This is a genomic window from Pseudomonas sp. PDM22 (assembly GCF_014851965.1).
GTDB lineage: Bacteria > Pseudomonadota > Gammaproteobacteria > Pseudomonadales > Pseudomonadaceae > Pseudomonas.
Window position 1 is genome coordinate 112,630 of the sequence record NZ_JACVAR010000003.1, and the last position, 114,571, is coordinate 227,200.

Sequence of the window (114,571 nt, forward strand, 5' to 3'; positions counted from 1 at the left end):
TCGTACTCAGAGTGAGGCCGTCATTCCCCGCTGTGGAAATTCAGCTCCACCATCAGGTCATCGGCCAGCTCTTCCAGCTTCTGCTGCAGGGTTTCCAACGGCAGGGTCAGCGGCACGGCCAGCAGCGCCTCGGCATGGAACAGCGGCTCGCTGCTCATGGGCGCGGGGAGCACCTCGGTGGTCAGGCTCTCCAGGTTCACGCCATGCTCGGCCAGCAGCTGGGTGATATCGCGGACGATGCCGGGGCGGTCGTTGCCCACCAGGTCGAGATGGATCGGCTTCCAGTTGCAGGCCGGCTCGATGCCGCTCTCCGCCAGCAGCACGCGGATGCCGTGCTCGCTCAGCTCCTGCAGACCTTCCACCAGCTCGTCATAGCCCTCGGCGGGCACTGCTACGCGAAGGATCCCGGCGAACTGCCCGGCCATGCGCGACATGCGGCTCTCCAGCCAGTTGCCGCCGTGGGCGGCGATGCATTTGGCCACGCGCTCCACCAGACCGGGCTGGTCCTGGGCGATGACGGTCAATACGAGGTGGTCCATGAGCAGTCTCCGCGAAGGGCTAGGCCGTGAGGTCCAGCCAATAGGTGTAGAACTTGTCGTCCCGCTTGTAGCCCAGGCGCTCGTACAGCGACTGGCCAGCGTGGTTGGTCTTCGCAGTCTCCAGCATCAGGCCGCAGGCGCCGGTGGCTTCGCCGTGGGCGCGGGCGGCGTTCATCAGCGCCTCGCCATAGCCATCGCGGCGCGCAGCGGGCAGCACGTAGAGGTCACTGATCAACCACGACGCCTGCAGCGCCAGGGAAGCGAAGAACGGGTACAGCTGCACGAAGCCTACCGCCAACCCATCGATGCTGCGCGCGATGAATACCGTGGACTGCCCGCTGCCGATGCGCGCCCCGAGAAACTCGCGAATCCTCGCGTGGGGCGCGGGCACCTCGTAGAAATCGAGGTAGCCGGAAAACAGCGGAACCAGGTCATCCAGATCGGTGGGGGTGGCAAGCGTCACGGACATGCGGGATTCTCCAGGAGGGAAGAAGCAGTATAGGCACGGCGAGGTTAGCCGGCTGCGACGGGCTGCCACAGGTACCCATCCGGGTAATACGTGTACAGTTTTAAGATTTATCTGGAACAATCCAGATGATATTTGCGAACATAAGACCTGCTACGTGACTGATATGCGTACTTTGGTCTAACCGCGACGCTAGCCCACTGATTTTTCCCACGGCATCATGTAGTATTCCGCGGCTCGGACTACAAGGCGTTTTGCCTGTGTCCAGAGCTGGTCCTGAGCAGAGTGAGGCAAGCAATGACTGAACGCGTTCAAGTCGGTGGCCTGCAGGTCGCCAAAGTCCTTTTCGACTTCGTGAACAACGAAGCCATTCCCGGCACCGGCATCGAGTCCGGCAAGTTCTGGGCGGGCGTAGAAACCGTAATCAACGACCTGGCCCCCAAGAACAAGGCCCTGCTCGCCAAGCGCGATGACATCCAGGCGAAAGTCGATGGCTGGCACCAGGCCCGCGCCGGCAAGCCGCATGATGCGGTCGCCTACAAGGCCTTCCTGCAGGAAATCGGTTACCTGCTGCCCGAGCCGGCCGACTTCCAGGCCAGCCCGCAGAACGTCGACGACGAAATCGCCCGCATGGCCGGCCCGCAGCTGGTAGTGCCGGTGATGAACGCGCGCTTCGCCCTGAACGCCGCCAACGCCCGCTGGGGCTCGCTGTACGACGCACTGTACGGCACCGACGCGATCAGCGAAGAGAACGGCGCCGAGAAGGGCAAGGGCTACAACAAGGTCCGCGGTGACAAGGTGATCGCCTTCGCCCGCGCCTTCCTCGACGAAGCCGCCGCACTGGAATCCGGCTCCCACGTCGACGCCACCGCCTACGTCGTGAAGAACGGCGCACTGGCCGTGACCCTGAAGAACGGCAGCGAGACCGGCCTGAAGAACGCCGCCCAGTTCCTCGCCTTCCAGGGCGAAGCCGCCAAGCCGAAGGCCGTGCTGCTCAAGCACAACGGCCTGCACTTCGAAATCCAGATCGACCCGACCAGCCCGATCGGCCAGACCGATGCCGCTGGCGTGAAAGACGTCCTGATGGAGTCCGCGCTGACCACCATCATGGACTGCGAAGACTCCGTGGCCGCCGTCGACGCCGACGACAAGGTCGTGGTCTACCGCAACTGGCTGGGCCTGATGAAAGGCGACCTCGCCGAGCAGGTTTCCAAGGGCGGCAGCACCTTCACCCGTACCATGAACCCCGACCGCGTCTACACCAGGGCCGACGGTTCCGAGCTGAGCCTGCATGGCCGCTCCCTGCTGTTCGTGCGTAACGTTGGCCACCTGATGACCAACCCGGCGATCCTCGACGCCCAGGGCAACGAAGTGCCCGAAGGTATCCAGGACGGCCTGTTCACCAGCCTGATCGCCATTCACAACCTGAACGGCAGCGCGACCCGCAAGAACAGCCGCACCGGCAGCGTGTACATCGTGAAGCCGAAGATGCACGGCCCGGAAGAAGTCGCCTTCGCCGCCGAGATCTTCAGCCGCGTCGAGGACCTGCTGGGCCTGCCGCGCAACACGCTGAAAGTCGGCATCATGGACGAAGAGCGCCGCACCACCGTCAACCTGAAGGCCTGCATCAAGGCCGCCGCCGAGCGCGTGGTGTTCATCAACACCGGCTTCCTCGACCGCACCGGTGACGAAATCCACACCTCCATGGAAGCCGGCGCCATGGTGCGCAAGGGCGCCATGAAGACCGAGAAGTGGATCGGTTCCTACGAAAACAACAACGTCGACGTCGGCCTGGCCACCGGCCTGCAGGGCAAGGCCCAGATCGGCAAGGGCATGTGGGCCATGCCCGACCTGATGGCCGCCATGCTCGAGCAGAAGATCGCTCACCCGCTGGCCGGCGCCAACACCGCCTGGGTTCCGTCGCCGACCGCCGCCACCCTGCATGCGCTGCACTACCACAAGGTCGACGTGTTCGCCCGTCAGGCCGAACTGGCCAAGCGCGCGCCGGCTTCGGTGGACGACATCCTGACCATTCCGCTTAGCGCCAACACCAACTGGAGCGCGGAAGAGATCAAGAACGAGCTGGACAACAACGCCCAGGGCATCCTCGGCTACGTGGTTCGCTGGATCGACCAGGGCGTCGGCTGCTCCAAGGTGCCGGACATCAACGACGTCGGCCTGATGGAAGACCGCGCCACCCTGCGTATCTCCAGCCAGCTGCTGGCCAACTGGCTGCGCCACGGCGTGGTCACCCAGGAGCAGGTGCTGGAAAGCCTCAAGCGCATGGCGTCGGTGGTGGATCGCCAGAACGCCGGTGACGCCCAGTACCGCGCGATGGCGCCGAACTTCGACGACAACGTGGCGTTCCAGGCTGCACTGGAACTGGTCCTCGAAGGTGCCAAGCAGCCCAACGGCTACACCGAGCCGGTCCTGCACCGCCGCCGCCGCGAGTTCAAGGCCAAGAACGGTCTGTAAGAACATCGCCAAGCGTTGAAGAAACCGCCCTCCGGGGCGGTTTTTTTATGGCTGCTGATCGGGAATCGACACTACGCCCAGCCAATGGTGGACGCCCCCGCGAGGCATTCCGACCACAGGGAATCGGACACGTAACGCATGTGCACAATTATTGTGTACAAAATCCCCACCCCGCACATCCGAGAATCACAACCAACCTGACTCGCAAGTCAATGATTGCTATGGGAATTTAATTTCCTGACCATCTGGACAGCCACCAAGACCGCACCAATAAAGGGCTCAAGCGGGATTCGAAGCTGCCTGCAGCGGGGTCTGGAAGGCGGCAGAGCGTTGCACTGGCATGGAATTGGCTTTGCACACAAACCACAAAAAGCCGTGCATACAAACCGAGCAGCCCATGAACTCCAGCCCTACCCACCTGTCCGGCGTTTCCCCTATCCAACCTGTCGATGGCGCGGCCTGCGCGAAGACTGCCGCGCCAACCCTGAGCCCGCGCCTGTACAGCGCCGACCTGGCCCCGACCAGGGCCGCCGGCCGCAACTGGGGGCGCTACAGCCTGTTCGCGCTGTGGACCAACGATGTACACAACATCGCCAACTATTCCTTCGCCATCGGCCTCTTCGCGCTGGGCATGAGCGGCGCGCAGATCCTCGCCGCCTTCGCCCTCGGCGCGCTGGTGATCTACGGCCTGATGAACCTGTCCGGCTACATGGGCCAGAAGACCGGCCTGCCCTATCCGGTGATGTGCCGCATCAGCTTCGGCATCCACGGCGCGCAGGTGCCCGCGCTGATCCGCGCGGTGATCGCCATCGCCTGGTTCGGCATCCAGACCTACCTCGCCTCGGTGGTCCTGCGCGTGCTGCTGAGCGCCATCGCGCCGAGCCTTGCGGCCTACGACCAGGACTCGATTCTCGGCCTGTCGACCCTCGGCTGGATCACCTTCCTCGGCATCTGGTGCGTGCAGCTGGTGATCTTCGCCTACGGCATGGAGATGGTGCGCCGCTACGAATCCTTCGCCGGCCCGATCATTCTGGTGGCCTTCGCCAGCCTCGCCGGCTGGATGTACTGGCGCGCCGGCCTGTCGATCTCCTGGTCCAGCGGCAACGCGCCGACCGGCTCGGCCATGTGGCTGAAAGTCCTGGGCGCCGCCGCGCTGTGGGTCTCGCTGTACGGCACCATGATCCTGAATTTCTGCGATTTCACCCGCAACTGCCCGGACCGCCGCACCATCAGCGTCGGCAACTTCTGGGGCCTGCCGGTGAACATGCTGGGCTTCGCGCTGATCGCCGTGGTGCTGGCCGGCGCGCAGTTCAGCATCGACGGCAAGCTCGTGCAGAACCCCACGGAAATCGTCGCCGCGATCCCCAACACCTTCGGCCTGGTGCTGGCCTGCCTGGCCTTCCTGATCGTCACCGTGGCGGTGAATATCATGGCCAACTTCGTCGCCCCGGCCTACGTGCTCACCAACCTCGCGCCGAACCTGCTGAACTTCCGGCGCGCCGGCCTGCTCAGCGCCACCATCGCGGTGCTGATCCTGCCCTGGCACCTGTACAACAGCCCGGCGGTGATCGTGTATTTCCTCGGCGGCCTGGGCGCGCTGCTCGGCCCGCTGTACGGGATCATCGTCACCGACTACTACCTGGTGCGCCGCAGCCGGGTGAACCTGCCCGAGCTGTACAGCGAGAGCCGCGACGCCAGCTACCACTACAGCGGCGGCGTGAACCTGCGCGCCGTGGCGGCGTTCGTCCCGGCAGCGCTGATCGCCATCGTGCTGGCACTGATTCCGGCGTTCGATGCGCTGTCGCAGTTCTCCTGGTTCTTCGGCGCCGGCCTCGGCGCGCTGATCCACTACACCCTGGCCGATCGCAAGCGCCGCTACGCGGACGTCTCCGGCGAGCCCATCGCGGTGGATGCTGCACATCACTGATGCTTGTGGACAAACGACAAGGCCGTCCTCGGGCGGCCTTGTTCGTTCAGGGCGCCAGCAGGAAATCCAGCACCGCCCCTTCGAACTCGCGGGGAAACTCGATGTTCGACAGGTGCACCGCCGGCAGCGTGAACAGGCGCGCGCCGGGGATCGCCCGGGCTATCAGCTCGCTGTGGTCCGCGGCGGTCACCGTGTCGAACTGACCGGCGATCACCAGCATGGGCAGGCGCACGTCACGCAAGGCGCTGCGCAGATCGGTTTCCTGCACAGCAGCAAAGGAGCCGGCCAGCCCATGTCGGTTGGTCGCCAGCAGCGTGGCACGGAACGGCTCCACCTCCGGCCGCCGCGAATCCAGCCAGGCTGCCGGGAACCAGTTGGCGAGGAAGGTCGCCGCAGTGCCCTGCATATCCTCCGCCGCCAGTACCTCGGCGATGCGCTCATCCCACTGATCCTGCGGCCCGAGCCAGGCGGAGGTGTTCGCCAGCACCAGTCGCCCGATGCGCTGCGGAGCATTCAGCGCCAGCCACTGGCCGACGAAACCGCCGAGGGAAAGGCCGAGGAAATGCGCACGCTGAACGCCGAGCGAATCGAGCAGCTCGATCACGTCTTCTCCCAACCGCGCCAGTGAATAGGGACCAGCGGGAACGCTGGAGGCGCCGTGCCCGCGAGCGTCGTAGCGCAACACGCGGAAGTGTTCGCTCAACGCAGCGACCTGCCCGTCCCACATGTGCAGGTCGGTGCCGATGGAGTTGGACAGCACCAGCAGGGGGCATTCGGCGGGGCCGTCCAGGCGATAGGCGATGCGGGCGTTGTCGCGGGTAGTCAGATAGTGCAGCGGGCTCATGGCAGCCTCTCCTCAAGTGGGGTTGAGACGAGGCTAGTTGCAGCGCGCTCTGGAAGAAATTACAAAGACCTGACGATCTCTGTCAGGAAAGCTGACATGCACGACTTCACCCTGCACGACCTGCAGTGCTTCGACGCGGTGGTCGAAGCCGGCGGCTTCCAGGCCGCCGCCCAGCAATTGCATCGTTCTCACCCGGCGGTTTTCGCCGCCGTGGCCCGCCTGGAACGCCAGCTCGGCTTCGAGCTGCTGGACCGCAGCGGCTACCGCGTCGCGCTGACCGCCGCCGGCGAATCCTTCCACCGCCGCGCCCGAGGCCTGCTGCGCGAGCTGGGCAGCCTGCGCGACCACGCTGCGCACCTGGCAGCCGGTGAAGAAAGCGAACTACGGGTGGTGCTCGGCGACTTCTGCCCGCGCCCCGCCCTGCTGGAAAAGCTTGCACGCTTCTTCGCCACGCAACCCCGCACGCGGCTGCAGCTGTACTTCGAAAGCGTCAGCGGGCCACTGGAGCGGCTGCTCGATGGCGAGGCCGAATTGGTCCTGCACCGCGTGGACAAGGCCGACCCACGCCTGGAGTGGCTGGACCTGGGCGAAGTGGACTTCATCCCGGTGATAGCGCCGGGGCTGCTGACGGACATCACGGACCTCCGCCCGGAGCACCTGCGTTCGCTCACCCAGTGCGTGATGCGCGACAGCGCCCGGCACTCGCCGCCGGTGGACTTCTTCACCCTGGAAGGTGCGCCGCAATGCACGGTGCCGGACCAGGCGATGAAGAAGGAGCTGTTGCTGCACGGCCTCGCCTGGGGCCATCTGCCGCGCCACCTGATTGCCGAGGAGCTGGCCGACGGTCGCCTGCGCGATCTCAGCGGCCCCCACCTGCCCGGCCGTCGCGAGGAGCTGGTCGCCGCGCGCCTGCGCGACCGCGCCCACGGCCCGGTCGCGCAACGACTCTGGAGCTTTCTGCAGCAGGCCTGATCAGCTGCGGCTCATCGGCCCGCGCACCGGCTGTTCGCGCATATGGCTGACTTCACTGACCGGCGCGCCGGCGGCAATCAGCGCCTCGCGCTGCTGGGCGATGGGCGTGCGGGCGATGGCGCGTTCGAACTGGTTGAGCTTCTGGAACGCCGGCAGCGCGAAGGCCGCGGCAAGCATGGCCGCCAGTTTCGGCCAGCGCCGGGCATCCAGCTCGTAGCGGGCGAACTGCGCGTTGCGCATGAAGCAGGCGACGCTGATGTCGGCGATGGACAGCTCACCGAACAACCAGCCGTTCTCCGGCAACTGCGCCTCCAGATAATCGAATACTGCCGGCAGGTCGTGCTGGTAGGTCTTCTCCAACACGGCGGCGTCCGGCTCACGGCCCCACACGCCGCGACCGATCACCAACTGGTCGAACAGCTGCCAGATCAACACCTGGCCCATGCGGCTGTCGGCGAATTCCTCGATCCAGCGCGCACGGGCGCGATCGGCGATATCCGCCGGGTAGAGCGCCGGCTGTGGATAACGCTCTTCCAGGTACTGGCAGATCACCGAGGAGTCGTTCAGCACCAGCTCGCCGTCCACCAGCACCGGCACTTGGCGAAGCGGGCTGAGGCGCTCGAAGGCCTCGTTGCCGAAGAACGGCACGACGGAGTCGACGCGGTAATCGACGCCCTTCATTTCCAGCAGGACCAGCGCCTTGCGCACATAGGGCGAGAGGAAGGAACCGATGATCAGCACAGGGTCGGACATGGCGAGGCTTTCCGCGAAAAGGGTCGTCCGATTGTAGAACGACGCCGAAAAGCGGGCGACCGGCAGCAAAAGCCGACGGGTGCCAATTGCGCGCATGACTGCACTTTGCGATCATTTGCGAATGGTTATCGTTTTTTAACTTGATCCCATTCGAGATCATTGGGGGAGTAGCTTGTCGGCCATCCAGATGGGTAGCGGCGAACTCGTTGGCGCCTTGTATCGCGATCACCGCGACTGGCTGACTGCCTGGCTGAATCGCAGTCTGGGCTGTCCGCAGCGCGCCGAAGACCTGAGCCAGGACACCTTCGTTCGCGTGCTCGGCCGTCGCGAGCTGCCCTCCCTGCGCGAACCGCGCGCCTTCCTGGTGACCGTCGCCAAGGGCCTGCTGGTGGACCACTGGCGCCGCGTGGCGCTGGAACAGGCCTACCTCGACGAACTGAAATGCCTGCCCGAAGCAGTGCAGCCCTCCGCCGAAGACCACTGCCTGATCCTCGCCGACCTGCGCGAGATCGACCGTCTGCTGGGCAAGCTGTCCACCCGCGCGCGCAGCGCCTTCCTGCTCAACCGCCTGGACGGCCTGGGCCACGCCGAAATCGCCGAGCAACTGGGCGTTTCCGTACCGCGCGTGCGCCAGTACATCGCCCAGGGCCTGCGCCAGTGCTACATCGCGCTGTACGGCGAGCCGACGTGAAGGGACCGGTTTCCCTGCAGATACTGGACGAGGCGATCAGCTGGCAGCTGCGCCTGGGCTCCGGCGAATCGCGTCCGGACGATGAAGCCGCTTTTGCCCGCTGGCACTCGGCCCACAGCGAACACGCCCGCGCCTGGAGCCAGCTGGGCATGCTCGACCGCAGCCTCGCCGGCGCCGCGCCCAAGGCGGCACGCAACGCCTTGCTGCGCTCGCCGGGCGAATCCCGGCGCAAGGTCCGTCGCCTGGCCGGCACCGGCTTGTCGTTGCTGCTGGTCGGCGCGCTGGCGCTGGGTGTCGGCAACCGCTACACGCCGGTGCGCTATGCCTTCTCCGACCTGGTGACAGCCACCGGCGAGCAACGCGAACTGCGCCTGCCGGACAACACCCGGCTGGTGCTCAACAGCCGCACCGCCGTCGATGTGCGCTTTGACGCCGAGCAGCGGCGCATTGTCCTGCTCAGCGGCGAAATCCTGGTGGAGACCGCCCACGGCGACAGCCGCCCGTTCATCGTCGAAACCGACGAAGGCCGCCTGCGCGCCCTCGGCACGCGCTTCCTGGTGGAGCGCGACGACAGCGACAGCACCTTGCTGAGCGTCCTGCAGTCCGCCGTGGCCGCACGCCCGGAGCGACTGCCGGATGAACGCGTGGTCAACCAGGGCCAGCAGGTGCGTGTGCGCGCCGATGGATTCGGCGCGCTAGAGGCCAACAGCGCCACTGCCGATGCCTGGACCCACGGCATGCTGGTGGTGGACAACGTCCGCCTGGGCGAGCTGATCGACCAGCTGGCGCGCTACAGCCCCGGCTACCTGGCGGTGGATCCGGCGCTGGCGAACCTGCGCATCACCGGCAGCTTCCCGCTGAAGAACATCGACCTGGCGCTCAGCTCGCTGGAGCCGACGCTGCCGGTGCGCATAGAGAAGCACGGCCAGTGGTGGTCGCGCGTGGTGCCGCGCGGCTGAGAAAGCCCGTGCCCTCACGGAAATCCTGCGCGGCCGCGGCCCTCTCCCCCGCCCTCGCCCTGAAGGGAGAGGGTTAGGGAGAGAGAAGCCCAGCTCGGACGATCAGATCAGGACCGGCCCAGAAAGAACCTGCCGAACTGAGGGGGTTCAATCCGCAAAATTATTTTCACCCAGCCCTATCACTTTTCAATTCTCGTCCGGCAAGGAGGCATCGAGAAACGTTTTCATTCAGGAGTCGTTTTCAATGCGCCGCCCGTTCGAACTGTCGCTCCGCCCCTGCCTGCTGGCCACCGCTATCCTGCTGGCCACCTCTTCGGCCGTCGCCGCCGAAGCCGTGCGTGACTACCAGGTACCCGCCGGCCCGCTCGCCAGCACCCTCAACCGCATCGCCGCCGAAGCCGGCCTGTCGCTGAGCCTCGACCCGGCGCTGGCCCAGGGCCGCAGCGCACACGCCGTGCAGGGTCGCTACGATGCCGCCGGCGCGCTGCGCCAGGCGCTGCAGGGCAGCGGGCTGGAACTGGTGGAAAGCGAATCGGGCAGCTACAGCCTGCGCCCGGTGCCCAGCGACACCCTGTCGATGTCGGCCACTACCATCAGCGGCACCCAGGAAGACCCGGACGGCCCGACCGTCGGCTACCTTGCCACCCGCACCCGCGCCGGCACCAAGACCGACACCCCGCTGCTGGAAGCCCCGCGTTCCATCTCCGTCGCCACCCGCGAGCAGATGCAGGACCGCAACGTGCAGAGCCTGGACGACGCGGTACGCTACATGCCCGGCGTGATCGCCAGCAGCTACGGCAACGACACCCGCGCCGAATGGCTGAAGGTGCGCGGCTTCGAACCGACCCAGTTCCTCGACGGCCTGCCGCTGCCCAAGGGCTCCTACGTGATGCCAAAGCTGGAAACCTGGGACCTGGAGCGCGTCGCCCTGCTGCGCGGTCCGGCGTCCTCGCTTTACGGCCAGACCCCGCCCGGCGGCCTGCTGGACATGACCAGCCGCCGCCCCGAGGCCGAGAGCAGCCATGAAGTGCAACTGCAGGTCGGCAGCTACGAGCACAAGCAGATTTCCTTCGACAGCACCGGCAAGGTCGACGATGCCGGCAACCTGCTCTACCGCGTCAGCGGTGTGGTGCGCGACAGCAACACTCAGGTCGATCACGTCGACAACAAGCGCTACAACATTGCCCCAAGCCTGACCTGGAACTTCGACGAAGACACCAAGCTGACCTTCCTCTCCCAGTTCAACCGCGACGACACCGGCATCACCAGCCAGTTCCTGCCGCTGCAGGGCACCAAGCTGTCCACCCCGGCAGGCGAGGTGAAGTACCACGAGAACCTCGGTGACCCGGACTGGGAGTTCTACGACAAGACCTACTACGCCCTGGGCTACGCCTTCGAGCACCGCATCAACGACGTCTGGCAGTTCCGTCAGAACCTGCGCTACACCAAGAGCGACCTGTCCTTCCAGGGCATCACCGCCGGCGGCAGCGCGACCTCGGTGGCCGACGACGGCACCCTGTCCCGTGGCGCCAACGTGGTCGACGAAGACATCAGCCAGTTCGCCATCGACAACAATCTGCAGGCCGACTTTTCCACCGGCCCGCTCAAGCACACCCTGCTGCTGGGCCTGGATCACCAGCGCGCCAACACCAACTACAAGTGGCTGTACGGCGCCGCGCCGACCAGCAACATCAGCAAGCCGATCTACGGCCAGGACTTCAGCAACGTCGTCTACACCGCGTACAACGACTACAACCAGAAGATGCGCGATACCGGCCTGTACGCGCAGGACCAGATCGCCCTCGACAACTGGCGCCTGACCCTCGGCGGACGCCAGGACTGGGCCCACACCGGTTCGAAGTTCTATAACGCCGATGGCGCTACCGATACCCGCCGCGACAGCAATTTCAGCGGCAACGCGGCACTCAGCTACGTGTTCGACAATGGCGTGGCGCCCTACGTGTCCTATGCCGAGTCGTTCCAGACCGAAGCCGGTGGCACCAACGGCGCGGCCTTCGAGCCGAGCACCGGCAAGCAGTACGAACTGGGCGTGAAATACCAGCCAGTGGGCACCGACCTGATGCTCAGCGCCGCCGTCTACGACCTGACCCGCAAGAACATCGTCCTCACCGGCAGCGACTTCATCAGCCGCCCGGTGGGTGAAGCGCAGGTCCGCGGCTTCGAACTGGAGGCCGTCGGCAACGTCAACGAGAACCTCAAGGTGACCGCCGCCTACACCTATGCCAACAGCAAGATGACCAAGGTCGCCAATCCGCTGGACAAGAACCGTCCGCTGCCGCTCACCCCGGAAAACCAGGCCTCGCTGTGGGCCGACTATACCTGGCATGACGGTCTGCTCGACGGTTTCGGCCTGGGCTTCGGCACCCGCTACGTCGGCGAGACCCACAACATCGCCATCGGCAGCATGGGCTACGTGCGCGACAAGTCTGACGGCGACACCGGCTCCTACACCCTCTATGACGCTGCGGTGCACTACGACCTCGGCCGCCTCGACAACAGCCTCAACGGCCTGAACGTCGCGCTGAACGCCAACAACGTATTCGACAAGGAATACATCTCCACCTGCGACGGCTTCTACTGCTACTACGGCGACCGTCGCAACGTGGTTGCCAGCGTCAACTACAAGTTCTGACGCCCACGCAGCGCCACAGGCACCCGTAGGGCGCATAACGCGCCAGCGTTATCCGCCGGCACAACGGCGGATAACCTGTTCCAGGTTATTCGCCCTACGCTCCCGGTGGCCCGCGCAACGCGGGCCCTGCTCAACGCACCACTTCTCCCCAGACCACGCTCGCATCGTCATGGATCTTCAGACGCGGATAATCCAGCGCCTGGTCATCGGCGCTTTCCAGCGCGCGCAGTTCATCGATCAGCGCCTCTACGCCCCGCTCAGGCAATGCTGCGAACAGCGCATCCAGATCGTAGCGACGGAAATCCAGTAACCGGTCGAAGCCATCGGTGACCAGCATGAACGCCTTCAGCCCCGCAGGGTCGAGCACCCGGCGTTGCACGTGGGGAATCCAGCGCTCGCTCGGGTCGAGGCACCAGTAGCCTTCCGGCGTGTTGGCCAGCGCACGGTTGCGCCGCACCCATTCGCGACTGGCCTGCCAGAGTTGCGCATGGCTCCAGTCCGGATTCGCCTTGCGCAGCGCCAGCAGGCGCTGAACCGACTGGCGATCGATCTCTTCCAGCGGCGTGTCGCCGAAGCTCTCGACGCGGCCATCGTCCCAGGCCAGGTGGATGCAGGTATCGCAGAGATTGAGCAACTCCAGCGAGCCGTCGCCCAGCCCCCGCAGCAGGCTCAGGCAAGCGGTGGGCAGGTTGAGATCCAGGCTCACGGCCACGCCGGAGTCACGCTGGAAATCCGCAGCGATGCCCGCCTGCAATTGCGCCAGCAGCTCGTCGGTCGGTCGATACGGCTGCTCCTCCAGCAAGCGCTGCAGGTGCGCATTGGCGCTCTGCGCAAGCCAGCGCGCGTCACTCTCGCCACCCACCAGCCCCTGCCCGAGACTGGTCGCACCATCCAGCACCCAGGCCGCCTGCGCGGTGTAGCCGATGGCATCGTCGTTCACCGGCGAACCCTGGCGGCAGGCCGCCCCGCGTACGGAAATCGTCGTCACAAGCCCTTCTCCTTCGTTTCGTCGGCCACACTGACCGGCGTACAGTCTCACCTGATTCCGGACCCTGCCAAGGAGAGCCCCATGCTTCGCGTCCTGTCCCGTCCCCTGAGCAGCCTGCTCCTGACCGGCCTGCTGCTGGCCACCGGCGCCCATGCCGCCGAGGTGAAGTACTTCGACCTGCCCAAGGGCTCCGGCCCGCACGATGTAGCGCCCACCGAGGACGGCAAGGTCTGGTACACCGCGCAGAAGCTCGGCGTGCTCGGCCGGCTCGATCCGCAGACCGGGCAGACCGAACAGATCAGCCTGGGCAAGGGTTCCAGCCCCCACGGCGTGATTGCCGATGGCGACGGCGACGCCTGGATCACCGACAGCGGCCAGAACGCCATCGTCCATGTGGATGCGCAGCGCCTGGGGGTGGAAGTCATCCCGCTGCCCAAGGAGGCGGCCAACGCCAACCTCAACACTGCGGTATTCGATGACGACGGCGTGCTGTGGTTCACCGGGCAGAACGGTTTCTACGGTCGTCTCGACCCGGACAGCCGCGACCTGAAGGTCTGGCCGGCGCCACGCGGCAAGGGCCCGTACGGCATCGCAGTGGCTCCGGATGGCGGCCTCTGGTACGCCTCGCTGGCGGGCAACTACATCGGCCAGATCGACGGCATCGAAGGGAGCGCCACCCCCTTCGATACGCCAAACAAGGACGGCGGCCCGCGCCGGCTCTGGGCAGATTCCGTGGGGCGACTCTGGGTCAGCCAGTGGAACGCCGGGAGCCTCGCGCGCTTCGATCCCAGCGACAACCAGTGGAAAACCTGGAAGCTGCCGGGCGATCATCCGCAGCCTTATGCGGTCTACGTCGATGCCATGGACCAGGTATGGCTGAGCGATTTTTCCGCCAATGCGCTGCTGCGCTTCGACCCGCAGAGCGAGAAGTTCACGGCCTTCCCCAGCGACCACGCAAACGCCAACGTCCGCCAGCTGCTTGGCCGCCCCGGCGAAGTGTGGGGCGCCGAATCCGGCACCGATCGCCTGGTGCTGATCCGCGATTGAACCGATGACCGAACCCCAGGAGTTGCTGTCGATGAGTACCCGCCCCGTCCTGTTCCACGCCGCCGCTTCGCCCTTCGTGCGCAAGGTCATGGTCCTGCTGCACGAGACCGGCCAGGTCGAATCTGTGGAGCTGTACGCCGCCGTCCACACGCCTATCGCGCCGGACGCCGGCGTGCTGCACGACAACCCTGCCGGCAAGATTCCCGCCCTGCACTTGGCCGATGGCCAGAGCCTGCACGACAGCCGGGTGATCCTCGAATACCTCGACCAGCAGCACACCGGCGAGCCGCTGATTCCCCGCGAAGGCGCAGCGCGCTGGCGTCGCCTCACCCTCGCCTCGCTGGCCGATGCGGTGCTCGATGCGGCCGTGCTGATCCGCTACGAAACCGCCATGCGCCCGCAGGAAAAACACTGGGACCAGTGGCTGGACAACCAGCAGCTGAAGATCGTCCGCACCCTCGCCTACTTCGATGGCCCGGCCCACGCCGAACTGGCCGGGCGCTTCGACATTGCCGCCATCGGCGTGGCCTGCGCCCTGGGCTACCTGGACTTCCGCCAGCCGCACTGGGACTGGCGCGCCGACCACCCACAGCTGGCCCGGTGGTTCGCCGAGATCAGACAGCGGCCGTCGATGCAGGCGACGGTGCCGGGCTGACGCTCGCCGCTACAGAGAACAACGCCAGCTCCGGCTAATCGAGCTTTCAGGCGCAGGCCACACTCGCCAGCCGGCGCCCCCCAGCCCCCTCTCCCTCTGGGAGAGGGTTGGGGTGAGGGGGAAGGCTCCGCGCCAGAAACCACGGTGAGCTACCGACCTCCGCACTACCCTGCGCTCAAACCGCTCATCGCGCACCACTCGCCGCTTTAGCCCCTGCTCGAACAACCCGGCGATCTGCCGCGCCAGCCGCCGGCCCACTTCGCGCTCCTCGCGCAATCCGCTCCAGGCACTCATCACTTCTTCCCCAGTCGGTAGATCGGCAACGCCAGCAGCAGGCCGAGCTGTGCCACGCCCATGCACATCTCCAGGAAGGAGCGCACATGGGGATTGTTCGCCGCGTCCTCGACGCCGGTGAGTTGCGTCCACAGCTCGCCCGGCAGCAAGAGCGCGAGGTGCGCCAGGGGCTTGCCGGTGGCCACCAGCAGGGCGATCCAGTCGAAGCGGCCGAGCAGCATCAGCACCGGCAGGCACAGGCCACTGACCAGCAGGCCGGCGAACAGACACAGGGAAAAACGCATCAGGTTGGGCATTTGTCTTCTCCTCAGCGCTGCACGCGCACGTCTTCCAGGGAAAATTCCAGGTCGTCTGCGCGGGGCTTGCCGATGCCGTACCAGTCCAGTTGACGGGTCAGCACCATCACGCCACCGAGCACGCCGAACAGCAGCAGCGAACCCATCAGCAACGCGTAGTCCTCGGCGCTGAGCAGCGCGTAGAGCATCCCGTAGAGCCCGGCCAGCCCGAGGCTGAACCCGGCTCCGCGCCACAGGCTGCGCAGCACGTGGCAGAGGTAGAAGCCGATCAGCCCGACACACGCGCCAGCGGACAGCAGGTAGGCCAGCTCGAAGCCGACATGCTCGGAGAGCGACAGCAGCAGCAGGTAGAACAGCGCCAGCGCCATGCCCACCAGGGCGTACTGGATCGGGTGCACCGACAGGCGCTTGAGCACTTCGAAGAGGAAGAAGCCAGCGAAGGTGAGGACGGTGAACAGCAGCGCGTACTTCACCGCGCGGTCGGTCTTCAGGTACTGGTCCACCGGGTCCACCAGCGCCACGCCGAAGCGGTGCTGGCCGAACTCGCTGCACTCCGCCGAGCTGGCATGGGAGGCATCCGGGTCGACCGCTTCGACCGCACGGGCGACATCGGCCTGGGCCGGCGCGGTGCAGGCACGCAGCTGGTCCTCCAGGTTGGTGGCGAAGAAGCTGGTGCGCCAGCGTGCGCTGAAGCCCTGGTCGGTGACGCTGCGTTCGGTGGGCAGGAACTCGCCGCCGAAGCTGGGGTGCGGCCAGTCCGAGACCAGGTTGACCTGGCTGTCGCGGCCGACCGGGGTGATGTCCAGGCGGCTGCTGCCCAGCAGCGACAGTTCGAAGGCGTAGTCGAAGCGCTGCTCGTGATCGCTGGCCTTGAGTGGCAACACCGCATGCACGCCGTTGCCGAGGAACTGGCTCTGGGTGCCCGGCTGGAAGTCGCGCAGTTCGTCACCGACTTTCAGCTTCGGTGCGTTCTCGATGCCGCGCACGTCGCTGATGCCCACCGCCAGCAGCGGGTCGTCGAAACGGTAGCTGCCCAGGTCGCTGGTGATGCCGTAGTTGGCCGGCAGAACGAAGCTGCCGCTGACCTGGCTCTCGGCATGGAACAGGCGCGCCTCGTAGATGCCGCGATGGCGCAGCTCGGTGCGCATCTGCCCATCGAGGCTGAAGACTTCCGGCAGGAAGTACAGCCGCCCGCGCACCTCGCGCTCCTGCAGCACGCGCTGCTGGCTCGCCTTGTCCAGGCGCCAGCCACGGATGGTGCGGGTGTAGGGCACGACCACCAGCGGGCCGGTGAGCTGCTGGCTGTAGCTGGCGCTGCGGGCGATGTCCTGAAGGACTTCGTCGCGGTAGTTCTGACGCTCGTCGACGAGGCCGTCGATCATCAGCAGGGGTATCAGCAAGAGGACGATCAGCAGCGCAATGGCGCCGAGCTTGATGCCGAGGTGGCGATTCATCGAAGGCTTCTCCGTAGGTGGACGACGGAGCAAGCCTGGGGCCCGCGCGTGGGAACGCTCGGGGCGGAGTGTGGAGACTGTGTGGGTTTTATGTGGCGGCGGCGCGACCTGTAGGAGCGGGCCATGCCCGCGATCACGCCCATGGGGCGCCCCTGCAGGACGCGTCGAACTTCCCGACGCGGGCGATCCTTGCCGATGTTCTACCCCTGCGGCAACGAAAGACTCGCGCGCACACCACCCTCGATGTTCTCGACGCTCAGCTCACCGCCATGCAGCGCAGCCACCTCGGCGACGAAGTTGAGGCCCAGGCCAGTGCTCTTGCGTCCACTCAGCGGGCGCGGCAGCGAGTAGAAACGCTCGGTCAGACGCGGCAGGGCGAACTCCGGAATCGCTTCGCCCTGGTTGCACAACTCCACACGCCAGCCTTCGCCGTCAGGCTGCGCATCGAAGCGAATCACGCCACCGGCCGGGGTGAAATCCAGCGCATTGTCCAGCAGGTTGCCCAGCGCCTGGCGCAGCAGGAAACGCTCGCCCACCACGCATGCCTGCTGGGGAATCGCGTTCTCCAGCTGCACGCCCTGCACACGGGCCATGCGCTCGTCGATCAGCTCATTCGCCAGCTCGTGCAACGCCACCGGCACATGCTCCTCCAGTCCCTGGCGCTGCTCCACCTGGGCGAGGTTCAGCAGGCGCTCGATCAGTTGTTGCAGGCGCTCACTCTCCCCGGCGATGTTGCCGACGAAGCGCGCACGCTGCTCGGCAGGCATCTCGCCTTCGAGCAGTTCCGCCGCTCCGCGAATCGCCGCCAGCGGGCTCTTCAATTCGTGGGTCAGGGTATGCACGTAGCGCTCGACGTAATCCTTGCCCTCCAGCTGCACGCGCATGCGCTCCACCGCGCCAGCCAGCTGCGCCATCTCGCCACCGCGGTAGCGCGGCAGCTCAGCGCGCCGGCCCTCGCTCACCGCCTGGGCGTAGCGGGTCAGGCGATCCAGGGAGCGGCTCAGCCACCAGGACAGCCCCGCGCCCACCAGCAGGCCGAGCACGATCAGCCCGGCACCGAGCCACGCCAACCGGCGCTGCGAACGGTCAATGTAGGGCTGCAGTGTGCGGTTGGGCTTGGAGACCGAGACCACGCCGATGATCTTTTCGCCGTCGCGGATCGGCGCGGCGACGTACATCACCGAGGACTCCGGATCGTCCGCCGACTCGCGGCTGGAACGTGCACCGTACTCGCCGTTGAGCGTCCGATAGACGTCATTCCAGCGCGAATAGTCCTGGCCCACCGCCTTGCCGAGGGAGTCCAGCAGGACGATGCCGCGCGCATCGGTGACGTAGATGCGGTGGTTCACCGCCGTCTTGTTCACGCCCCAGATGTCGGCCCGCGGGCTGCGCGCGCCGTAGGCGCGGAGCATGTCGGGCAGCCGGCTCTGGTCGAGGGTGCCACTCTTCACGTCGGCCTGGAGAATCTCGGCCAGCAGGTTGGCGGTATCCACCAGCGTCTCTTCGCTGGACTGGCGCACGCCGGGGCGAATCTCGTCCATAACCGTGCGCAGGACGAACCAGCCGGTCAGCCCGACGAAGAAGAAGTAGACCAGGAAGATCCGCAGCGACAGGCGCATCAGCTCTTGTCCGGCGCGTAGCTGTAGCCCAGGCCGCGATGGGTCTGGATCGGTTCGGCGGCGGGGACGACCTGGCGCAGCTTGGCGCGCAGGCTCTTGATGTGGCTGTCGACGTTGCGCTCGTAGCCGGCGTCGGCGGCGACGCCCAGCGCATCGAGCAACTGCTCGCGGCTGAAGACCCGTTCGGGGCGCGCCAGCAGCGTTTGCAGCAGGCGGAATTCGTGGCGGGTCAGGGCCAGCGAGTGGCCGTGGTAGCGAATCTGGAAGCGCTCTTCGTCCACCTCGAACGGGCCGTTGCCGGCGGCTGTCGTAGCCGGCGCTTCACGCGGCGCGGTGCGCTTGAGGATGGCCTTCACCCGCGCGGCGACCTCGCGCGGGCTGAAGGGTTTGACCACATAGTCGTCGGCGCCGATCTCCAGGCCCACCACGCGATCGATCTCGGCGTTGCGCGCGGTGAGGAAGATCACCGGCACCTCGGAGAAGCGCCGAAGCTGCTTGCAGGCTTCGAAGCCGCTGATGTCGGGCAGGCCGACATCGAGGATGACCAGGTCGAATGCGTCACGCTGCAGGCGTTCGAGGGCGGGGCCGGCGAGGTTCAGCCAGGTGGTCTCGAAGCCCTCGGCCTGCAGGGCATAGAGCAGCGTGTCGGCGATGGCGGCTTCATCTTCGACGATGAGGATGTGGGGCATGGGATTCCGATTCCCGGGAAAGTTCCGGAAGGGTCCATCATGCCCCGCGCCGCGTCAATCGAGGATCAGGAGCAGCTCGGCTTGCCGGCGACGAAGCGCTCGCCCGGGTCCACCGCGACGTGGAATTTGCGCAGGCCCTTGGTGCCCATCAGGAACGGGTAGTTGAAGTGGCTGCGATCGGTGAGGTTGACCTCGATGGTGCGCTGGTCGCCACCCAGGCACACCGGCAGCTCGATCACCGGGCGCTGGCTGAGGCCGGGGCTGGCCTCTTCCTCTTCGTCCTCGCCGGCGGATTCGGTGCGGTTCTTGATCTTCGAGATGCGCGAGAGCTTGTGCTCGTACACCGAGTCGCCGCCGTCCTTGGTGGCCAGCTTGAAGCGCACCCAGTCCTCGCCGTCACGCTGGAAGATCTGGATGTCCTTGGCCGACAGCGACGAGGTGTAAGCGCCGGTGTCCATCTTGGCCTGCAGGGTCTGGTCGAGTTCGGGCAGGCTGACCCATTCGTAGCGGCCGTAGAGCTTGGTCTCGGCGGCCAGGGCGAGGCCGGGCAGTGCGATGCCGGCCACAGAGAGAAGCGAAAGCAGAGCGAGGGCGCGTTTCACGCGAAATCTCCGGGGTGGATTACGTCGCATAGGACTAGCACGGCAGCCATTGGTTCGCCATACCCGCGCCGCTTGGGCCGGGACAATTGTCTGCGTATCATGGCCGCGCCACCGTCGCACAAGGAATGGACCCCATGCCGGCAGTCAAAGGCGTCATCGCCAGCCTCCTGCTGTTGCTCAATACCCTGATCCTGATCGGGCCGATGATGCTGATCGCGCTGCTCAAGCTGGTCATCCCCGGCCAGGCCGCGAAGGACGCCTGCTCACGCGGGGTGATGTGGATCGCCGAGACCTGGGCGGAGATCGACAAGGCCATCTTCGCCCTGATGACCCCGACCGTGTGGGACATCCGCGGCGCCGCCCAGCTGCGCGGCGACACCTCCTACCTGGTGATCAGCAACCACCAGTCCTGGGTCGACATTCCGGCGCTGGTGCAGGCGTTCAACCGCAAGACGCCCTACTTCAAGTTCTTCCTGAAGAAGGAGCTGATCTGGGTGCCCTTCCTCGGCCTGGCCTTCTGGGCGCTCGACTACCCCTTCATGAAGCGTTACAGCAAGGCCTTCCTGGACAAGCACCCGGAGCTCAAGGGCAAGGACCTGGAGATCACCAGGGCGGCCTGCGAGAAGTTCAAGCGCATGCCGGTGACCGTGGTGAACTACCTCGAAGGCACGCGCTTCACCCCGGCCAAGCAGGCCCAGCAGCAGTCGCCCTACCAGAACCTGCTCAAGCCCAAGGCCGGCGGCGTGGCCTTCGTCCTGGCGGCACTGGGCGAGCAGTTGGACACCCTGCTGGACGTCACCCTGGTCTATCCGAAGGGCCCGCGACCGGGCTTCTGGGACCTGCTGTGCGGACGCGTGCCGCGCGTCATCGTCGATATCCAGGCGCGCGAGATCGACCCCGCGCTCTGGCAGGGCGATTACGAGAACGACCCGGAATTCCGCCAGTACGTGCAGCACTGGGTGTCGCAGTTGTGGGAGCAAAAGGATGCGCGCATCGAACAGCTGCGCCAGGAGTTCTGACGCTCCCTACGCGCCCCGTCCGGCGACCGGCACAGCCGGCGTCAGCGGGGCCGCCGGCGTGCCCCAGAGTCCGCCGAGCGTCCCCAGCAACTGGCTGCTCAGGCCCTGCTCGGTGAAGTAGTCGAGGATCACCCCGGCGAAGCGGCCGATCATCGACTGGTCCATGCCCAGCACGCCGAAGATCTGGTCGACGTCCTGCAGGTTGTTGATCCCGCCGAGCAGCGCCGCGGCGTTGCCCAGTCCACCGAAACCGCCCAGCGCCCCGCCCAGATCGCCCAGCGAGCTGTTGCCGGCGAGCTGGTCGAGGTTCGGCAGGGACTTCTGCAGTTGCGCCGTGTCGGTTTCCTTCAGGCTGTTCATTGCCATCGCCAGCATGGCGCCGGTGCCGCCGATGGCCTGCTGCTCGCTGACACCCAGCTGCCTGGTGAGGTTGCCCAGCAGCGCACTGGCGGCCGGCGGCACGCTCTGCGCCTGCGTGGTGGGCTCGCTGGTGTCGGTGAAGGTGGCGGCGAACACGGGGGAAACGGCCAGGCAGGCGGCCAGGCAGGCGGCCAGGCAGGCGGCCAGGAAGACGACGGAACGGGTGGGCATCGACGGCTCCGGAAAACGGATGTCCGGCCCCAGGGCGGGGCCGGATCGTCGATAGGACCGGGGCGCGGCGCGGCGGTTCCGCGCCGGCTGGCGGATATCAGGCGCCGGTGCCCCAGAGGCTGCCCAGGGTGCCGAGCAGGTTGCTGTTCAGGCCCTGCTTGCCGAGGTAATCCAGCAGCACGCTGGAGAATTTGCCGGTCATCTCCTGGTCCATGCCCAGCGCGCCGAAGGCCTTGCTCACGTCGCCCATGCTGCTGACGTTGCCCAGCAGGCCGCTGGAAGCGCCGCCACCCAGGTCGCCAAGCTGGCCACCGAGGCCGCCCAGGGCATTGCTGCCGGTGAGCTTGTCGAGGCCGGGAACGGTCTTCGCCAGCTGCGAGTAATCGGCGGTGCTCAGTTTGTTCTTCGCCAGGCCCAACAGTGCGCCGGTACCGCCGAGCGCCTGTTCGTCGCTGACGCCGAGCTGGCCGGTCAGGGCGCCGAGCAGGCCGCTGGTCTGCGGCGTGGATGCCACGCGCGAGGTGTCGGCGCCGGTCGCGCCGGACACCGCCTTGGCGGCATCGCCCAGGTTGAAGGCGAACGCGGAGGAAGTCGCCAGCAGGGCGGCCAGTGCTAGGGTGACACGGGGTTTGACGGACATCGCTGTCTCCTGGGGGTTCCGGACGCCATATCGACCGGGAGGCAGGGCCATTGTTCCGCCCTGGAAGGCGCAGCGGAGGAAAAACGCGCTCCGTTCACAGGGACATAAATGTCCGGCGTCGTGGGGCCGCGCCAGGGAACTCCTGGCCTGCCGGCAATGAAAGGTCATTCGTCCAATCACTCCGGCTGGCGACGAGGGAGAATCGTCTCGCCACTGCCGCGGCGATTTTCCCCGCGATCGGCAAAGATTCCCTAAGCTAGAGCCATCCCCGCCCGACGGACCGACCATGAGCGAACCCTTCATCCTCACGCCCCGAGTGGCCCGCCTGCTGCCCTGGCTGGTGGCCATCGCCTTCTTCATGCAGGCCCTGGACGGCACCATCCTCAACACCGCGCTGCCCAGCATGGCCCGCTCGCTGGAAGAGGACCCGCTGCGCATGCAGGGCGTGGTGATCGCCTACCTGCTCACGGTAGCGCTGCTGATCCCCTCCTCCGGCTGGATTTCCGACCGCTTCGGCACCCGCCGGGTATTCCTCTTCGCGATCTTCCTGTTCAGCCTCGGCTCGCTGCTCTGCGCGCTCTCGCCCAGCCTCGGCGCCCTGGTCGGCGCCCGCGTGGTGCAAGGCATCGGCGGCGCGCTGATGATGCCGGTGGGGCGCCTGGTGATTCTGCGCGTGTACCCGCGCACGGAGCTGGTGCGCATCCTCAGCTTCGTCACCATCCCCGGCCTGCTCGGTCCACTGGCCGGACCGACCCTGGGTGGCTGGCTGGTGGAGTACGCCAGCTGGCACTGGATCTTCCTGATCAACCTGCCGGTGGGGCTGGTCGGCTTCATCGTCGCCCTGCGCCTGATGCCGGACCTGCGCGGCGTGCGCGCAACGCGTTTCGACTCGATCGGCTTCCTGCTGTTCGGCGGCGCCATGGTACTGATCACCATCGCCCTGGAGGGGCTGGGCGAGCTGCACATGCCCCACGTGCGCGTGGTCCTGCTGCTGGTGGGCGGACTGGTGCTGCTGGCGGCTTACTGGCTGCGCGCGCTGCGCATCGAAGCGCCACTGTTCCCGCCCTCGCTGTTCGCCACGCGGACCTTCGCTGTGGGCGTCCTGGGCAACCTGTTCGCCCGACTGGGCAGCGGCTCCCTGCCCTTCCTCACGCCCCTGCTGCTGCAGATCGGCCTGGGCTTCTCGCCGTCGCGGGCGGGCATGACCATGATCCCGATGGCGCTGGCGGCCATGGTCATCAAATCGCTGGCGCGACCACTGCTGGACCTGTTCGGCTACCGCAAGCTGCTGGTCGGCAACACGTTGTTGCTGGGCGCGATGATCGCCAGCCTCGGCCTGGTGGACCAGAACACGCCCTACGCGCTGCTGCTGGTGCAACTGGCAGTCCTGGGCGGGATCAACTCGCTGCAGTTCACCGCGATGAACACCCTCTCGCTGATCGACCTGCGCGATGACAACGCCAGCGCCGGCAACAGCCTGCTCTCGGTGGTCATGCAGCTGTCCATCGGCATGGGCATCGCCTGCGCGGCGGCGCTGCTGGGCGGTTTCAACGGCGACCAGGAAAGTGCGCAGGGCGACGTGCTGTCAGCCTTCCACGCGACCTACTTCAGCGTCGGCATCCTCTCGATGCTGGCGGCGGCGATCTTCTTCCAGCTCAATGCCGACGACGGTCGCACCACGCCACGCCGGGTCGAGCCGGAGCATGGCGTCGACGAGCACTGATCAGGGCTTGCAGGTGGGCGCGACGGTCTGGGTCTTCGAGGCGTCCACTGCACCCAGGTGCTCCAGGGTACGGCGGCCGAGGAGCACCGGGTAGTCCAGGGTCTGGCGGTCACGCAGGGTGAACTGCTCACGGTAGACCTTGCCGCCCAGGCACACATCCATCAGCACCACCGGGCTGCGCTCGACGCCGCTCTCGTTCTTGAACTTGAGCACACGCTCGACGCGCCGCTCGAAGGGCAGGCGCTCTTCCTTGCCGGTGGCCGGGTCGGTGAGCATCACGTCGTACTGCACCCAGCGCTCGCCGTTCTTCTTGATCCGGACGATGTTGCGCGCGTCCATCACCGAGGTCTGCGCGCCGGTGTCCAGCTTGGCCTTGAGCGGCGCCTGCTCGGGCATCAGCATGAGCGTTTCCACCCAGCCCCAGGTAGCGGGCTGCGCGGGGGCGTCGGCGGCAAGGACACTGCCCGGAATGAGCAGGCCGGCGAGCAGCAGGCGGAAGGTGAATGGCATGGATGGCGGCTCCGGAAAGGCTATGGCGGCACTATAGGCAATAAAAAACCCCGGATGTTTCCACCCGGGGTTTCTTGGCTGACACCAGGAAGCGTTTAGGCTACCTGTACGCGCTCGGCCTGCATGCCTTTCTGGCCCTGCACGACTTCGAAGGTGACTTTCTGGCCTTCGGCCAGAGTCTTGAAGCCGTTACCTTCGATAGCGCGGAAGTGTACGAACACGTCCGGGCCGCTTTCCGGGGTAATGAAGCCGTAGCCTTTGGTCTCGTTGAACCACTTGACGGTGCCGTTCTGACGATTCGACATGGTGTTCTCCTTGGAACGTATTTTTAAAATTAGCCACGAATGGCCAGGAACTGAGTTGCAAGGAGTTACAAGGAGTCGAGCAGGACGGGGTGGAATAACCGACCGCATCAGGTCACGATCGACGGCGACCCATGCAAACACAGTCCGGAAACTCTACGACAAAAATCTGCGGAAAGCGAATCTCTTGAAAAAACCGCGGATCAGCACCTGGAGAAAATCGGACGAGTGGCCTCAAACCCTTGCCATATCAGCTTCTCAGCCCTCCTGAGGGTGCTCTCCTGCTACACTGCGCGGCCATATGGATTCACCCGGGCTCCCTTCGTGACCACCTCTGCATTTTCCAGCCTCGCGCTGTCGGCCGACCTGCTGGCCAACCTCGACTCTCTCGGCTATCGCGAGATGACGCCGATCCAGGCCGCCGCCCTGCCGGCGGTCCTCAAGGGCCGCGACCTGATCGCCCAGGCCAAGACCGGCAGCGGCAAGACCGCCGCCTTCGGCATCGGTCTGCTCAGCCCGCTGAATCCGCGCTACTTCGGCTGCCAGGCACTGGTGCTGTGTCCGACCCGCGAGCTGGCCGACCAGGTGGCCAAGGAAATCCGCCGCCTGGCCCGCGCCGCCGACAACATCAAGGTACTGACCCTGTGCGGCGGCACGCCTTTCGGCCCGCAGATCGGCTCGCTGGAGCACGGCGCCCACGTGGTGGTCGGCACGCCCGGCCGCATCCAGGAACACCTGCGCCGCGGCACCCTGAAGCTCGATGGCCTGAACACCCTGGTACTCGACGAAGCCGACCGCATGCTCGACATGGGCTTCTACGACAGCATCGCCGACATCATCGGCCAGGCGCCGGCGCGCCGGCAGACCCTGCTGTTCTCTGCCACCTACCCCGAGGGTATCGACCAGCTGGCGGCGAAGTTCCTGAAGAATCCCGAGCGCGTGGAAGTGGAAGCCCTGCACGACGACAGCCAGATCGAGCAGCACTTCTACGAGATCGATCCCAAGCAGCGCCTCGATGCCGTCGTCCGCCTGGTTCAGCATTTCCGCCCGCAGTCCTGCGTCGCGTTCTGCCATACCCGCCAGCAGTGCATGGAAGTGGTCGAGCAGCTCAATGCCCGGAAGATTTCCGCCCTGGCGCTGCACGGCGATCTGGAGCAGCGCGAGCGCGACCAGGTGCTGACCATGTTCGCCAACCGCAGCTGCAGCGTGCTGGTGGCCACCGACGTGGCCGCGCGCGGGCTGGACATTGCCGCACTGGAAGCGGTGATCAACGTCGAACTGTCGCGCGATGCGCAGATCCACATTCATCGGATCGGTCGCAGCGGACGTGCCGGCGAAAAGGGCCTGGCGCTGTCGCTGGTCACCCCCGCCGAAGCCAACCGCGCGCAGGCCATCGAAGACCTGCAGGGTGCACCGCTGAACTGGGAGCGCATCGACTTCCTCAAGGCCAACGACACCCCGCTGCTGCCGCCGATGACCACCCTGGCCATCGCCGGCGGGCGCAAGGACAAGCTGCGTCCCGGCGACATCCTCGGCGCGCTGACCGGCGACGCCGGGCTCAAGGGCACCCAGGTCGGCAAGATCGCCATCTTCGACTTCCAGGCCTTTGTTGCCGTGGAACGCGACATCGCCAAGCAGGCGCTGAAGCACTTCAACGAAGGCAAGATCAAGGGCCGCTCGTTCAAGGCGCGCATCCTCTGACTTCGGCATTCATCTGCAGGAGCGCGCCTTGCGCGCTATCGCGGGCATGGCCCGCTCCTGCAGGGACCTGCGGTGCGGATTTCCGCACTCGACGTCACCAACACCAAGGTCTGTCGCGCTCGCGATAGCCGCGCCCGGGGCGATCCGCTAGTCTGAGCGGCAGACATCCGGAAGTCCCGCACGCGCATGCTCTCCTCCCCACTGCTCCAGTCTCTGCGGCGCCTCTGGGCGCTGGACAAGTTCGCCTACAGCCTGCGGGTGTTCGTCGCCCTCAGCGGGGTCATGCTCGCGTGCTGGCTGCAGGGTCGGCCGGAGCTGGTGATCCCGCTGTTCCTCGGGGTCATCGCCAGCGCCCTGGCGGAAACCGACGACCACTGGCTGGGCCGCCTGCAGGCGTTGCTGGTGACCCTCGCGTGCTTCACCATCGCCTCGCTGGCGGTGGAACTGCTGTTCCCCTACCCGCCGCTGTTCGTCGCCGGGCTCGCGCTCTCGACCTTCGCCATGACCCTGCTCGGCGCCCTCGGCGAGCGCTATGCGGCGATCGCCTCGGCGACCCTGATCCTGTCGATCTACACCATGATCGGCGTCGACCAGCGCGGCGGCACGCCCACCGACTTCTGGCACGAACCACTGCTGCTGGTGGCCGGCGCGCTCTGGTACGGCTTGCTCTCGGTGCTGTGGAACGCACTGTTCGCCAACCAGCCGGTGCAACAGAGCCTGGCCAGACTGTTCCTCGAACTGGGCGAGTACCTGAAGATCAAGTCGACCCTGCTGGAGCCGCTGCGCCAGCTCGACGTCGAAGCCCAGCGCCTGGCGCTGGCGCGGCAGAACGGGCGGGTCGTGGTGGCGCTCAACCAGGCCAAGGAAACCATCCTCGCGCGCCTATCCCACGGCAGGCCGAGCCCGAAGATCAGCCGTTACCTGAAGCTCTACTTCATCGCCCAGGACGTCCACGAGCGCGCCAGCTCCTCGCACTACCCATACAACCAGTTGGCCGAAGCCTTCTTCCACAGCGACGTGCTGTTCCGCTGCCAGCGCCTGCTCAACCAGCAGGGCAAGGCGTGCAAGGCCCTGGCGAAGGCGATCCAGCTGCGCCACCCGTTCGACTACAACGACAGCGAACTGGCCCTGGCCGACCTCAACGCCTCGCTGGAGTACCTGCGCCAGCAGGGCAACCCGGCCTGGCGCGGACTGCTGCGCTCGCTCGGCGCGCTGGCGGCCAACCTCACCACCCTGGACCGCAAGCTCAGCGGCGCGAGCAATCCGGACATGCTCGACGACGAGCAGGACAGCACACTGCTGGACCGCTCCCCCCGCTCATTCAAGGACGCGCTGGAGCGCATCCGCCTGCAGGTCTCGCCGACCTCACTGCTGTTCCGCCACGCCCTGCGCCTGTCGCTGGCACTGGCCGCCGGCTACGGCATGCTGCACCTGATCCACCCGACCCAGGGCTACTGGATCATGCTCACCACGGTATTCGTCTGCCAGCCGAACTACGGCGCCACGCGCATCCGCATGGTGCAGCGGATCCTCGGCACGCTGGTCGGCCTGGTGGCGGGCTGGGCACTGATCGACCTGTTCCCCAACCCGCTGATCCAGTCGCTGCTGGCAGTGGTTGCCGGGGTCGCCTTCTTCGCCACGCGGAGCACGCGCTACACCCTGGCGACGGCGGCGATCACCCTGCTGGTGCTGTTCTGCTTCAACCAGGTGGGCGACGGCTACGGGCTGATCCTGCCGCGCCTGTTCGATACCCTGCTCGGCGCGCTGATCGCCGGCATTGCGGTATTCCTGGTGCTGCCCGACTGGCACGGGCGCAGCCTGCACCGGCTGGTCGGCGGCACCCTGGCGTGCAACAGCCGCTACCTGCGGGAAATCATGCAGCAGTACGCCAACGGCAAGCGCGACGACCTCGCCTACCGCACCGCACGGCGCAACGCGCACAACGCCGATGCGACGCTCTCCACCACACTGTCGAACATGCTGCTGGAGCCCGGTCACTTCCGTAAGGACGCGGAGATCGGCTTCCGCTTCCTGGTGCTCTCCCACACCCTGCTCAGTTACCTCTCCGCCCTCGGCGCGCACCGCAACCAGCTGCCGCCGGACGTCAACGACGACCTCATCGCCGAGGCCGCCGAACGCCTGACCAGCAGCCTCGACGACATCGCCGCGCGCCTCAACGAACGACGCGCGGTGGAAATCTACAGCGACGAGGAAGACGCGCTGGCCAAGCGTCTGGAAGAACTGCCCGAGGAACAGGACGACGCCCACCGGCTGGTGCAGACCCAGCTGGCACTCATTTGCCGACAGCTCACGCCGCTGCGCACCCTGGCGGCGCACCTGCTGAAGAAGGACATCGGCGCGGAACAGATCGAGGCCGCCTGACGTCGAAACCTCCAGCTGCGTTGGAGCGGACTCCGTCCGCGAAACCCTTGTAGGGCGGATAACCCGGAACGGGTTATCCGCCAATGGCACCGCGGCGGATAACGCTGGCGCGTTATGCGCCCTACGGTCCAAGGCCGATACGGTGGGGTAGACATTGAATCTCCTGCAAAGAGACGGAAAGCCCTTTACAGCCCGTGCTCGCGCATCAGCTCGTCGTAGCTGCCGTCCTCGTGCATCTCGCGGATCGCCTTGTTGAACGCCGCTATGATTGCCGCGTGGTCGGGCACATGCCGGCCGACCAGAATGTGCAGGCCATTCTCGGTCAGCGGCACCGGCAGGAATTCCAGCTGGCCCTTGAGCTCGGCGAGGTCGCCATTGAAGTGCACGCGCGCGGTGATCTCGTCTTCCAGCGTCAGGTCCACCCGCCCGGCCTGCAGCATCAGCGCCGCGTTGACGAAGCTGAACACCGGCACCCGCTGCAGTTTCGGATCGTTGTTGAACGCCTCGGAATAGGCATACCCGCGCACCATGGCGATGCGGTACGGGTAGAGATCGGCGAGCTTGGCGAAGGTGATGGGCGAGCCCTGGCGCTTGATCAGGCGTACGCGGTTGACCAGGTAGGGCTCGGAGTACACGGCGAAGGATTCCCGCTCCGGCGAATACCAGGCATCCGCCACCAGGTCGTACTCGCCATTCGCCACGCCGTGCAGCACGCGCGGCCAGGGCACTTCGATGTACTCGCTGGCGTACCCGGCGCGCTTGAGGGCAGCCTGCACCAGATGCACCGCCACGCCGTTGCCGGGCAGTTGGCGATCGGCGTAGGGCGGCCAGCGGTCCGCCGCGATGCGCAGCACTTCCCCGGCCCGCGCCGCGCTGGTAACGCACAGGAACAAGAGGATCAGCAGCAGGCGCAACGGCATCGGGCTTGTCGTCCAGAGAGAAGCTTTCAAGACTAGACGCTGCCCACGGCGTCGCGCCAACCTCAGAACAGCATCGCCGCGCGCAAGCTCATCCCGCCGCCGGTTTCCGGCACCACGGTCACGTTGTAGCGCTCGCTTTCCGAGCCTTCGAGGAACAGGTTGTAGGTGAAGTTGGCGAAGAAGTTGCCCACCGCCATCCCCACCAGCACATCGGTGGGATAGTGCTTGTCGCCTTCCACGCGCGACAGCGCGGCCAGCCCGTCAAGAGTGTAGAGGCCGGCCTTGGCGGTGTAGCGCCAGGTCGGGTCCATGTCGATGTAATCCAGGTTGCGGCGGGTGAAACTGGTGTGCACGGCGGTGACGGCAGTGTGCTTGGACGGGAAGGAGTCGTCGGGAATCCCGTCCGGCCTCTCGCGCCCGGACCATTCCTTGGCTTCCTCGACGAAGCCGGTCACGGCGTAGCGGTCCGCCGCCAGCAGCGTCAGGTTGCGCCCGCGCCAGCTCCACTTCTCCTCGCTGCTCACGTCCTTGGGTGAAGCCACCAGGGCGGTGACGACGCTCAGGCCGGTGGCGAGGTTGAGCATGCGGTCGGCCGCCTGGTTGGCGTCGCCGCCGAAGAACCAGTCGTGGTTGCTCGCCGACTTCTGCCACTGATGGTCCCAGCCACCGGCAGCGATCACCGCCGCGCCGGCCACCGGGGCCCAGACGTCGGCACTGGTGACCGCGCGCTGCGCCGAATCCCCTACCCGATCCCAGCTCATTTGCGGTGCCCCTGCGCAACCGATGAGCGCGGCGCTGACCGCCAGGGTGGCGACTGCCAGCAAAGTCCGATTCATGATGCTCCCCCATGCGCCCGGCCCGCTCCAGGGCAGCGGACGCGTCAATGCATGAGCGGGGAAGGATAGTCCGGTACGTTCCGAAGGCCTCTGCCTTCAGTCATTAATCGGTAACTCTTCGTTTCCTTCAGCGGAAAAAGAAAAACCCCGCCGAGGCGGGGTTCTTCAAATCAGACGGAATCAGCCTTTGAAGACGTCTTCCACCGACTGCAGCGGGTAGTGCTTCGGATACGGCAGGGTCGCCACGCCAGTCTCGATGGCAGCCTTGGCCACGGCATCGGAAACGACGGTGATCAGGCGCTTGTCCATCGGCTTCGGAATGATGTACTCGCGGCCGAACTCGATGGCGCTCACGCCGTAGGCGTCGCACACGTCCTTGGGTACCGGCAGCTTGGCCAGGTCACGCAGGGCCAGGGCGGCGGCGATCTTCATCTCTTCGTTGATGCGGGTGGCGCGTACGTCCAGGGCACCGCGGAAGATGAAGGGGAAGCCCAGTACGTTGTTGACCTGGTTCGGGTAGTCCGAACGGCCGGTGGCCATGATCACGTCGTCGCGGGTGGCGTGGGCCAGTTCCGGCTTGATTTCCGGGTCCGGGTTGGAGCAGGCGAAGACGATCGGGTTCGGCGCCATGCGCTTGAGATCGTCCGGGCTCAACAGGTTGGCGCCGGACAGGCCGACGAATACGTCGGCGCCTTCCAGGGCGTCAGCCAGGGTGCGCTTGTCGGTCTCGGTGGCGAACACGGCCTTGTACTGGTTCAGGTCGTTGCGGCCGGCGTGGATCACGCCCTGGCGGTCGATCATGTAGATGTTCTCGACCTTGCCACCCATGCTCACCAGCAGCTTCATGCAGGAGATGGCGGCGGCGCCGGCGCCCAGGCAGACGATCTTCGCGGTCTCCAGCTTCTTGCCGGCGATTTCCAGCGCGTTGAGCATGCCGGCGGCGGTCACGATGGCGGTGCCGTGCTGGTCATCGTGGAATACCGGGATGTCGCACTGCTCGATCAGCGCGCGCTCAATCTCGAAGCACTCGGGTGCCTTGATGTCTTCCAGGTTGATGCCGCCGAAGGTGATGGAGATGCGCTTGACGGTATCGATGAAGGCCTGCGGGCTCTCGGCGTCGACTTCGATGTCGAACACGTCGACACCGGCGAAGCGCTTGAACAGCACGCCCTTGCCTTCCATGACCGGCTTGGAGGCCAGCGGGCCGAGGTTGCCCAGGCCGAGAATGGCGGTGCCGTCGGAAATGACCGCGACCAGGTTGCCCTTGCCGGTGTACTTGAAGGCCAGTTCCGGATCACGCGCGATTTCGCGCACCGGCTCGGCGACGCCCGGGCTGTATGCCAGCGACAGGTCGCGGGCGGTGGCGGTCGGCTTGGTCAGCTCGACGCTCAGTTTACCGGGGCGGGGTTGGGCGTGATATTCGAGGGCAGCGGTCTTGAGATCAGACATTTGGGCACTTCCGCTTTTGTTGCTTGTTGGACAGACGGGGGTCCGAGCATACGCACAAACCCCGCACCTGCCAAGGTAGCCCAAGCCCCCGCTGTCAAGACCTCTAGCGTACGACTTTCAGCCAGTCGCCAGCTTTTGGCTGACCAGTTGGATACAAGTCATTCAATAAACGTATACGATTTATCGAGTCAGATTCCGGACCGGATTCAGCCTTCGCGAACTGCTCGACAGTCTGCCCGGATTTGACCTGAATGACGGCGATCCGGCGCGGTTGTGCGAGTTTCTGCTCGTCGGCGCGCATCGGCCGGAAGCTGCGGATGACCTGCATGAAGTGGTCGTCTTCGCTTTCCAGCGAGGCGCGACCTTTGACCACACCAATGAACAGGTAGGCGCGGTCCTTCTGGTAGATCACCGCGGCGCGGCGGGCAGGCGAGCCGGGCACCACGCCGGTGGCGACGTCGAGACCGGCTTGCTGGAAACTTTCTTCGTTCGATAACCGCCCGCCAGCGCCCTTGCGCAGGTATTCCGCCGGGGTCAGCTGGCCTTCGCGGGGCACCAGCTTCATGCCGATGTAGGCCTGCTGGTCGGCGGTGTAGCCCACCAGCGCGGTCGGCTGGTTGAGGATGCCCCAGCCCGACGGGTAGGTCAGGGTGAAGTCCAGCTCCGAGTGGTAGAAGCTCTGCCCACGGCGCACGCCACTGGAGGCGGAGTCGCCGAAGGGCATGCCGTCGATGGCCTTCAGGTAGCGCTCGGCGCCGATCTCGTGCTGGCTGTTACCAGCCAGGGCCTGGGCCGGGCCGATGACCTGCTTGAGGCGCTGGTCGTTGTCCGGGTGGGTGTCGAACAACCCGTGGTAGCCGACCGGCTGAGCCGCCTGGCCCTTGCGCGCGGCTTCGTCGCGGGCGAAGTCTTCCTGGTTCTTCAGCACCCGCACCACCTGGATCATGGCGGTGGGGTCATAGCCCGCACGGGCCAGGTACTTGGCGCCCAGGCCGTCGGCCTCCAGCTCCATGTCGCGGCCATAGCCGCGCACGAAGGCGGTGCCGAGCACGTTGGTCAAGTCCGCCGCCGCGCCGACACCGGTGCCGATGGCCACGGCCTGACCGAGGATGCCCCAGGCGCTGGACTGGCTCTGCTGGCGCACGCTGTGGCGCGCGGTGACGTGGCCGACCTCGTGCCCCAGCACGGCGGCCAGTTCCGCTTCGGAGCCCAGGTACGCCATCAGCCCGCGGTGGATATAGATGTAGCCGCCGGGCAGGGCGAAGGCGTTGATGTCAGGGGTGTCGATGACCGTGAAGTGATATTGCAGGTTGGGCCGGTCGCCAGCGCGGGCGACGCGCTCGCCGACCTGCTGAACGTAGGCCTGCAACTTGCCGTCCTCATAGCGCGGATACTGCTGGGCGATCTGCTGGCTGTACTTCTGCCCCATCTCCAGCTCGCTCTGCTCGCTCATCATCACGAAGTCAGACTTGCCGGTGGCCGGGTTGGTGGCGCAGCCGCCGAGAACGCTCAGCAGCGCCAGCAGGGTAAGAATTCCGAACGAGCGCAAGCTCATGGCAATACCTCCATCATCGCCGGGTCGGTCACAGGCAGCATCCAGCGCGCCTGTCCGGGTTTCACGCCACCACGCTCGGCGCGGTCGATGACCCAGCCGCGCGCCTCCACCTGTCGACCCTTGAGATCGCGCAGGGTTGCATCGTCGAAACGCTTCACGAGTCGCGCCTCGATCCGCAGCACCAGCGGGCCATCGAGATCGATCCACAGCCCGCCGCGATTGCGTTGTACCTGCTCGACCCGTCCGCGAACCACTGCGAATCCGCTTTCGTGAAGTTGTTCCGCCGTCTGTACCGGAGAGCGCTTCCACAGACCGAGCCCGGCGCTGCGGGCTTGCCGCTCGGCAGCCTGCTGGCAGACGGTGAGGTCGGTGTTGGGGGCGATAGCTACAAGGTAGCCCAGGCCTTCGGCGAGCAGGCGGGATTCGAGGTTGTTGCCGTGGGCGTCATAGGCGTGGGCCAGGGTGCGGCCGTACTTGTCCTTGCCCTGCTGGCCGGCAACCAGGCCGACCTCGCCGTCATTGGCCGCCACCAGTTGCTGCAGACGGCGCTGGGCGGCGACCGCGAAGGGCTCTTCGGAGCGGCCATGATGGGCCAGTTCCGGGGCGTTGACACCGATCAGGCGGACGCTGCGGCCGTCGGCCAGCTTGAGCGTGTCGCCGTCCACCACCCGCGCCACGCGCACCGTTTCGGCCGACGAAGGCTGCGGGCAGGCAGCGGCGCTGGCGTCCAGGGAAAAAAGGACGGCCATAAAAAAGGCGCCCACGAGGGACGCCTTTTTCGAATTACCGTGAAAAACCATCGTCGGCCTTTCCCGGAAATCGATCTTACTTCTTGCCGCCGAACATGGCGAAGCGCTGGTTGAAGCGGTCGATACGGCCGCCGGTGTCCAGAACTTTCTGCTTACCGGTGTAGAAGGGGTGGCACTCGGAGCAGACGTCCAGGTGAATGCCCTTGCACAGGGTGGAACGGGTCTTGATCACGTTGCCACAGCTGCAGGTAGCTTCGATGTCTTCGTACGCGGGATGGATTTCCGGTTTCATGGTCTCTTCCTCTCGGTGGTGTGCCGCCACCCAGTCTCTGGCAGAAGCCGAGCCACGGTCATCGAGGACCGCGGGCGGGATCTTTTACCGGGCACCGCACGGAAATTAAGGGCGTGGATCATACCAGAGAACGCTTTCAACGCAAGATCAGGCATGACCGACCGTCGCATCGCCCATGCTACCATCCGACGCTCCCCGCCGCCCCGGAATCCGTCGCGTGCCGTCACCGTCCATCCTGCGTCTCGCCCTGCCCTCGCCGCTGCGCCGCCTGTTCGATTACCTGCCTCCGCGCGGGGTCGACGTCGCACGCCTGCAGCCCGGCGTGCGCTTGCGCGTCCCCTTCGGCCGTCGCGAGATGGTCGGCGTGCTGGTGGACAAGGTGGAAAGCTCCGAGGTCCCGGCAGACAAGCTGCGCCCGGCCCTGGCCGTGCTCGACCGCGAGCCGCCGATGCCAGCGCACCTGCTGGAGCTGTGCCGCTGGACAGCGCAGTACTACCAGCACAGCCTGGGCGATACCTTCTCCTGGGCGCTGCCCAACCTGCTGCGCCAGGGCGACCCGGCCGAGGCGCGCCAGCAGCGCTTCTGGCATGCCGAACCCGGCGCCCGCGAGGAAGACCCGCGACTTGCCCGCGCGCCGCGCCAGCGCGAGACGCTGAAGATCCTCAAGCAGCATCCCCATGGTGTCGCCCACGACCTGCTCAGCCAGTTGCAGATCAACAAGGACAGCCTCGACCTGCTGCAGGAAAAGGGGCTGGTCACGCTGGAGGTGCGCGTCCACAGCGTGCCGCCGCACCACGGCCCGTGGCTGGCGCAGGCGGAACTGCCGCTGAACGCCGAGCAGCGCGCCGCCTTCGAGGCCGTGCGCGCGGGCTTCGGCAGCTTCCACAGCTTCCTGCTGGCGGGCATCACCGGCAGCGGCAAGACCGAGGTCTACCTGCAGCTGATCCGCGAGACCCTGGAAGCCGGCAAGCAGGCGCTGGTGCTGATCCCCGAGATCAACCTCGGCCCGCAGACCCTTTCGCGCTTCGAGCGCCGCTTCAACGCGCGCATCGCCCTGCTGCACTCCGCGCTGACCGACCGCGAGCGCCTCGACGCCTGGCTGGCCGCCCGCGACGGCGAGGCGGACATCATCATCGGCACCCGCTCGGCGCTGTTCACCCCCATGAAGAATCCGGGGCTGATCATCATCGACGAAGAGCACGACGCTTCCTATAAACAGCAGGAAGGCCTGCGCTACCACGCCCGCGACCTGGCCATGGTGCGTGCGCGGCTGGAGAACGTGCCGATCCTGCTCGGCTCCGCCACCCCCGCGCTGGAGAGCCTGCACAACGCCCAGAGCGGCCGCTACGGCCTGCTGCGCCTGACCCAGCGCGCCGGCGGCGCGCACCAGCCGAAGTTCCACCGCCTGGACGTGAAGAGCCTGCCGCTGGACTCGGGCATCTCCATGCCGCTACAGCGTTCGATCAAGGAAACCCTGGCCGCCGGCCAGCAAGTGCTGGTCTACCTGAACCGCCGCGGCTTCGCCCCGACCCTGCTGTGCCACGACTGCGGGTGGATCAGCCAGTGCCCGCGCTGCGACGCGCGGATGACCGTGCATCAGGGCAGCGGCGAGCTGCGCTGCCACCACTGCGACCACCGCGAGCGGCCGCCGCGCAACTGCCCGAAATGTGGCACGGTAGACCTGCGCCCGGTCGGCGCCGGCACCGAGCGCGCCGAGGAACGCCTGCGCATCCTCTTCCCGGATTACCCGGTGCTGCGCATCGACCGCGACAGCACCTCGCGCAAGAACGCCATGCGCGACCTGTTCGCCACTATCAATAAAGGTGAGCCGTGCATCCTGGTGGGCACGCAGATGCTCGCCAAGGGGCACCACTTCCCGCGCGTCACCCTGGTGGCGATCCTCGATGCCGACGGCGGGCTGTTCTCCGCCGACTTCCGCGCCAGCGAACGCATGGCCCAGCAGATCGTCCAGGTCGCCGGCCGCGCCGGGCGCGCCGAGGAACCAGGCCGTGTGCTGATCCAGACCCACCTGGCCGACCACCCATTGCTGGTGCAGCTCACCGAGCAAGGCTACTTCGCCTTCGCCGACCAGGCCCTCACCGAGCGCCGCTCCGCCGGCCTGCCGCCCTTCTCGCACCTCGCCCTGCTGCGTGCCGAGGCGCACAAGCCGGGGCAGGCCGAAGGCTTCCTCGACGAAGCCTGTGCCGAGGCCGAACGCCTACAGGCGACCCTCGGCCACGACGTCGACCTCCTCGGCCCGGTGCCAGCGCCCATGGAGCGCCGCGCCGGCCGCTACCGCGCGCAGCTGCTGCTGATGAGTACCGCCCGCGCGCCCCTGCACCGCCTGCTCACGCCCTGGCTGCAAACACTCGAAGGCATGCCCAGCGGACGCCAGGTGCGCTGGTCGCTGGACGTGGACCCGATTGACCTGTTCTGACAGATGCGCCGCACGGATAAAACCCTCCGGGCTTGCGCATCCGTCCTACATTGACTTCCATCAGCCGCGACGGATGGCACAGCGGCGAGACTGATCAAGGAGCGCTCCGCGGTTGGCAAGCCATGCCCGGCCACGGATAATGCGCGGTTCTGAGCCCGATAACCGGTCGCGCGCGCCGGATGCACGCGAGCACGGAGAAAACCATGAAAGACACGATTCGCCACCTGATCCAGCAAGCCCTTGTCAGCCTCACCGAAGACGGCACGCTGCCGGCCGGCCTGACGCCCGACATCCAGGTGGAGAACACCAAGGACCGAACCCACGGTGACTTCGCCAGCAACATCGCCATGATGCTGGCCAAGCCGGCCGGCATGAAGCCGCGCGACCTCGCGACCAAGCTGGTCGCCGCGCTGCCGCAGAGCCCGGAAGTGGCCAAGGTCGAGATCGCCGGCCCCGGCTTCCTGAACTTCTTCCAGGACCAGGCCTGGCTCGCCGCCAGCCTCGACAAGGCCCTGGCCGACGGCCACATCGGCGTACGCAAGGCCGGTGCGGCCCAGCGCGTGGTGGTGGACCTGTCCTCGCCGAACCTGGCGAAGGAGATGCACGTCGGCCACCTGCGCTCGACCATCATCGGCGACGCCGTCAGCCGCGTGCTGGAGTTCCTCGGCGACACCGTGATCCGCCAGAACCACGTGGGCGACTGGGGCACCCAGTTCGGCATGCTGCTGGCCTACCTGGAAGAACAACCGGTGGATGCCCAGGCCGAACTGCACGACCTGGAAGTCTTCTACCGCGCCGCCAAGAAGCGCTTCGACGAGTCCGCCGAGTTCGCCGACCGCGCCCGTGAGCTGGTGGTGAAACTGCAGGCCAACGATCCCAAGTGCATCGCCCTGTGGACCCGTTTCAACGACATCTCCCTGTCGCACTGCCAGAAGGTCTACGACCTGCTGGGTGTGAAGCTGACCATGGCCGACGTGAAGGGCGAGAGCGCCTACAACGACGACCTCGCGCAGGTGGTGGCCGACCTCACCGCCAAGGGCCTGCTGGTCGAGAGCGACGGTGCGCTGTGCGTGTTCCTCGATGAATTCAAGAACGCCGAAGGCGAGCCGCTGCCGGTGATCGTGCAGAAGGCCGGCGGTGGCTACCTCTACGCCACTACCGACCTCGCCGCCATGCGCTACCGCCACAAGGTGCTGCACGCCGACCGCGTGCTGTACTTCGTCGACCAGCGCCAGGCCCTGCACTTCCAGCAGGTGTTCGAAGTCGCCCGCCGCGCCGGTTTCGTCCCGGCCAGCATGGAACTGGAGCACATGGGCTTCGGCACCATGAACGGCGCCGACGGCAAGCCGTTCAAGACCCGCGATGGCGGCACCGTGAAGCTGATCGACCTTCTGATCGAAGCCGAAGAGCGCGCCTACACCCTGGTGAAAGGCAAGAACCCGGACTTCAGCGAGCAGGACCTGCGCCAGATCGCCCACGCCGTCGGCATTGGCGCGGTGAAGTACGCCGACCTGTCCAAGCACCGCACCAGCGACTACAGCTTCAACTTCGACCTGATGCTGAGCTTCGAGGGCAACACCGCGCCGTACCTGCTGTATGCCTACACCCGCGTGGCGAGCATCTTCCGCAAGCTGGGCAAGACCTATGACGAAGTGGGCGGCAGCATCCACCTGCAGCAACCCCAGGAAATTGCCCTGGCCGCGCAGCTGGCGCAGTTCACCGACCTGCTCAACAACGTCGCCGTGAAGGGTGTCCCGCACATCCTCTGCGCCTACCTGTACGAACTGGCCGGCCTGTTCTCCAGCTTCTACGAGCACTGCCCGATCCTCACCGCCGAGGACCCGGCGCAACAGGAAAGCCGCCTGCGCCTTGCCGCGCTGACCGGCCGCACCCTCAAGCAGGGCCTGGAGCTGCTGGGCCTGGAAACCCTGGAGCGCATGTAAGCACCCATGGCGAAGAAGAAACCCGCTCCCAAGCGCGGCGCCAGCCGCTACCAGGCCCCGGCCAAGAAGACGTCGGTCCCCGGCTGGGTCTGGCTGGTCGCAGGCCTCGCCATCGGCGGCTTCATCATGTTCCTGATGAAGCTGGAGCCGGGTCGCAACGACGTCAAACGCGAGAAAGCGGAGGCGCCCAAGACCGTGGTCGGCTCCAACAAGCCTTCCGGCACCGTGCAGCCGCAGCAACCGGCCGCACCGACCGGGGTGAAGCCCAAGTACGACTTCTACACCCTGCTGCCGGGCTCGGAAGTCGCCGTGCCGCCCGAAGCCGTGCCGCCGCCGGCCAAGCCGCAGCAACCGGCGACCGTGGTCGCGACCAAGGAAGAAGCCGAGAAGATCGACACCCAGCGCGCCCTGGCGGCGCTGAGTGGGCAGAATCCGCCGCCGCCCGCGGTGGTCAAGCCGGCAACGCCCGCCACGCCGCCCGCGCCCCAGGTCGCCAGTGCGCAGAAGCAGGCGCTGCCGCAGGCCCCGGCCAGCGACACCGCGCCAGCCAAGCCGACGCCGCCACCGGCGGTGGCCGCAACCCAGTACTACCTGCAGGCCGGCTCGTTCCGCAAACAGACCGACGCCGACCACCTGCGCGCGCAGATCATCATGATGGGCCAGAACGCCCGCGTGGAGTCCGGCACCGTCCGCGACGAAACCTGGTACCGCGTCATGGTCGGCCCCTACGGCGACCGCGCCAAGGCCTCCGCGGCGCAGAAACAACTCGCCGGCAACGGTTTCAGCAACCTGCTGTTACAGCAGCGTCAGACCCGCTGAGCCCCGGCCATTCCAAGGCTTGCGCCGACGGGTGGCGCGCGAAATGCGCGCTACTCGTCCGGCGCAGGACTTGAACCCCGCCTTCCTAGTCCCCATCTGACTCTGCATTCGGGCACATCGCCCCGCTAGTGTGGAGTAAGACCCTTGACCACCATCGTATCTGTCCGCCGCAATGGCAAAGTCGTCATGGGCGGCGACGGCCAGGTTTCCCTGGGCAACACCGTGATGAAAGGCAACGCGAAGAAAGTCCGTCGCCTGTACCACGGTGAAGTACTGGCCGGCTTCGCCGGCGCCACCGCCGATGCCTTCACCCTCTTCGAACGCTTCGAGCAGCAGCTGGAAAAACACCAGGGCCACCTGGTGCGCGCCGCTGTCGAGCTGGCCAAGGACTGGCGTACCGACCGTTCCCTGAGCCGTCTGGAAGCCATGCTGGCGGTCGCCAACAAGGACGCCTCGCTGATCATCACCGGCAACGGTGACGTGGTCGAACCCGAGCACGGCCTGATCGCCATGGGCTCGGGCGGCGGCTTCGCCCAGGCGGCGGCCCTGGCCCTGCTGCAGAAAGGCAGCGACGACATGAGCGCCCGCGAGATCGCCGAGACCGCACTGAACATCGCCGGCTCCATCTGCGTGTTCACCAACCAGAACCTGACCCTTGAGGAGCTCGACAGCGCCGTCTGAGCGCTGTCGTTCCGGAGTAGCACGTCAAATGTCCATGACTCCCCGCGAGATCGTCCACGAACTCAACCGTCACATCATCGGCCAGGACGACGCCAAGCGCGCCGTCGCCATTGCCCTGCGCAACCGCTGGCGGCGCATGCAGCTGCCGGCCGAGCTGCGCGCCGAAGTGACACCGAAGAACATCCTGATGATCGGCCCGACCGGCGTCGGCAAGACCGAGATCGCCCGTCGCCTGGCCAAGCTGGCCAACGCCCCCTTCATCAAGGTCGAAGCGACCAAGTTCACCGAAGTCGGCTACGTCGGCCGTGACGTCGAGTCGATCATCCGCGACCTCGCCGATGCCGCGATCAAGATGCTCCGCGAGCAGGAAGTGCAGAAGGTGAAGTACCGCGCCGAAGACGCCGCCGAAGAGCGCATCCTCGACGCCCTGCTGCCGCCCGCGCGCACCACCGGCTTCGGTGACGAACCGGCGCGCGAGGATTCCAACACCCGCCAGCTGTTCCGCAAGCGCCTGCGCGAAGGCCAGCTGGATGACAAGGAAATCGACATCGAGGTCGCCGACATTCCTTCGGGCGTGGAAATCATGGCCCCGCCCGGCATGGAAGAGATGACCAACCAGCTGCAGAGCCTGTTCTCCAACATGGGCAAGGGCAAGCGCAAGAGCCGCAAGCTGAAGGTCGCCGAGGCCATGAAGCTGATCCGCGACGAGGAAGCCCAGCGCCTGGTCAACGAAGAAGACCTCAAGGCCCGCGCCCTGGAAGCCGTGGAGCAGAACGGCATCGTCTTCATCGACGAGATCGACAAGATCGCCAAGCGCGGCAACGTGGGCGGCGCCGACGTCTCCCGCGAGGGCGTGCAGCGTGACCTGCTGCCGCTGATCGAAGGCTGCACCGTGAACACCAAGCTGGGCATGGTGAAGACCGACCACATCCTGTTCATCGCCTCGGGCGCATTCCACCTGTCCAAGCCCAGCGACCTGGTGCCGGAACTGCAGGGCCGCCTGCCGATCCGCGTCGAGCTGAAAGCCCTGAGCCCGAGCGACTTCGAGCGCATCCTCAGCGAGCCGCACGCTTCGCTGACCGAGCAGTACACCGCGCTGCTGAAGACCGAAGGCCTGGACATCGAGTTCGCCGCCGACGGCATCAAGCGCCTCGCGGAAATCGCCTTCCAGGTCAACGAGAAGACCGAGAACATCGGCGCCCGTCGCCTGCACACCCTGCTCGAGCGCCTGCTCGAAGAGGTGTCCTTCGATGCCGCCGACCTCGCCAGCGAGCACAGTGACAAGGCCATCGTGATCGACGCGGCCTACGTCAACGGCCACTTGGGCGAGCTGGCCCAGGACGAAGACCTGTCCCGCTACATCCTCTAAGCGACCCCCATCGCTGCGACGGGGCGCCTCAGGGCGCCCCGCTGTTTTTCTGCCGGCGCTACAATGCCGGAATCGCCGTCCAGGAGCCGTCCATGCGCATTCCTTCCGCCATCAAGCTGCACAAGGCCTCGAAGAAGCTTTCGCTGACCTACGGGGAACAGTCCTTTGATCTGTCCGCCGAGTTCCTGCGCGTGCATTCGCCATCGGCGGAAGTCCAGGGCCACGGCAACCCGGTGCTGCAGGTGGGCAAGCTGAATGTCGGTCTGAACAACATCGAGCCGGCCGGGCAATACGCGCTCAAGCTGACCTTCGATGACGGCCACGACAGCGGCCTGTTCACCTGGGACTACCTCTACGAGCTGTGCATGCGCCAGGACGAGATGTGGACCGACTACCTGGCGCAACTGGAGAAGGCCGGCAAGTCGCGCGATCCGTCGGAGTCCGTGGTCAAGCTGATGCTGTAAGCAGCTAACGCCGAAATGCCGCCTGCGCAGGAGCGGGCTCCGCACCTCGCAATACCGTGTAGGGCGGATAACGCCTAAGGCGTTATCCGCCATTGATGCCATCGGCGCATAACCCGTTCCGGGTTATGCGCCCTACGCGCGGGCTCTGCAGCGGGGTCGGTTGGCGAGCAGGCTCGCTCCTACAAGATCAGGAGCGCTTCCCGCACATCTCTTCACCGCCCCCCTCCAACTCGTTCGATCTTTCCTCCCCACCTCCCCCTGCGCACCAACCTTCGTCGGGCAATCGCTCCAGGGCACGCCATTTGCAATATTCCCGTTGCAGACTGCTGCGTGCAGGTCGGTCACCCCGGGTTTGACGAGATGCCCCGCTCTAGGGCGCGTTTTCTAACTTTTCCCGACATACTCCTAGGAGTTGGCCCACGCTGCACCAGCTTGCGCGGCGAAGGAAACTCGGGTAACCAAGGCAGTGCAATGTACGGAACTACAGTGCACAGAGCGTGGTTTCCTGAACTTCCAGTGATGCCGCCAAGTAGATGAATCGCGTGGAGCCCTCTCCACGTTCCGCAACCCCGAGAAGTACTTGGCCTTACGTCACGAAAGGTGAGCCCCGCCAGTATGTGTCTCAGGACAATGGAGCGTCGCCGATGACCCAGAAGAACAACAGCGATCTACCCCAGCAAGCCGCGGAAAATACCCTGAACCTCAGCCCGGTGATCGGCATTCAGGGCAAGGACCTGCTCACCTCTGCCCGCATGGTGCTGCTGCAAGCGGTCAAGCAGCCGTTCCACAGCGCCAAGCACGTGGCCCATTTCGGCCTCGAGCTGAAGAACGTGCTGCTCGGTAAATCCGACCTCAAGCCGTCGGACGACGACCGCCGCTTCAACGACCCGGCCTGGAGCCAGAACCCGCTCTACCGCCGCTACCTGCAGACCTACCTGGCCTGGCGCAAGGAGCTGCACACCTGGATCGGCGACAGCGACCTGTCCAGCCAGGACATCAGCCGCGGCCAGTTCGTCATCAACCTGATGACCGAGGCCATGGCGCCGACCAACACGCTGTCCAACCCGGCAGCGGTCAAACGCTTCTTCGAGACCGGCGGCAAGAGCCTGCTCGACGGTCTTACCCATCTGGCCAAGGACCTGGTGAACAACGGCGGCATGCCCAGCCAGGTCAACATGGAAGCCTTCGAGGTCGGCAAGAACCTGGCCGTGACCGAAGGCGCGGTGGTGTTCCGCAACGACGTGCTGGAAGTCATCCAGTACAAGCCGATCACCGAGAGCGTGCATGAGCGCCCGCTGCTGGTGGTGCCGCCGCAGATCAACAAGTTCTACGTCTTCGACCTGTCGCCGGAGAAGAGCCTGGCGCGCTTCTGCCTGCGCAACCAGGTGCAGACCTTCATCGTCAGCTGGCGCAACCCGACCAAGGCACAGCGCGAGTGGGGCCTGACCACCTACATCGAGGCGCTGAAGGAAGCCATCGACGCGGTCCTGGCCATCACCGGCGCCAAGGACCTGAACATGCTCGGCGCCTGCTCCGGCGGCATCACCACCGTCACCCTGCTCGGCCATTACGCCGCCCTGGGCGAGAAGAAGGTCCACGCCTTCACCCAGATGGTCAGCGTGCTGGACTTCGAGATGAACACCCAGATCGCCCTGTTCGCCGACGAGAAGACCCTGGAAGCCGCCAAGCGCCGCTCGTACCAGTCCGGCGTGCTCGAAGGCAAGGACATGGCCAAGGTGTTCGCCTGGATGCGCCCCAACGATCTGATCTGGAACTACTGGGTCAACAACTACCTGCTGGGCAACGAGCCGCCGGCTTTCGACATCCTGTTCTGGAACAACGACACCACGCGCCTGCCGGCCGCGCTGCACGGCGAGCTGGTGGAGATGTTCAAGACCAACCCGCTGACCCGCGCAGGCGCCCTGGAGGTCTCCGGCACCGCCATCGACCTCAAGCAGATCACCTGCGACTTCTACTGCGTGGCCGGCCTGTCCGACCACATCACGCCCTGGGAAGCCTGCTACCGCTCCGCGCGCCTGCTGGGCGGCAAGTGTGAATTCATCCTGTCCAACAGCGGACACATCCAGAGCATCCTCAACCCGCCAGGCAACCCCAAGGCCCGCTTCATGACCGGCCCTGAACTCTCGGCCGATCCGAAGGCCTGGCAGGAAAACGCCAGCAAGCACGCCGACTCCTGGTGGCTGCACTGGCAGAACTGGCTCGCCGAGCGCTCGGGCAAGACGCGCAAGGCACCGACCGCCCTGGGCAACAAGGCCCACCCGGCCGGCGAAGCCGCCCCTGGAACCTACGTACACGAACGATGAAAACAGAACTCCTCCCGCAAGCCGGCGCCGTGGACGACGCCAACACCCCAGAATCGTCGCAGGCCGTGGAAGTGGCCGCGCCGACGAGCCGGCGCGCGCGCAGCAAGCGCAGCGCGGAGGAGATACTGCCGAGCAAGGCGCCGGCGGCGCAGCCCTTCGAGTTCCGCACCATCGAGCTCGACGGGCAGACCATCCGCACCGCCGTGCGTCCGGGCAAGAGGCACATGACGCCGCTGCTGATCTTCAACGGCATCGGCGCCAACCTGGAACTGGTCTTCCCCTTCGTCGCCGCGCTGGACCCGGACCTGGAGGTGATAGCCTTCGACGTCCCCGGCGTCGGCGGCTCGTCCACGCCCAGCACGCCGTACCGTTTCCCCGGCCTGGCGAAGCTGGCCGCGCGGATGCTCGATTACCTGGACTACGGCCAGGTGACGGCCATCGGCGTGTCCTGGGGCGGCGCCCTGGCGCAGCAGTTCGCCCATGACTACCCCGAGCGCTGCAAGAAGCTGATCCTCGCCGCCACCGCCGCCGGCGCGGTGATGGTGCCGGGGAAGCCGCGGGTGCTCTGGCGCATGGCCAGCCCGCGGCGCTACATCCAGCCGTCCTATGGCGTGCACATCGCCCCGGACATATACGGCGGCGCCTTCCGCCGCGATCCGAAGCTGGCCATGGCCTTCGCCAGCAAGGTGCGCTCGTCCGGCAAGATGGGCTACTACTGGCAACTGTTCGCCGGCCTGGGCTGGACCAGCATCCACTGGCTGCACAAGATCCGTCAGCCGACGCTGATCCTGGCCGGCGACGACGACCCGATCATCCCGCTGATCAACATGCGCATGATCGCCTGGCGCATTCCCAACTCCGAGCTGCACGTGATCGACGACGGCCACCTGTTCCTGGTGACCCGCGCGGAAACCGTGGCGCCGATCATCATGAAATTCCTCCAGGAAGAACGGCAGCGCGCGATCATCCACCCCCGGCCTTTCGCTCCGAAAGCCAGCTGAAGCATCACAGCTTCGTCACAGTCGGCGGGCATCCTGCCTTGACCGATCGCTGCGCAGGCACTTTTTTTAAAGAGCCGAACAACAAACAGGCGTGTTCACGGGTATCGACACGTAGCGCCTGATTCGGGACCCGCGCTGCGGCCACCTTCGAAGGTGACCGCAGGGCAGCCCGGCTGCTGATCCGCTGCCCTGTTTTCGGGCAGTTGCCCTCTCGCGTCGATACCCGTGCACACCCCTCGAACCGGCGGCAGGCGTCTGGAACGGGAGTCTCCCGATTCTGGTACAGCCCTTGCGTCGCCATTGGCAGGTCGGACCCTTTACGGAGTGCTGTTCATGCGAGAGAAAGCTGAACCTGGTAGCGTCCCCGTCCCCACCCAATACATGAATGCGCAGAGTGCGATGGTCGGCCTGCGCGGCAAGGACATGCTATCCACCCTGCGCATGCTGGCGCTGCAGGGCGTGCGTCGGCCGGTCCATTCGGCGAAGCACCTGGCGGCCTTCGGCAAGCAGGTGGGCAAGGTGCTGATCGGCGACTCGCCGCTGCAGCCCAACCCGCAGGACGCACGCTTCCAGGACCCGTCCTGGCGCCTGAACCCCTTCTACCGGCGCACCGTGCAGGCCTACCTGGCGTGGCAGAAGCAACTGCTGGCCTGGGTCGACGAGAGCGACCTGAACAGCGACGACCGCGCCCGCGCACGCTTCCTGCTGTCGATCCTCTCCGACGCCGCCTCGCCATCCAACACCCTGCTCAACCCGCTGGCGGTGAAGGAGCTGTTCAACACCGGCGGGCAGAGCCTGCTCAAGGGCGCGCAGCACCTGCTCGACGACCTGATGCACAACGGCGGAATGCCCAGCCAGGTCAACCGCAGCGCCTTCGAGATCGGCCAGAACCTGGCCACCACGCCCGGCGCGGTGGTGTTCCGCAACGAGGTGCTGGAACTGATCCAGTACAAGCCGATGGGCGAGCATCTGCATGCCAAACCGCTGCTGATCGTGCCGCCGCAGATCAACAAGTTCTACATCTTCGACCTGACCAGCGAGAAGAGCTTCGTCCAGTACGCCCTGAAGAACAATCTGCAGCTGTTCATGGTGAGCTGGCGCAACCCCGACGCGCGCCACCGCGAGTGGGGCCTGTCGACCTACGTCACCGCGCTGGACGAAGCCATCGACGTATGCCGCTCCATCAGCGGCAGCCGCAGCGTCAACCTGATGGGCGCCTGCTCCGGCGGGCTGACCATCGCCGCGCTGCAGGGCCACCTGCAGGCGCGCCGACAACTGCGCAAGGTCGCCAGCGCCACCTACCTGGTGAGCCTGCTGGACAGCCAGGTGGAGACCCCGGCCGCGCTGTTCGCCGACGAGCAGACCCTGGAGAGCAGCAAGCGCCGCTCCTACCAGCACGGAGTGCTGGACGGCCGCGACATGGCGAAGATCTTCGCCTGGATGCGCCCCAACGACCTGATCTGGAACTACTGGGTCAACAACTACCTGCTGGGCAAGCAGCCGCCGGCCTTCGACATCCTCTACTGGAACAATGACAACACACGGCTGCCCGCCGCACTGCACGGCGACTTCCTCGACTTCTTCAAGCACAACCCGCTGGCCCGCCCCGGCGCCATGGAAGTCAACGGCAGCGCCATCGACCTGAAGAAGGTCGCGGTGGACAACTTCCACGTCGCCGGCATCACCGACCACATCACCCCGTGGGACGCGGTGTACCGCTCGGCCCAGTTGCTGGGCGGCGACACGCGCTTCGTGCTGTCCAACAGCGGGCACATCCAGAGCATCCTCAACCCGCCGGGCAACCCCAAGGCCTGCTACTTCGAGAACGGCAAGATCAGCTCCGACCCACGCGCCTGGTACTACGACACCAAGCGCCAGGAAGGCAGCTGGTGGCCGCTGTGGCTGGAGTGGATCCAGGAGCGCTCGGGCGAACGCCGGCCGGTGAACTTCGAGCTGGGCAACGCCGAATACCCGGCCAAGGAAGCCGCGCCGGGCACCTACGTGCACGTACGCTGAGGCAAGCATGGATCGGGCAACCCGTTGCGGGTTGTTCGCTCCGCGCCTTCCACTGGCACCGTAGAACGCTCTCGTAGGATGGGTGGAGCGCAGCGATACCCATGCTGAAGGCGCGCTGAGTCGATGGGTATCGCTACGCTCCACACCATCCTGCGTAGATGCCCTGGCAACCCACGGCGCGGAGGCGCCATGCGGAAGTTTGCCGCGAAGCCATTGGCAGCCAACTTCCCGGAAGGCTATCGTCGGCCCCACTGCGGCTGGAACCTGAACACGGATGAAAACGCGCGACCGGATTCTCGAATGCGCCCTGCAGCTGTTCAACGAGCAGGGCGAGCCCAACGTTTCAACCCTGGAGATCGCCACCGAACTGGGCATCAGCCCGGGCAATCTCTATTACCACTTCCACGGAAAGGAACCGCTGGTGCTGGCGCTGTTCGAGCGTTTCCAGGACGAACTGGCGCCGCTGCTCGACCCGCCCGAAGACGTGCAACTGGGCGCCGAGGACTACTGGCTGTTCCTGCACCTGATCGTCGAGCGCCTGGCGCACTACCGCTTCCTCTTCCAGGACCTCTCCAACCTCGCCGGGCGCCTGCCCAAGCTCGCCCGTGGCGTGCGGGCCTGGCTCAACCAGCTCAAGCGCACCCTGGCCACCCTGCTGGCGCAACTCAAGGCGCAGGACGAACTGGCCAGCGACACCGAAGCCCTCGGCCAGCTGGTGGAGCAGATCACCCTAACGCTGCTGTTCTCCCTCGACTACCAGCGCATCCTCGGCCACGAGGGCGACGTCCGCCAGGTGGTGTTCCAGGTCATGATGCTGGTAGCGCCGCATCTGCGCCCGGACTCGCAACTGATCGCCGAGCGACTCGCCAAGCGCTACCTCGCCCCCTGACTTATCCCTGCAGGCTTTTGCGTTGAGAGAATGAAAACGCCCGGCGCGAGGCCGGGCGTGGGTGTTGCAGCAGACCGGTCAGGCCTGGGACGGCGGCGGCGTTGCCGGAGCAGCGGCGGACGGCGTCACGGCCGGCGCGGCGGCGGGAGCCGACGGAGCCGGAGTGGCGGCCGGAGCGGTTGCCGGTTTCGCAGCAGCCGGCTTGGCGGCGGCCTTGGGCGCAGCGGGCTTCTTCACGGCAGGCTTCTTCGCCGCGGCCGGCTTGGCTGCAGGTTTCGCAGCGGCAGGCTTGGCGGTGGCAGCCGGTTTTGCAGCGGGTTTGGCAGCAGGCTTCGCGGCGGCTTTCGCAGCAGCGGGCTTGGCAGCCGGTTTCGCGGCGGGCTTGGCCGCAGCCTTGGCAGCCGGCTTCGCGGCAGGCTTGGCAGCGGGTTTCGCGGCAGCCTTGGCAGCCGGTTTGGCGGCGGCTTTGGCAGCGGGCTTGGCGGCCGGCTTCGCTGCAGGTTTGGCAGCCGGTTTGGAGGCCGCGGTCTTCACAGCGGGTTTCGCGGCCGGTTTGGCGGCGGCTTTCGCTGCGGGTTTGGCGGCGGCCTTGGCGGCCGGTTTGGCGACGCTGACGCCGGTGAGCTTCTCGATCTGCTTGGTGAGGCTGTCGACCTTGCTGTGCAGGTCTTTCACTTCACGGCTGCTCGGCACGCCCAGGCGCGAGATCGCACTGTTCAGGCGCTTGTCGAAGGCCTCTTCCAGCTCGCCCCACTTGCCGATCGCGGCGCCCTTGACGGCATCCACGCGCGCCTTCGCGGAACGGGTGGAGGTCTTCACCGCACCCTCGACTTCGGTCTTGGCCAGTTTCTCAGCCTTCTCGCCGTCCTTGACCAGGGTCTCGAACACCTTGCTGCCGTCCTTGCTGACCTTCGAGTAGGCCCCCAAGCCAGCCAGCCAGATCTGCCGCGAGTATTTCTCGATCTCGCCGATCCAACTGGACTCTTTTTTATCGGTAGTTTTTTTGCCAGCCATCCTGCTCTCCTTATTGGGTTCTCGCGACACGCTCGAGCACTGCGCTCAGCTCATCCAGCTTAGCAGAGAGCGCCTCCACATCACGCCTGGAGGGAATTCCGATTCGGTTGAGGGCGGAGGACACGCGCGCATCGAACGCCTCTTCGATCCTGTCGAAGTTCAGCTTGGCCTTGACGCTGTGCAGACGACCCTTGACGGTGTCGTTGGCGGCGTCGATCTGGGTGCTCACCAGGTCACGGCCTTTCTTCTCGACGGACTCGCCGGACTTGACCAGTTCCTTGAAGTACTCGCTGCCTTCCTGGCCAACCTTGGCGTAGGTGCCCAGGCCCGCGAGCCAGATCTGCCGCGCGTAGTGCTTGGCATCGGAGTAGAGGGAGGATTCGAGTTCTACGACTTTCTTCTTGCTGACAGCCTTGGCCATGGTGGCACCTCACAGATTCGGATTCGATGATGTCGAATAGCTGCCCGCGAAAGGCGGGACTGCGAGCCAAGGTATCGGGGAAAATTAGAAAACACATACCAGGCTTTGTAGGAAAGCCGGCGCCGCCCGAAAACGGCATGGCCCCGCGGGGAGCGGGGCCGGCAGGGAATCAGGCCAGCGCCTTGTCCAGCGCGCGCTCGATCTCGCCCTTGAGCAGGCCGCCCATGGCCGAGAGCATCAGGCCCAGCTTCACGTCCACCGCGACCTTGTCCGCGCCCACTTCGATGCGCCCATCCACGCCGCTGCGCTTGAACAGCAGGGTGTCGCCCTGCCACTCGCTGCTCACGCCGTGCTCGCGGGTGAGCTTGTCGGCAAGCTTTTCCGCCTTGGCGCGGGCGGCCTCGAGGCCGAGGAAGTGGGAACGTTCGACGTGGATACGGGACATGCTGGAACTCCGCAGTTGACTGACCCCGCCGATCATACGCGCCGCGCCGTATCGCCGCACCCCGCCGGCGGCGTGACCGGGGCGGCGTTTTCTCTGCATCCTGTTAGAATGCCCGCCACTGACTTCCAGGGTACAAACGCCATGAGCGAACCGCGCAAGCCCCAAGCCGGCCAGGACAGCGCCGATCCCACCACGCACTTCGGCTACAAGACCGTGCGCGAGAGCGAGAAGGCCGAGAAGGTCGCCGAGGTATTCCACTCGGTCGCCGCCAAGTACGACCTGATGAACGACCTGATGTCCGGTGGCGTCCACCGCCTGTGGAAGCGCTTCACCATCGAGCTGTCCGGCGTGCGCGCCGGCAACCGGGTGCTGGACATCGCCGGCGGCACCGGCGACCTGACCCGCCAGTTCTCCCGCCTGGTCGGCCCGACCGGCGAAGTGGTGCTGGCCGACATCAACGCCTCGATGCTCAAGGTCGGCCGCGACAAGCTGCTCGACAGCGGCGTCGCCGGCAACGTCAACTTCGTCCAGGCCGATGCCGAGAAGCTGCCGTTCCCCGACAACTACTTCGACGCGGTGACCATCGCCTTCGGCCTGCGCAACGTCACCCACAAGGACAAAGCGATCCGCTCCATGCTGCGGGTACTCAAGCCCGGCGGCCGCCTGCTCGTGCTGGAATTCTCCAAGCCCACCAGCAGCCTGCTGTCCAAGGCCTACGACGCCTACTCCTTCACCCTGCTGCCGCTGATGGGCAAGCTGGTAACCAACGATTCCGAGAGCTATCGCTACCTCGCCGAATCGATCCGCATGCACCCCGACCAGGAAACGCTGAAGTCGATGATGGTGGAGGCCGGCTTCGACCGCGTCACCTACCACAACATGACCGGCGGCGTGGTCGCCCTGCACCGCGGCATCAAGCCCTGATGACCCTGCTCCTGCAGGCCGCCCTGGCCAGCGCCGAAGCCACCGTCAACCGCGTGCTGCGGCTCGATGGCGTGGCCCTGCGGCGTCTCGGCCGGCTCGCCGGCAAGGTGCTGGAAGTGGACTGCCAGGCGCCCGCGCTGCGGCTGTTCATCCTGCCCGACGCCGACGGCCTGCACCTGGCCGCGCACCACGAGGCGCCAGCCGACTGCACCCTCGTCGCCCCTGCCGGCAGCCTGCTGCAACTGGCGCTGGCCAAGGACAAGACCCGCGTCCTGCACAGCCCTGAAGTGACCATGGGCGGCGACAGCGCAATGCTGCTGGAGCTGGCCGATATCCTCCAGAGCCTGGAGCTGGACTGGGAATACGAAGTCTCCCGCTGGCTCGGCCCGGTGCCCGCGCACCTGCTCGGCGCGCGCTTGCGCGGCGGCATGGCCTGGGCCGGCGACAGCCTGGAAAGCCTGCGCCTGAGCCTCGCCGACTATCTCGCCGAGGAAAGCCGCAGCCTGGTCGGCCAGCACGAAGCCGAAGCGCGCTTCGCCGAGCTGGACCAGTTGAAGATGTCCCTCGACCGCCTCGACGCGCGGATCAACCGCCTGACCCAGAAGATCAAGCCTGACGCATGAAGCTGCTCGCCTTCCGCCGCCTGCTGCGCATCCAGCGCGTAGCCATCCGCTACCGTCTGGACGACATGGTCCTCGAACTGCCCTTCCTGCCCTGGTGGCTGCGCCTGCTCGGCGGGCTGCTGCCCTGGCGCTGGCTGCCGCGCAAGCCGCTGGACCTCAGCCGTGGCGCGCGCATCCGGCTGGCGCTGGAAGACCTCGGACCGATCTTCATCAAGTTCGGCCAGATACTCTCCACCCGCCGCGACCTGCTCCCCGACGACATCGCCCTGGAGCTGGCCTTCCTGCAGGACAAGGTGCCGCCCTTCCCGCCGGAACAGGCCGTGGCGCTCATCGAGCAGCAGCTGGGCGCGAAGATCGAGCAGGTGTTCTCCCGCTTCGAGCGCGAACCGCTGGCCTCCGCCTCGGTGGCGCAGGTGCACACTGCGCAGCTCAAGAGCGGCGAGGAAGTGGTGGTGAAGGTCATCCGCCCTAACCTGGAGCCGGTGATCCGCTCCGACATCGCCTGGCTGCACATCCTCGCCCGCACCGCCGAGCGCATCTCCGCCGACGCCCGCCGCCTGCACCCGGCCGAAGTGGTCAGCGACTACGAGAAGACCATCTACGACGAGCTGGACCTGCTGCGTGAAGCGGCCAACTCCTCTCAGCTGCGGCGCAACTTCGAAGGCTCGCCGCTGCTCTACGTGCCCCAGGTCTACTGGGACTGGTGCCGCCCCAAGGTACTGGTGATGGAGCGCATCTACGGCATTCCGGTGACCGACCTGGACACCCTGCGCGACCAGCGCACCGACTTCAAGGCGCTGGCCGAGCGTGGCGTGGAGATCTTCTTCACCCAGGTGTTCCGCGACAGCTTCTTCCACGCCGACATGCACCCCGGCAACATCTTCGTCAGCACCCGCACGCCGTGGAGCCCACAGTACATCGCGGTGGACTGCGGCATCGTCGGCAGCCTCACCGACGAGGACCAGGATTACCTGGCACGCAACCTGATCGCCTTCTTCAAGCGCGATTACCGCAAGGTCGCCCAACTGCACATCGACTCAGGCTGGGTACCGGCCCAAACCAAGGTCAATGATTTCGAAGCGGCGATCCGTACCGTGTGCGAGCCGATCTTCGAGAAACCGCTCAAGGACATTTCCTTCGGCCAGGTGCTGCTGCGCCTGTTCCAGACCGCGCGGCGCTTCAACATGGAAGTGCAGCCGCAACTGGTGCTGCTGCAGAAGACCCTGCTGAACATCGAAGGCCTGGGCCGCCAGCTCTACCCGGAGCTGGACCTGTGGACCACCGCGCAGCCGTTCCTGGAACGCTGGATGCGCGAGCGCGTCAGCCCCGGCACCCTGCTGCGCAACGCCCAGCAGCACATCGAACAACTGCCGCACCTGGCGCAGATGACCCGCGACACGCTCGAGCGCCTGTCGCGCGAGCCGCAGCCCGAAGCGCGTCTGAGCGGCACCCCGGTCGGCATGGCCGGCGCCTGGCCGGCGCGGCTGATTGGCGCAGTGCTGGTCGCCGGTGCCGCCGAAACCGGCCTCGCCACCCACAGCCTCGCGGCCTGGCCGGCCTGGGCGATGCTGGCCGGTGGTCTGTATCTGATTCTGCGCCGATAGCCAGTCGCCGCACTGGCTGGCACACTTAACCGCTATACGAAGTGGCTTACGAAGTGGCTCTGGGCACCGCAAGTGCCCGCTGTACGGAACCCGAGATGAAAGACTGGCTGGACGAAATCAAGTGGAATGCCGATGGACTGGTGCCGGCGATCGCCCAGGACCATCGCACCGGCCGCGTGCTGATGATGGCCTGGATGAACCGCGAGGCCCTCACCCTCACCGCCGCCGAGAACCGCGCCATCTACTGGTCGCGCTCGCGCGGCAAGCTCTGGCGCAAGGGCGAGGACTCCGGCCACGTGCAGAAGCTGCATGAGCTGCGCCTGGACTGCGACGCCGACGTGGTGATCCTGATGGTCGAACAGCTGGGCGGCATCGCCTGCCACACCGGCCGCGAGAGCTGCTTCTACCGGGTGTTCGAGAACGGCGCCTGGCAGACCGTCGACCCGGTCCTGAAAGATCCGGATGCCATCTACTCCCACGTAGGTACAGGAAAACCCCATGAGCACTGATACCCTCGCCCGTCTGGCGGAAGTCCTCGAAGCGCGCAAGAATGCCGCACCGGACAGCTCCTACGTGGCCAGCCTGTATCACAAGGGCCTGAACAAGATCCTGGAGAAGGTTGGCGAAGAGTCGGTGGAAACCATTCTCGCCGCCAAGGACGCCGCCGCCAGCGGTGACTGCACGGACCTGATCTACGAAACGGCCGACCTCTGGTTCCACTCCCTGGTGATGCTCGCCGCCCTCGGCCAGCACCCGCAGGCGGTACTGGACGAGCTGGACCGCCGCTTCGGCCTTTCCGGGCACGACGAGAAAGCCGCGCGCCAACCGTCCGCCTGAACCCGACAACTTTGCGAGGAAAACAAGATGGGCATCTTTGACTGGAAACACTGGGTCGTCATCCTGATCGTCGTCGTCCTGGTCTTCGGCACCAAGCGCCTGAAGAACCTCGGTTCGGACGTCGGCGAAGCCATCAAGGGCTTCAAGAAGGCGATGAACACCGAGGAAGACGAGAAGAAGGACCCGAACGCCGCTGCCGGCAACCCGCCGCTGAACCAGCCGCACACCATCGACGCCCAGGCGCAGAAGGTCGAAGAGCCGGCGCGCAAGGACTGATTCATGTTCGGTATCAGCTTCAGCGAACTGCTGCTGGTGGGCCTCGTCGCCCTGCTGGTGCTCGGCCCCGACCGCCTGCCGGGCGCCGCGCGCACGGCAGGCCTGTGGATCGGCCGGCTCAAGCGCAGCTTCAACGCCATCAAGACGGAAGTGGAGCGCGAGCTGGGCGCGGATGAAATCCGCCGCCAGCTGCACAACGAGCACATCCTGCAGATGGAACAGGAAGCCAAGAAGCTGATGGCGCCGCTGACCGACCTGCAGGAGCAGGCCCGGGAAACCTTCAATCCGCAGCAGCCGGCCCAGTCCGACGGCCATAACGCGCCTGCCCAGCCGCCCGCGGCGCCGAGCATCGCGCCCAACAGCCGCCTGAACAGCCTGCCGGGCGCGGGCCTCGCGCCTGCCCCCGCGGAGGCCGCCGCACCGCAGGCGCCGGAAGCCGGCCAGCCGAGCCAACCGACCGCTGCGAGCCAGCCGCCCGCTTCGCCCGAGACGCCGCGTACCCCATGAGCGCCGAAAAACCCGACCAGCCCGAACACGACCAGGAAATGCCCCTGGTCTCCCACCTGACCGAGCTGCGCACGCGCCTGCTGCGCTGCGTGGTTGCGATCTTCGTGATCTTCATCGGCCTGCTGTACTTCTCGCAGAAGATCTACGCGCTGGCTTCCGAGCCGCTGCGCCGCTTCCTGCCCGAAGGCGCGACCATGATCGCCATCGACCCGGCGTCGGCCTTCCTCGCGCCGCTGAAGCTGACCATGATCGTCGCCGTGCTGTTCGCCATGCCGGTGATCCTCGCCCAGGTCTGGGGCTTCATCGCGCCGGGCCTGTACAAGCACGAGAAGCGCGTCGCCCTGCCGCTGCTGGCCTCCAGCATCGTGCTGTTCTACGCCGGCATGGCCTTCGCCTACTTCCTGGTGTTCCCGTTGATGTTCCACTTCTTCCTTGGCTCGGCCCCGGAAGGCGTAACACCGATGACCGACATCAACAGCTACCTGGACTTCCTCACCCTGCTGTTCGCCTTCGGCGTGGCCTTCGAGATTCCCGTGGCCACCGTGCTGCTGGTGTGGATCGGGGTGGTCAACGTGGCTTACCTGAAGAAAATCCGCCCCTACGTGATCATCGGCTGCTTCGTCGTCGGCATGATCCTCACCCCGCCGGACCCGCTTTCGCAGACCCTGCTGGCCGTGCCGATGTGGTTGCTGTTCGAGGCCGGCGTGCTGTTCAGCCACCTGATCCGCAAGCGCGGCCCGGAAGAGGAAGAAGAGTCCAAGGGCGACCAGCCTCCGGCTACCCGCTCGTGAACCTGCTGCTCCTCGACGACGCCGACTTCGTGGCGGCGGATCGCGTGATCCTGCGCGACCGCCGCCTGACCCACCTGCAGGAAGTCCACCGCGCCGAAAGCGGCGACCGGATGCGCGTCGGCCGCCTTGGCGGCCTGATGGGCGAGGGCCGCCTGCTGCGCCTGGAAGCCAACGAGGCCGAATTGCAGGTCAGCTTCGACCAGCCCCCTCCGGCCAAGCTGCCGCTCACCCTGCTGCTCGCCCTGCCCCGCCCGAAGATGCTCCGCCGCGTGCTGCAGACTGTCGCCGCCATGGGCGTGCCGCGCCTGGTGCTGCTCAACAGCTACCGGGTGGAAAAGAGCTTCTGGCAGACCCCCTTCCTCGAACCTGACGCCGTGCGCGAGCAACTGATCCTGGGCCTGGAACAGGCGCGCGATACCGTGCTGCCCGAAGTGGTCATCGAGAAGCGCTTCAAGCCCTTCGTCGAAGACCGCCTGCCTGCGCTGGCCGCCGGCAGCCTCGGGCTGATCGGCCATCCCGGCCCCTGGCCCGAGTGCCCACGGGCGTTGAGCGAGCCGGTGACCCTGGCTATCGGCCCGGAAGGCGGCTGGATTCCCTACGAGGTCGACAAGCTGCGCGAAGCCGGTCTGAACCCCGTGCAACTGGGCGAGCGCATCCTGCGCGTCGAGACCGCCGTGACCGCGCTTTTGGCACGCCTGTACTAACGGGAAATGGCTAGAGGCCAGTAACCACGCGGCCTCCAGCGTGAACCACCAGTCAGAAAATTACCGCAAAACCCTTCAGTTCCCCGCAGCGAAGCCGATATCAGCGGTACCGGTCGTCCCCACTCTGCGCATTTCCTGCTCAGCCATGCGTACCGGCCCTGTTCATCGCTGGAGCGCCGCCTTCATGTTTCGCTGGTTCAATAACCTGACTGTCAAACTCAAACTCGCCTCGGGCTTCGGCCTGGTGCTGCTGCTCACCCTGCTGATCGCCCTCACCGGCTGGATCAACCTGGGCAACGTGATCGAACGGGGCGACAAGCTCGGCGAGATTTCCGAGCTGATCGCGATCGCCAAGGACCTGCGTATCGCCCGTCTGAAATTCCAGTCCACCCGCGCCCCGGAAGACGCCAAGGCGGTGCTCGATACGCTGGATAAGCTGGACCAGCGCCACCGCGCGCTGAACGAGCGGTTCACCGAGGCCGAGGACCGTCGGGTCATCGACCAGCAGCATGATCTGAGCGTGGAGTACCGCAAACTGTACGCCCAACTGCTGAAGTCCTTCGAAGAGCGCGACGCCGCCAAGCAGGTGCTGATCCAGGCCGCCGGCGCGGTCAGCGAAGGCATGCAGAAGGCCGAGCAGAAGCTGGTCAGCAACGGCAGTCCCGAAGGTCTGCAACATCTGCAGGACCTCTCCGGCCTCGGTCGCAGTGTCATGCAGGCGCGCCTGCAGGTCATGGCCTACACCAGCACCGACGCGCAGAACCTCGAGCAACCCGCCTTCGCTGCCCTGCAGAAGCTAATCGACGGCGTGAAGAGTGACATGAGCACCTCGCCGGCCGAGCTGAACGGCGAGTTCCGCGCCACCCTCGACGCGCTGGAGACCTACCGCAACGCGCTGACCAATTACCGCAACGAGGTCAACGACAGCCAGGCTGCTCGCGACCGCATGCGCGATGCCGGCCAGCAGATCGAGAAGCTCAGCAACGAACTGACCTCCACCCAGACCGCCAAGCGCGACGCCGGCGTCGCCCAGGCCAAGACCCTGCTGGGCCTGGCCGCGCTGATCGCCCTGGTGCTGGGCAGCATCGCTGCCTGGATCATCACCGGACAGATCGTCAATCCGCTGCGCGACGTGCTGGGCCATGCCGAGCGCATCGCCGACGGCGACCTCAGCCGCGACATCCCCACCAACCGCCATGACGAACTGGGCCAGCTGCAGAAGAGCATGCAGCGCATGAACCTGTCCCTGCGCGAGCTGATCGGCCGCATCCACGATGGCGTGACGCAGATCGCCAGCGCCGCCGAGGAGCTGTCCGCGGTGACCGAGCAGACCAGCGCCGGGGTGAACAATCAAAAGGTCGAGACTGACCAGGTCGCTACTGCCATGAACGAGATGGCCGCCACCGTGCAGGAAGTCGCGCGCAACGCCGAGGAGGCTTCCGAGGCCGCCTCCGCCGCCGACCGCCAGGCCCGTGACGGCGAAGGCGCGGTGACCGAAGCGGTGACCCAGATGGACCGCCTGGCCGGCGAAGTCGGCCGCACCAACGAGTCGGTGCTCAAGCTCAAGCGCGAAAGCGAGAAGATCGGCAGCGTGCTGGACGTGATCAAGGCGGTCGCCGAGCAGACCAACCTGCTGGCGCTCAACGCCGCCATCGAAGCCGCCCGCGCGGGCGATGCCGGCCGTGGCTTCGCCGTGGTGGCTGATGAGGTACGCGGCCTGGCGCAGCGCACCCAGTCCTCCACCGAGGAGATCGAGGAGCTGATCGCCGGCCTGCAGAGCGGTACCCAGCAGGCCGTGCAGATGATGGAAACCAGCCGCGACCTGACCGTCAGCACCGTCGACCTGACCCGCCGCGCCGGCGAGCGCCTGGGCGCCATCACCCGCACCGTGTCGACCATCCAGTCGATGAACCAGCAGATCGCCGCCGCTTCCGAGCAGCAGAGCGCGGTGGCCGAAGAGATCAACCGCAGCGTGATGAACGTGCGCGACATCTCCGAGCAGACCGCCGCCGCCAGCGAGGAGACCGCCGCTTCCAGCGTCGAGCTGGCGCGCCTGGGCAACGAGCTGCAGGTGCTGGTCAGCCGCTTCCGCGTCTGATCCGGCCCCGCCACGCAAAAGGCCCGCGCACTGCGGGCCTTTTTTATTCTGCGCAGGGTTCCCGCTGCAGGAGCGACAGCCAGGGTGGCTTTTGTAGGATGGGTGGAGCGCAGCGATACCCATGCTGTCGGCGCGCGATGTTTGATGGGTATCGCTTCGCTCCACACCATCCTACGAGGCGCTACAACGGCGTTCTTGGCAACAGGAAGCCGTACCGAGCCGGAAACATCGCGACAAATTCCCGCCTTCAGTTTCCCCTTTCGCCGCCGATAGCCTCTGACGCACGAAGATGCGTCCCGACAATTGCGCCTCGCCTCTGCACACTCGTTCTTGCCAGCCACGGGCCGTCGATCCCGTGGCGACGCCTGCCTGGAGTTTTCGACATGTACGATTGGCTAGTAGTACAGCTGGGACGCCTGAACGTCAGCCTGAAGCTGGTGGTGGGCTTCGGCATCCTCCTCTTCCTCACCCTGCTGGTGCTGCTCAGCGGCCTGCACAGCCTGGATAACCAGGCCGAGCGCGGCGAGCAGATGGCGACCATCACTGAACTCAACGACCTCAGCCAGCAGGCCAACCTCGCGCGCCTGCAATTCGAGCTGGGCGGCGATCGCAGCCAGGCCGAGCGCGTCGAACAGCACAGCACGAAGATGCTGGAGCTGATCGAGCAGCGCCTTAAAGACAGCGATATCGACGCCAGGCAGCTGGCAGCAGCGCGCCAGGCCGTCGGCGAGTACCGCGAAGCCTTCAGCGCGCTGACCCGCGCCGTCGACCAGCGCACCCAGGCCCGCGGCACCCTGGTGGGCAGCGCGCAGAGCGCCCTGCAGGCCTTCGAGGCGCTGGACAAGCAACTCTTCGAGCTGCTCTCCGAACAACCCGGCGACGCCCCGTTGCTGCATGGCGCACAGGCCGTCGGCCAGCTGCACCAGCAACTGCTGGTGGTGCGCTACCAGGTACGTGGCTATGTCTTCGAACAATCCGCCAGCGCCGAACAGGCCGCGTTCGCCGCCTTCGACAAGCTGCGCGACACCGGCACAGCCCTGCAGAGCCAACTGCCAGCCATCGCCGCCGACGGCCTGGGTACCGCGCTCAAGGACCTGCAGAACTACCGCAGCGGCATCGAGCATTTCCGCGAAGGGGTGAACGCCACCCAGCAGGCCCGCAAGGCGCTGAGCGGCGCCAGCGATGCATTGCTCGCCGCAGCCGACCGCCTCTACGACGACACCCTGGCGCGCAACGACGCCGAGACCGCTGCCGCCAAGACCCGGCAGATCCTCATCGCCGTGCTCGCCCTGGCCTTTGGCTTCCTCTCTGGCTGGGCCATCAACCGCCAGATCGTCCGCCCGCTGCACGAGGCCCTGGAGCTGGCCGAGCGCATTGCCCAGGGCGACCTCTCCCAGGGGCTGTCGCGCGACCTCAACCTGCAGCGCAGCGACGAGCTGGGCCAGTTGCAGCGGGTGATGCTGCGCATGCGCGAGAGCCTGGCGCAGCTGCTCGGCCACATCGGCGGCAGCGTCAGCCAGCTGGCCACCGCCGCCGACGAACTCTCCGCGGTCACCGAGCAGACCCGCGCCGGGGTGAACAGCCAGCGCGTGGAAACCGAGCAGGTTGCCAGCGCCATCCATGAAATGGCCGCCACCGTGCAGGAAGTCGCGCGCAACGCCGAACAGGCTTCCGCCGCCGCCCAGCAAGCCGACCAGCAGGCCCGCGAGGGCGACCGGGTGGTGCAGGACGCGGTCAACCAGATCGACCGCTTGGCCACCGAGGTGGATCGCTCCGCCGAGGCCATGGAACTGCTGCGCAAGGAGAGCGAGAAGATCGGCAGCGTGCTGGACGTGATCAAGTCGGTGGCCGAGCAGACCAACCTGCTGGCGCTCAACGCCGCCATCGAGGCCGCCCGCGCCGGCGAGGCCGGGCGTGGTTTTGCCGTGGTCGCCGATGAGGTGCGCGGCCTGGCCCAGCGCACGCAGTCTTCCACCGCCGAGATCGAGGGCCTGATCGCCGGCCTGCAGCGCGGCGCCCAGGAAGCAGTGACGCGCATGGACGACAGCCGCCGCCTGACCGGCAGCTCGGTGGAACTGACCCGCCGTGCCGGTGAGGCGCTGGGCGTGATCGCCCGCACCGTGGCCGACATCCAGGGCATGAACCTGCAGATCGCCTCGGCCGCCGAGGAGCAGAGTAGCGTTGCCGAGGAGATCAACCGCAGCGTGGTGCAGGTGCGCGAGATCGCCGACCAGTCCGCTGCCGCCAGCGAGCAGACAGCCAGCTCCAGCACCGAGCTGGCGCGCCTGGGCAACGAGCTGCAACTGCAGGTGGGCCGCTTCCGCCTGTGAGGCGCCAGTCGGTCGGTGCGCCCGCGCCGACCGACAACGGCAGGACAGTTGTCATGCGCATGGCGTAGGATCGGTCACTCGCCATGAAGGGAGAGTGACCATGCGCCCGCTGACCATCGATATCGACGAACTGGCCTTCGCGCTCGATACCCAGGGTATCGATCACTACCTCGATCTGTTCAGTGGCCAGGTGCTGCTGATCCCCGAAGAAGACCCGGACCCGGAGCTGGCCGAGCTGCTGCACCGCGAGCCGGAGCGCCTGCTGCCCATCGAGCCGCTGAGCAGTGGCCAGTCGCTGGAGCTGATGCGCGACTTCCTCCGCGAAGTGCCCGAACCTCACGCCTATTCCGCCCTGGCCAACGCCATCGAGGGGCGCAAACCGTTCAAGGCCTTCCGCCACGTGCTGATGGGCTATCCGGAGCTGCTGCAGGCCTGGTACGTCTACCAGGGCGAGCGCCTGCGCGAATGCGCGCTGGACTGGCTCGCCGACAACCAGATCCAGCCGGCGGGGCGCAGCTCCGGCGCTTACCTGTAGAGCCGCCTCGAACACCGGCACAACCCGTAGGGCGCATAACGCCTCGGCGTTATCCGCCGCCAACACGGCGGATAACACGTCCCGAGTTATGCGCCCTACGAGGCAACCAGTTCCACACCAACAAAAACGCCGCCCCGAAGGGCGGCGTTCTCGTTTCCAGCCAGTAAGGATCAGCCTTTCGGCGCCTCGCTGGAGATCGGCCTGGCTTGCGCCGCCGTCGCCTGCCAGCCGCCGCCGAGGGCCTTGTACAGGTTGACCTCGCTGGTCAGCTGGTTGAGGCGGTCGGTGATCAGCTGCTGCTGGGCACTGAACAGCGAGCGCTGCGCGTCGAGCACGGTGAGGTAGTTGTCCACACCGGTGCGGTAGCGCTTGTCGGCCAGGCGGTAGTACTCGCTGGTGGCGTCCACCAGCGAGCGCTGCGCCTGCAGTTGCTCGTTGAAGGTGCCGCGCGCGGCGAGGCCGTCGGCGACCTCGGAGAAGGCCGTCTGAATGGCTTTCTCGTACTGCGCCACGTTGATGTCCTTCTGCACCTTGGCCAGGTCCAGGCTCGCCTGCAGGCTGCCGGCGTTGAAGATCGGCAAGGTGATCGAGGGCTTGAACAGCCAGCTGCCGGAGCCGCCGTCGAACAGGCCGGACAGGTCCGGGCTGAGGCTGCCGGCGTTGGCGGTGAGGCTGATGTTCGGGAAGAACGCCGCCCGCGCCGCGCCGATGTTGGCGTTGGCCGCCTTGAGCTGGTGCTCCGCCTGGAGGATGTCCGGGCGGCGCTGCAGCAGGTCGGAAGGCAGGCCCGCCGGCACGGTGGCCAGCAGCTCGTCGGACAGCTGGCGGCCCTGCGGCAGGTCGCCCGGCAGACCGGAACCCAGCAGCAGGACCAGCGCGTTCTGGTCCTGCGCGACCAGACGGGTGTACTGCGCCAGGGTCGCCCGCGCGCTTTCCACCGAAGTCTGCGACTGGCGCAGGTCCAGGGCCGAGGCGACGCCCACTTCGTAGCTGCGCTTGGTCAGGTCGTAGCTCTTCTGGTAGGTGGCCAGGGTGTTGCGGGTCAGCTCCAGCTGGGCCTGGTCGGCGCGCAGCGTCAGGTAGGCGTTGGCAACGTTGGCCACCAGGCTGGTCTGGGTGCTGCGGCGGGCCTCTTCGCTGGCGAAGTAGGTTTCCAGCGCCTGGTCACGCAGGGCGCGCAGGCGGCCGAACAGGTCGAGCTCCCAGGAAGTCACGCCCAGGGTCGCGCCGTACTGGCTGCTGATCATCGAGCTGCCGGTGGTCGACAGGTCGGCCGGCAGGCGCTGGCGCGAGCCGGTGATGCCGGCGTCCACCGCCGGGAACAGATCGGCCCGCTGGATGCGGTACTGCGCCCGGTAGGCTTCGATGTTCAGCGCGGCGACGCGCAGGTCACGGTTGTTTTCCAGCGACACTTCGACCAGTCGCTGCAGTTGCGGGTCCTTGAAGAACTCGCGCCAGCCGATGTCGGCGCCGGCGGTAGCCGGCTGCCCCGCATCGTAGGCATCGCCCTGCGGATAAGCCGCGGCCACGGGCGCCTCGGGGCGCTCGTAGTCGGGGATCAGCGAGCAGCCGGACAACACGCCGGCTGCTATGGCGAGGGACAGTAAGGACTTTCTCATATCAATGCCCCTTCTCGGTGGATTCCTGTTCCTTGGACGCGGCGTCCTTGAACAGGGTACTGACCACCACGTAGAACAACGGCACCCAGAAGATCGCGAGGACGGTCGCGGTGACCATGCCGCCGATCACGCCGGTACCGATCGCATGCTGGCTGCCGGAGCCGGCGCCAGTGGAAATCGCCAGCGGCACCACGCCGAGGATGAACGCCAGGGAGGTCATGACGATCGGGCGCAGACGCATCCGGCACGCCTCGATGGCCGCCTCGACGATGCCCTTGCCCTGCTCGTGCAGTTCCTTGGCGAACTCGACGATCAGGATCGCGTTCTTCGCCGACAGGCCGATGGTCGTCAACAGCCCCACCTGGAAGAACACATCGTTGGACAAGCCGCGCATGGACGTCGCCAGCAGCGCACCGATGACGCCCAGCGGCACCACCAGCATCACCGAGAACGGAATCGACCAGCTCTCGTACAGCGCCGCCAGGCAGAGGAACACCACGATCAGCGACAGGGCATAGAGCGCGGGAGCCTGCGAGCCGGACAGGCGTTCCTCGTAGGACAGACCGGTCCAGGCATAGCCGACGCCCTTGGGCAGTTGCTTGACGATGTCCTCGACCGCCGCCATGGCCTCACCGGTGGAACGGCCCGGGGCCGGTTCACCGAGGACTTCCATGGCCGGCACGCCGTTGTAGCGCGCCAGCTTCGGCGAGCCATAGCTCCACTCGCCGGTAGCGAAGGCGCTGAACGGCACCATCTCGCCGGAGCTGTTGCGCACGTACCACTTGTCCAGGTCTTCCGGGCTCATCCGCGCGTTCGGGCGGCCTTGCAGGTAGACCTTCTTCACCCGACCACGGTCGATGAAGTCGTTGACGTAGTTCGAACCCCAGGCGATGGAGATGGTGCTGTTGATGTCCGCCAGGGAGACGCCCAGCGCACTGGCCTTCTCGTCGTCGATCAGCAGCTTGTACTGCGGTTCGTCGTTCAGGCCGTTGGGACGCACGCGCTGCAGTACCGGGTTCTGTGCGGCAAGACCAAGGAACTGGTTGCGCGCCTGCATCAGCACTTCGTGGCCGACGCCGGCCTGGTCCTGGAGGAAGATGTCGAAGCCCACGGCGTTACCCAGTTCGAGTACTGCCGGCGGGGCGAAGGCGAACACCATCGCGTCCTTGAAGCTGAAGAAGTGCTGCTGCGCGCGCTGGGCCAGCGCGAACACGCTGTTCTCCGCGCCCGGACGCTCTTCCCAGGGCTTGAGCATGATGAACGCCATGCCCGAGCTCTGGCCACGGCCGGCGAAGTTGAAGCCGGTCACGGTGAATACCGAGTTCACCGAGCTGCTTTCCTTGTCCAGCAGGTACTCGCGCATGGAGTCCACCACCACCTGGGTGCGCTCGGCGGACGAACCGGCCGGGGTCTGCACCTGGGCAAACAGCACGCCCTGGTCCTCGTCGGGGAGGAACGCAGTGGGGATGCGGGTGAACAGGAAGACCATGCCGCCGAGGATCAGCACGTACATCAGCAGGTACGGCACGCGGTGCTTGAGGATCGAGGTGACGCCACGCTCGTAGCCGTGGGTGGTGGAGAGGAACGCACGGTTGAACCAGCCGAAGAAGCCGCGCTTGTGCTCGCCGTGGTCGCCCTTCTCGATGGGCTTGAGCATGGTGGCGCAGAGCGCCGGGGTCAGCACCAGGGCCACCAACACCGACAGGGCCATGGCCGAGACGATGGTGATGGAGAACTGGCGGTAGATCACCCCGGTGGAGCCGCCGAAGAACGCCATCGGCAGGAATACCGCCGAGAGCACCAGGGCGATACCCACCAGCGCACCCTGGATCTGGCCCATGGACTTGCGCGCCGCCTCGCGGGGCGACAGGCCTTCCTCGGCCATCACCCGCTCGACGTTTTCCACCACCACGATGGCGTCGTCCACCAACAGGCCGATCGCCAGCACCATGCCGAACATGGTCAGGGTGTTGATCGAGAAGCCGAAGGCGGCGAGTACGCCGAAGGTGCCCAGCAGGACCACCGGCACGGCGATCGTCGGGATCAGCGTGGCGCGGAAGTTCTGCAGGAACAGGTACATCACCAGGAACACCAGCAGGATCGCTTCGCCCAGGGTCTTGACCACCTCATGGATCGAGGCGGAAACCACCGGGGTGGTGTCGTACGGGTAGACGATCTTCATGCCCTGCGGGAAGAACGGCTCCAGCGTGGCCAGGGTGGCGCGGATCGACTTGGCGGTGTCCAGCGCGTTGGCGCCGGTGGCCAGCTTGATCGCGATACCCGAGGCCGGCTTGCCGTTGAACTGGGCATTGATGCTGTAGTCCTGGCCGCCCAGGGCGACATCGGCGACGTCCTTCAGGCGGACCTGGGAGCCGTCGGCGTTGACCTTGAGCAGGATGTCCTTGAACTGCTCGGCGCTCTGCAGGCGGGTCTTGCCGATGATGGTGGCGTTGAGCTGCTGCCCCTTCACCGCGGGCAGGCCGCCCAACTGGCCGGAGGAGATCTGCACGTTCTGCGCCTGGATCGCCGTCTTCACGTCGCCCGGGGTCATCTGGAAGCTGTTGAGCTTCGCCGGGTCCAGCCAGATGCGCATGGCGTACTGCGAACCGAACACCTGGAAGTCGCCCACGCCAGCGGTCCGCGACAGCGGGTCCTGGATATTGGAGACGATGTAGTTCGACAGGTCTTCCTTGGTCATGCTGCCGTCTTCGGAGACGACGCCGACCACCATCAGGAAGTTCTTCACCGCCTTGGTCACGCGGATGCCCTGCTGCTGCACTTCCTGCGGCAGGAGCGGCGTGGCCAGCTGCAGCTTGTTCTGCACCTGGACCTGGGCGATGTCAGGGCTGGTGCCCTGATCGAAGGTCACGGTGATGGTCATGCTGCCGTCGGAGTTGGACTCCGAGGAGATGTAGCGCAGATGGTCGAGACCGTTCATCTGCTGCTCGATGACCTGCACCACGGTGTCCTGCACCGTCTCGGCGGAGGCGCCCGGGTAGCTCACCTGGATGGCGATGGCCGGCGGCGCAATGGCCGGGTACTGGTTCACCGGCAACTTGAGGATCGACAGACCGCCCGCCAGCATGATCACCAGGGCGATCACCCAGGCGAAGATGGGCCGGTCAATGAAAAACTTCGACATTACGAATCCCCTGGATTAACCCTGCTTGGCCGGTTGAGCGGCGGCGGGCTTGTCGGCGGCACCAGCGGTGGGCGCCACGTTCTTCGCGGGTACGGCCTTGGCCTGGGCGCCCGGCTGGACGTACTGCAGACCTTCGGTGATCAGGCGGTCGCCGGCCTTCAGGCCATCGCTGACCAGCCAGTAGGCACCGACGGTGCGGTCGGCCTTGATGGTGCGCAGCTCGACCTTGTCCTGGGCATTGAGCACCAGCGCGGTCGCCATGCCACGGAAGTCACGGGTCACGCCCTGCTGCGGCGCCAGGATGGCCTGTTTCTTGATGCCCTCTTCCAGCTGCGCATGGACGAACATGCCCGGCAGCAGCTCCTTGTTCGGGTTGGGGAAGATGGCGCGCACGGTCACCGAGCCGGTGCCCTGGTCAACCGAGACCTCGGAGAACTCCAGCTTGCCCTCGACGGGGTATTCGGAGCCGTCTTCCAGGTACAGCTTGACCTTGGCGGCGTTGTCGCCGGCTTTCTCCAGCTGCCCGGCGGCCAGCTCGCGGCGCAGGCGGATCAGCGAAGTGGAGGATTGGGTGACGTCGACGTAGATCGGGTCCAGCTGCTGCACGGTGGCCAGCGCGGTGCTCTGGCCATTCTGCACCAGGGCGCCTTCGGTCACGCTGGAGCGGCCGATACGGCCGGAGATCGGCGAGTAGACCTTGGTGTAGCGCACGTTGATCTGGGCGCTGTCGACAGTGGCCTTGGCCTGCAGGTAGGCGGCCTGGGCGTCGGCGTACTGCTGCTTGCTCACCGCCTCGTCCTTGACCAGTTCCTTGTAGCGTTCGGCCTGCTGCTGGGTGGATACCAGGTTGGCCTGGGCGCTCTGCAGCGTCGCCTGGTAAGTGGCCGGGTCGATCTGATACAGCTGCTGGCCTTCCTTGACGTCGCTACCTTCCTTGAACAGACGCTTGAGGATGATGCCGTTCACCTGCGGGCGAACTTCGGCAATGCGATACGCGGTAGTACGGCCCGGCAGTTCGGTGCTCAGGGTGACTTCCTGCGGCTGCAGGGTCACTACACCGACCTCGGGGATCTGCTTCTCCTGCGGGGCCTGGGCTTTGTCGCAGCCGGCAAGAGTGGCCATGGCGACGAGCAGGGCCGGGACCAGGGCGCGCATGGCTGGCTTTCGTTGCATATCGTTGTCCTCGTGAGCAAAGCATCCGGTTTGGCTGTGGGCTTGCCGGTCCGGAAAAGCTGGCAAAAATACTTACATTCAGCTGTGTTTGTAAACGTCCGAAAGCCCTGAGGGAAACCTACTGAAACGTTTTAGCCTTTGGCTGATAACGCAGTAGGTTTCCCGCAAGGCAGTCGCGGCGATGAACAAAGTTGATAACATCAACTAAAATACGAAAAAATGGTTGAGCCGATCAACCTGATTTACACAAGACTTACCGTGACCGAGCCGATGACCCACAACGTGAATCCCGACCTGCCACAGACCCTGATGAAGGTCCTCGACCACTTGCGCGAGAGCCTCCAGGACCAACTGTGCGCGGAGGGCATCGACCTCACGCCACCGGACATCCGCCTGCTCGAGCTGATCGGCGCCGATGCCGGCCAGAGCCTGCAGAGCCTCGGCCGCAAGATGTGCCGCGACAAGGCACTGGTGACCCGCAAGATCCGTGAGATGGAGACGCTGGGTCTGGTGCGTCGCGAGCGCAACCCGGGTGACCAGCGCAGCTTCCAGCTGTTCCTGACCGAGGCCGGGAGCCGTGTCGACGAGCGTACCCAGGCCATCCTTGCACGTACCCATGACAGTCTGTTCGCACCGCTGGACGACGAGGAGCAACGCACCCTCACCCAGCTCCTGCGGCAGTGCCTGCAGGGTCACGCGGACTGACAGCACAAACGAAAACGCCGGCATTCGCCGGCGTTTTCGCAATTCTGCGTCTTACTGACGCACCCCTTCTACCGACAGGGTCAGCTCGACTTCCTGGGAAGCCGGGCCGAGATCGCGCTGGATGTTGAAGTCCTTCAGCTTGAGGGTGGTGGTGCCGAGGAAGCCGGCACGGTAGCCGCCCCACGGGTCATCGCCCTGGCCGATCAGTTCAGCCTTGATGGTGACCGGCTTGGTCACGCCGTTCAGGGTCAGGTTGCCGGTGATCTCGGCATTCTTGCCATCGGCCTTCACGCCGGTGGATTCGAAGGTCGCGGTCGGGTTCTTCGAGACGTTCAGGAAGTCCGCGCTGCGCAGGTGCTTGTCACGCTCGGCGTGATTGGAGTTCACGCTGTTGGTGTTGATGGTCACCTTGACCTTGTCGGCGGACGGGTTCTTCTCGTCGAAGGTGAAGGCACCGTCGAAGTCGTCGAAGCGGCCGTACAGCCAGCTGTAACCCAGGTGCTTGATGCGGAACTCGATGAAGGCGTGCTGGCCTTCCTTGTCGATCTTGTAGTCCGCGGCCATGGCCTGGCCAGCGGAGAACAGGGCGGTACCCAGCGCCAGAGCGGCGAACGTCTTCTTCAGCATTGAAGCAATCTCCCTTTGAGGTGAGGTGTTATTTCGCGGCACGACCGAGCATGCGGACCAGCGTCTCATCACGGTCGAAGAAATGGTGTTTGAACGCCGCCAGGGCGTGCAGCACGGCCAGCACCACCAGGGTCCAGGCCAGGTACAGGTGAATGGCGCCGGCGATGTCGGCCTGGTCGGTGATGCCGCTCAGGGTGGCGGGCACGTCGAACCAGCCGAACACGCTGATGGGTTTGCCTTCGGCGGTGGAGATCAGGTAGCCGGCGATGATCACCGCGAACAGCAGCGCGTAGAGCGCCAGGTGGCCGAGCCTGGTGGCCAGGCGGGTCATCTGGCCGTGGTTGGCCGGGGTCGGCGGCGCCGGGCTGATGAAGCGCCAGAGCACGCGCACGATCAGGGCGATGGCCAGGAGGATGCCGATGCTTTTGTGGATTTCCGGAGCGCGGTGGTACCAGGTGTCGTAGTAGTCCAGCTCGCGCATCCACAGGCCCAGGCCGAACAGGCCGAAGACCACCAGCGCACTGCCCCAGTGCAGGAACAGGCTGACCAGTCCGTAGCGAGCGGGGGAATTACGCCATTGCATCGATCGACATCCTTGAAAACGGGAATTCAAGACTAGCGGTTAATCCATCGAAGAAAAGCAGAAAAATCTGCTTTGAAACATCGACTGACAAGATAGGTCCGAGTCTGAAACGCCCGTCCCAGAGCCAGAAACGACAATGCCGGCTTTCGCCGGCATTGTCGGGGTGGAGCAGGTTCGGTCAGAACGGCAGCCAGGACATGATGCCCTTCTTCTCGCCCTTGGCATCGGCCGGCTTGTCGCTGGCGGTCGGCTTGTTGTCGGCCACCAGGGACGCGCCTTCGAGCACCGGCGTCTTGCCGGCGTAGAGGTCACGGACCTGGCTGGCGGCACGCTTGCCGCTGCGCAGGGCGCCTTCGATGGTGCCCGGGTAGAGCGCATCGGTGTGCTCGCCGGCAAAGGCCACGCGGGACACCGGGGTCTCCCACACACGCCAGAAGCGGCTGATCTGGCCCGGACCGAAGGCCAGGTAGGAACCGCCGGTGCCGGCGTCGGTGCTGTAGCGACGCATTTCGTAGCCGTCGTAGGCGCCGCGCATCTTCGGGTAGTACTTGTTCATGCGGATCAGCACCTGCTCGGAGAGCTGGCGGTCGCCGAAGGCCTGCATCACGCGGGCGTTGTCGCCGGACAGGTTGATCAGCACGTTGGCGCCGCCCTTGGTCGCGGGCTCGACCCAGATCATGCCCAGGCCCTGGTCGCTGTAGATCTCGCCGGACAGGCGCGACTTGTCGTCCCACACCGGGCGCTTGAACTTCATCAGGATCTGGTCACGCCAGCCGTAGTTGGTGCCCTTGAGGGCCGCCAGCTGCTTCTCGTTCAGGCCCGGGGTCAGGGTGATGTTGCCCAGGGCGCGCAGCGGCACGGCCAGCACCAGGTAGTCGGCGGTGTAGCCGGTGGCGCCGACCTTGACGGTCACGCCGTCCTTGTCCTGGCTGATCGAGGTGACCTTGGCGTTGGTCTTGATGGTCTTGATCTGCTTGACGAACGCCTGGGCCAGCACCTGGCTGCCGCCGGGCAGACGCGACGCGCGCAGGTCACGGTCGTCGACGCCACGGTACACACGGCCCTGCTGGGCGAGGTAGAGCAGCGACAGGCGCGACGGTTCGTCGTAGTGCGAACGGATGCGCTGGTTGACCAGCAGGCGCGCGGTCGGCGACAGGTTCAGCTTGTCCAGCCAGCGCGCGGCGGTGAGCTGGTCGAGGGCGAACAGGGTCTTGTTCGCCAGCGGGTTGAGCGGGTCGTCGATGGAGGCGGACAGCGCGTTCAGGGACTTCTCGAAGCGCTCGAGGTCCGCGGCGACGGCCGGCATCTTGGCCTTCAGGTCGGCGCTAGTGTAGTAGACGCCGTCGATCAGGTAGCTCGGGGTACGGACGAATTCCGGCGCCGGCACCGAATTCACCTTCAGGGTTTCCAGGTAGCCGTTGAGGGTCGGCTGGACCTTCTTGTTGCCGATCCACTCGCTGGTGGCCAGACCCGAACGACCGCCCACCTGCGGCTTGGCTTCCAGCAGGGTGACCTGCCAGCCCGCCTGCTGCAGCTCGTAGGCTGCGGAAAGACCAGCAAGACCGCCGCCGACCACGATGGCGGTCGGTTGTTTGTCCTTGCCCAGCGCCACTACGCTGAACACCCCCAGAGCAAGCAACGCGGCAGCGCGCAGCCATCCCATTTTCATCGCCAGACTTCCCCGAATCGGTGCAAAGGCGCGAAGCATACGTGAGCGCCCGAATGCCGAATAGCCGTGTTGGTCGGCTGCCCACCGCATGTGTCGTAGGACGTGTCCTTGTTCATCTCAGGAGCATTGAATAGGCTTGCCCGATCCGGGCGAGTCGACCGTCTGACGAGCCATCATTTCAAGGAGCAGACCATGGGCCTGAACGCCGAGTGGATGCAGCGCGATCTCGAGGTGCTGTGGCACCCCTGCACCCAGATGAAAGACCACGAGCGCCTGCCGGTGATCCCGATCCGCCGCGGCGAGGGCATCTGGCTGGAGGACTTCGAAGGCAAGCGCTACATGGACGCGGTCAGCTCCTGGTGGGTCAATGTCTTTGGCCATGCCAACCCGCGCATCAACCAGCGCATCAAGGACCAGGTGGACCAGCTGGAGCACGTGATCCTCGCCGGTTTCAGCCACCAGCCTGTGATCGAGTTGTCCGAGCGCCTGCTGCGCCTGGCACCGGCCGGTTTCTCCCGGGTGTTCTACGCCGACAGCGGCTCGGCCGGCATCGAAGTGGCGCTGAAGATGAGCTACCACTACTGGCACAACCTCGGCCAGCCGGAAAAGAAGCGCTTCATCACCCTGACCAACAGCTACCACGGCGAAACCGTGGCGGCGATGTCGGTGGGCGACGTCGCGCTGTTCACCGAGACCTACAAGTCGCTGCTGATGGACACCATCAAGGTGCCGACCCCCGACTGCTACCTGCGCCCCGAAGGCGTGAGCTGGGAAGAACACTCGCGGACGATGTTCGCCGCCATGGAGCAGGCGCTGGAGCAGCACCATAAAGAAGTCGCGGCGGTGATCGTCGAGCCGCTGGTGCAGGGCGCCGGCGGCATGCGCATGTACCACCCGGTCTACCTCAAGCTGCTTCGCGAGGCCTGCGACCGCTACGGCGTACACCTGATCCACGACGAGATCGCCGTGGGCTTCGGCCGCACCGGCACGATGTTCGCCTGCGAGCAGGCCGGCATCACCCCGGACTTCCTCGTGCTGTCCAAGGCGCTGACCGGCGGCTACCTGGCGATGAGCGCGGTGCTCACCACCGACAAGGTCTACCAGGCCTTCTACGACGACTACGCCACCCTGCGCGCCTTCCTCCACTCGCACACCTACACCGGCAACCCGCTGGCCTGCGCCGCCGCCCTGGCGACCCTGGACATCTTCGAGCAGGACAACGTCATCGAGGCCAACAAGGCCCTGGCGGCACGCATGGCCAGCGCCACCGCGCACCTGGCCGACCACCCGCACGTCTCGGAAATCCGCCAGACCGGCATGATCCTCGCCATCGAGATGGTCCAGGACAAGGCCAGCAGGACGCCCTACCCGTGGCAGGAGCGTCGCGGCCTGAAGGTCTTCCAGCACGGCCTGGAGCGCGGAGCGCTGCTGCGCCCGCTGGGCAGCGTGGTGTACTTCCTGCCGCCGTACATCATCACCCCCGAGCAGATCGACTTCCTCGCCGAGGTCGCCAGCGAAGGCATCGATATCGCCACCCGCGACAGCGTGAGCGTGGCGGTCAGCGAACGCTTCCCCGAGCATCGCGATCCGGGCTGAAAGCGGCGGCAGGCTTCAGGCCATAGGCTGCAGGCGATACACTAGCCAGCCTGTAGCCCTTAGCCTGCCGCCTGTAGCCCAAAAAATGCGCCTCTCCCGCTTCTTCATCGACGCCCCGCTCTCCCTCGGCCAGCACGAGCTGCCCGAAGCCCAGGCCCACTACATCGGCCGCGTGCTGCGGCACACGGCGGGCGACGCCGTGCAGCTGTTCGACGGCTCGGGCCGCGAATACCTGGGCGAGCTGATCGAGGTGGGCAAGAAGAACGTCCGCGTGGAGCTGCGCGAAGCCTTCGACGGCCAGGCCGAATCGCCGCTGCGCGTGCACCTGGGCCAGGGCCTGTCCCGCGGCGAGCGCATGGACTGGGCGATCCAGAAGGCCACCGAACTGGGCGCCAGCGAGATCACCCCGATCGTCAGCGAACGCTGCGAAGTACGCCTGAAGGACGAACGCGCCGACAAGCGCATGGCCCACTGGCGCCAGGTGGCGATCAGCGCCTGCGAGCAATGCGGCCGCTCGGTGCTGCCGGCGCTCAACGCGCCGGTCACCCTCGGCGAATGGCTGGAGAGCTGCCAAGCACAGCTCAAGCTGGTGCTGCACCCGGTGGCCGAACCGCTGACCAGTCATGACAAGCCATCCAGCCTGGCCTTCCTGATCGGCCCGGAAGGCGGCTTGAGCGATGCGGAAGTGGAACAGGCCAAGGGCGCCGGATTCCACGCGGCCCGCCTCGGCCCGCGCGTATTGCGCACCGAGACTGCTCCGGTGGTGGCGCTGAGCGTGGCACAGCAGCTTTGGGGCGATTTCTAAGGTCGAGATTCGCGCTCGCCGAGAAGCCCCTCACCCCAGCCCTCTCCCTTTGGGAGAGGGCTGGGGTGAGGGGAGCCGGCAACGCCGATGCCATGAAGGTTCGCGAGCAAGCTCGCTCCTACAGCTCGCCGGCCAGCTCGGAGTGCTCTTCGTAGGAGCGAGCTTGCTCGCGAACCATAGGTGTATTGACTTCTGCACCCAGAAACTAACCAAGTTCAGCAAAGACCCCAGTTCTCTATTTTCCATGCGCTCTAATGTAAGAGTTGCCCGGGCACTCGTACCCACCTTGCGAAGCACTCCCATCAAAAAATAAATACTCCATAGTTCTTGAAATATCAAACATTAGCTCATAACTAATTACGTAACCCTGCTCAGTCACCTCATCGGGATATGCCCTTCTATCAACCGACGATATAGACTCTATATACAAGCAAGATTCGCGCAAAAGCAGCGTTCCCTCATTCCCTGCCCATGAAGAAACCCTCTCGATCACACGCCTCAACTCACCACTTCGCTCATACTCTGCGATACCAATTGCCAATTCCTCGCCAGTCTCATCTTGCTCTATATATCCAGGATAAAGAAATATCATTAAATACCCTTTCTCCATTTTAATAACTCGAACCGGGAGCAACTCGCCATTCATGACCTTCCGAATACCTCCCGACGCATACAGAACAGCTGAGGTCAGCATTTCCCTTCGAAAGCATGCAGATGAGACATTCAATAACTTAACGCTTGAGCTCAAGCTCTCCAGGACCTTATCAAGTTGCGTCTCTCGCGAACCCACGGGCGGATAGCCATTAAATAATCTATACGAACTAATCCCAGTCGGACCTTTAAACGGGATTGACACAGCTTCTAAGCTCTCCCTACACAGCCCAACTGACTCATTAGTAGTTTCAGAGGCACGTACCTGCCCCGAGGCTAAAAGCACCATCGCAAGAAAACTAAAAAATATCACACGATCAACTTTCATCACTTACATCCTTAATACTTGGCTGGTACCTACCAACATGTAGATGGTGGTGATGACCTGGGTAATGGGCCGTTCTTGGAAGAAGTTTCTTAACACCATTAAGCGTGTACTCCCAAGCCAGCATTTGCTTCCACCCAAACTTGTAGAGAGCCTCAATGAATGCCATCTCCCGAAATTCATCCAAAGCCTCTGGCTCACTATTCAGAAGCAGGCTACCTCCGCTCCGGTCTAGCCGTAGAAATCGAAAGTCTCCATTCTGACCATTTATATGAGGTTTACTTTCAGCCCCTGGAGAACCATCCCTCAAGCTAAACCCTGTGCATACGACATCATTGAACCGAACTTCCATGAGAACGCCAATGAGGCTAGCCAAGGCAGGCATACTCATATATTTCCTCGGCGTATCAAAAAATCTAAACCCAAATTTTCTTGCCGAATTCGACCCCAAATCGCTGATATCGATCAAAAACACCTTCCCAACATCCCGCATCCCCTCTCTCTTCCACTTATCAGCCTCTATCGCCTTAAACACCCCAAAGTCATGTTCGACACCCTCTTTATCCACATAGATATACCGGGCCGAGTCAGGCTTCTGCTCCGGCGATAGATACCGCTCAATCGTTCCGTCCTGATAAATCCGGTAGGTGTTCTCCCGAGGTTTCCTGAACGCCGCCACCAACCCTATCGGGTGCAGGTGATATACGTCCCCGTCCTCCGGCAGCCCCACTTTCCTCGCCACCTCGCTCCACCAACTGATCTGCCTGATGCGTTCTTTCTCGGCGATCCAGTTCAAATGAGGTGTCGAAGTGGTATGACCCAGTACTTCATCCAACGCATCCCACTTCGGCTGGCGGTAATGCCATTCGCTCTCGTACTGCACCACCAGCTGCGAAATGGATTGCGCCCGTGCAGGAATGCATAGGGCGGCGCGGATTTCTTCGGTGCCGAGCTGGCCGTCGCGGTTGCTGTCGATAATGGCGTAGAGACGGCTTTGCACCGGGCCCTGGTCCCAGGCGTCGATTCGTGGGCGGTAGCGCTCCTGCTCGTCTTGCTCCAGCAGGCCTTCAATGCTGAGACGGTAGGCGAGGCTCCGCTCCATCGGCCCGTAGTCGTGAATGATGTCGTAACCCTCCCAGTGCCAGGGGCTGACCCAGGGCGTGACGCCGACCTTTTCGCAAACCCAGCCATCCAGGGGGTTGCCGTCAGCATCGTTGAGCAGTCCTTCGAGCCGATACCAGTTGTAGGAGGTGGTCTGCAAAGTCACGACGCGCTTGTACTCGGCAGGCAAACCTTCGAGCAGGGCGCGCGGCACCAGCAGGTCATTGCCAGCAGGCGGTCCGTTTTCGCCCAGTACGGGTGGCCCGTTCTCCCTTGGTGCGACAACGGGGGTTCCACGGGCAATCTTCAGCCAGCCCAGTTCTTGCTTCGGCAGGCGTTGCGCCCAGGCGCGGCTGGCTTCAAGGAACTTCGGCAGGTTGTCGGCGGTGAAGGTTTCCAGGTGCAGCTTGCGGATGGGGGAGGTTTCAGTGCCTTCCTGATAGTGCCCCAGGTGACCGATCAGCTCCCCAGCCTTGATCGGTATGGGCTCATCGAGCACAACGACGGAGTCCAACTGTTGAGGGGCGAGGATCGGCTCCAGTGCCGCGAATCGCACATAGCCTGGCGGGGCTTCGTAGGCATCGGCACTGAACCCAGCATCTTCCGGGCTCGCCGGAATGACGCCTTCCAGCTTGCGATAGTCGCCTTCGCCGCTGATGACGATCTCGGTACCGCGCGGCAGCATGGCCAGCACATCGCTTTTCGCGTTGGCGGCGGCATGAATGTTGAGCCCGTCGTGCCGTTGCAGGCCCAGCGCGTTGCTTCTTATGCGAGCACCTCCCTCGACGCGCTCGACGTCACAGGTACGCAGGAAGGCGCGGGCGGTTCTGATCGGCTCGGCCAGTTCGGGAAGGTCCACCCCCTGCACGCTTTCCAGCCGGAAGAAGAGCAGATCGTAATAGGCGGCCTGCACAGCCGCGCCGCGAGGCAAGGTTGCGAATATCTTGCTGCCATCCTTGGCTTCCCCGTGAACCGAAGCCCCCAATGGCCCCTGATCCACTGCGTCGGCCTTGACCCGATAGCTACCCGCGCGACAGAAGGCCGGCAGTGCTCTGGCCGGGTCTGCCTGATAGCTCGCCCAGTCCTCCAGATGCATGTAGTGGCTGTAGAAGACCAGCTGCGGCGGCGCATCAGTGCTTCCCGCTATGGCGGGTGCCGCAAGACGATGACGCACCAGCACGAACCCGGACGCGAAAGGCGCTTCAACCGTGACACCCGGCGCCGGAAAATAGGTGGTTTTCGGATTCTGAGTGGGAACCCGATAGGCAACCACCTCACCATCAGCGAGGCAGCGCACGCTGGATTGGTCGATGATTCCGGCGGTACCTGGATCGAAGTGCACACCGCCATGCCACATGCCGTTGCGCCCTACCGGGTAGTAGCCAGCGGTGGCCTTGGACAGGTTAGTCAACTGGACCAGCGCGTTGGATTTGTCTCTGAAGGGGTGAGACCAGTGTTTCAGCGGCGCCAGGTTATCGAGCGCTGGCCGAACAGACTCAGGAGCGGGCTTGGCCGAGGCCGGCTCTGCGGGCCTGGGAGCTGCCGGCCAGGGTGGAGATTCAGACGGTCGACTCGGCATTCCGCGCGGTGGGTCGTGGCGATTTCGGTATTCGTCCTTTAGGCCTTCATAGAGGTCACGCAAGAATCCGATCATTGCAGGCATCCGTGTCCGGAAAGGAGCCTGCATGGGAACAACTTGGGCCAGGAACAGCTATTCGGATGCTTCCCAAAACATGGGAGGAAGCGGCGTCAGACGCCGCGCAACGCCAACCCCGCCAGCACCAGCAACACCACCCCGCACAACGCATGGCTGACCCGGTGCCAGCGCGGCGAAGCGTTGCGCCGCAGCCAGTCCACCAGTGCCGCGCAGAGGAAGCAGCAGAGCACCGAGGCGGTCATGAAGCCGGCGAAAAACACCAGCGAATCGGCCAGCGACGGCACGCCGTTCACCAGCCCGGCCATGGCGCCGCCCAGCGCGCCCCAGTAGACGATGTTCTTCGGATTCGACAGCGACAGCATGGCCCCGGACGCAAAAGCCCCGGCATTGTGTTCGCCGCTGTCGCCCTCCTCCGCCAGGCCGACCTGGCGAGCATCCAGCAGGCTCTGCACACCCAGCCAGGCCAGATAGGCTGCGCTGGCCAGGGTCAGCGGCAGGCGCAGGGTCTCGTGACCGAGCAGCAACGCCAGCCCGGTGAGGCCGATCAGCGCCCACACCGCATCGCCGATCAGCGAGCCGAACTGCACCAGCAGCGCCGGGCGGAAGCCGCCCTTCAGGCCACGGCGCAAGGTTTCGGCGAGGACCGCGCCGGGGGACAGGCAGAAGACGATGCCGAACAGCAGCGCGGCGAAGAACAGGGTCATGGGTCAGCTCTCGAACAGGGGGGGCAATGGCGCAATTCTGCCTGGGCAGCGGCCGCCGGACTTGAACCGGATTGCTCAGCGCAGGGCGCGCTGGAAGTTGCCCGGCGACACACCATAAGCCGCGCGGAAGTGCCGGTTCAGGTGACTCTGGTCGGCGAAGCCCAGTTCGTGCGCCACTTCAGTGGCCGGCAGCCCCGTGCGCAGCAAGGCCTTGGCGCGCCGGGTGCGCAGTTGCATGGCCCACTGCCGGGGGCTCAGGCCGACCTGTTTCTGGAAGCTGCGCAGCAGGTGGAAGCGTGACAGGCCGAGGTGGGCGGCCATTTCGTCGAGGCTGGGTTGTCGCGCCAGGTCGGCGGCCAGCCAGTCCTGCAGGTCGGCAATCCGGCCGCCATTCTCCAGACTTTCCTGCGGCAGGCGCACGCCCATGGCGCGGGCGATCTCGGCCAGCAGCAGCGTCAGGCGTTCCTCGCCACGCTGGCGAACGAACGCATCATCGCCCAGCACGCCCTCGACGGCGTCGGCCAGGGCAGCGGCCAGGGCGGGAAGGCGGTCAGTGGGCCGCTCGAACTCCAGGCGCTGCAGGCCGAGCATCGTGGCCAGCTGCTCAGGCGCGATGTAGAGGCTGACGAACTGCCAGGGCTGGCCTTCGTCAACACCGCCGCCCTGAATCTGGCCGGGGTTGTAGGTGGTGATGGCGCCGGGGCCGGCGTCGAAGCTACGGCCATCCAGCCATACGCTTTCCTCGCCGCGCAGGTTGGCGCTGATGACGAATTCGTCGTGGCTGTGGCGTTCGAAACGGTGGCCGCCGAGGGTGGCGCCGGCGACCTCGAAGCCGGGTTGGTCCCCCAGCTGGGCAAGGCGCAGGCCACCGGTCATGGCGGGCTCAGATCAGGCCGGAGTCGGCCAGCTTCTGCTCCAGCGCGGCCAGGTCGGGGATACGCGCCTGGGCGTCGCCCAGGTCCACCGCGTCCAACTCCAGCGGCGCCAGCGGCACGTCGGCGCGCTTGAGGTCGCTGCCAACCTTCACCGAACGTGGGATGCCCTGCACCAGCAGGGCGAAGAATTTCACGTTGGGTCGCCCGCCCAGTGCGTTGACCACGATCACCCGCGCGCCGGGGCTGACTTCGGCCTGGCCGTCGGAGGCCGCCTCGAAGGACAGCAGCGGCAGGCGCAGGTCGCGCCAGGCCACCTGGCCCAGGTACCAGGACGGCAGGCCGTCCACCGGGTGCGGGGCACGGTAGGTGATCAGCTCGGCCACCGCCACGTTGGGCAGCAGCAGGTTGCGGTCGGCCAGTGGCACCAGCAGCGCGGTCAGGCTGCCGGGGGCGGCGCTGGCCGCGGCACCCTTGGCAACAGCACCATTGGCAACGCCGGCATTGGCGACGGGAAGATCACTCATCGGTCCGATCTCACTGCGTGACTACGCCGACGCATTGCTCGGCGAGGTGATTGACCAGCGCCGCCGCGAGTTCGCGCGGGTCGCCGGAAAGGGTGCTGTAGCCGCCTTCGCGCAGGCTGTCGGGCATGCTCGAACAGGCGCAGCTGTCGGCGCGCTGGGTCCAGATCGGCGCGCCCTGGCGGCGCACGTAGGCCGCGGCGGCGCTGCCGTCGCTGCACATGCCGCTGAACACGATCACGCCACAACGATCGCCGTACTGTTGGGCGAGGTTGAGCATCATCTGGTCGATGGACGGGCTGTAGGGCTCCGGCCAGCTGCGATCTTCCACGCGCATGCGCGCCGAGCCGTCGAAGCCCAGTTCGCGGGAGATCGGCACCACCACAACTTCGCCGCAGCGCACCGGGTCGCCGTCGCGCACGGTGTTGACGTGCCACTGGCTGTGGCGGCCGACCGCTTGCGGCAGGTTGGCCTCGAAGGAAGCGTCGATGTGCTGGGCGTACAGGAAGCCCACCGGCAGGCCGCCGGGCAGCGCATCGAGGAAAGTCTTCACCGCTGCCGGGCCGCCCAGCGAGGCGGCCAGCAGCCAGACCTGCGCCGCAGGTTCACCGGCCTTGAGCGGGGAGGCCGCGAGGTCATCGGGCAGCGTCACGCGGGTCGGGCGCTGCGCTTCGTCGAGCAGCGCAGCCAGGCTGCGGCCGACGCCGGCGCTGGGGTCGCCCACCAGCTTGCGCAGCTTGGAGACCAGCCGGCGCTCCCAGCGCGGGTAATGTTCGGAATGCCGCTCCGGTGCGTGGCCTTCGCCGAACAGTACGGGCACCCGCGACTGCTCCAGCAGGTTGTCCACCAACGGCGAATCTTCCTGCTGCGCCAGGTCCACCAGCCACAGGTCGGTCTCGCAGGCTTCCAGCTGCTCGCTTTCAAGGCGCGCCGGGTCGGCGTTGAGCACCACCTGGTAGCCATGGCCGGCCAGGGCCTGCGCCAGCACGTGGCGCTGCAAGGAGGTATCGGCAATCACCGCAATCCGCGGCGTGCTCTGCTCAGACATGGGCCTTCACCAGCTTGTGGATGTTCTCCAGCAGCTCGGATTCCTGGTACGGCTTGCCCAGGTACTGGTTGACGCCGATGGCCAGGGCACGGTCGCGGTGCTTCTCGCCGGTACGGGAGGTAATCATGATGATCGGCAGGTCCTTCAGCTGTTCATCGTGGCGCACCAGGGTGGCCACCTCGAAGCCGTCCATGCGCGGCATCTCGATGTCCAGCAGCATGATGTCGGGCTTGTGTTCCTGCAGCTGGGCGATGGCGTCCACCCCGTCCTTGGCGGTGAGCACGTTCATGCCGTTGCGCTCGAGCAGGCGGCTGGTGACCTTGCGCACGGTGACCGAGTCGTCCACCACCATGACCAGGGTCGGGCGCTGGTGCTCGATCTCCGCGGCGGCCGGGCCGGCCAGCTGGCGGCGCGGGGCGTGCTGGACATGCTGCGCATGGAGCACACGGATGGTCGCCAGCAGGTCGAGAATCACCACCACGCGACCGTCACCGAGGATGGTCGCACCGGAGATGCCGCTGACGCCGGCGAACTGCGCACCGAGGCTCTTCACCACGATCTCGCGCGAGCCCGCCAGGGCATCCACCTGCACTGCCACGGCGTGGTCCGCCGAGCGCACGAGGATCACCGGCAACGGCAGCGACTGCCCGACCAGCTTGGGATGCTGGCCGTTGTTGAGCAGGTCGCCCAGGTATTTCAGTTCATAGCTCTGGCCCGCGTATTCGAAGCTCGGCGCGGCGCCGGTCTCGTCGGCGGCAGCCTGCTCGTAGAGGGCTTCGAGCTCGTACGGGGAGACTCGCACGATACCTTCGATGGTGTTCAGCGGCAGGGCGTAGAGGTCTTCGCCGGAGAGCACCATCAGCGCGCGGTTCACCGACACGGTGAACGGCAGGCGAATGTCGAAGCGGGTGCCTTCGCCGACGCTGGAGTGGATGCTCATGGAGCCGCCGAGCTGCTTCACCTCGGAGTTCACCACGTCCATGCCCACGCCACGGCCGGAAATCTGCGTGACCTTCTCGGCGGTACTGAAGCCGGCCTCGAGGATGAACTGCAGCACCTCGTGGTCGTTCAGCTCGCTGTCGTCGGTCATCAGACCGCGTTCGATGGCTTTGCGGCGCACCGCTTCCAGGCGGATGCCGGCGCCATCGTCGGCGAGGGTCAGGAGGATGTCGCCACCCTCGCGGCCCAGGGTCAGGCGGATGGTGCCCTGCTCGGCCTTGCCGGCGATGCGGCGCGCCTCGCCGGACTCGATGCCGTGGTCGACCGCGTTGCGCAGCATGTGCTCCAGCGGCGCGACGATGCGTTCGAGCACGGTACGGTCCATCTCGCCTTCGGCGTTGCTGACCACGAACTCGACCTGCTTGCCCAGCTCGCTCGCCACCTGACGGACGATCCGGCGCAGGCGTGGCACCAGGCGGTCGAAGGGCACCATGCGGGTGCGCATCAGGCCTTCCTGCAGCTCGGTGTTGACCCGCGCCTGTTGCAGCAGCAGCGTCTCGGCGTCGCGGTTCTTGGCGGCCAGGGTTTCCTTGAGGTCGAACAGGTCGGAAGCGGACTCGAACAGTGCACGCGACAGCTGCTGCAGCTGCGAGTAGCGGTCCATTTCCAGCGGGTCGAATTCTTCGTAGCCGGCACGCTCGGCGTCGGCCTGGTGGCGCGAAAGGATCTGCGCCTGGGTTTCGGTATCGAGGCGGCGCAGCTGGTCGCGAACCCGCTCGATGGTGGCGTCCATCTCGCCCAGGGTCGAACCGACGTCGCTCACCTGCTGCTCGACGCGACCACGGAAGATCGAGGTCTCACCGGCGAGGTTGACCAGGCCTTCGAGCAGTTGTGCGGGCACCTTCACCAGTTCCTGCGGCGCACGACGCGCGGCGGCTTCCTGGGCAGCTTCCTGGGCACGGCGGACGAAGGGCAGCACCACCGGCGCATCGATGCGCTGCGGCACGGCTGCGGCCATGATGGCTTCCGGCAAGGCTGGCAGGTTCACCGGAGCCGGTTGTTCGGCAACCGGTTCCTCGGCGATGTCTTCAGGCTGGCTTTCGGCGCTCTCGACCTCACCCAGGTGCAGGCGCAGCTGGTCGACTTCGGCCTGCAGACCCTCGAAGCCGGACTGCGCATCCATCAACAGGCTTTCCGGCCAGGGCGCGCCCTGCTGCTGGGCTTCGCCCAGGTGCTGTTCGAGGTCGTGGGCCAGGTCGCCCAGGCTGGTCTGGCCAGCCAGGCGCGCACCGCCCTTGAGGGTGTGGAGAATGCGCAGCAGCTCGTCGAGCGCACCGTTCTCGCGCTCGGCGTCCCAGCGGCCCAGGGCCTGTTCCATGGCTTCGAGCAGGTCGTCGGCCTCTTCCAGGAAGATATCCAGGATGTCGGCTTCCGGGCCTTCCGGCACGGCATGGGCGGAGCTGATCGCGTGCAGGCTGACGCTGCTGGGGATGCTCAGTTGCTCTTCGGGGTTGGCACGAAATCGGTGGATCGCGTCGATCAGCGATTCACCTCCCGGAATCCGGCGATGCTGCTGGACCGCTTCGAGCATCTCGGCGAGACGGTCGTGGCAGCGCTGCAGCAGCTCGAAGAGTGTCGGGCTGGCGCGCAGGCGTCCGCCGCAGAGGCCTTCGTAGAGGAATTCCAGTTCGTGGGAGAGATCGCCGATGGGGCGGATCTCGGCCATCCGCGCGCCGCCCTTGAGGGTGTGCAGGTCGCGTTGCAGCGCTTCCAGCTCGACGCTGTTGTCGGGGTTTTCCATCCAGCGGTGCAGGGCACCGGAGGAGCTTTCGAGGATGTCGAAACCCTCCTCGAGGAAGATTTCCACCAGTTCCTGGTCGCGGTCTTCGTCCAGCTCGTACTCGCTGTCCTGGACGCCAGAGGCTTCAGGAGCAACTGCGGCCGGCTGCGCTTCGGCAACTTCAGCCTCGGCGGCTTCGAGGAAGGCCTGCAGGTCGAGATCCTGCGCCGTGACTTCCAGCTCCGGCTCGGCGCCCGCGTCGGCAGCAATGCTTTCCGGCTCGATGGCTTCGAGCTCGATGCTGTCGAGCTCGATGTTTTCCAGATCACTGGCTTCAGGATCAGCCGTTTCGATGCCTTCAGCAGCTTCGGCTTCCGGCGCCACCTCGGCGGGCAGCTCCAGCTCGATGGCGTCTTCGATGACCGGCGGCAGTTCGAGGGTTTCGTCCTGCTCGGCCACGGCGTCCGGCTGCACAGCCAGGGCCTGCGGCAGGTCCAGGCCGGCGGCCGGGTTCTGGCGGAAGGTGCGGATGGTCTGCACCAGGTCGGCCGGGTCGGTCAGCGCCTGGCCGGCCTGCAACTGGTCGAGCTGGGTCGCCAGACGGTCGTGGCAGGTACGCAGCAGGTCACCCAGCGGCTGGCTGTGCTGGAAGCGATGGTCCAGCAGGCCTTCGTAGAGCGATTCGAGTTCGTGGGACAGGTCACCGATCTCGCGGATTTCCGCCATGCGCGCGCCACCCTTGAGGGTGTGCAGGTCGCGCTGCAGGGTCGAGAGTGCAGCAAGGCCTTCGGGCGAGGCCAGCCACTGGTCCAGCGCCTGGCCGGCGTTATCCAGGATATCGACCGCCTCTTCGAGGAAGATCGCCACCATTTCCTCGTCCAGCGCCCGCGGCGGTTGCTGCGGGGCGGGATGGGCATGCGGGGTCTCGGCGGTGATGACCTCATCGTCGTCATCATCGGCGGCGCCGCGCGGGGCGCCGTCATTGTCGTTGCGCGCCGACCAGCCCAGGCCGTCGGGCAGGTTGTCGTCGTCCACCGGGCGGCCGCCCAGGAGGAACTCCTCGTCCTCGGCCGGGAAGTCCTCGGCGGTGAGGCTTTCCAGGTCGACGGACTCGATGTCCGCAGCGTCCTGCTGGTCGTTCGCAGGCTCTTGCGGTGCGGCGACCGGAGCGTCCAGCAAGCGATGCAGCGCTTCGACCTGTTCCGGGCGGGCGCTGACCTGCAGGGCCGCAGCCACCTGGTCCATCATGCCGATCAGCGCCTCGTGGGCGGTTTCGGCGGCGGAGAAGAAGGCATCGCCGGTTTCCAGGCGCCCCTGGCGCACGGCGCCGTAGACCGCCAGCAGCGCATCGGCGAGTTCCGCCATCTGCGGCAGCTCGGCCATCTGCGCGCCACGGCTGAGGGTTTCCAGCTCGTCGTAGAGGGCGCCCAGTTCGTGGCGCTCCTGCGGGTGTTCACGCCAGCGGCGCAGCAGGTCCTCGGCGTCGAGCAGGATGTCCATGCCCTCGGCGAGGAACATGCCGATCATCTGCGGGTCGTTGCCGCTGCCCTCGCCGCTTTCACCGCGACGCTTGGCCTCGGCGGCCTCCAGGCGTTCCTGATGGATCTGCGCGATGCGCGCCAGCAGCTCCGGGCTGCCCTCGATGGGCGCCAGCGGGCGGCCTTCGACGAGCTGGTCGAGACCGACGCGGAACAGGCCTTCAGCGGCGTGCAGCAGCTCGGCCTCGCGCAGGTCCACCTGCAACAGGTTGGTCTTGAATTCCTTGACCAGCCGCTCCAGCGGCGTGGCGATTTCGGCGATCGGCAGGATGCCGGCCATGTGTGCGCTGCCCTTGAGCGTGTGCAGGGCGCGCTGCAGGTCGTCGGTCACCGGCTGCGGCAGCTGTTGCGCGCAATCGGCGAGGAAGCCGACCAGGGTTTCCAGATGGGCTTCGGCTTCGTTGCGGAAGATCTCCAGCAACTGCGGGTCGAGGCTTTCGTCGAGGCCCTCGTTGGCCGCTTGCGCAGCGATTTCCTCGACATCCGCCAGCTCGGGGGTGATGTCCTCGACCTGCGGCGCCGACTCCGGCAGCCCGCCACTCGGCGGCGGCACCGGCTGTCCTTTGGCCAGGGCGTGGGCGGTGGCGGCAAGACGGTCGACATCGTCGCGCTGGCGCTGGGCGCTGGCGGCGTACTCATCGATCAGTTCAGGCATCAGCGCGACGACATCCTGGACCACCAGTTGCACTGCCGGCGAGTCGGTGATGCTGCGATCCAGCACGCGATTGAGCAGGTTCTCGATGGACCAGGCCAGTTCGCCAATCACCAGGGCGCGGACCATCCGGCCACTGCCCTTGAGGGTGTGGAAGGCTCGGCGAATCTCGGTCAGCGACTCGCGGCCGTCGGCGCTCCCCAGCCAGGTCGGCAGGTGTTCGCCAATGGTTTCCAGCACTTCACCGGCTTCCTCGATGAAGACTTCGCGCAGCTCTTCGTCGATCGGTTCTTCGTCGGCGGGCGGCGGCAGCAGGCTGGGCGGCACGTCCTGGGCGGGCGGGTTGATCGCCTGGACCGGGGCAGCCATGACTTCAGCCAGGGACAGCGGCTTGGTCGGTGCCTCGGCGACCGGCTCGGGCTCGGCCGGCGGGCTGGGCAGCTCGACTTCCGGCAGGTCCAGGTCGGCGATGTTCTCGTCGCTCCAGGCTTCGGCCTGGAAGGCGGGCGTTTCGGCTTCGGCCAGCGACTCCAGCGGTTCGAGCTGCAGCGGCGCGTCGAGGCTGAGGTCGACGCCGGCGTCCAGCGCGGTCGGCTCGCTCAGCTCGCCCAGAGTCCAGTTGTCATCGCTGACCAGCGCGACTTGCGCGGTGGACGGCTCATCAGTGGCCGGTTGGGCGTCGAAGCTCAGGTCGTCCAGGGATTCCAGGGTCGCCAGCGGCGCGGGTTCGAGCGCTTCCAGGCTGGCGAAGTTTTCGTCCAGATCCAGGGAAGGCGCAGGCGACTCGGCAGCCGGCTGGGTCAGGTCGACGCTGAACCAGTCTTCCTCGGCAGGCTTCTCGCCAGCCGGGGTGAGCGCTTCCATGTCCCAGCTCAGCTCGTCCACCGGGGCCGGAGCGGCCTCCAGCGACGGCAGGCCGGCGAAGTCTTCGAGCAGCTCCGGCGTGGCGGCGGGCTCGGCCTGAACCGGCTCGTCGAAGCGCGGCGCCTCGGCCAGCGCAGCGGTGTCGCCCAGGCTCCAGTTCAGTTCATCGGCCAGCGGCTGCGCGGGAGCTTCTGCCAGCGTTTCGAGGCTGAACTCGATGCTGTCGGCCTTGTGGCTGTCGTCCAGCGACCAGCCTTCGTCGGCCAGGGTGGTGTCGGTGATCGGTGCAGCCGGCTCCAGCTCGATGTCCCAGCTGAGGCTTTCCGGCTCCAGGGTGGCGGTCGGCGCACTCGGTTCGGTAGAGGCGGCCAGCGGCTCGACTTCGTCCAGGGTCCAGGCGCGCAGTTCGGTGGAGGGCTCAGCGACGGGCTCGGCGGCAGGCAGGCCGGAGTCCAGTTCCAGGGGCTCGAAGGTGAAGCTGGAATCGGCTTCGCCGGCAGCTTGGGCTTGCGGCTCGAGAGGGAGGTCGAAGTCGGCCAGCAGCGCGGGCTCTTCCACGGCAGCCGGTTCGACGACCGGCTCCAGGGATTCGAACGTGAAGGTTTCTGCGTTTTCGACGGCGGGTTGTGGCGCGTCGAAGTCCGCCAGGTCGAGGGTCGGTTCTTCTACCGGGGCCGGCTGCTCAACGGGGGCCAGTTCTTCCGAAGGAGCGAGCTCTTCCAGAGAAGCAAGGGGGGCAGGCTGTTCGAACGACGGCTCTTCGAGCGGGGCGGCCTCGAAGCCGGACGGCTCGAAGCTGTCGGCGATTTCCACCGGCGCGGCCAGTTCCGGGACTTCCTCCACGGGCACCGCTTCGGTCGGCTCGGCCAGCGGCTGGGCGGCCAGCACGTCGATCTCGTCGAGGGGATTGTCCAGCGGAGCAGGCGCGAAGGCGCTCGGCTCGGCGTCGAGGATCGACGGACGCGGCTTGAGCGAGTAGCCCAGGCTGTCCAGGCTCTCCTCGGCCACGTCGAGGATCATGTCGCCCTGGGTGTTGTGGTCTTCCGACAGGCGCTCGAGGTAGTACTCGACGCTGGTGATGGCGTCGGCCAGGGTGTCCAGGCTGTGCCAGTCCGGCACGGCCTGGCGCACCAGCAGTTGTTCCTGGATGTAGCGATTGCAGTTTTCCAGCAATTTCGCCGCACGTTCCTGGGAGATCATCGCCAGTCCACCGCGAACCTGCGTCAGCAGTTCCGGCACGCGGGCCAGGTGCTCGTGGTTCCACTGCGAGGCGATGAACTCGATGATCGCGTCCTTGGCCAGTTCCAGGCCGTTGCGCGCTTCCTTGATCACCACCTGGTGGATCTGCTCGACATCGGTGGTCGGCAGGACGTTCTCTTCGCGGCCCGGCTCTTCGCTCGGGCCGACCATGCCGGCCAGGGTGGCCTCGACATACAGCAGCGCACCGGCGACATCCATCAGGGTGGCGTCGTTGGGCTGGCGCTGGCCGTGGGCGAGCGCGCTGACCACATCGATCTGGTCGAGGATGACCTTGCGCGGCTGGCCGAAGCCCAGCACGGCGAGGGTGTCGGCGATCTGCTTGAGCGGCGCCAGCAGGCTGCCCAGCTCGTTCACGCCGCTGCGGTCGCTGCGCACGAAGAGGTCGAGGCTGTCCTTGACCCGCACCAGCTCTTCGCACAGCGCGCCAACGACGGAGCGCATGGCGTCGCGGTCGGGGCCGGCGAGACGGGCACGCTCCTCGTCCACCAGGGCTGCGCCCGGCAGGGCGTCGTCCAGGCGGTACTCGTCCTTCACCGCACGCACGCGCGGCGACTGGTCCGAGGCCTTGGCCACGTAGAACAGCAGGTTCTTGATCAGCTCGTCGGGCGCCGGCTGGTTCATGGCGTCGGCGCCCTGGTCGACCAGACGTTTGAACTCGCGGTCGACCTGGCGCAGCAGGTTACGCACCGAGGTGCCGTTGGCGATGCTGCCGTTGGCCAGGCCTTCGATCATCGCCGAGGCGATCACCCACAGACGGCCCAGCGGGGCGTCCTTGCACAGGGATTCGAGGCGGGCGAAGACGCGCGCCAGGTAGCCCAGGTTGGTCGGCAGGTCCTGGTTGCGGATAACGCCGACCAGGGCGACCTGCAGCATCTGCCGCAGCTTGCGCAGCAGCGCCGGCAGTTCGGCGGTGCGCAGGCGCGCCAGGGCGTCCACCGGCAATACCGGGGATTCGCGGGACAGGTCGGGGGAGAACAGGCTGGTTTCCGACAGCAGCTTCTCGCCACGGGCGGTGCGCAGGTCGTTGAGCAGCGGCAGCACCACCAGCGGCAGGTCGCGGCGGGCGCTCTGGATGCGCTCCAGGTAGGCCGGCAGTTGCAGGATGGCCTGCATCAGCACTTCCAGCGCTTCGCTCTGGCTGGAAGTCGTGCCGTCGATCAGCGCCTGGGTCAGGTACTCCATTTCTTCGGCGAGCAGGGCCGCGCCGTAGAACTCCACCATCTGCAGAGTGCCGCGCACCTGGTGGATATAGGCCAGGCAAAAGCCCATCCGCGTCGGGTCCTGGGGGTTCTCGACGTAGGATTCGAGGGCTTGCCGCGCCTGCTTGAGCGTTTCGGCAATCTCGCCTTTTACCCATTCCAGGGCGACATAATCGTGCCGATCACCCATAGCCACTCCACTCATGTGTCTGTGTCATCCCTTCCGGGTAAAGGCCAGAACGCGCTCATCGGCGACCGGTTCGAGCAGCGGGTGGTGCCAATCGGCGACCTCGCCCACTCCGATCACCAGCAGTCCCCCAGGCGCCAGCCGCTCGGCCAGGCGATTGAGGATTTCCCGCCGCCGCCAGCGGCGGAAATAGATCAGCAGGTTCTGGCAAAAAATCACGTCCATGCCGGACATTGGCGCCTTGGCCAGTTCCAGCACATTCAGCCGCGCGCAACAGACGCGCCCGGCGAGATCGGGTATCACTGCGTATCGACCGTCATCCTGCGCGCTGAAGTAGCGCGTGGCCAGTTCCGGGTCGATATCCGCAAGCTTGCGTGCCGCATACGTGGCCTCGCGCGCCCGGTTGAGGGCATTGAGGCTGATGTCGGTGCCGGTCACGCCATACAGCGGCGCAAGACCTGCGTCTTCCAGTACCTTGGCGGCCACCATGGCGAGGGAGTAAGGCTCCTCGCCGCTGGAACAGCCGACGCTCCACAAGGCCAGCGGCCGGCTCGGGCCGACCTGTTCGAGGCGCTGGAGCAGAAAGCTTTCCAGCACGTCGAAGGATGCCTTGTGGCGAAAGAAACGGGTTTCCTGAACGGTGAGGCGGTCCAGCAGGTTCGACCACTCGACGGCGCCGCGCGGGCCATCGGTGACCTGGCAGTAATAGGTGCCGTAGTCGGCAATGCCCAGTTCGCGCATCCGCGCGCCCAGGCTGGTCTGCAGGAAGGCCCGGCGCTGCTCGTTGACGACAACGCCGGTGCGATCTTCCAACAGTGCCTGCCAGTCGCGGAAGTCCGCGGCCGACATGTCGGCCAACGGCTGCAACGACCAGACGCCACTTGCCTGCATGTCGCGCCCCTCGCTCAAGATCGTCGTGCGCTACCCGGCTAAGAGCAGCGCACCTCCTCTGCTCAGGCCTGTTCGGCGGTGTCCGGCAGTTTGAAGCCGGATACGGAGTGGCGCATCTCGCCGGCCATCTTGGCCAGGTTACCAATGCTGCGCGCAGTGGCGGTGGTACCGGCAGAGGTCTGCGAGGTGATCTCCTGGATCACGTTCATGGTGTTGGAAATGTGGCCGGCGGAGGAGGCCTGCTGACGGGCGGCGTTGGAGATGTTCTGGATCAACGCTGCCAGGGTCTTGGATACCTTCTCGATCTCTTCCAGGGACACACCGGCGTCCTGCGCCAGACGGGCACCACGTACCACCTCGGAGGTGGTCTGTTCCATCGAGATCACCGCTTCGTTGGTGTCGGTCTGAATGGTCTTCACCAGCGCCTCGATCTGCTTGGTCGCAGCGGAGGAACGTTCCGCCAGGCGCTGTACTTCGTCCGCTACCACGGCGAAGCCGCGGCCCGCGTCGCCCGCCATGGACGCCTGGATCGCGGCGTTCAGTGCGAGGATGTTGGTCTGGTCGGCAATGTCGTTGATCAGGCTTACGATGTCACCGATCTCCTGGGACGATTCACCGAGGCGCTTGATCCGCTTCGAGGTGTCCTGGATCTGCTCACGGATGTTGTCCATGCCGGTGATGGTGTTGTGCACCACTTCGTTGCCCTTGTTGGCGATGGCTACGGAACGTTCCGCTACCGCCGAGGACTCGGAGGCGTTCGCCGATACCTGGTCAATGGACACGGCCATTTCGTTGATCGCGGCGGAGGCGCCGGCGATTTCCTGGGCCTGGTGCTCGGAAGCCTCGGCCAGGTGCATGGCGGTGGCCTGGGTTTCCTGGGCGGCGGCGGCCACCTGCACGGCTGTCAGGTTGATGGTTTCCACCAGCTCGCGGAGCTGGTCGATGGAGTAGTTGATGGAGTCCGCGATCGCACCGGTGAAGTCCTCGGTTACCGTCGCGGCCACCGTCAGGTCACCGTCGGCGAGGTCGGCGATTTCGTCGAGCAGTCGCAGAATCGCCGCCTGGTTACGTTCGTTCTTCTCGGCGGTCTCGGCCAGTCGGCGGTTGGTTTCACGCACCATCACCAGGCCGATGAGGATGATCGCGCCCAGGGCGATGATACCCAGCGCGGCGCTGGCGACCTGGTTGAACACACGGCCTTCGGCCAGGTTCTCGAAGCCGGCGGCGAGGCTGGAAGCCTTGTCCAGCAAGGTCTGCGAGCCACCGAAGATGGTGTTGGCGGCTTCACGGACCTGGAACAGTTCCGGGGAGGTCTCGAGGATCTCGTCCACCGAGCCGGAAACGAATTCGAACAGCTCGGCGATCTCGTTGAGGCGGTCCACCGCTTCGGCGTTGGTCACCTTGGAGATGCTCATCGCCGCGTTGCCTTCCTTCATGCCCTTGAGTACGCGGCCGAAGAGGCTGGCGTCACGGCCGAAGCTGTCGGCGGCCTGCACGGAGTTCTCGTCACCGGCGAGCACCTTGTTCACCGAGCCGAGGATACGTTCGGCCAGCAGCGACTGGCGCTGGGCTACCGCGACCTGGTCGGCCGGGGCGCCGTTTTCCAGCAGGATGTCGACGACCTCTTCGTATTCCACCTGCAGCTGCGGGATGGTTTCGGCGAGGGTCGCGGCTACCTGGTGCAGGGACAGTACGGTCTGTTCGCTGGCGAGGATGGAGTCGGCATTCTTGCGCAGGGTGTCCCAGTCCTTCTGCACATCCGCCATCTGCGGTTGTACCGAATCCGGGCTCGGCGGCAGGCCGGTGCTCTCGTCACCCTTGGAGAGGATGTTCCAGCGCTTCTCGAAGTCGTTGCGCGCTTCTTTCAGCAGCTTGAACGCCTCCGCCTTGCCCGCCGCGGCTTCCGTGGCGTTCTTGGCGATACGCTGGGACAGCACGCGCAGTTCGCCGGCATGGCCGATGTACTGCTTGTCGTGGTTCGCCTGGGTGTTGAGGTAAGCGAAGTTGGCGAACAGCAAGACGATCGCCACGATCAGGACCACGAAGAGTCCGAGGATCAGCGAGCTGCTACGCGCACCCGAAAAAAGACTGCCTGCCTTTATATTTTTCATATTCGGCCCCCGCCTGGACCCACCACGATTACGAATTCCATGTCACAACAAGGGCCGGCAATGCCGGCCCAACCGGTCAAACTCTAGCTGGCGACGTCCAGGAACCCCGGGTGCTGAGCCAGCGCATGCGGGCTGAACACGAGCCAGGGTTGCTCCCGATGGAAGACGCCATGGATAAAGGGCTGCAGGACCGCTTCGAGGGGCGGCAGCTGCTCGGAGAAGGTGTCCACCGGGAAGTGCTGCATGCCGAACACCTCATCGACGATGAGGCCGGCGAAGACTTCCTGGTATTCCACGACGAGCACACGCCGTTGCTTGCGCAGAGGCGAAAGCTCCGCGCCGAGGAAACCGCACAGGTCCATGATCGGCAACAGGCGGCCGCGCACGTTGGCGACCCCCTTCACCCAGTCACGGACACCGGGCAGCAGTGTGTAGCGCGGCTCATGAAGAACCTCGCCGACCTCCCCCATGGGCGCCACGAACAGGCGCCCAGCCATGCGAAAGCCGATGCCGTTCCAGCTCTGCACCACCTCGCGCTGCGCGGGCAGACCCGCGGCCAGCTGACGACAGCGCTGATCGATCTGGACGAGAACCTCGAAAGGACTCTGGACTTCCGCCATGCCGGCCCTGGCCTTCTCTAATAATTATGTTCAGGTGTGCAGGTACGGCTGTATCAGCCGGCCAGCACCGAATTGATGGTCTTGAGCAGTGTTTCTTCGTCCACCGGTTTGGTCAGGTAGTCGCGAGCGCCCTGGCGTTTGCCCCAGACCTTGTCGGTCTCCTGATCCTTGGTGGTGACGATGATGACCGGAATCGCGCTGGTTTCCGGGTCCTTGGACAGCTGACGGGTCGCCTGGAAGCCGTTCAGGCCGGGCATGACGATGTCCATCAGGACGACGTCGGGCTTTTCCTGACGAGCCAGGGCCACGCCATCGGCGCCATTTTCGGCCTTGAGTACCTGGTGCGAGTGCTTTTCCAGCATCGCGGTCAGCTTGTACATCTCGGTCGGCGAGTCATCAACAATCAGAATTCGAGCCATTGTGGTCCCCATACGGAATAGGCGTCACCGGCGCTTGCGCCGGACTTCAGGAAGCGTGCTCCACCGGGGTGAAGTCGGGCACATGGGTCTTGATCGCGCCGAGCAGTTCTTCCTTGCTGAAAGGCTTGGTGAGGTACTGATCGGAACCGACGATGCGACCCTTGGCCTTGTCGAACAGGCCGTCCTTGGAGGACAGCATGATCACCGGCGTGGATTTGAATGCACTGTTGTTCTTGATCAGGGCGCAGGTCTGATAGCCATCCAGGCGCGGCATCATGATGTCGACGAAGATGATGCTCGGATGGGTATCGGCGATCTTGGCCAGCGCGTCGAAGCCGTCGATGGCTGTAATGACATCGCAGCCGACTTTCTTCAGCAGGGTTTCAGCCGTGCGACGAATCGTCTTGGAATCGTCGATCACCATTACTTTCAAACCGTCGGAATGCTGTTCCATGTTCGCCCTTACCATCTCGGTGAGTCGTTTTTCCGCTTTTTATTTCAGTGCGCAAGCGCCCTGCCACCGTCGGGCTGCGACCCAATCGTGGGAACCTTTTACCACAATCGTCAGAATCTTTACCACGCCCAGCAAATTCAGGCCATAAGACCCCGAACGCGCAGGCTTTTTCCTTGACCGAGCGCACATCCAGCGCCACCCTGAGCGTCCATTTTCAGCCTTTGCGGCGCGGCCTCGAGTCGCAGCCCCAAGCCGACGAATTCCCCCAGGAGGACATCCCATGAGCGTACGCCTCGGGATCGTGATGGACCCCATCGCGCAGATCAGTTTCAAGAAGGACAGCTCGCTGGCCATGTTGCTGGCCGCCCAGGCCCGTGGCTGGCAGCTCTTCTATATGGAACAGCAGGATCTTTACCAGAAAGAGAACATCGCCCGCGGTCGCATGCGTCCGCTCAAGGTGTTCTACGACCCAGCCCACTGGTTCGAACTGGAAGACGAAGTCGACCAGCCGCTGTCGGACCTGGACGTAATCCTGATGCGCAAGGATCCGCCCTTCGACAACGAGTTCGTCTACTCCACCTACCTGCTGGAACAGGCCGAAACCGCCGGCACGCTCATCGTCAACAAGCCGCAGAGCCTGCGTGACTGCAACGAGAAGTACTTCGCCACGCTGTTCCCGCAGTGCGCGCCGCCGACAGTGGTGAGTCGCCGGTCCGACATTCTCCGCGAATTCGCCGCGGAGCATCGTGACATCATTCTCAAACCCCTGGATGGCATGGGCGGATCGATGATCTTCCGCCACCGCGAAGGCGACCCGAACCTCTCGGTGATCCTCGAGACCCTGACCCGCCACGGCCAGGAGCAGGTCATGGCGCAGCGCTACCTGCCGGCCATCAAGGATGGCGACAAGCGCATCCTGATGATCGACGGCGAGCCGGTGGAATACTGCCTGGCGCGCATTCCCGCCCAGGGCGAGACCCGTGGCAACCTCGCCGCCGGCGGCCGTGGCGTGGCCCAGCCGCTGACCGAACGCGACCGCTGGATCGCCGCCCAGGTCGGCCCGGAACTGCGCAAGCGCGGCCTGCTGTTCGTCGGCCTGGACGTGATCGGCGAGAACCTCACCGAGATCAACGTCACCAGCCCGACCTGCATCCGCGAGATCGATGCGGCCTACGACACGCGCATCGGTGAGAGACTGATGGCAGTCATCGACGAAAAGCTCAAGGCGCGCAGTGCGTCATAGACTTTTATAAGCCTCGTCGGCAGACTTCCGCCCCACCCTGGCCCGTGCGATCCGCAATGAACGCTGCAACCCATCAAGACTTCCCCGTGTCCTCCGGCGTACGTCCGGCGGACCGTCTGGGTTTCACCCTGTTCGTTGCGGCCATCCTGCACGTGGCCGTGCTGCTGGGCGTGGGCTTCACCATGCCCTCGCCCAGCCAGCTGAGCAAGACGCTGGAAATCACCCTGGCCAGCTTCAAGAGCGACAAGGCGCCCGAGAAGGCCGACTACCTCGCCCAGATGAACCAGCAGGGCAGCGGCACCCTGGAACACAAGGCGATCCCCAAGACCACCGAGCAGGCGCCGTTCCAGGATACCGAAGTCAAGAAAGTCTCTCCGCCGGCCACCCCGCGCCAGGCCAAGAGCCCCGAAGCACCCAAGGCCGCCGTCGCCACCCGCACCCCGCGCCCGGACAAGGTGCAGACCAAGCAGCAGACGCCCAAGGCCGAGACCGTCGCCAAGCCGGCGCCGCAGTTCGACTCCGCCCAGCTCTCGGCGGAAATCTCCAGCCTCGAAGCCGACCTCGCCCGCGACCAGCAGGCCTACGCCAAGCGTCCGCGCATCCACCGCCTGAGCGCCGCCTCGACCATGCGCGACAAGGGCGCCTGGTACAAGGAAGAGTGGCGCAAGAAGATCGAACGCATCGGCAACCTCAACTACCCCGACGAAGCCCGTCGCCAACGCATCTACGGCAGTCTGCGGCTGCTGGTGTCGATCAACCGCGACGGCTCGCTGTATGAGGTGCAGGTCCTGGAATCCTCCGGACAGCCGACGCTCGACCAGGCCGCCCAGCGCATCGTGCGCCTGGCCGCACCTTTCGCGCCCTTCTCCGGCGACCTGAACGACATCGACCGCCTGGAAATCATCCGCACCTGGCGCTTCGAGCGCGGCGACCGCCTGTCCAGCAACTGAGCCAGCGCGCCCGAAGCGTCTGCTGACGCTTTCAAGTCTTGTCCCTTTGACCCCCAGGCCTGAAACTAGCCGGCATGAAAAGCACAGCCGCCAGCTACCTCAAGCACCACTTCCTGATCGCCATGCCACACATGGCGGACTCCAATTTCGCCCAGACGGTGACCTACCTCGTGGAACACAACGAGCAGGGCGCCATGGGCCTGATCATCAATCGGCCCAGCGGCCTGAGCCTCGCCGACGTGCTCGAACAACTGCGCCCGGACGAACTGCCGCCGGTGCGCTGCCAGGGCGTGACCATCTATAGCGGCGGCCCGGTGCAGACTGACCGCGGCTTCGTCCTGCACCCCACCGGGCGCAGCTACCAGGCCACGCTGGAGCTGGGCGAGCTGTCGCTGTCCACCTCCCAGGACGTGCTGTTCGCCATCGCCGACGGCAGCGGCCCGGCGCAACACCTGATCACCCTCGGCTATGCAGGCTGGGAAGCCGGCCAACTGGAAGCCGAACTCGCCGACAACGCCTGGCTGACCTGCCCCGCGGACCCGGCGGTGCTCTTCGAGGTGCCGGCCGAGCAGCGCCTGTCGGCGGCCGCCGAGCGCCTGGGGGTCAACCTCAGCCTGCTCACCGCCCAGGCCGGGCACGCCTGATGACCAGCAAACCCCTGCGCCTGCTCCTGGGTTTCGACTACGGCACCAAGCAGATCGGCGTCGCCGTCGGCCAGGCCATCACCGGCCAGGCCCGCGAACTGTGCGTGCTCAAGGCACAGAACGGCGTGCCGGACTGGAACCGCGTCGAAGCCCTGATCAAGGAATGGCAGCCCGACGCTATCGTCGTCGGCCTGCCGCTGAACATGGACGGCACCCCCAGCGACATGAGCGAGCGCGCCGAGAAATTCGCCCGCCGCCTGCACGGCCGCTACAACCTGCCGGTACACACCCACGACGAACGCCTGACCACCTACGCCGCCAAGGGCGAGCGCCTGGCCCAGGGCCAGCGCGACGGATACCGCGAGCGCCCGGTGGACGCCCTGGCCGCCGCCCTGCTGCTGGAGGGCTGGCTGGCCGACAACGCCCCCGCCTGACCCGAGGCCGGCTCCCTTGACCTGAAGCAGCGCCAGGGGAGCGAAAGCCACTAAGCTTGCCGGACCACTCCTTCCCGGAACGGTCCGCCCCGATGGCCGCCCGCGCCGGGTGGCCTCGCCAACCGAACCGGAGACGTCATGACCCTGCCCAGCCCCGCCGAACTCATCCCCCGCATGGCTACCGACCTGCGCAACTACCTCGCGCAGCGCGGGATCGACTCGCCGCGCTTCGTCGGCATCCACACTGGCGGCATCTGGGTCGCCCAGGAACTGCTCAAGGCACTGGGCAGCGACGAGATCCTCGGCATCCTCGACGTCTCCTTCTACCGCGACGATTTCAGCCGCAGCGGCCTGCACCCGCAGGTCCGTCCGTCGGAACTGCCCTTCGAGATCGACGGCCAGCACCTGGTGCTGGTGGACGACGTGCTGATGAGCGGCCGGACCATCCGCGCCGCGCTCAACGAGCTGTTCGACTACGGCCGCCCGGCCAGCGTGACCCTGGTCAGCCTGGTGGACCTGAACAAGCGCGAGCTGCCCATTCGCCCGGATATCGTCGGCGAAACCCTGTCCCTGGCACCCAACGAGCGGGTAAAATTGCGCGGTCCCGCACCACTCGTCCTCGAGCGCACGCTTCTCAGCACCGCGCTGTAACTCCGCGCGCCCGGACCTCCACCCCCAACTTTCAGGGCCTGCCACATGCCGACCGACGCCAAGCGCCCGCTGCAGCTCAACGACCTGGGCCAGCTGCGCCACTTCCTCTCGCTCGACGGGTTGTCCCGCGAACTGCTGACTGAAATCCTCGACACCGCCGATTCCTTCCTCGAAGTCGGCGCCCGCGCGGTGAAGAAAGTCCCGCTGCTGCGCGGCAAGACCGTGTGCAACGTGTTCTTCGAGAACTCCACGCGCACCCGCACCACCTTCGAACTGGCCGCCCAGCGCCTGTCCGCCGACGTCATCTCGCTGAACGTGTCGACCTCCTCGACCAGCAAGGGCGAGACGCTCACCGACACCCTGCGCAACCTCGAGGCCATGGCCGCCGACATGTTCGTCGTGCGCCACAGCGACTCGGGCGCCGCGCACTTCATCGCCGAGCACGTCAGCCCCAACGTCGCCGTGATCAACGGCGGCGACGGCCGCCACGGCCACCCGACCCAGGGCATGCTCGACATGCTCACCATCCGCCGCCACAAGGGCAGCTTCGAGAACATCTCGGTGGCCATCGTCGGCGACATCCTGCACTCGCGGGTGGCGCGCTCCGACATGCTGGCGCTGAAGACCCTCGGCTGCCCGGACATCCGTGTCATCGCCCCGCGCACCCTGCTGCCGGTGGGCCTGGAAGACCAGTACGGGGTGAAGGTGTTCACCGACGCCAACGAAGGCCTGAAGGACGTCGACGTGGTGATCATGCTGCGCCTGCAGCGCGAGCGCATGGCCGGCGGCCTGCTGCCCAGCGAAGGCGAGTTCTTCAAGCTCTACGGCCTGACCCAGAAGCGCCTGCAACTGGCCAAGCCCGACGCCATCGTCATGCACCCCGGCCCGATCAACCGCGGCGTGGAGATCGATTCCGCCGTGGCTGACGGCGAACAGTCGGTGATCCTCAACCAGGTCACCTACGGCATCGCCATCCGCATGGCCGTGCTGTCCATGGCCATGAGCGGCCAGAACGCCCAACGCCAGCTGGAACAGGAGGACGCGCAATGACCGTCAGCATTCGTGGCGCCCACCTGATCGACCCGGCCAGCGGCCTGGACAAGGTCTGCGACCTGCACATCGAGGCCGGCCGCATCGTCGCCATCGGCGACGCCCCCGAAGGCTTCCACGCCGCCCAGGAAATCGACGCCGCCGGCCTGACCGCCGCGCCCGGCCTGGTGGACCTGAGCGTCGCCCTGCGCGAGCCGGGCTACAGCCGCAAGGGCAGCATCGAAAGCGAAACCCGCGCCGCCGCTGCCGGTGGCGTCACCAGCCTGTGCTTCCCGCCGCAGACCAAGCCGGTGCTGGACACCTCCGCCGTCGCCGAGCTGATCCTCGACCGCGCCCGCGAAGCCGGCAACGCCAAGGTCTTCCCCATCGGTGCGCTGACCAAAGGGCTCGCCGGTGAGCAACTGTCCGAGCTGGTCGCCCTGCGCGACGCCGGCTGTGTGGCCTTCACCAACGGCCTGGCGCCGATGGCGAGCAACCGCGTGCTGCTGCGTTCGCTGGAATACGCGGCGACCTTCGACCTGACCGTGGTGTTCACCTCCCAGGACGCCGAACTGGCGGCCGACGGCATCGCCCACGAAGGCCCGACTGCCAGCTTCCGCGGCCTGGCTGGCATCCCGGAAACCGCCGAGACCGTGGCCCTGGCCCGCAACCTGCTGCTGGTGGAGCAGTCCGGCGTGCGTGCGCACTTCAGCCAGCTGACCAGCGCCCGTGGCGTCGAGATGATCACCCAGGCCCAGGCCCGTGGCCTGCCGGTCACCGCCGATGTGGCGCTGTATCAGCTGATCCTTACCGACGAGGCACTGGCGGACTTCTCCAGCCTGTACCACGTGCAACCGCCGCTGCGCTCGCGCAAGGACCGCGACGCCCTGCGCGAAGCGGTGAAGAGCGGCGTGATCCAGGCCATCGCCAGCCACCACCAGCCCCACGAGGCGGACGCCAAGAACGCACCGTTCGCCGCGACCGACCCGGGCATCAGCAGTGTCGAACTGCTGCTGCCGCTGGCCATGACCCTGGTGCAGGACGGCCTGCTCGACCTGCCGACCCTGCTCGCGCGCCTCTCCAGCGGCCCGGCCGCCGCCCTGCGCCTGCCGGCCGGCAAGCTGGCCATCGGCGCGGCAGCGGACGTGGTGCTGTTCGAAGCCGACGGCCAGACCCTGGCCGGCGAGACCTGGCACTCCCGCGGCCAGAACTGCCCGTTCCTCGGCCACTGCCTGCCGGGCGTGGTGCGCTGCACCCTGGTGGACGGGCACATCGTCCACGCGGTGTAACGCTCCGCCGTCCCATGAAAAAGCCCGCCGATTGGCGGGCTTTTTCTTTTCATACGGCGAATCCCGTGCAGGAGCGCGCCATGCGCGCGATCGCGGGCATGGCCCGCTCCTACAGGGTGCTGCAAGTGATGGGTATCGCTGCGCTCCACGCCATCCTACAAATGCATCTCGTGCTTCAGATCATCGCCAGGGCCTTGGCCAGATCGGCGCGCAGGTCTTCTACATCCTCCACCCCCACCGACAGGCGAATCAGCGAATCGCCGATCCCCAGCGCCGCGCGGTTCTCCGGCGGGATGCTGGCGTGGGTCATGATTGCCGGGTGCTCGATCAGGCTTTCCACGCCGCCCAGGCTTTCCGCCAGGGCGAACAGCTGGACGTTCTCCAGGAAGCGCCGCGAGCCGGCGAGGTCGGTGTCCAGGTCCAGCGAGATCATTCCGCCGAAGCCCTTCATCTGCGTGCGTGCCAGTTCATGCTGCGGGTGTGACGGCAGGCCGGGGTAGTAGACGCGCTTCACCTGCGGTTGCTGTTCCAGCCATTTCGCCAGGTCCAGTGCATTGGCGCAGTGGCGCTCCATGCGCAGGGCCAGGGTCTTCACCCCGCGCAGGGTTAGGAAGGCGTCGAACGGGCCGGCGATGGCGCCCACCGAGTTCTGCAGGAAGCCCAGGCGTTCGGCGAGGTCGGGGTTGTCGCCGACGATGGCGATGCCGCCGATGACGTCGGAGTGGCCATTGAGGTACTTGGTGGTGGAGTGCACGACGATGTCGAAGCCCAGGTCCAGCGGACGCTGCACGTAAGGGCTGGCGAAGGTGTTGTCGGCCACGCAGAGGATGCCGCGCTCGCGGCAGGTGCGGGCGATGGCGGCCAGGTCGGTCAGGCGCAGCAGCGGGTTGCTCGGGGTTTCCACCCAGACCATGCGCGTCTTGTCGGTCAGCGCCGCTTCCAGGGCGCCGGGCTGGGCCAGGTCGGCGAAGTGGAAGTCGTGCCCGGCGCTGCGCCGGCGCACCCGCTCGAACAGGCGGAAGGTGCCGCCGTAGAGGTCGTTGCCGGAGACGATGTGCGAGCCGGCGTCGAGCAGTTCCAGTACCGCCGAGATCGCCGCCAGCCCCGAGGCGAAGGCGAACGCCTTGCTGCCGCCCTCCAGGTCTGCCACGCAGCGCTCCAGCGCCCAGCGCGTGGGGTTGTGCGAGCGGCCGTAGTCGAGCCCCTTGTGCACGCCGGGGCTTTCCTGGCGGTAGGTGGAGTTGGCGTAGATCGGCGGCATGATCGCCCCGGTGGACGGGTCCGGCTCCTGCCCGGCGTGGATCACGCGGGTGGCGAAACCGAGGCGGTCGTCGTGCTGGCTCATGCGAGGGTCCTCCGCAAATGGTTGAGCAGGTCGAATCTTGTGATCAGGCCGTGGAAGCCCGAGGCGTCGGCGATGATGGCCACCAGGCCGCGGCCGAGCACGGCTTCCAGTTCGCCGAGGCTGGCACCGGGGGCCAGGGTTTCCGGAGCGTCGCTCATGGCGCTGGAGACTTCGCAACGGTAGTGCGCCGGGTCGTCATGCACGCCCATGAGGATGTCGGACTCGTCGATCACACCCACCAGGCGCTTGCCGTCGAGCACGGGGAGCTGGGAGATGTCCGCCAGGCGCATGCGCTGGAAGGCGGTGAGCAGGGTGTCGCTGGGGCCGACACTGACCACCCGCCCTTCTTCGAAACGCCGCGCGATGATGTCGCGCAGGTCGCCGTAGCGCTTGCGCTGCAGCAGGCCCTGGTCGGTCATCCACTGGTCGTTGTAGATCTTCGACAGGTAGCGCGTGCCGGTGTCGCAGACCAGGCTGACCACGCGCTTGGGTTCCTTCTGCTCGCGGCAGAAACGCAGCGCGGCGGCCAGCAGCGTGCCGGTGGACGAACCGGCGGCGATGCCTTCGTTGCGCAGCAGCTCGCGGGCTGTGGCGAAGCTTTCCTCGTCACTGATCGAGTAGGCATGGCGCACGCTGGAGAGGTCGGCAATCGACGGTACGAAGTCTTCGCCGATGCCCTCGACCGCCCAGGAGCCGGGCGTGCCGATGGCACCGGAGCGCGAGTACTCGGCCATGATCGAGCCCACCGGGTCGGCCAGGACCATTTCCAGCTCGGGCTGGACCTTCTGGAAGAAGCGCGTGAGCCCGGTCAGCGTGCCGGCGGAGCCGACACCAACCACTACGGCGTCGAGGTCATGGCCGGTCTGCGCCCAGATTTCCGGGCCGGTGCCGGTCTCGTGGGCCAGCGGGTTGGCGGGGTTGTTGAACTGGTCGGCGAAGAAGGCGTCGGGCAGGTCTTTCGCCAGCCGCGCGGCGACGTCCTGGTAATACTCGGGATGGCCCTTGCCGACGTCGGAGCGGGTGATGTGCACCTCGGCGCCCATGGCGCGCAGGTGCAGGACCTTCTCGGTGGACATCTTGTCCGGCACCACCAGCACTACCCGGTAGCCCTTGGCGCGGCCGACCAGTGCCAGGCCCAGGCCGGTGTTGCCGGCGGTGGCTTCGACGATCACGCCACCGGGCCTGAGCCGGCCGTCACGCTCGGCGGCCTCGATCATGGCGACGCCGATGCGGTCCTTGATGGAGCCGCCGGGGTTCTGCGATTCAAGCTTGAGGAACAGGGTGCAGGGTCCGGTATCGAAGCGCGTCACGCGGACCATGGGGGTATTGCCGATCAGGTCGAGTACGGCAGGGCGGGATTCGTTGCTCATGGCAGCCACTCCTTCTGCGGCGCCACGGGGATCGCCCGGCGGCGCCTGCTACTGTCCTCCTGACCTTAGGCGGGAGGCACAGGTCGCGCCAGGTAGCGCGACGAAAGACGGCGAGGCAGGAGGTGTGCGAAAGGTGCGGCATTACCTGAAGGATTGCTCCGGATCAGATTCGCTGCGGCCCGTTGCGCTCGGAAATCTGGCTGTTCAGCGTCCAGAAGTCATACAGCACGCCGATGAAGAACAGCCCGCCGGTGAACAGGTAGAGGATGCCGGTGAGCCACTTGCCCATGTACATGCGGTGCACGCCGAACACGCCGAGGAAAGTCAGCAGGATCCAGGCGACGTTGTAGTCCACGCCGCCGGAACGGTAGCGCTGGTCCGCCGCGTCATCCATGGAGGGAATGAGGAACAGGTCGATGATCCAGCCGATGAAGAACAGGCCGAGGGTGAAGAACCAGATGGTGCCGGTGATCGGCCGGCCGTAGTAGAAGCGGTGCGAGCCGGTGAAGCCGAAGATCCACAGCAGGTAGCCGATGACCTTGCTGTGGGTGTCAGGGTTGGCGGACATGCCTTTCTCCCGTTGCGTTACAAGGTCATCAGCATAAACGAAAAGCCCGCACGGGGCGGGCTTCTCAAGGAGCAGGATCAGCGGAAACGGCGGTTGGGATCGTCTTCGCTCATCTCCAGGGTCAGGCCCTGGGTCATGGTGGTCAGGTGGTCGGCGTCGGTCTCCGAACCCAGCTTGATCATCAGGCGCAGGTCGTTCGCCGAGTCGGCATAGGCCAGCGCATCTTCGTAGGTGATCTCGCCCTGGGTGTAGAGCTGGTACAGCGCCTGGTCGAAGGTCTGCATGCCCTGCTCGGTGGAGCGCTTCATCAGCGGCTTGAGCTCGTGGACCTCGCCCTTGCGGATCAGGTCGGCGGCCAGCGGGGTGTTCAGCAGGACCTCGATCACCGCGCGGCGGCCCTTGCCGTCCGGGGTCGGCACCAGTTGCTGGGCGACGATGGCCTTGAGGTTGAGCGACAGGTCCATCCACACCTGGCCATGCCGGTCGGCCGGAAAGAAGTGAATGATCCGCTCCAGCGCCTGGTTGGCGTTGTTGGCGTGCAGGGTCGCCAGGCACAGGTGGCCGGTTTCGGCGAAGGCCACGGCGTGGTCCATGGTCTCGCGCGAGCGCACCTCGCCGATCATGATCACGTCCGGCGCCTGGCGCAGGGTGTTCTTCAGGGCCACCTCGAAGGTATCGGTATCCAGGCCCACTTCACGCTGGGTGACGATGCAGCCCTGGTGCTGGTGGATGTACTCGATGGGGTCTTCGATGGAGATGATGTGGCCGGTGGAGTTCTTGTTGCGGTAGCCGATCATCGCCGCCAGCGAGGTGGACTTACCGGTACCGGTGGCACCGACGAAGATCACCAGGCCGCGCTTGGTCATCGCCAGCTTCTTGAGGATTTCCGGCAGCTTCAGGTCGTCGATGGTCGGGATGTTGGTCTCGATGCGGCGCAGCACCATACCCACCAGGTTGCGCTGGTAGAAGGCGCTGACACGGAAGCGGCCGACGCCACGGGCACTGATCGCGAAGTTGCACTCGTGGTTCTCGGCGAAGTCGCGGCGCTGCTGCTCGTTCATCACCGACAGCACGGTCTCGCGGGTCTGCTCCGGCGACAGGGCGGTCTTGGTGACCGGCAGTACCTTGCCGTTGACCTTCATCGAAGGCGGCACGCCCGCCGTGATGAACAGGTCGGAGGCTCCCTTTTCCACCATCAGGCGCAACAGCTTCTCGAATTCCATGATCTTTCTCGCCGAGTTCACGCTGACTACGACAGGGCTGTCGGATCACGAAGCGGGTGCGTGTGGCGCGCTCCGTGCGCCGGGCCGCAAGGGCCCGGTGGGATTTAGAAGTTTTCCGGGATCTTGGCTTTTTCTTTCGCCGCGTCGCGGGTCACCAAGCCCTTGGCGACCAGGCCCTTGAGGCACATGTCGAGGGTCTGCATGCCGATCGCGCCGCCGGTCTGGATGGCGGAGTACATCTGCGCGACCTTGTCCTCGCGGATCAGGTTACGGATCGCCGGGGTGCCAATCATGATCTCGTGGGCCGCAACACGACCGCCGCCGATCTTCTTCAGCAGGGTCTGGGAAATCACCGCCTGCAGGGATTCGGAGAGCATGGAGCGGACCATGGATTTCTCCTCGGCGGGGAACACGTCGACGATACGGTCGATGGTCTTGGCCGCGGAGGTGGTGTGCAGGGTGCCGAAGACCAGGTGGCCGGTTTCCGCGGCGGTCAGCGCCAGGCGGATGGTCTCCAGGTCGCGCATCTCGCCCACCAGGATGATGTCCGGGTCTTCACGCAGGGCCGAGCGCAGGGCCTCGTTGAAGCCCAGGGTGTCGCGGTGCACTTCGCGCTGGTTGACCAGGCACTTCTTCGATTCGTGGACGAATTCGATCGGGTCTTCGACGGTGAGGATGTGGCTGTACTTGGTGTTGTTCAGGTAGTCGAGCATCGCCGCCAGCGAGGTGGACTTGCCCGAACCGGTCGGGCCGGTCACCAGGACCAGGCCGCGCGGCACGTCGGAGACGCGCTTGAACACTTCGCCCATCCCCAGGTCTTCCATGGTCAGTACCTTGGAGGGAATGGTCCGGAACACGGCGCCGGCGCCGCGGTTCTGGTTGAAGGCGTTGACCCGGAAGCGGGCGACGCCCGGCACTTCGAAGGAGAAGTCGGTTTCCAGGAACTCTTCGTAATCCTTGCGCTGCTTGTCGTTCATGATGTCGTAGATCAGCGCGTGAACCTGCTTGTGCTCCAGCGGCGGCAGGTTGATGCGGCGAACATCGCCGTCGACGCGGATCATCGGCGGCAGGCCGGCCGAGAGGTGCAGGTCCGAAGCGCCCTGCTTGGCGCTGAAGGCGAGCAGCTCGGTAATATCCATGGGACTCCCCAATCAAGAGCAAGCAGGTAGAATGCCGCAGAACACGCAGCAGCCGGGCGGAAAAGCGACGGTAATGTCCACGATAGCAGAGAATATTGCAAAGGTTCGCGTACGAATCCGTGAGGCGGAACAAGCGAAAAATCGCACGCCTGACTCGGTGCAGTTGCTTGCCGTGAGCAAGACCAAACCCGCCGCCGCGATCCGCGAAGCGTTTGCCTGCGGCCTGGCCGATTTTGGCGAGAACTACCTGCAGGAAGCGCTGCTCAAGCAGACCGAGCTGGCCGACCTGCCGCTGACCTGGCATTTCATCGGCCCCATCCAGTCGAACAAGACCCGGCCGATCGCCGAGCACTTCGACTGGGTGCATTCGGTGGACCGCCTGAAGGTCGCCCAGCGCCTCTCCGAGCAGCGCCCGGCGAACCTGCCGCCGCTGAACGTGCTGCTGCAGGTGAATGTCAGCGGCGAGGACAGCAAGTCCGGCTGCTCCCCTGCCGAGCTGCCCGCCCTCGCCCAGGCGGTTGCGCAACTGCCCCACCTGAAACTGCGCGGCCTGATGGCCATCCCCGAACCCACCGAGGACATTGCCGCGCAGCACGCCGCGTTCGCCCGCCTGCGCGAGCTGATGCAAGCCCTGAATCTCGGCCTGGACACCCTGTCCATGGGCATGAGCCACGACCTCGAAGCCGCCATCGGCGAAGGCGCCACCTGGGTGCGGATCGGTACCGCCCTGTTCGGCGCCCGCGACTACGGCGCCTCCCACTGAATAAAGGAAGCGACTCCATGAGCAGCACCCGCATTGCCTTCATCGGCGCCGGCAACATGGCCGCCAGTCTCATCGGTGGCCTGCGCGCCAAGGGCGTCGCCGCGAGCGACATCCGCGCCAGCGATCCGGGCGCCGAGCAGCGCGCGAAGATCGCCGCCGAGCACGGCATCGAAGTGGTCGGCGACAACGCCAGCGCCGTGGCCGGTGCCGATGTGGTGGTCCTGGCGGTCAAGCCGCAGGTCATGAAGGACGTCTGCCTGGCGCTGGCGCCGGCGCTGAGCGAGAACGCGCTGATCGTCTCCATCGCCGCCGGCATCCCCTGCGCCAGCCTCGAACGCTGGCTGGGCGAGGTGAACGGCCAACCGCGCGCCATCGTCCGCTGCATGCCCAACACCCCGGCGCTGGTCGGCCTGGGTGCCAGCGGCCTGTACCCCAACGCCAGCGTCAGCGCCGCCCAGCGCGAGCAGGCGGAGCAACTGCTGAGCGCCGTGGGCATCGCCCTGTGGCTCGACGAGGAGCGCCAGATCGACGCGGTCACCGCCGTCTCCGGCAGCGGCCCTGCCTACTTCTTCCTGCTGATGGAAGCCATGACCACCGCCGGTGAGAAGCTCGGCCTGTCCCGCGAAGTCGCCGGCCAACTGGCCCGCCAGACCGCCCTGGGCGCCGCACAGATGGCCACCACCAGCGATGTCGACCCGGCCGAACTGCGCCGTCGTGTGACCTCGCCCAAGGGCACCACCGAAGCGGCCATCAGCACCTTCCAGGCCAACGGTTTCGAGGCGCTGGTGGAGAAGGCAGTCGGCGCCGCCGACCACCGCTCCGCCGAGCTGGCCGAACAACTGGGCCGCTGATTGCGATGACGCACCCCGCCCGGCGACCAGGGAAGGTCGCACTGCCCCTCACTGCCTGCTTCCTGCTGGCCGGCACCGCCGCTCAGGCCGCGCAATGCCCGGTTGCCGCGCCCATCGACGAGGCCCCGCGAGCTGCCTATCAGGCCATGCAGCAAGCCATGGCGAGCGGTTTCACCGACGACGCCGATAACACGGTCACGCCAGCGCTCAGCCAGGCCATCGAGCATTACAAACAGACGCTGGCCGACGCCTTCGACGCTCACCTGGCCTGCGCTCAGGCCGCGCCGGACCTCGATGCCCTGCAGGCCGATCTGCGCCAGCGCCTGCTGCCCGCACCGAAGCCGGCCAGCGAAGACGAAGTGGCGCTGCCCGACCAGAGCGAGATCGTCGTCAGCCTGAGCGACAGCCCAACCCCGCTGCTGCTGGTCAGTGGCGGCTTCGCCATACCCTGCGGCAGCGACAACGTCCTGCGTGGTTACCGCCGCGAAGGCGATGCCTGGGTGCGTGCACTGGACTGGCAGAGCGGCCCCTACAAAGACATCTCCGGCGCCTACGGCGACCTGTACCTGTACGAGCGCCTGTCCAGCGGCGACATCGCACTGATGCACGGCACGCCCTGGTGCACTTCGCGCTGGAGCCACCTGGCAGTGGAAGTGATACGCCCGGCCACGGCCGACCAGGCCCAGCGCACCCTGCTGCACAACGAGCACGACTACGTCCGCGATGAACACGAAGTGAAACTCAAGGCCCGCCCCGACGGCTTCGAGTGGCGCGCCGAGGTCGGCAGCCTGGACGGCGACCTGCTGACCCGACCGGGCATCTTCCGCTTCCGCCAGGACGGTGAAGCCTTCCAGCGCATCCAGCCCGCCGCGTCCAATGGCCGCGGTTTTGTGGATGAATGGTTGCGGGTGGACGCCACTCTTGCCCGTGCCTGGACGGACCCGGCCGGAGCCGATACTGCGCTGACCGCGCGCGAAGAACTCATCGAGCTGAACAAGCGCACCGGCGTCACCCTGGCCTACACCGCCGTGCGCGGCTGCAAGAAAGACCCGGCGCGCTTCCAGGTGGACATCGAGCTGGACAGCCCGCAGCCCCTGGCCGAAGGCAACCAGCGCTATGTCAGCATCCGCCAGGAATCCAATGGTTTCGCCCTGCTGGGCCTGAGCCGAACCGCCGACCCCGACTGCAACGGCCGCGATCTGATGGCCAGGCGGGGTTGAATTTGCACGTGACGAAACACACTTACACGCGACCGGCGACGATGAATTCCCTACAGTATGGCGTTACAGCGCCGTCGTTGACCGACCGCCCGATTCGCCCGGCCCTGCGCGCCGGCGCCCAACGTTCACCAAGGACCGCCCAATGACCGGACTTTCCACAGCCGCCATCTATGTGATCCAGACACTTGGCAGCCTGTATCTGCTGATCGTGCTGCTGCGCTTCATCCTGCAGCTGGTCCGCGCCGACTTCTACAACCCACTCAGCCAGTTCATCGTGCGCGCCACCAAGCCGCTGCTGAACCCGCTGCGCCGCATCATTCCCGGCTTCGGCGGCATCGACTTCGCCTCGCTGGTGCTGGCGATCCTGGTCCAGTTGGTGCTGATGGTCATCACCCTGACCCTGATGGGCTACGGCGTCGGCGGCTACATCCTGCAGCTGCTGGTGTGGTCGATCATCGCGGTGACCTCGCTGTTCCTGAAGATCTTCTTCTTCGCCCTGATCATCAGCGTGATCCTCTCCTGGGTCGCCCCGGGCAGCTACAACCCCGGCGCCCAACTGGTGAACCAGATCTGCGAGCCCTTCCTGGCACCCTTCCGCAAGCTGCTGCCGAACCTCGGCGGGCTGGATATCTCGCCGATCTTCGCGTTCATCGCGCTGAAGCTGATCGACATGCTGGTGATCGGCAACCTGGCAGCAATGACCGGGATGCCGCAGATCCTTTCGCCCTTCATGTAAGCAGGCATGCCGTTCTATCACTGGGACGGCGAGGACCTGATCCTCGACTGCCACCTGCAGCCCAAGGCGAGCCGCGACGAGTTCGCCGGGCTGCACGGTGAGCGCCTGAAGATCCGCCTCACCGCGCCACCAGTCGAAGGCAAGGCCAACGCCCACCTGCTGGCCTTCCTCGGCAAGGCCTTCGGCGTACCGAAAAGCGCGGTGAAGCTGGAAAGCGGCGAACTGAACCGCCAGAAGCGCGTGCGCATTCCCCGTCCGACGAAACTTCCGGCAGAACTCGGGATAGCCGCTCAGTAACCTTGGCCGACCTTACGTGTAGGAATGTGCTGTAGGCCAATTGCTATTCCTACGCCCCGACGCATAATCCACGCCATCCATTCCCCGCGCAGGACGCGCCAGCCCAAGGAACGCCCGGATGAGCATGGAACGTCTCAGTCAGCAGATCGATGCCTACGTCACCTGGAAGCGCGAGCTGGTCCGCGAGATCACCCGCTATCGCAGCTGGCTTGAGCGCGCCCGGCTGAATACCCCGGAAATCGAGAACCGTCTCGAACGCACCCTGCGCCTGCTGCGCGTCGACCACATCACCCTGGCCTTCGTCGGCGAGTACTCGCGCGGCAAGACCGAGCTGATCAACAGCCTGTTCTTCGCCGGGTTCGGCCGCCGCATGCTGCCGTCCCAGGCCGGGCGCACCACCATGTGCCCCACCGAGCTGTTCTTCGACCCACGTTCCGAGCGCCCGTACATCCGCCTGCTGCCCATCGAGACCCGCGTCGCCGATGCCAGCGTTGCGCAGTTCAAGCGAATCCCGCGGCACTGGGTGAACATCCCGCTGGATACCTCCGACCCGGCGAACATGGCCGAGGCCTTCGCCCAGGTCGCCAAGACCAAGCCGCTGCCGGTGGAACAGGCGATCCAGCTGGGTTTCCACCCGGACATGCTCGAAGCCACCGACAAGCCCGGCATCGTGCTGGTGCCGGCGTGGCGCCACGCGCTGGTCAACTTCGACCATCCGCTGCTGCGCCAGGGCCTGCGCATCCTCGACACCCCCGGCCTCAACGCCCTGGGCAGCGAGCCGGAGCTGACCCTGTCGATGCTGCCCAGCGCGCAATCGATCCTCTTCCTGCTGGCCGCTGATACCGGTGTCAGCGCATCCGACATGGCGATCTGGCAGGACCACGTGCGCCAGCTCGGAGAGGACGGCCATACCACCCTTTATGCGGTGCTGAACAAGATCGACGTACTCTGGGACGACCTGGCCGGCGAGGCCTTCGTGCAGAACGCCATCCGCCACATCCAGGACACCACCGCGCGCCAGCTGGGCATCGCCCGCGAGGACGTGCTGCCGCTGTCGGCCAAGCAGGCGCTGCTGGCCAAGGTGCGCGGCGACCGCGAACTGCTCGCGCGCAGCCAGATGGAATCCCTCGAAGACCTGCTCTGCGAACGCATCGTCGCGCAGAAGGAGCGCCTGCTGGAAACCGCCGTGGTCGGCCAGGTGCTGGCGCTGGTCAACAACAGCCAGCACAGCCTGCGCGTGCGTCTGGACAAGGTGAAGGAGCAGCAGGCGCTGCTCAACGACCAGCAGCAGGACAGCGGCCAGCTGCTGTTCGAGCTGACCGCGCGGACCAAGGACGACCACAACCTGCACCACAAGCGTCTGCTCAGCCTGAAGACCAACCAGCGCCTGCTGCGCCACCAGGGCGAGCAGTTGCGCGAGGCAGTGCGCGCCGAGCGCCTGGAACAGCACCTGAAGAAGGTCCACGACAAGCTGCGCGGTAGCTGGACCACGGTCGGCATCCACCAGGCCATCCTGCAGTTCTTCCGTACCGTGGAAGGCGACCTGGTCGCCCTCGGCCACGAAGCCGAAACCGCCAACCGCATGGTCGCGGCCATCTACCAGCGGCACAACGAGGAAAACCCGCTCAACGCCCTGGACGCCCCGCAGTTCCGCGTCCAGCGCTACCTGCGCGACCTCGCCAAGCTGCAGGAGAAGGCCGACCGCTTCCGCCTGCACCTCAAAACCCTGCTCACCGAGCAGCGCCTGCTGACCCGGCGCTTCTTCGCCACCGTCGCCCAGGAAGTCATCGGCCTGCACCAGCGCCTGCGCGAGGAAGCCGAGCAATGGGCCGCCGACGCCCTGATGCCGCTGATGCAGTACAGCCTGGAACACAAGCAGATGCTGGAAACCCACATGCTGCGCCTCAAGGCCCTGGCCCAGGAAACCCAGCAGGCGCGGCAGCGCTCGCTGCTGCTGGGGCGCTATACCGAGGAGCTGGAACAGCAGCTCACCGAGGCCACCGACATCCTCCGCCAACTGCGCCGCCCGGCGCCGCTGCAACGCCAGGCCAAGGTCGTCACCCTGCCCACCTCGCAGCGCGCCTGAACCCCGCGCCGCGCCCGCCCTGCCGCTTCCGAGTGCGCTTGCCGCAGGGGGCGGCGCTCTTTAGACTGGCCGTCCTTTTTTATTCATGAGCTGGGTCGATGCCAACAGTCTTCCCCGAAGATTCCGTCGGTCTGGTCACCCCCCAGACGCTGCAGTTCAACGAACCGCTGCCCCTGGCCTGTGGCAAGACCCTGCCCGAATACCAGCTGGTGATCGAGACCTATGGCGAGCTGAACGCCACGGCGAGCAACGCCGTGCTGATCTGCCACGCCCTCTCCGGCCATCACCACGCCGCCGGCTACCACAGCGAGGATGAGCGCAAGCCGGGCTGGTGGGACAGCTGCATCGGTCCGGGCAAGCCCATCGACACCCGCAAGTTCTTCGTCGTCGCGCTGAACAACCTGGGCGGCTGCAACGGCTCCACCGGGCCGACCAGCCTCAACCCCGCCACCGGCAAGACCTACGGCGCAGACTTCCCGGTGGTCACAGTGGAAGACTGGGTCAACAGCCAGGCACGCCTGGCCGATCGCCTCGGCATCCACAGCTGGGCCGCCATCGTCGGCGGCAGCCTGGGCGGCATGCAGGCGCTGCAGTGGACCATCAGCTACCCCGAGCGCGTGCGCCATTGCCTGTGCATCGCCAGCGCACCCAAACTGTCGGCGCAGAACATCGCCTTCAACGAAGTCGCCCGCCAGGCCATCCTCTCGGACCCGGAGTTCTTCGGCGGCCACTTCCAGGAACACGACGTGATTCCCAAGCGCGGCCTGCGCCTGGCGCGGATGGTAGGGCACATCACCTACCTCTCCGATGACGCCATGGGCGCCAAGTTCGGCCGCGACATGAAGTCGGAGAAGCTCAACTACGACCTGCACAGCGTCGAGTTCCAGGTGGAAAGCTACCTGCGCTACCAGGGCGAGGAGTTCTCCACCCGCTTCGACGCCAACACCTACCTGCTGATGACCAAGGCGCTGGACTACTTCGACCCGGCCGCCGCCAACGGCGACGACCTGGCGCGCACCCTCGCGGGGGTGAAGGCGGACTTCTGCCTGATGTCCTTCACCACCGACTGGCGCTTTTCCCCGGCACGCTCGCGGGAAATCGTCGACGCGCTGCTGGCGGCGAAGAAGAACGTCAGCTACCTGGAAATCGACGCACCGCAAGGCCACGACGCCTTCCTGATGCCGATTCCGCGCTACCTGCAAGCCTTCAGCGGTTACATGCACCGCATCAGCGTATAAGGACCACCATGCGCGCCGACCTGGAAATCATCCAAGACTGGATCCCCGCCGGCAGCCGCGTGCTCGACCTGGGCTGCGGCGATGGCGAGCTGCTCGCCTGGCTGCGCGACCACAAGCAGGTCGGCGGCTACGGCCTGGAGATCGACTCCGAAAAGATCGCCAAATGCATCGAACGCGGCGTCAACGTCATCGAACAGGACCTGGACAAGGGCCTGGGCAACTTTGCCAGCGACAGCTTCGACGTGGTGGTGATGACCCAGTCGCTGCAAGCCCTGCGCTACCCGGACAAGGTGCTGGCGGAGATGCTGCGCGTGGGCAAGACCTGCATCATCACCTTCCCCAACTTCGGTCACTGGCGCTGCCGCTGGTACCTCGCGCGCAATGGCCGCATGCCGGTGTCGGAGTTCCTTCCGTACACTTGGTACAACACGCCGAACATCCACTTCTGCACCTTCCGCGACTTCGAGGCGCTCTGCCACGAGCAGCACGCGAAGGTGCTCGACCGTCTGGCGGTAGACCACGAGCACCAGCATGGCTGGGCCTCGCGAATCTGGCCTAATCTGTTGGGTGAGATCGGCATCTACCGGATCAGCGGCGCTGGCGTGCAAGACCACCGCATCGCCGTCTGATCGCGGCTATCTGATAGAGCCCGGGAGAAACATCATGCGCCGCCTGCTTACCTTCCTCGCCTGCCTGGTCCTCGCCGTGCCCGCCTTCGCCGAACAGGTGAAGCGCCTGGGTGATCTGCAGGTGCACTACAGCGTGTTCAATTCCAGCTTCCTCCAGCCCAATGTCGCGCAAGCGGTGGGCGTGGTACGCAGCAAGGCCCAGGGCGTGGTCAACATCGTGCCGCTGGACGCCAGCGGCAAGCCGGCCAACGTCACCGTCGCCGGCTCCGCGAAGAACCTGATGGGACAGACCGTCCCCCTGACCTTCAAGCGTGTGGTCGAGGAAGGCGCCGTCTACAACCTGGCGCAGTTCCCCATCGAAGGCCGCGAAACCCTGACCTTCTCCATCCAGGTCCAGTCCGGAAACGAAGCCCCGCAAAGCTTCGATTTCATGCAGGAAATCTTCCCAGACGAATGATCAAGCTCGAACAACTGGTGCTGGCCAGTCACAACGCCGGCAAGCTCAAGGAACTCCAGGCCATGCTCGGAGCCCACGTGAAGGTGCGCTCCATCGGCGAGTTCAGCGACGTGGAACCGGAAGAGACCGGCCTCTCGTTCGTCGAGAACGCCATCCTCAAGGCCCGCAATGCCGCGCGCATCTCCGGCCTGCCGGCGCTGGCCGACGACTCGGGCCTGGCGGTGGACTTCCTTGGCGGTGCGCCGGGCATCTATTCCGCGCGCTACGCCGACGGCAAGGGTGACGCGGCGAACAACGCCAAGCTGCTGGATGCCCTGAAGGACGTGCCCGACGAGCAACGCGGCGCCCAGTTCGTCAGCGTGCTGGCCCTGGTCCGCCACGCCGACGACCCGCTGCCGATTCTCTGCGAAGGTCTCTGGCACGGCAGCATCCTGCGCGAAGCCCGCGGCGAGCACGGCTTCGGCTACGACCCGCTGTTCTGGGTGCCGGAAGCCGAGTGCTCCAGCGCCGAGCTGGCGCCCGAGCGCAAGAATCAGATCAGCCACCGCGCCCGCGCGATGGCCCTGCTGAAGCAGCGGCTGGGTCTATGAGCCAGGCAGGAAGCCACGGGCTCGACGCCGGGCCGGTGGTTTCCGGCTTCCAGCTGCCACCGCTGTCCGCGTACGTGCATATCCCCTGGTGCGTGCGCAAATGCCCCTATTGCGACTTCAACTCCCACGCTGCTGGCCCGGAGCTGCCCGAGGACGCCTACGTCGAGGCGCTGCTGGCTGACCTGACGGCAGATCAGGGCTATGTGTACGGCCGCAAGCTGACCTCGATCTTCTTCGGCGGCGGCACGCCCAGCCTGTTCTCGGCCAGGGCGCTGGGCCGCATCCTCGCAGGCCTGGAGCGGCAAGTCGGGTTCGAGAGCGACATCGAGATCACCCTGGAGGCCAACCCCGGCACCTTCGAGCAGGCCAAGTTCGCCGACTACCGGGCGCTGGGCATCAACCGCCTGTCCATCGGCATCCAGAGCTTCCAGGCCGAGAAACTCAAGGCACTGGGCCGCAT

101 protein-coding genes and 2 pseudogenes (1 of these 103 cut by a window edge) are annotated in these 114,571 nt (G+C 66.0%); 57 read left to right on the top strand and 46 right to left on the bottom strand.

The window, feature by feature from the left end; all coding sequences use genetic code 11:
• Positions 1-20: 20 nt before the first annotated feature.
• On the bottom strand, positions 21-539 hold the full coding sequence (locus IB255_RS11410) for a glycine cleavage system protein R (RefSeq protein WP_045212798.1): 519 nt from the start codon (positions 537-539) through the stop codon (positions 21-23).
• 19 nt (positions 540-558) lie between these two features.
• Complete coding sequence (locus IB255_RS11415; RefSeq protein ID WP_081519665.1) at positions 559-1,008, bottom strand: GNAT family N-acetyltransferase; 450 nt, start codon at positions 1,006-1,008, stop codon at positions 559-561.
• A 294-nt stretch (positions 1,009-1,302) separates the two neighbouring features.
• Between IB255_RS11415 and IB255_RS11420 the strand changes: the two genes are divergently transcribed.
• Complete coding sequence (locus tag IB255_RS11420) at positions 1,303-3,480, top strand: malate synthase G (RefSeq protein WP_081519664.1); 2,178 nt, start codon at positions 1,303-1,305, stop codon at positions 3,478-3,480.
• Positions 3,481-3,877: 397 nt separating this feature from the next.
• Positions 3,878-5,407 (top strand): NCS1 family nucleobase:cation symporter-1, encoded by a 1,530-nt coding sequence (locus IB255_RS11425; protein ID WP_081519663.1) that lies wholly within the window; start codon positions 3,878-3,880, stop codon positions 5,405-5,407.
• 46 nt (positions 5,408-5,453) lie between these two features.
• Here the strand turns inward: IB255_RS11425 and pcaD are convergent, their stop codons facing one another.
• On the bottom strand, positions 5,454-6,251 hold the full coding sequence (gene pcaD / locus IB255_RS11430) for a 3-oxoadipate enol-lactonase (RefSeq protein WP_081519662.1): 798 nt from the start codon (positions 6,249-6,251) through the stop codon (positions 5,454-5,456).
• 96 nt (positions 6,252-6,347) lie between these two features.
• Between pcaD and IB255_RS11435 the strand changes: the two genes are divergently transcribed.
• Positions 6,348-7,223: a LysR family transcriptional regulator gene (locus IB255_RS11435; RefSeq protein ID WP_081519661.1), complete on the top strand. Its 876-nt coding sequence runs from the start codon at positions 6,348-6,350 to the stop codon at positions 7,221-7,223.
• Here the strand turns inward: IB255_RS11435 and IB255_RS11440 are convergent, their stop codons facing one another.
• On the bottom strand, positions 7,224-7,976 hold the full coding sequence (locus IB255_RS11440) for a glutathione S-transferase family protein (protein WP_081519660.1): 753 nt from the start codon (positions 7,974-7,976) through the stop codon (positions 7,224-7,226).
• A gap of 187 nt (positions 7,977-8,163) precedes the next feature.
• On the opposite strand from IB255_RS11440, the gene IB255_RS11445 reads away from it, so the two are divergent.
• The 3 genes from IB255_RS11445 to IB255_RS11455 all read left to right on the top strand — a co-directional run bounded on the left by IB255_RS11445 (position 8,164) and on the right by IB255_RS11455 (position 12,279).
• On the top strand, positions 8,164-8,667 hold the full coding sequence (locus IB255_RS11445) for an RNA polymerase sigma factor (RefSeq protein ID WP_412548100.1): 504 nt from the start codon (positions 8,164-8,166) through the stop codon (positions 8,665-8,667).
• Entirely contained in the window at positions 8,664-9,626 is a 963-nt protein-coding gene (locus tag IB255_RS11450; RefSeq protein WP_081519658.1) for a FecR domain-containing protein, read from the top strand. The genes IB255_RS11445 and IB255_RS11450 overlap by 4 nt, the downstream gene beginning before the upstream one ends.
• A 244-nt stretch (positions 9,627-9,870) precedes the next feature.
• Entirely contained in the window at positions 9,871-12,279 is a 2,409-nt protein-coding gene (locus IB255_RS11455) for a TonB-dependent siderophore receptor (RefSeq protein WP_081519657.1), read from the top strand.
• A gap of 130 nt (positions 12,280-12,409) precedes the next feature.
• Here IB255_RS11455 and IB255_RS11460 read toward each other — a convergent pair whose 3' ends face one another.
• Positions 12,410-13,267, bottom strand: coding sequence for a protein phosphatase 2C domain-containing protein (locus IB255_RS11460; RefSeq protein ID WP_081519656.1), 858 nt, complete (start codon positions 13,265-13,267; stop codon positions 12,410-12,412).
• An 81-nt stretch (positions 13,268-13,348) separates the two neighbouring features.
• On the opposite strand from IB255_RS11460, the gene IB255_RS11465 reads away from it, so the two are divergent.
• Both IB255_RS11465 and IB255_RS11470 read left to right on the top strand, forming a co-directional pair.
• On the top strand, positions 13,349-14,314 hold the full coding sequence (locus tag IB255_RS11465) for an SMP-30/gluconolactonase/LRE family protein (protein ID WP_081519655.1): 966 nt from the start codon (positions 13,349-13,351) through the stop codon (positions 14,312-14,314).
• A gap of 31 nt (positions 14,315-14,345) precedes the next feature.
• Entirely contained in the window at positions 14,346-14,969 is a 624-nt protein-coding gene (locus IB255_RS11470) for a glutathione S-transferase family protein (protein ID WP_081519654.1), read from the top strand.
• 293 nt (positions 14,970-15,262) lie between these two features.
• Here the strand turns inward: IB255_RS11470 and IB255_RS11475 are convergent, their stop codons facing one another.
• From IB255_RS11475 to IB255_RS11495, 5 genes are all read right to left on the bottom strand, one after another.
• The gene (locus IB255_RS11475; protein ID WP_081519652.1) at positions 15,263-15,559 is read right to left on the bottom strand and encodes a hypothetical protein; all 297 of its coding nucleotides are present in this window, start codon (positions 15,557-15,559) and stop codon (positions 15,263-15,265) included.
• Between the two features lie 11 nt (positions 15,560-15,570).
• The gene (gene creD, locus IB255_RS11480) at positions 15,571-17,013 is read right to left on the bottom strand and encodes a cell envelope integrity protein CreD (protein WP_081519651.1); all 1,443 of its coding nucleotides are present in this window, start codon (positions 17,011-17,013) and stop codon (positions 15,571-15,573) included.
• Between the two features lie 200 nt (positions 17,014-17,213).
• Complete coding sequence (creC, locus tag IB255_RS11485) at positions 17,214-18,632, bottom strand: two-component system sensor histidine kinase CreC (protein WP_081519650.1); 1,419 nt, start codon at positions 18,630-18,632, stop codon at positions 17,214-17,216.
• Complete coding sequence (gene creB, locus IB255_RS11490) at positions 18,632-19,321, bottom strand: two-component system response regulator CreB (RefSeq protein ID WP_081519649.1); 690 nt, start codon at positions 19,319-19,321, stop codon at positions 18,632-18,634. The genes creC and creB overlap by 1 nt, the downstream gene beginning before the upstream one ends.
• Positions 19,322-19,386: 65 nt before the next feature.
• Positions 19,387-19,923, bottom strand: coding sequence for an ATP-dependent zinc protease (locus IB255_RS11495; RefSeq protein ID WP_081519648.1), 537 nt, complete (start codon positions 19,921-19,923; stop codon positions 19,387-19,389).
• A gap of 134 nt (positions 19,924-20,057) precedes the next feature.
• Here IB255_RS11495 and IB255_RS11500 point away from each other — a divergent pair, with 134 nt between their 5' ends.
• A complete protein-coding gene (locus IB255_RS11500) occupies positions 20,058-20,942 on the top strand; it encodes an acyltransferase (RefSeq protein WP_081519647.1) in 885 nt (294 codons plus the stop codon).
• Positions 20,943-20,948: 6 nt separating this feature from the next.
• Here the strand turns inward: IB255_RS11500 and IB255_RS11505 are convergent, their stop codons facing one another.
• Positions 20,949-21,533 (bottom strand): DUF2780 domain-containing protein, encoded by a 585-nt coding sequence (locus tag IB255_RS11505; RefSeq protein WP_192210392.1) that lies wholly within the window; start codon positions 21,531-21,533, stop codon positions 20,949-20,951.
• A gap of 97 nt (positions 21,534-21,630) precedes the next feature.
• On the bottom strand, positions 21,631-22,173 hold the full coding sequence (locus tag IB255_RS11510; RefSeq protein ID WP_081519645.1) for a DUF2780 domain-containing protein: 543 nt from the start codon (positions 22,171-22,173) through the stop codon (positions 21,631-21,633).
• Positions 22,174-22,459: 286 nt separating this feature from the next.
• Between IB255_RS11510 and mdtD the strand changes: the two genes are divergently transcribed.
• On the top strand, positions 22,460-23,896 hold the full coding sequence (gene mdtD / locus IB255_RS11515; protein WP_081519644.1) for a multidrug transporter subunit MdtD: 1,437 nt from the start codon (positions 22,460-22,462) through the stop codon (positions 23,894-23,896).
• Here the strand turns inward: mdtD and IB255_RS11520 are convergent, their stop codons facing one another.
• Entirely contained in the window at positions 23,897-24,406 is a 510-nt protein-coding gene (locus IB255_RS11520) for an ATP-dependent zinc protease (RefSeq protein WP_081519643.1), read from the bottom strand.
• A gap of 95 nt (positions 24,407-24,501) precedes the next feature.
• Positions 24,502-24,711 carry a cold-shock protein gene (locus IB255_RS11525; protein WP_081519642.1) on the bottom strand — a complete coding sequence of 70 codons (210 nt, stop codon included), beginning with the start codon at positions 24,709-24,711 and terminating at the stop codon, positions 24,502-24,504.
• Between the two features lie 321 nt (positions 24,712-25,032).
• Here IB255_RS11525 and dbpA point away from each other — a divergent pair, with 321 nt between their 5' ends.
• Both dbpA and yccS read left to right on the top strand, forming a co-directional pair.
• The gene (dbpA, locus tag IB255_RS11530; protein WP_081519641.1) at positions 25,033-26,409 is read left to right on the top strand and encodes an ATP-dependent RNA helicase DbpA; all 1,377 of its coding nucleotides are present in this window, start codon (positions 25,033-25,035) and stop codon (positions 26,407-26,409) included.
• A gap of 186 nt (positions 26,410-26,595) precedes the next feature.
• Complete coding sequence (gene yccS, locus IB255_RS11535; protein WP_081519640.1) at positions 26,596-28,791, top strand: YccS family putative transporter; 2,196 nt, start codon at positions 26,596-26,598, stop codon at positions 28,789-28,791.
• 185 nt (positions 28,792-28,976) lie between these two features.
• Here yccS and IB255_RS11540 read toward each other — a convergent pair whose 3' ends face one another.
• The 6 genes from IB255_RS11540 to rpmE all read right to left on the bottom strand — a co-directional run bounded on the left by IB255_RS11540 (position 28,977) and on the right by rpmE (position 34,592).
• Positions 28,977-29,711 carry a substrate-binding periplasmic protein gene (locus tag IB255_RS11540; RefSeq protein WP_081519639.1) on the bottom strand — a complete coding sequence of 245 codons (735 nt, stop codon included), beginning with the start codon at positions 29,709-29,711 and terminating at the stop codon, positions 28,977-28,979.
• Between the two features lie 62 nt (positions 29,712-29,773).
• Positions 29,774-30,547, bottom strand: a complete 774-nt coding sequence (locus IB255_RS11545) for a phosphatase PAP2 family protein (protein ID WP_192210393.1) — start codon at positions 30,545-30,547, stop codon at positions 29,774-29,776.
• A 180-nt stretch (positions 30,548-30,727) separates the two neighbouring features.
• The gene (locus IB255_RS11550; protein ID WP_045212856.1) at positions 30,728-31,996 is read right to left on the bottom strand and encodes a malic enzyme-like NAD(P)-binding protein; all 1,269 of its coding nucleotides are present in this window, start codon (positions 31,994-31,996) and stop codon (positions 30,728-30,730) included.
• Positions 31,997-32,099: 103 nt separating this feature from the next.
• Positions 32,100-33,551, bottom strand: a complete 1,452-nt coding sequence (locus tag IB255_RS11555) for a M48 family metalloprotease (RefSeq protein ID WP_081519638.1) — start codon at positions 33,549-33,551, stop codon at positions 32,100-32,102.
• Positions 33,548-34,300, bottom strand: a complete 753-nt coding sequence (locus IB255_RS11560; RefSeq protein WP_139791638.1) for a thermonuclease family protein — start codon at positions 34,298-34,300, stop codon at positions 33,548-33,550. The genes IB255_RS11555 and IB255_RS11560 overlap by 4 nt, the downstream gene beginning before the upstream one ends.
• A gap of 76 nt (positions 34,301-34,376) precedes the next feature.
• Positions 34,377-34,592, bottom strand: a complete 216-nt coding sequence (gene rpmE, locus IB255_RS11565) for a 50S ribosomal protein L31 (protein ID WP_024766509.1) — start codon at positions 34,590-34,592, stop codon at positions 34,377-34,379.
• A 175-nt stretch (positions 34,593-34,767) separates the two neighbouring features.
• Between rpmE and IB255_RS11570 the strand changes: the two genes are divergently transcribed.
• From IB255_RS11570 to IB255_RS11615, 10 genes are all read left to right on the top strand, one after another.
• On the top strand, positions 34,768-37,029 hold the full coding sequence (locus IB255_RS11570) for a primosomal protein N' (RefSeq protein WP_192210394.1): 2,262 nt from the start codon (positions 34,768-34,770) through the stop codon (positions 37,027-37,029).
• A 203-nt stretch (positions 37,030-37,232) separates the two neighbouring features.
• The gene (gene argS, locus IB255_RS11575) at positions 37,233-38,972 is read left to right on the top strand and encodes an arginine--tRNA ligase (protein ID WP_081519635.1); all 1,740 of its coding nucleotides are present in this window, start codon (positions 37,233-37,235) and stop codon (positions 38,970-38,972) included.
• A 6-nt stretch (positions 38,973-38,978) separates the two neighbouring features.
• Positions 38,979-39,791: an SPOR domain-containing protein gene (locus tag IB255_RS11580; RefSeq protein ID WP_081519634.1), complete on the top strand. Its 813-nt coding sequence runs from the start codon at positions 38,979-38,981 to the stop codon at positions 39,789-39,791.
• 144 nt (positions 39,792-39,935) lie between these two features.
• Positions 39,936-40,472 carry an ATP-dependent protease subunit HslV gene (hslV, locus tag IB255_RS11585; protein ID WP_017520170.1) on the top strand — a complete coding sequence of 179 codons (537 nt, stop codon included), beginning with the start codon at positions 39,936-39,938 and terminating at the stop codon, positions 40,470-40,472.
• 28 nt (positions 40,473-40,500) lie between these two features.
• The gene (gene hslU / locus IB255_RS11590; protein ID WP_045212875.1) at positions 40,501-41,841 is read left to right on the top strand and encodes an ATP-dependent protease ATPase subunit HslU; all 1,341 of its coding nucleotides are present in this window, start codon (positions 40,501-40,503) and stop codon (positions 41,839-41,841) included.
• Between the two features lie 92 nt (positions 41,842-41,933).
• The gene (locus tag IB255_RS11595) at positions 41,934-42,305 is read left to right on the top strand and encodes a gamma-butyrobetaine hydroxylase-like domain-containing protein (protein ID WP_081519633.1); all 372 of its coding nucleotides are present in this window, start codon (positions 41,934-41,936) and stop codon (positions 42,303-42,305) included.
• Between the two features lie 644 nt (positions 42,306-42,949).
• Positions 42,950-44,629, top strand: coding sequence for a class II poly(R)-hydroxyalkanoic acid synthase (gene phaC / locus IB255_RS11600; protein WP_081519632.1), 1,680 nt, complete (start codon positions 42,950-42,952; stop codon positions 44,627-44,629).
• Positions 44,626-45,630 (top strand): poly(3-hydroxyalkanoate) depolymerase, encoded by a 1,005-nt coding sequence (gene phaZ, locus IB255_RS11605; RefSeq protein ID WP_225594821.1) that lies wholly within the window; start codon positions 44,626-44,628, stop codon positions 45,628-45,630. Before phaC (IB255_RS11600) ends, phaZ begins: the two co-directional genes overlap by 4 nt.
• 333 nt (positions 45,631-45,963) lie before the next feature.
• A complete protein-coding gene (phaC, locus tag IB255_RS11610; RefSeq protein WP_081519631.1) occupies positions 45,964-47,646 on the top strand; it encodes a class II poly(R)-hydroxyalkanoic acid synthase in 1,683 nt (560 codons plus the stop codon).
• A 274-nt stretch (positions 47,647-47,920) separates the two neighbouring features.
• Entirely contained in the window at positions 47,921-48,535 is a 615-nt protein-coding gene (locus tag IB255_RS11615; RefSeq protein WP_081519630.1) for a TetR/AcrR family transcriptional regulator, read from the top strand.
• Positions 48,536-48,613: 78 nt separating this feature from the next.
• On the opposite strand, the gene IB255_RS11620 is transcribed toward IB255_RS11615, so the two are convergent.
• The 3 genes from IB255_RS11620 to IB255_RS11630 all read right to left on the bottom strand — a co-directional run bounded on the left by IB255_RS11620 (position 48,614) and on the right by IB255_RS11630 (position 50,415).
• On the bottom strand, positions 48,614-49,549 hold the full coding sequence (locus IB255_RS11620; RefSeq protein WP_081519629.1) for a phasin family protein: 936 nt from the start codon (positions 49,547-49,549) through the stop codon (positions 48,614-48,616).
• Between the two features lie 10 nt (positions 49,550-49,559).
• On the bottom strand, positions 49,560-49,970 hold the full coding sequence (locus IB255_RS11625) for a phasin family protein (protein WP_081519628.1): 411 nt from the start codon (positions 49,968-49,970) through the stop codon (positions 49,560-49,562).
• A 169-nt stretch (positions 49,971-50,139) separates the two neighbouring features.
• Positions 50,140-50,415: a polyhydroxyalkanoic acid system family protein gene (locus IB255_RS11630; RefSeq protein WP_081519627.1), complete on the bottom strand. Its 276-nt coding sequence runs from the start codon at positions 50,413-50,415 to the stop codon at positions 50,140-50,142.
• A gap of 141 nt (positions 50,416-50,556) precedes the next feature.
• Here IB255_RS11630 and ubiE point away from each other — a divergent pair, with 141 nt between their 5' ends.
• The 14 genes and pseudogenes from ubiE to IB255_RS11690 all read left to right on the top strand — a co-directional run bounded on the left by ubiE (position 50,557) and on the right by IB255_RS11690 (position 61,644).
• The gene (gene ubiE, locus IB255_RS11635; protein ID WP_081519626.1) at positions 50,557-51,339 is read left to right on the top strand and encodes a bifunctional demethylmenaquinone methyltransferase/2-methoxy-6-polyprenyl-1,4-benzoquinol methylase UbiE; all 783 of its coding nucleotides are present in this window, start codon (positions 50,557-50,559) and stop codon (positions 51,337-51,339) included.
• Complete coding sequence (locus tag IB255_RS11640; RefSeq protein WP_081519625.1) at positions 51,339-51,962, top strand: SCP2 domain-containing protein; 624 nt, start codon at positions 51,339-51,341, stop codon at positions 51,960-51,962. Before ubiE ends, IB255_RS11640 begins: the two co-directional genes overlap by 1 nt.
• Positions 51,959-53,566, top strand: coding sequence for a ubiquinone biosynthesis regulatory protein kinase UbiB (gene ubiB, locus IB255_RS11645; protein ID WP_081519624.1), 1,608 nt, complete (start codon positions 51,959-51,961; stop codon positions 53,564-53,566). The genes IB255_RS11640 and ubiB overlap by 4 nt, the downstream gene beginning before the upstream one ends.
• Before the next feature lie 95 nt (positions 53,567-53,661).
• On the top strand, positions 53,662-54,075 hold the full coding sequence (gene hisI / locus IB255_RS11650) for a phosphoribosyl-AMP cyclohydrolase (RefSeq protein WP_045212898.1): 414 nt from the start codon (positions 53,662-53,664) through the stop codon (positions 54,073-54,075).
• A complete protein-coding gene (locus tag IB255_RS11655) occupies positions 54,065-54,403 on the top strand; it encodes a phosphoribosyl-ATP diphosphatase (RefSeq protein WP_045212901.1) in 339 nt (112 codons plus the stop codon). Before hisI ends, IB255_RS11655 begins: the two co-directional genes overlap by 11 nt.
• 27 nt (positions 54,404-54,430) lie before the next feature.
• Complete coding sequence (locus IB255_RS11660; protein ID WP_017520155.1) at positions 54,431-54,679, top strand: twin-arginine translocase TatA/TatE family subunit; 249 nt, start codon at positions 54,431-54,433, stop codon at positions 54,677-54,679.
• 3 nt (positions 54,680-54,682) lie between these two features.
• Entirely contained in the window at positions 54,683-55,186 is a 504-nt protein-coding gene (gene tatB / locus IB255_RS11665) for a Sec-independent protein translocase protein TatB (protein ID WP_081519623.1), read from the top strand.
• Positions 55,183-55,977 carry a twin-arginine translocase subunit TatC gene (tatC, locus tag IB255_RS11670; RefSeq protein ID WP_045212907.1) on the top strand — a complete coding sequence of 265 codons (795 nt, stop codon included), beginning with the start codon at positions 55,183-55,185 and terminating at the stop codon, positions 55,975-55,977. The genes tatB and tatC overlap by 4 nt, the downstream gene beginning before the upstream one ends.
• Complete coding sequence (locus tag IB255_RS11675; protein ID WP_081519622.1) at positions 55,974-56,681, top strand: 16S rRNA (uracil(1498)-N(3))-methyltransferase; 708 nt, start codon at positions 55,974-55,976, stop codon at positions 56,679-56,681. The genes tatC and IB255_RS11675 overlap by 4 nt, the downstream gene beginning before the upstream one ends.
• A gap of 184 nt (positions 56,682-56,865) precedes the next feature.
• Positions 56,866-57,906, top strand: a pseudogene (locus IB255_RS31245) (methyl-accepting chemotaxis protein); the annotation flags it as partial.
• A 159-nt stretch (positions 57,907-58,065) separates the two neighbouring features.
• The gene (locus tag IB255_RS31250; RefSeq protein ID WP_412547965.1) at positions 58,066-58,779 is read left to right on the top strand and encodes a methyl-accepting chemotaxis protein; all 714 of its coding nucleotides are present in this window, start codon (positions 58,066-58,068) and stop codon (positions 58,777-58,779) included.
• Between the two features lie 383 nt (positions 58,780-59,162).
• Positions 59,163-60,251, top strand: a pseudogene (locus IB255_RS31255) (methyl-accepting chemotaxis protein); the annotation flags it as partial.
• 153 nt (positions 60,252-60,404) lie between these two features.
• Positions 60,405-61,109, top strand: coding sequence for a methyl-accepting chemotaxis protein (locus tag IB255_RS31260; protein ID WP_412548101.1), 705 nt, complete (start codon positions 60,405-60,407; stop codon positions 61,107-61,109).
• Positions 61,110-61,209: 100 nt separating this feature from the next.
• Positions 61,210-61,644, top strand: a complete 435-nt coding sequence (locus IB255_RS11690) for a UPF0158 family protein (protein ID WP_081519619.1) — start codon at positions 61,210-61,212, stop codon at positions 61,642-61,644.
• Between the two features lie 170 nt (positions 61,645-61,814).
• Here IB255_RS11690 and IB255_RS11695 read toward each other — a convergent pair whose 3' ends face one another.
• The 3 genes from IB255_RS11695 to mexA are packed head-to-tail and all read right to left on the bottom strand — an operon-like array spanning position 61,815 to position 67,578.
• Positions 61,815-63,263, bottom strand: coding sequence for an AdeC/AdeK/OprM family multidrug efflux complex outer membrane factor (locus IB255_RS11695; RefSeq protein ID WP_081519618.1), 1,449 nt, complete (start codon positions 63,261-63,263; stop codon positions 61,815-61,817).
• A 1-nt stretch (position 63,264) separates the two neighbouring features.
• Complete coding sequence (locus tag IB255_RS11700; RefSeq protein ID WP_081519617.1) at positions 63,265-66,405, bottom strand: efflux RND transporter permease subunit; 3,141 nt, start codon at positions 66,403-66,405, stop codon at positions 63,265-63,267.
• 15 nt (positions 66,406-66,420) lie between these two features.
• Positions 66,421-67,578 carry a multidrug efflux RND transporter periplasmic adaptor subunit MexA gene (mexA, locus tag IB255_RS11705; RefSeq protein WP_192210396.1) on the bottom strand — a complete coding sequence of 386 codons (1,158 nt, stop codon included), beginning with the start codon at positions 67,576-67,578 and terminating at the stop codon, positions 66,421-66,423.
• A 270-nt stretch (positions 67,579-67,848) separates the two neighbouring features.
• On the opposite strand from mexA, the gene IB255_RS11710 reads away from it, so the two are divergent.
• Positions 67,849-68,283 (top strand): MarR family winged helix-turn-helix transcriptional regulator, encoded by a 435-nt coding sequence (locus IB255_RS11710; protein WP_151189772.1) that lies wholly within the window; start codon positions 67,849-67,851, stop codon positions 68,281-68,283.
• 51 nt (positions 68,284-68,334) lie between these two features.
• Here IB255_RS11710 and IB255_RS11715 read toward each other — a convergent pair whose 3' ends face one another.
• From IB255_RS11715 to IB255_RS11725, 3 genes are all read right to left on the bottom strand, one after another.
• A complete protein-coding gene (locus tag IB255_RS11715) occupies positions 68,335-68,910 on the bottom strand; it encodes a YceI family protein (RefSeq protein WP_081519614.1) in 576 nt (191 codons plus the stop codon).
• A 28-nt stretch (positions 68,911-68,938) separates the two neighbouring features.
• Positions 68,939-69,493 (bottom strand): cytochrome b, encoded by a 555-nt coding sequence (locus IB255_RS11720; RefSeq protein WP_151189066.1) that lies wholly within the window; start codon positions 69,491-69,493, stop codon positions 68,939-68,941.
• A 178-nt stretch (positions 69,494-69,671) separates the two neighbouring features.
• Positions 69,672-71,162, bottom strand: a complete 1,491-nt coding sequence (locus tag IB255_RS11725; protein WP_192210397.1) for a flavin monoamine oxidase family protein — start codon at positions 71,160-71,162, stop codon at positions 69,672-69,674.
• Positions 71,163-71,354: 192 nt separating this feature from the next.
• On the opposite strand from IB255_RS11725, the gene IB255_RS11730 reads away from it, so the two are divergent.
• Positions 71,355-72,758, top strand: a complete 1,404-nt coding sequence (locus IB255_RS11730; RefSeq protein ID WP_081519611.1) for an adenosylmethionine--8-amino-7-oxononanoate transaminase — start codon at positions 71,355-71,357, stop codon at positions 72,756-72,758.
• Positions 72,759-72,843: 85 nt separating this feature from the next.
• Positions 72,844-73,563 (top strand): 16S rRNA (uracil(1498)-N(3))-methyltransferase, encoded by a 720-nt coding sequence (locus tag IB255_RS11735; RefSeq protein ID WP_081519610.1) that lies wholly within the window; start codon positions 72,844-72,846, stop codon positions 73,561-73,563.
• Positions 73,564-73,798: 235 nt separating this feature from the next.
• Here IB255_RS11735 and IB255_RS11740 read toward each other — a convergent pair whose 3' ends face one another.
• The 12 genes from IB255_RS11740 to pilG form a co-directional block, all read right to left on the bottom strand.
• Positions 73,799-74,542, bottom strand: a complete 744-nt coding sequence (locus IB255_RS11740) for a hypothetical protein (protein WP_139791635.1) — start codon at positions 74,540-74,542, stop codon at positions 73,799-73,801.
• Positions 74,532-77,051: a hypothetical protein gene (locus IB255_RS11745; protein ID WP_192210398.1), complete on the bottom strand. Its 2,520-nt coding sequence runs from the start codon at positions 77,049-77,051 to the stop codon at positions 74,532-74,534. The genes IB255_RS11740 and IB255_RS11745 overlap by 11 nt, the downstream gene beginning before the upstream one ends.
• A 338-nt stretch (positions 77,052-77,389) precedes the next feature.
• A complete protein-coding gene (locus IB255_RS11750) occupies positions 77,390-78,001 on the bottom strand; it encodes a LysE family transporter (RefSeq protein ID WP_081519608.1) in 612 nt (203 codons plus the stop codon).
• A gap of 75 nt (positions 78,002-78,076) precedes the next feature.
• Entirely contained in the window at positions 78,077-78,877 is an 801-nt protein-coding gene (locus tag IB255_RS11755; protein WP_081519607.1) for an AraC family transcriptional regulator, read from the bottom strand.
• 7 nt (positions 78,878-78,884) lie between these two features.
• On the bottom strand, positions 78,885-79,400 hold the full coding sequence (locus tag IB255_RS11760) for a chemotaxis protein CheW (RefSeq protein WP_225594822.1): 516 nt from the start codon (positions 79,398-79,400) through the stop codon (positions 78,885-78,887).
• A 10-nt stretch (positions 79,401-79,410) separates the two neighbouring features.
• Complete coding sequence (locus IB255_RS11765; protein ID WP_081519606.1) at positions 79,411-80,445, bottom strand: chemotaxis protein CheB; 1,035 nt, start codon at positions 80,443-80,445, stop codon at positions 79,411-79,413.
• Complete coding sequence (locus IB255_RS11770) at positions 80,438-88,867, bottom strand: Hpt domain-containing protein (RefSeq protein WP_192210399.1); 8,430 nt, start codon at positions 88,865-88,867, stop codon at positions 80,438-80,440. Before IB255_RS11770 ends, IB255_RS11765 begins: the two co-directional genes overlap by 8 nt.
• Before the next feature lie 24 nt (positions 88,868-88,891).
• Positions 88,892-89,755 (bottom strand): protein-glutamate O-methyltransferase, encoded by an 864-nt coding sequence (locus tag IB255_RS11775; protein WP_192210530.1) that lies wholly within the window; start codon positions 89,753-89,755, stop codon positions 88,892-88,894.
• A 62-nt stretch (positions 89,756-89,817) separates the two neighbouring features.
• A complete protein-coding gene (locus IB255_RS11780; RefSeq protein ID WP_045212954.1) occupies positions 89,818-91,866 on the bottom strand; it encodes a methyl-accepting chemotaxis protein in 2,049 nt (682 codons plus the stop codon).
• An 83-nt stretch (positions 91,867-91,949) separates the two neighbouring features.
• A complete protein-coding gene (locus IB255_RS11785) occupies positions 91,950-92,486 on the bottom strand; it encodes a chemotaxis protein CheW (RefSeq protein ID WP_081519603.1) in 537 nt (178 codons plus the stop codon).
• Positions 92,487-92,539: 53 nt separating this feature from the next.
• Positions 92,540-92,905 (bottom strand): twitching motility response regulator PilH, encoded by a 366-nt coding sequence (pilH, locus tag IB255_RS11790; RefSeq protein ID WP_024766237.1) that lies wholly within the window; start codon positions 92,903-92,905, stop codon positions 92,540-92,542.
• 46 nt (positions 92,906-92,951) lie between these two features.
• The gene (gene pilG, locus IB255_RS11795) at positions 92,952-93,359 is read right to left on the bottom strand and encodes a twitching motility response regulator PilG (protein WP_015475142.1); all 408 of its coding nucleotides are present in this window, start codon (positions 93,357-93,359) and stop codon (positions 92,952-92,954) included.
• A 280-nt stretch (positions 93,360-93,639) separates the two neighbouring features.
• Here pilG and gshB point away from each other — a divergent pair, with 280 nt between their 5' ends.
• The 7 genes from gshB to IB255_RS11830 all read left to right on the top strand — a co-directional run bounded on the left by gshB (position 93,640) and on the right by IB255_RS11830 (position 99,599).
• The gene (gene gshB / locus IB255_RS11800) at positions 93,640-94,602 is read left to right on the top strand and encodes a glutathione synthase (RefSeq protein ID WP_192210400.1); all 963 of its coding nucleotides are present in this window, start codon (positions 93,640-93,642) and stop codon (positions 94,600-94,602) included.
• Positions 94,603-94,658: 56 nt separating this feature from the next.
• On the top strand, positions 94,659-95,552 hold the full coding sequence (locus IB255_RS11805) for an energy transducer TonB (protein WP_081519601.1): 894 nt from the start codon (positions 94,659-94,661) through the stop codon (positions 95,550-95,552).
• 74 nt (positions 95,553-95,626) lie between these two features.
• On the top strand, positions 95,627-96,196 hold the full coding sequence (locus IB255_RS11810; RefSeq protein ID WP_081519600.1) for a YqgE/AlgH family protein: 570 nt from the start codon (positions 95,627-95,629) through the stop codon (positions 96,194-96,196).
• Positions 96,193-96,630 carry a Holliday junction resolvase RuvX gene (gene ruvX / locus IB255_RS11815; RefSeq protein WP_138213113.1) on the top strand — a complete coding sequence of 146 codons (438 nt, stop codon included), beginning with the start codon at positions 96,193-96,195 and terminating at the stop codon, positions 96,628-96,630. Before IB255_RS11810 ends, ruvX begins: the two co-directional genes overlap by 4 nt.
• A gap of 138 nt (positions 96,631-96,768) precedes the next feature.
• Positions 96,769-97,281, top strand: coding sequence for a bifunctional pyr operon transcriptional regulator/uracil phosphoribosyltransferase PyrR (pyrR, locus tag IB255_RS11820; protein ID WP_081519598.1), 513 nt, complete (start codon positions 96,769-96,771; stop codon positions 97,279-97,281).
• Positions 97,282-97,326: 45 nt separating this feature from the next.
• The gene (locus IB255_RS11825) at positions 97,327-98,331 is read left to right on the top strand and encodes an aspartate carbamoyltransferase catalytic subunit (RefSeq protein ID WP_081519597.1); all 1,005 of its coding nucleotides are present in this window, start codon (positions 97,327-97,329) and stop codon (positions 98,329-98,331) included.
• Positions 98,328-99,599: a dihydroorotase gene (locus IB255_RS11830; RefSeq protein WP_192210401.1), complete on the top strand. Its 1,272-nt coding sequence runs from the start codon at positions 98,328-98,330 to the stop codon at positions 99,597-99,599. The genes IB255_RS11825 and IB255_RS11830 overlap by 4 nt, the downstream gene beginning before the upstream one ends.
• A gap of 175 nt (positions 99,600-99,774) precedes the next feature.
• On the opposite strand, the gene IB255_RS11835 is transcribed toward IB255_RS11830, so the two are convergent.
• From IB255_RS11835 to pilT, 5 genes are all read right to left on the bottom strand, one after another.
• A complete protein-coding gene (locus IB255_RS11835; protein ID WP_151189059.1) occupies positions 99,775-100,944 on the bottom strand; it encodes a trans-sulfuration enzyme family protein in 1,170 nt (389 codons plus the stop codon).
• The gene (locus IB255_RS11840) at positions 100,941-102,314 is read right to left on the bottom strand and encodes a pyridoxal-phosphate dependent enzyme (protein WP_192210402.1); all 1,374 of its coding nucleotides are present in this window, start codon (positions 102,312-102,314) and stop codon (positions 100,941-100,943) included. The genes IB255_RS11835 and IB255_RS11840 overlap by 4 nt, the downstream gene beginning before the upstream one ends.
• A gap of 163 nt (positions 102,315-102,477) precedes the next feature.
• On the bottom strand, positions 102,478-102,882 hold the full coding sequence (locus IB255_RS11845; RefSeq protein ID WP_017520120.1) for an NINE protein: 405 nt from the start codon (positions 102,880-102,882) through the stop codon (positions 102,478-102,480).
• Positions 102,883-102,959: 77 nt separating this feature from the next.
• Positions 102,960-104,105: a type IV pilus ATPase PilU gene (gene pilU, locus IB255_RS11850; protein WP_081519592.1), complete on the bottom strand. Its 1,146-nt coding sequence runs from the start codon at positions 104,103-104,105 to the stop codon at positions 102,960-102,962.
• Between the two features lie 104 nt (positions 104,106-104,209).
• The gene (gene pilT / locus IB255_RS11855) at positions 104,210-105,244 is read right to left on the bottom strand and encodes a type IV pilus twitching motility protein PilT (RefSeq protein WP_017520118.1); all 1,035 of its coding nucleotides are present in this window, start codon (positions 105,242-105,244) and stop codon (positions 104,210-104,212) included.
• 73 nt (positions 105,245-105,317) lie between these two features.
• On the opposite strand from pilT, the gene IB255_RS11860 reads away from it, so the two are divergent.
• From IB255_RS11860 to hemW, 11 genes are all read left to right on the top strand, one after another.
• Complete coding sequence (locus IB255_RS11860) at positions 105,318-106,007, top strand: YggS family pyridoxal phosphate-dependent enzyme (RefSeq protein WP_192210403.1); 690 nt, start codon at positions 105,318-105,320, stop codon at positions 106,005-106,007.
• Between the two features lie 17 nt (positions 106,008-106,024).
• The gene (gene proC / locus IB255_RS11865) at positions 106,025-106,858 is read left to right on the top strand and encodes a pyrroline-5-carboxylate reductase (protein WP_192210404.1); all 834 of its coding nucleotides are present in this window, start codon (positions 106,025-106,027) and stop codon (positions 106,856-106,858) included.
• A gap of 5 nt (positions 106,859-106,863) precedes the next feature.
• Positions 106,864-108,078 carry a hypothetical protein gene (locus tag IB255_RS11870; RefSeq protein WP_192210405.1) on the top strand — a complete coding sequence of 405 codons (1,215 nt, stop codon included), beginning with the start codon at positions 106,864-106,866 and terminating at the stop codon, positions 108,076-108,078.
• Between the two features lie 142 nt (positions 108,079-108,220).
• A complete protein-coding gene (locus IB255_RS11875; RefSeq protein ID WP_151189054.1) occupies positions 108,221-108,814 on the top strand; it encodes a YggT family protein in 594 nt (197 codons plus the stop codon).
• 6 nt (positions 108,815-108,820) lie between these two features.
• On the top strand, positions 108,821-109,111 hold the full coding sequence (locus tag IB255_RS11880) for a DUF167 domain-containing protein (protein ID WP_081519588.1): 291 nt from the start codon (positions 108,821-108,823) through the stop codon (positions 109,109-109,111).
• A gap of 118 nt (positions 109,112-109,229) precedes the next feature.
• Complete coding sequence (locus IB255_RS11885; RefSeq protein ID WP_081519587.1) at positions 109,230-111,197, top strand: dynamin-like GTPase family protein; 1,968 nt, start codon at positions 109,230-109,232, stop codon at positions 111,195-111,197.
• A 98-nt stretch (positions 111,198-111,295) separates the two neighbouring features.
• Entirely contained in the window at positions 111,296-112,435 is a 1,140-nt protein-coding gene (gene metX, locus IB255_RS11890) for a homoserine O-succinyltransferase MetX (protein WP_081519586.1), read from the top strand.
• 8 nt (positions 112,436-112,443) lie between these two features.
• Positions 112,444-113,064, top strand: a complete 621-nt coding sequence (gene metW, locus IB255_RS11895; protein WP_151189053.1) for a methionine biosynthesis protein MetW — start codon at positions 112,444-112,446, stop codon at positions 113,062-113,064.
• 34 nt (positions 113,065-113,098) lie between these two features.
• Complete coding sequence (locus IB255_RS11900) at positions 113,099-113,521, top strand: DUF4426 domain-containing protein (RefSeq protein WP_081519584.1); 423 nt, start codon at positions 113,099-113,101, stop codon at positions 113,519-113,521.
• Positions 113,518-114,111 (top strand): RdgB/HAM1 family non-canonical purine NTP pyrophosphatase, encoded by a 594-nt coding sequence (gene rdgB, locus IB255_RS11905; RefSeq protein WP_192210406.1) that lies wholly within the window; start codon positions 113,518-113,520, stop codon positions 114,109-114,111. Before IB255_RS11900 ends, rdgB begins: the two co-directional genes overlap by 4 nt.
• On the top strand, positions 114,108-114,571 hold the start of the coding sequence (gene hemW / locus IB255_RS11910) for a radical SAM family heme chaperone HemW (protein WP_192210407.1). Its footprint extends 727 nt past the window's final position; the window shows 464 of its 1,191 coding nt (coding positions 1-464); the start codon lies at positions 114,108-114,110; its stop codon lies off the right edge, out of view. The genes rdgB and hemW overlap by 4 nt, the downstream gene beginning before the upstream one ends.

Bases quoted from the DNA above. Each gene is read 5' to 3' on its own strand.
- IB255_RS11750 (WP_081519608.1), bottom strand. From the start codon at position 78,001: ATGACCCTGTTCTTCGCCGCGCTGCTGTTCGGCATCGTCTTCTGCCTG.
- IB255_RS11595 (WP_081519633.1), top strand. From the start codon at position 41,934: ATGCGCATTCCTTCCGCCATCAAGCTGCACAAGGCCTCGAAGAAGCTT.
- IB255_RS11510 (WP_081519645.1), bottom strand. From the start codon at position 22,173: ATGTCCGTCAAACCCCGTGTCACCCTAGCACTGGCCGCCCTGCTGGCG.
- pcaD (WP_081519662.1), bottom strand. From the start codon at position 6,251: ATGAGCCCGCTGCACTATCTGACTACCCGCGACAACGCCCGCATCGCC.
- IB255_RS11730 (WP_081519611.1), top strand. From the start codon at position 71,355: ATGGGCCTGAACGCCGAGTGGATGCAGCGCGATCTCGAGGTGCTGTGG.
- IB255_RS11435 (WP_081519661.1), top strand. From the start codon at position 6,348: ATGCACGACTTCACCCTGCACGACCTGCAGTGCTTCGACGCGGTGGTC.
- creD (WP_081519651.1), bottom strand. From the start codon at position 17,013: ATGAATCGCCACCTCGGCATCAAGCTCGGCGCCATTGCGCTGCTGATC.
- IB255_RS11520 (WP_081519643.1), bottom strand. From the start codon at position 24,406: ATGCCATTCACCTTCCGCCTGCTGCTCGCCGGCCTGCTCATTCCGGGC.
- rdgB (WP_192210406.1), top strand. From the start codon at position 113,518: ATGATCAAGCTCGAACAACTGGTGCTGGCCAGTCACAACGCCGGCAAG.
- IB255_RS11505 (WP_192210392.1), bottom strand. From the start codon at position 21,533: ATGCCCACCCGTTCCGTCGTCTTCCTGGCCGCCTGCCTGGCCGCCTGC.
- pilU (WP_081519592.1), bottom strand. From the start codon at position 104,105: ATGGAATTCGAGAAGCTGTTGCGCCTGATGGTGGAAAAGGGAGCCTCC.
- IB255_RS11770 (WP_192210399.1), bottom strand. From the start codon at position 88,867: ATGGGTGATCGGCACGATTATGTCGCCCTGGAATGGGTAAAAGGCGAG.
- IB255_RS11630 (WP_081519627.1), bottom strand. From the start codon at position 50,415: ATGTCCCGTATCCACGTCGAACGTTCCCACTTCCTCGGCCTCGAGGCC.
- IB255_RS11455 (WP_081519657.1), top strand. From the start codon at position 9,871: ATGCGCCGCCCGTTCGAACTGTCGCTCCGCCCCTGCCTGCTGGCCACC.
- pilH (WP_024766237.1), bottom strand. From the start codon at position 92,905: ATGGCTCGAATTCTGATTGTTGATGACTCGCCGACCGAGATGTACAAG.
- IB255_RS11690 (WP_081519619.1), top strand. From the start codon at position 61,210: ATGCGCCCGCTGACCATCGATATCGACGAACTGGCCTTCGCGCTCGAT.
- IB255_RS11765 (WP_081519606.1), bottom strand. From the start codon at position 80,445: ATGTCTGAGCAGAGCACGCCGCGGATTGCGGTGATTGCCGATACCTCC.
- IB255_RS11725 (WP_192210397.1), bottom strand. From the start codon at position 71,162: ATGAAAATGGGATGGCTGCGCGCTGCCGCGTTGCTTGCTCTGGGGGTG.
- IB255_RS11885 (WP_081519587.1), top strand. From the start codon at position 109,230: ATGAGCATGGAACGTCTCAGTCAGCAGATCGATGCCTACGTCACCTGG.
- pilT (WP_017520118.1), bottom strand. From the start codon at position 105,244: ATGGATATTACCGAGCTGCTCGCCTTCAGCGCCAAGCAGGGCGCTTCG.
- IB255_RS11835 (WP_151189059.1), bottom strand. From the start codon at position 100,944: ATGAGCCAGCACGACGACCGCCTCGGTTTCGCCACCCGCGTGATCCAC.
- IB255_RS11550 (WP_045212856.1), bottom strand. From the start codon at position 31,996: ATGTCTGATCTCAAGACCGCTGCCCTCGAATATCACGCCCAACCCCGC.
- IB255_RS11525 (WP_081519642.1), bottom strand. From the start codon at position 24,711: ATGTCGAATCGTCAGAACGGCACCGTCAAGTGGTTCAACGAGACCAAA.
- IB255_RS11440 (WP_081519660.1), bottom strand. From the start codon at position 7,976: ATGTCCGACCCTGTGCTGATCATCGGTTCCTTCCTCTCGCCCTATGTG.
- hisI (WP_045212898.1), top strand. From the start codon at position 53,662: ATGAAAGACTGGCTGGACGAAATCAAGTGGAATGCCGATGGACTGGTG.
- IB255_RS11545 (WP_192210393.1), bottom strand. From the start codon at position 30,547: ATGAATCGGACTTTGCTGGCAGTCGCCACCCTGGCGGTCAGCGCCGCG.
- IB255_RS11615 (WP_081519630.1), top strand. From the start codon at position 47,921: ATGAAAACGCGCGACCGGATTCTCGAATGCGCCCTGCAGCTGTTCAAC.
- IB255_RS11560 (WP_139791638.1), bottom strand. From the start codon at position 34,300: ATGGCCGTCCTTTTTTCCCTGGACGCCAGCGCCGCTGCCTGCCCGCAG.
- ubiB (WP_081519624.1), top strand. From the start codon at position 51,959: ATGAAGCTGCTCGCCTTCCGCCGCCTGCTGCGCATCCAGCGCGTAGCC.
- phaC (WP_081519631.1), top strand. From the start codon at position 45,964: ATGCGAGAGAAAGCTGAACCTGGTAGCGTCCCCGTCCCCACCCAATAC.
- IB255_RS11640 (WP_081519625.1), top strand. From the start codon at position 51,339: ATGACCCTGCTCCTGCAGGCCGCCCTGGCCAGCGCCGAAGCCACCGTC.
- IB255_RS11825 (WP_081519597.1), top strand. From the start codon at position 97,327: ATGCCGACCGACGCCAAGCGCCCGCTGCAGCTCAACGACCTGGGCCAG.
- pyrR (WP_081519598.1), top strand. From the start codon at position 96,769: ATGACCCTGCCCAGCCCCGCCGAACTCATCCCCCGCATGGCTACCGAC.
- IB255_RS11410 (WP_045212798.1), bottom strand. From the start codon at position 539: ATGGACCACCTCGTATTGACCGTCATCGCCCAGGACCAGCCCGGTCTG.
- IB255_RS11875 (WP_151189054.1), top strand. From the start codon at position 108,221: ATGACCGGACTTTCCACAGCCGCCATCTATGTGATCCAGACACTTGGC.
- IB255_RS11860 (WP_192210403.1), top strand. From the start codon at position 105,318: ATGTCCACGATAGCAGAGAATATTGCAAAGGTTCGCGTACGAATCCGT.
- IB255_RS11870 (WP_192210405.1), top strand. From the start codon at position 106,864: ATGACGCACCCCGCCCGGCGACCAGGGAAGGTCGCACTGCCCCTCACT.
- IB255_RS11475 (WP_081519652.1), bottom strand. From the start codon at position 15,559: ATGCCCAACCTGATGCGTTTTTCCCTGTGTCTGTTCGCCGGCCTGCTG.
- creC (WP_081519650.1), bottom strand. From the start codon at position 18,632: ATGCGCCTGTCGCTGCGGATCTTCCTGGTCTACTTCTTCTTCGTCGGG.
- IB255_RS11755 (WP_081519607.1), bottom strand. From the start codon at position 78,877: ATGACCGGTGGCCTGCGCCTTGCCCAGCTGGGGGACCAACCCGGCTTC.
- IB255_RS11540 (WP_081519639.1), bottom strand. From the start codon at position 29,711: ATGCCGTTGCGCCTGCTGCTGATCCTCTTGTTCCTGTGCGTTACCAGC.
- IB255_RS11445 (WP_412548100.1), top strand. From the start codon at position 8,164: ATGGGTAGCGGCGAACTCGTTGGCGCCTTGTATCGCGATCACCGCGAC.
- IB255_RS11900 (WP_081519584.1), top strand. From the start codon at position 113,099: ATGCGCCGCCTGCTTACCTTCCTCGCCTGCCTGGTCCTCGCCGTGCCC.
- IB255_RS11580 (WP_081519634.1), top strand. From the start codon at position 38,979: ATGGCGAAGAAGAAACCCGCTCCCAAGCGCGGCGCCAGCCGCTACCAG.
- rpmE (WP_024766509.1), bottom strand. From the start codon at position 34,592: ATGAAACCGGAAATCCATCCCGCGTACGAAGACATCGAAGCTACCTGC.
- IB255_RS11880 (WP_081519588.1), top strand. From the start codon at position 108,821: ATGCCGTTCTATCACTGGGACGGCGAGGACCTGATCCTCGACTGCCAC.
- mdtD (WP_081519644.1), top strand. From the start codon at position 22,460: ATGAGCGAACCCTTCATCCTCACGCCCCGAGTGGCCCGCCTGCTGCCC.
- pilG (WP_015475142.1), bottom strand. From the start codon at position 93,359: ATGGAACAGCATTCCGACGGTTTGAAAGTAATGGTGATCGACGATTCC.
- IB255_RS11420 (WP_081519664.1), top strand. From the start codon at position 1,303: ATGACTGAACGCGTTCAAGTCGGTGGCCTGCAGGTCGCCAAAGTCCTT.
- IB255_RS11655 (WP_045212901.1), top strand. From the start codon at position 54,065: ATGAGCACTGATACCCTCGCCCGTCTGGCGGAAGTCCTCGAAGCGCGC.
- ubiE (WP_081519626.1), top strand. From the start codon at position 50,557: ATGAGCGAACCGCGCAAGCCCCAAGCCGGCCAGGACAGCGCCGATCCC.
- metW (WP_151189053.1), top strand. From the start codon at position 112,444: ATGCGCGCCGACCTGGAAATCATCCAAGACTGGATCCCCGCCGGCAGC.
- yccS (WP_081519640.1), top strand. From the start codon at position 26,596: ATGCTCTCCTCCCCACTGCTCCAGTCTCTGCGGCGCCTCTGGGCGCTG.
- IB255_RS11425 (WP_081519663.1), top strand. From the start codon at position 3,878: ATGAACTCCAGCCCTACCCACCTGTCCGGCGTTTCCCCTATCCAACCT.
- mexA (WP_192210396.1), bottom strand. From the start codon at position 67,578: ATGCAACGAAAGCCAGCCATGCGCGCCCTGGTCCCGGCCCTGCTCGTC.
- IB255_RS11840 (WP_192210402.1), bottom strand. From the start codon at position 102,314: ATGAGCAACGAATCCCGCCCTGCCGTACTCGACCTGATCGGCAATACC.
- IB255_RS11775 (WP_192210530.1), bottom strand. From the start codon at position 89,755: ATGCAGGCAAGTGGCGTCTGGTCGTTGCAGCCGTTGGCCGACATGTCG.
- IB255_RS11465 (WP_081519655.1), top strand. From the start codon at position 13,349: ATGCTTCGCGTCCTGTCCCGTCCCCTGAGCAGCCTGCTCCTGACCGGC.
- IB255_RS11625 (WP_081519628.1), bottom strand. From the start codon at position 49,970: ATGGCCAAGGCTGTCAGCAAGAAGAAAGTCGTAGAACTCGAATCCTCC.
- IB255_RS11570 (WP_192210394.1), top strand. From the start codon at position 34,768: ATGCTACCATCCGACGCTCCCCGCCGCCCCGGAATCCGTCGCGTGCCG.
- phaC (WP_081519632.1), top strand. From the start codon at position 42,950: ATGACCCAGAAGAACAACAGCGATCTACCCCAGCAAGCCGCGGAAAAT.
- IB255_RS11660 (WP_017520155.1), top strand. From the start codon at position 54,431: ATGGGCATCTTTGACTGGAAACACTGGGTCGTCATCCTGATCGTCGTC.
- IB255_RS11845 (WP_017520120.1), bottom strand. From the start codon at position 102,882: ATGTCCGCCAACCCTGACACCCACAGCAAGGTCATCGGCTACCTGCTG.
- IB255_RS11780 (WP_045212954.1), bottom strand. From the start codon at position 91,866: ATGAAAAATATAAAGGCAGGCAGTCTTTTTTCGGGTGCGCGTAGCAGC.
- tatB (WP_081519623.1), top strand. From the start codon at position 54,683: ATGTTCGGTATCAGCTTCAGCGAACTGCTGCTGGTGGGCCTCGTCGCC.
- IB255_RS11700 (WP_081519617.1), bottom strand. From the start codon at position 66,405: ATGTCGAAGTTTTTCATTGACCGGCCCATCTTCGCCTGGGTGATCGCC.
- IB255_RS11740 (WP_139791635.1), bottom strand. From the start codon at position 74,542: ATGAAAGTTGATCGTGTGATATTTTTTAGTTTTCTTGCGATGGTGCTT.
- IB255_RS11415 (WP_081519665.1), bottom strand. From the start codon at position 1,008: ATGTCCGTGACGCTTGCCACCCCCACCGATCTGGATGACCTGGTTCCG.
- IB255_RS31260 (WP_412548101.1), top strand. From the start codon at position 60,405: ATGGCCGCCACCGTGCAGGAAGTCGCGCGCAACGCCGAACAGGCTTCC.
- IB255_RS11805 (WP_081519601.1), top strand. From the start codon at position 94,659: ATGAACGCTGCAACCCATCAAGACTTCCCCGTGTCCTCCGGCGTACGT.
- IB255_RS11785 (WP_081519603.1), bottom strand. From the start codon at position 92,486: ATGGCGGAAGTCCAGAGTCCTTTCGAGGTTCTCGTCCAGATCGATCAG.
- IB255_RS11720 (WP_151189066.1), bottom strand. From the start codon at position 69,493: ATGCAATGGCGTAATTCCCCCGCTCGCTACGGACTGGTCAGCCTGTTC.
- IB255_RS11735 (WP_081519610.1), top strand. From the start codon at position 72,844: ATGCGCCTCTCCCGCTTCTTCATCGACGCCCCGCTCTCCCTCGGCCAG.
- argS (WP_081519635.1), top strand. From the start codon at position 37,233: ATGAAAGACACGATTCGCCACCTGATCCAGCAAGCCCTTGTCAGCCTC.
- IB255_RS11715 (WP_081519614.1), bottom strand. From the start codon at position 68,910: ATGCTGAAGAAGACGTTCGCCGCTCTGGCGCTGGGTACCGCCCTGTTC.
- IB255_RS11555 (WP_081519638.1), bottom strand. From the start codon at position 33,551: ATGAGCTTGCGCTCGTTCGGAATTCTTACCCTGCTGGCGCTGCTGAGC.
- IB255_RS31250 (WP_412547965.1), top strand. From the start codon at position 58,066: ATGAACGAGATGGCCGCCACCGTGCAGGAAGTCGCGCGCAACGCCGAG.
- proC (WP_192210404.1), top strand. From the start codon at position 106,025: ATGAGCAGCACCCGCATTGCCTTCATCGGCGCCGGCAACATGGCCGCC.
- hslU (WP_045212875.1), top strand. From the start codon at position 40,501: ATGTCCATGACTCCCCGCGAGATCGTCCACGAACTCAACCGTCACATC.
- IB255_RS11710 (WP_151189772.1), top strand. From the start codon at position 67,849: ATGACCCACAACGTGAATCCCGACCTGCCACAGACCCTGATGAAGGTC.
- IB255_RS11810 (WP_081519600.1), top strand. From the start codon at position 95,627: ATGAAAAGCACAGCCGCCAGCTACCTCAAGCACCACTTCCTGATCGCC.
- metX (WP_081519586.1), top strand. From the start codon at position 111,296: ATGCCAACAGTCTTCCCCGAAGATTCCGTCGGTCTGGTCACCCCCCAG.
- IB255_RS11695 (WP_081519618.1), bottom strand. From the start codon at position 63,263: ATGAGAAAGTCCTTACTGTCCCTCGCCATAGCAGCCGGCGTGTTGTCC.
- creB (WP_081519649.1), bottom strand. From the start codon at position 19,321: ATGCCCCACATCCTCATCGTCGAAGATGAAGCCGCCATCGCCGACACG.
- IB255_RS11500 (WP_081519647.1), top strand. From the start codon at position 20,058: ATGCCGGCAGTCAAAGGCGTCATCGCCAGCCTCCTGCTGTTGCTCAAT.
- gshB (WP_192210400.1), top strand. From the start codon at position 93,640: ATGAGCGTACGCCTCGGGATCGTGATGGACCCCATCGCGCAGATCAGT.
- IB255_RS11760 (WP_225594822.1), bottom strand. From the start codon at position 79,400: ATGAGTGATCTTCCCGTCGCCAATGCCGGCGTTGCCAATGGTGCTGTT.
- phaZ (WP_225594821.1), top strand. From the start codon at position 44,626: ATGAAAACAGAACTCCTCCCGCAAGCCGGCGCCGTGGACGACGCCAAC.
- IB255_RS11620 (WP_081519629.1), bottom strand. From the start codon at position 49,549: ATGGCTGGCAAAAAAACTACCGATAAAAAAGAGTCCAGTTGGATCGGC.
- IB255_RS11470 (WP_081519654.1), top strand. From the start codon at position 14,346: ATGAGTACCCGCCCCGTCCTGTTCCACGCCGCCGCTTCGCCCTTCGTG.
- tatC (WP_045212907.1), top strand. From the start codon at position 55,183: ATGAGCGCCGAAAAACCCGACCAGCCCGAACACGACCAGGAAATGCCC.
- IB255_RS11830 (WP_192210401.1), top strand. From the start codon at position 98,328: ATGACCGTCAGCATTCGTGGCGCCCACCTGATCGACCCGGCCAGCGGC.